The organism is Actinokineospora baliensis (assembly GCF_016907695.1).
In the GTDB taxonomy this organism is placed as follows: domain Bacteria; phylum Actinomycetota; class Actinomycetes; order Mycobacteriales; family Pseudonocardiaceae; genus Actinokineospora; species Actinokineospora baliensis.
In genome coordinates, this window is sequence record NZ_JAFBCK010000001.1 from 1312361 (window position 1) to 1427703 (window position 115343).

107 protein-coding genes and 3 tRNA genes (1 of these 110 cut by a window edge) are annotated in these 115343 nt (G+C 70.5%); 66 read left to right on the forward strand and 44 right to left on the reverse strand.

Annotated features, from left to right (window positions below):
- Nucleotides 1-6 precede the first annotated feature (6 nt).
- Nucleotides 7-402 carry a DUF5318 domain-containing protein gene (locus JOD54_RS06075; protein ID WP_204449592.1) on the reverse strand — a complete coding sequence of 132 codons (396 nt, stop codon included), beginning with the start codon at nt 400-402 and terminating at the stop codon, nt 7-9.
- A 272-nt stretch (nt 403-674) separates the two neighbouring features.
- On the opposite strand from JOD54_RS06075, the gene JOD54_RS06080 reads away from it, so the two are divergent.
- From JOD54_RS06080 to JOD54_RS06105, 6 genes are all read left to right on the forward strand, one after another.
- Nucleotides 675-1217 (forward strand): PadR family transcriptional regulator, encoded by a 543-nt coding sequence (locus JOD54_RS06080; RefSeq protein ID WP_204449593.1) that lies wholly within the window; start codon nt 675-677, stop codon nt 1215-1217.
- 77 nt (nt 1218-1294) lie between these two features.
- Nucleotides 1295-2386 (forward strand): inositol-3-phosphate synthase, encoded by a 1092-nt coding sequence (locus JOD54_RS06085; protein WP_204449594.1) that lies wholly within the window; start codon nt 1295-1297, stop codon nt 2384-2386.
- Between the two features lie 204 nt (nt 2387-2590).
- Nucleotides 2591-4663 (forward strand): PhoX family protein, encoded by a 2073-nt coding sequence (locus JOD54_RS06090; protein WP_204449595.1) that lies wholly within the window; start codon nt 2591-2593, stop codon nt 4661-4663.
- A 59-nt stretch (nt 4664-4722) separates the two neighbouring features.
- Nucleotides 4723-5391 (forward strand): SDR family oxidoreductase, encoded by a 669-nt coding sequence (locus tag JOD54_RS06095; protein ID WP_204449596.1) that lies wholly within the window; start codon nt 4723-4725, stop codon nt 5389-5391.
- A gap of 642 nt (nt 5392-6033) precedes the next feature.
- Nucleotides 6034-6171 (forward strand): hypothetical protein, encoded by a 138-nt coding sequence (locus tag JOD54_RS06100; protein WP_204449597.1) that lies wholly within the window; start codon nt 6034-6036, stop codon nt 6169-6171.
- Nucleotides 6172-6213: 42 nt separating this feature from the next.
- Nucleotides 6214-7200 (forward strand): WXG100 family type VII secretion target, encoded by a 987-nt coding sequence (locus JOD54_RS06105; RefSeq protein WP_204449598.1) that lies wholly within the window; start codon nt 6214-6216, stop codon nt 7198-7200.
- On the opposite strand, the gene JOD54_RS06110 is transcribed toward JOD54_RS06105, so the two are convergent.
- Complete coding sequence (locus tag JOD54_RS06110) at nt 7184-8509, reverse strand: amidohydrolase family protein (protein WP_204449599.1); 1326 nt, start codon at nt 8507-8509, stop codon at nt 7184-7186. The genes JOD54_RS06105 and JOD54_RS06110 overlap by 17 nt on opposite strands.
- 20 nt (nt 8510-8529) lie before the next feature.
- Complete coding sequence (locus JOD54_RS06115) at nt 8530-9378, reverse strand: NAD-dependent epimerase/dehydratase family protein (RefSeq protein ID WP_204449600.1); 849 nt, start codon at nt 9376-9378, stop codon at nt 8530-8532.
- A gap of 59 nt (nt 9379-9437) precedes the next feature.
- Between JOD54_RS06115 and JOD54_RS06120 the strand changes: the two genes are divergently transcribed.
- Entirely contained in the window at nt 9438-10373 is a 936-nt protein-coding gene (locus JOD54_RS06120) for an AraC family transcriptional regulator (RefSeq protein ID WP_204449601.1), read from the forward strand.
- Between the two features lie 43 nt (nt 10374-10416).
- Nucleotides 10417-11325 (forward strand): EamA family transporter RarD, encoded by a 909-nt coding sequence (rarD, locus tag JOD54_RS06125; RefSeq protein WP_204449602.1) that lies wholly within the window; start codon nt 10417-10419, stop codon nt 11323-11325.
- Here rarD and JOD54_RS06130 read toward each other — a convergent pair.
- The 3 genes from JOD54_RS06130 to JOD54_RS06140 are packed head-to-tail and all read right to left on the reverse strand — an operon-like array spanning nt 11322 to nt 13902.
- A complete protein-coding gene (locus JOD54_RS06130) occupies nt 11322-11711 on the reverse strand; it encodes a DUF3052 family protein (protein ID WP_204449603.1) in 390 nt (129 codons plus the stop codon). The genes rarD and JOD54_RS06130 overlap by 4 nt on opposite strands.
- The gene (locus tag JOD54_RS06135; protein ID WP_372440269.1) at nt 11708-13135 is read right to left on the reverse strand and encodes a glycosyltransferase family 87 protein; all 1428 of its coding nucleotides are present in this window, start codon (nt 13133-13135) and stop codon (nt 11708-11710) included. The genes JOD54_RS06130 and JOD54_RS06135 overlap by 4 nt, the downstream gene beginning before the upstream one ends.
- Nucleotides 13132-13902 carry a deoxyribonuclease IV gene (locus JOD54_RS06140; RefSeq protein WP_204449604.1) on the reverse strand — a complete coding sequence of 257 codons (771 nt, stop codon included), beginning with the start codon at nt 13900-13902 and terminating at the stop codon, nt 13132-13134. The genes JOD54_RS06135 and JOD54_RS06140 overlap by 4 nt, the downstream gene beginning before the upstream one ends.
- A gap of 206 nt (nt 13903-14108) precedes the next feature.
- Here JOD54_RS06140 and JOD54_RS06145 point away from each other — a divergent pair, with 206 nt between their 5' ends.
- The 6 genes from JOD54_RS06145 (at nt 14109) to dnaB (ending at nt 18628) form a co-directional block, all read left to right on the forward strand.
- Complete coding sequence (locus JOD54_RS06145; RefSeq protein ID WP_204449605.1) at nt 14109-15101, forward strand: hypothetical protein; 993 nt, start codon at nt 14109-14111, stop codon at nt 15099-15101.
- Nucleotides 15102-15217: 116 nt separating this feature from the next.
- Complete coding sequence (gene rpsF / locus JOD54_RS06150) at nt 15218-15508, forward strand: 30S ribosomal protein S6 (RefSeq protein ID WP_204449606.1); 291 nt, start codon at nt 15218-15220, stop codon at nt 15506-15508.
- A 2-nt stretch (nt 15509-15510) separates the two neighbouring features.
- Complete coding sequence (locus JOD54_RS06155) at nt 15511-16038, forward strand: single-stranded DNA-binding protein (protein ID WP_204449607.1); 528 nt, start codon at nt 15511-15513, stop codon at nt 16036-16038.
- Between the two features lie 56 nt (nt 16039-16094).
- The gene (gene rpsR, locus JOD54_RS06160; RefSeq protein ID WP_054053205.1) at nt 16095-16343 is read left to right on the forward strand and encodes a 30S ribosomal protein S18; all 249 of its coding nucleotides are present in this window, start codon (nt 16095-16097) and stop codon (nt 16341-16343) included.
- 16 nt (nt 16344-16359) lie between these two features.
- Nucleotides 16360-16815, forward strand: a complete 456-nt coding sequence (gene rplI / locus JOD54_RS06165) for a 50S ribosomal protein L9 (protein ID WP_204449608.1) — start codon at nt 16360-16362, stop codon at nt 16813-16815.
- Between the two features lie 439 nt (nt 16816-17254).
- Nucleotides 17255-18628, forward strand: coding sequence for a replicative DNA helicase (gene dnaB / locus JOD54_RS06170; RefSeq protein WP_204449609.1), 1374 nt, complete (start codon nt 17255-17257; stop codon nt 18626-18628).
- Nucleotides 18629-18632: 4 nt separating this feature from the next.
- Here the strand turns inward: dnaB and JOD54_RS06175 are convergent, their stop codons facing one another.
- Nucleotides 18633-19580 (reverse strand): helix-turn-helix transcriptional regulator, encoded by a 948-nt coding sequence (locus JOD54_RS06175; protein WP_204449610.1) that lies wholly within the window; start codon nt 19578-19580, stop codon nt 18633-18635.
- Nucleotides 19581-19643: 63 nt separating this feature from the next.
- On the opposite strand from JOD54_RS06175, the gene JOD54_RS06180 reads away from it, so the two are divergent.
- Nucleotides 19644-20582: an alpha/beta fold hydrolase gene (locus tag JOD54_RS06180; RefSeq protein ID WP_204449611.1), complete on the forward strand. Its 939-nt coding sequence runs from the start codon at nt 19644-19646 to the stop codon at nt 20580-20582.
- Here JOD54_RS06180 and JOD54_RS06185 read toward each other — a convergent pair.
- Nucleotides 20557-20772: a winged helix DNA-binding protein gene (locus JOD54_RS06185; RefSeq protein ID WP_204449612.1), complete on the reverse strand. Its 216-nt coding sequence runs from the start codon at nt 20770-20772 to the stop codon at nt 20557-20559. The genes JOD54_RS06180 and JOD54_RS06185 overlap by 26 nt on opposite strands.
- Nucleotides 20773-20896: 124 nt before the next feature.
- On the opposite strand from JOD54_RS06185, the gene JOD54_RS06190 reads away from it, so the two are divergent.
- A complete protein-coding gene (locus tag JOD54_RS06190) occupies nt 20897-21664 on the forward strand; it encodes a dioxygenase family protein (protein WP_204449613.1) in 768 nt (255 codons plus the stop codon).
- A 213-nt stretch (nt 21665-21877) separates the two neighbouring features.
- On the opposite strand, the gene JOD54_RS06195 is transcribed toward JOD54_RS06190, so the two are convergent.
- The 3 genes from JOD54_RS06195 to JOD54_RS06205 form a co-directional block, all read right to left on the reverse strand.
- Nucleotides 21878-24865 (reverse strand): beta strand repeat-containing protein, encoded by a 2988-nt coding sequence (locus JOD54_RS06195; protein ID WP_204449614.1) that lies wholly within the window; start codon nt 24863-24865, stop codon nt 21878-21880.
- Between the two features lie 195 nt (nt 24866-25060).
- Nucleotides 25061-25891, reverse strand: a complete 831-nt coding sequence (locus JOD54_RS06200) for a hypothetical protein (protein WP_204449615.1) — start codon at nt 25889-25891, stop codon at nt 25061-25063.
- Between the two features lie 230 nt (nt 25892-26121).
- The gene (locus JOD54_RS06205; RefSeq protein ID WP_307860514.1) at nt 26122-28374 is read right to left on the reverse strand and encodes a hypothetical protein; all 2253 of its coding nucleotides are present in this window, start codon (nt 28372-28374) and stop codon (nt 26122-26124) included.
- A 52-nt stretch (nt 28375-28426) separates the two neighbouring features.
- Between JOD54_RS06205 and JOD54_RS06210 the strand changes: the two genes are divergently transcribed.
- The 9 genes from JOD54_RS06210 (at nt 28427) to JOD54_RS06250 (ending at nt 37191) form a co-directional block, all read left to right on the forward strand.
- A complete protein-coding gene (locus JOD54_RS06210) occupies nt 28427-29632 on the forward strand; it encodes an AI-2E family transporter (protein WP_204449616.1) in 1206 nt (401 codons plus the stop codon).
- Nucleotides 29629-30777, forward strand: coding sequence for a MacS family sensor histidine kinase (gene macS, locus JOD54_RS06215; RefSeq protein ID WP_204449617.1), 1149 nt, complete (start codon nt 29629-29631; stop codon nt 30775-30777). Before JOD54_RS06210 ends, macS begins: the two co-directional genes overlap by 4 nt.
- Nucleotides 30770-31432, forward strand: a complete 663-nt coding sequence (locus JOD54_RS06220) for a response regulator (protein WP_204449618.1) — start codon at nt 30770-30772, stop codon at nt 31430-31432. The genes macS and JOD54_RS06220 overlap by 8 nt, the downstream gene beginning before the upstream one ends.
- Nucleotides 31433-31441: 9 nt before the next feature.
- On the forward strand, nt 31442-32071 hold the full coding sequence (locus JOD54_RS06225) for a DUF1707 SHOCT-like domain-containing protein (RefSeq protein WP_204449619.1): 630 nt from the start codon (nt 31442-31444) through the stop codon (nt 32069-32071).
- A 113-nt stretch (nt 32072-32184) separates the two neighbouring features.
- On the forward strand, nt 32185-33213 hold the full coding sequence (gene tdh / locus JOD54_RS06230) for an L-threonine 3-dehydrogenase (protein ID WP_204449620.1): 1029 nt from the start codon (nt 32185-32187) through the stop codon (nt 33211-33213).
- Nucleotides 33213-34394: a glycine C-acetyltransferase gene (locus tag JOD54_RS06235; RefSeq protein WP_204449621.1), complete on the forward strand. Its 1182-nt coding sequence runs from the start codon at nt 33213-33215 to the stop codon at nt 34392-34394. Before tdh ends, JOD54_RS06235 begins: the two co-directional genes overlap by 1 nt.
- A gap of 260 nt (nt 34395-34654) precedes the next feature.
- Nucleotides 34655-35260: a hypothetical protein gene (locus JOD54_RS06240; RefSeq protein WP_204449622.1), complete on the forward strand. Its 606-nt coding sequence runs from the start codon at nt 34655-34657 to the stop codon at nt 35258-35260.
- 17 nt (nt 35261-35277) lie between these two features.
- A complete protein-coding gene (locus tag JOD54_RS06245; protein ID WP_204449623.1) occupies nt 35278-36159 on the forward strand; it encodes a LysR family transcriptional regulator in 882 nt (293 codons plus the stop codon).
- Nucleotides 36160-36363: 204 nt separating this feature from the next.
- Nucleotides 36364-37191: a ribokinase gene (locus JOD54_RS06250; RefSeq protein ID WP_204449624.1), complete on the forward strand. Its 828-nt coding sequence runs from the start codon at nt 36364-36366 to the stop codon at nt 37189-37191.
- Here JOD54_RS06250 and JOD54_RS06255 read toward each other — a convergent pair.
- On the reverse strand, nt 37169-37714 hold the full coding sequence (locus JOD54_RS06255; protein ID WP_204449625.1) for a TetR/AcrR family transcriptional regulator: 546 nt from the start codon (nt 37712-37714) through the stop codon (nt 37169-37171). The genes JOD54_RS06250 and JOD54_RS06255 overlap by 23 nt on opposite strands.
- 51 nt (nt 37715-37765) lie before the next feature.
- Here JOD54_RS06255 and JOD54_RS06260 point away from each other — a divergent pair, with 51 nt between their 5' ends.
- Nucleotides 37766-38986, forward strand: coding sequence for a pyridoxal phosphate-dependent decarboxylase family protein (locus JOD54_RS06260; protein ID WP_204449626.1), 1221 nt, complete (start codon nt 37766-37768; stop codon nt 38984-38986).
- Between the two features lie 592 nt (nt 38987-39578).
- Here the strand turns inward: JOD54_RS06260 and JOD54_RS06265 are convergent.
- On the reverse strand, nt 39579-41693 hold the full coding sequence (locus JOD54_RS06265; protein WP_307859862.1) for an MMPL family transporter: 2115 nt from the start codon (nt 41691-41693) through the stop codon (nt 39579-39581).
- 146 nt (nt 41694-41839) lie between these two features.
- Between JOD54_RS06265 and JOD54_RS06270 the strand changes: the two genes are divergently transcribed.
- Complete coding sequence (locus tag JOD54_RS06270; RefSeq protein WP_204449628.1) at nt 41840-42571, forward strand: TetR/AcrR family transcriptional regulator; 732 nt, start codon at nt 41840-41842, stop codon at nt 42569-42571.
- A gap of 9 nt (nt 42572-42580) precedes the next feature.
- Here JOD54_RS06270 and leuS read toward each other — a convergent pair whose 3' ends face one another.
- Together leuS and JOD54_RS06280 are read right to left on the reverse strand one after the other, a co-directional pair.
- Nucleotides 42581-45382 (reverse strand): leucine--tRNA ligase, encoded by a 2802-nt coding sequence (gene leuS / locus JOD54_RS06275; RefSeq protein ID WP_204449629.1) that lies wholly within the window; start codon nt 45380-45382, stop codon nt 42581-42583.
- A gap of 188 nt (nt 45383-45570) precedes the next feature.
- Nucleotides 45571-46686 (reverse strand): esterase-like activity of phytase family protein, encoded by a 1116-nt coding sequence (locus JOD54_RS06280; protein WP_204449630.1) that lies wholly within the window; start codon nt 46684-46686, stop codon nt 45571-45573.
- Nucleotides 46687-46752: 66 nt separating this feature from the next.
- Here JOD54_RS06280 and JOD54_RS06285 point away from each other — a divergent pair, with 66 nt between their 5' ends.
- On the forward strand, nt 46753-47160 hold the full coding sequence (locus JOD54_RS06285; protein ID WP_204449631.1) for an SdpI family protein: 408 nt from the start codon (nt 46753-46755) through the stop codon (nt 47158-47160).
- On the opposite strand, the gene JOD54_RS06290 is transcribed toward JOD54_RS06285, so the two are convergent.
- Both JOD54_RS06290 and JOD54_RS06295 read right to left on the reverse strand, forming a co-directional pair.
- Complete coding sequence (locus JOD54_RS06290) at nt 47157-49304, reverse strand: hypothetical protein (RefSeq protein WP_204449632.1); 2148 nt, start codon at nt 49302-49304, stop codon at nt 47157-47159. The two genes, JOD54_RS06285 and JOD54_RS06290, sit on opposite strands and share 4 nt — an antisense overlap.
- Before the next feature lie 36 nt (nt 49305-49340).
- A complete protein-coding gene (locus JOD54_RS06295; protein WP_204449633.1) occupies nt 49341-49913 on the reverse strand; it encodes a YqgE/AlgH family protein in 573 nt (190 codons plus the stop codon).
- Between the two features lie 244 nt (nt 49914-50157).
- Between JOD54_RS06295 and JOD54_RS06300 the strand changes: the two genes are divergently transcribed.
- The gene (locus JOD54_RS06300) at nt 50158-51438 is read left to right on the forward strand and encodes an MFS transporter (RefSeq protein ID WP_372440270.1); all 1281 of its coding nucleotides are present in this window, start codon (nt 50158-50160) and stop codon (nt 51436-51438) included.
- On the opposite strand, the gene JOD54_RS06305 is transcribed toward JOD54_RS06300, so the two are convergent.
- Nucleotides 51361-52863 (reverse strand): CCA tRNA nucleotidyltransferase, encoded by a 1503-nt coding sequence (locus JOD54_RS06305; RefSeq protein WP_204449634.1) that lies wholly within the window; start codon nt 52861-52863, stop codon nt 51361-51363. The genes JOD54_RS06300 and JOD54_RS06305 overlap by 78 nt on opposite strands.
- Nucleotides 52864-52944: 81 nt before the next feature.
- On the opposite strand from JOD54_RS06305, the gene JOD54_RS06310 reads away from it, so the two are divergent.
- From JOD54_RS06310 to JOD54_RS06350, 9 genes are all read left to right on the forward strand, one after another.
- Complete coding sequence (locus JOD54_RS06310; RefSeq protein WP_204449635.1) at nt 52945-53493, forward strand: NUDIX hydrolase; 549 nt, start codon at nt 52945-52947, stop codon at nt 53491-53493.
- A gap of 21 nt (nt 53494-53514) precedes the next feature.
- Entirely contained in the window at nt 53515-55689 is a 2175-nt protein-coding gene (locus tag JOD54_RS06315) for a DUF6049 family protein (protein ID WP_204449636.1), read from the forward strand.
- 25 nt (nt 55690-55714) lie between these two features.
- A complete protein-coding gene (murJ, locus tag JOD54_RS06320) occupies nt 55715-57349 on the forward strand; it encodes a murein biosynthesis integral membrane protein MurJ (RefSeq protein ID WP_204449637.1) in 1635 nt (544 codons plus the stop codon).
- A 69-nt stretch (nt 57350-57418) separates the two neighbouring features.
- Complete coding sequence (locus JOD54_RS06325; protein ID WP_204449638.1) at nt 57419-58984, forward strand: protein kinase family protein; 1566 nt, start codon at nt 57419-57421, stop codon at nt 58982-58984.
- A 61-nt stretch (nt 58985-59045) separates the two neighbouring features.
- A complete protein-coding gene (sigM, locus tag JOD54_RS06330; RefSeq protein WP_204449639.1) occupies nt 59046-59675 on the forward strand; it encodes an RNA polymerase sigma factor SigM in 630 nt (209 codons plus the stop codon).
- Nucleotides 59672-60439: an RsmA family anti-sigma factor gene (locus JOD54_RS06335; RefSeq protein ID WP_204449640.1), complete on the forward strand. Its 768-nt coding sequence runs from the start codon at nt 59672-59674 to the stop codon at nt 60437-60439. Before sigM ends, JOD54_RS06335 begins: the two co-directional genes overlap by 4 nt.
- A 159-nt stretch (nt 60440-60598) precedes the next feature.
- Complete coding sequence (trxB, locus tag JOD54_RS06340; RefSeq protein ID WP_204449641.1) at nt 60599-61597, forward strand: thioredoxin-disulfide reductase; 999 nt, start codon at nt 60599-60601, stop codon at nt 61595-61597.
- Nucleotides 61598-61632: 35 nt separating this feature from the next.
- Nucleotides 61633-61962 carry a thioredoxin gene (gene trxA, locus JOD54_RS06345; protein ID WP_204449642.1) on the forward strand — a complete coding sequence of 110 codons (330 nt, stop codon included), beginning with the start codon at nt 61633-61635 and terminating at the stop codon, nt 61960-61962.
- A 182-nt stretch (nt 61963-62144) separates the two neighbouring features.
- Entirely contained in the window at nt 62145-63284 is a 1140-nt protein-coding gene (locus JOD54_RS06350; protein WP_204449643.1) for an N-acetylmuramoyl-L-alanine amidase, read from the forward strand.
- 68 nt (nt 63285-63352) lie between these two features.
- Here the strand turns inward: JOD54_RS06350 and JOD54_RS06355 are convergent, their stop codons facing one another.
- A complete protein-coding gene (locus JOD54_RS06355; protein WP_204449644.1) occupies nt 63353-63979 on the reverse strand; it encodes a GNAT family N-acetyltransferase in 627 nt (208 codons plus the stop codon).
- 172 nt (nt 63980-64151) lie between these two features.
- On the opposite strand from JOD54_RS06355, the gene JOD54_RS06360 reads away from it, so the two are divergent.
- Nucleotides 64152-65471, forward strand: a complete 1320-nt coding sequence (locus tag JOD54_RS06360) for an aminotransferase-like domain-containing protein (protein ID WP_204449645.1) — start codon at nt 64152-64154, stop codon at nt 65469-65471.
- 239 nt (nt 65472-65710) lie between these two features.
- On the forward strand, nt 65711-66655 hold the full coding sequence (locus tag JOD54_RS06365) for a D-alanine--D-alanine ligase family protein (RefSeq protein ID WP_204449646.1): 945 nt from the start codon (nt 65711-65713) through the stop codon (nt 66653-66655).
- Nucleotides 66656-66715: 60 nt separating this feature from the next.
- Here the strand turns inward: JOD54_RS06365 and JOD54_RS06370 are convergent, their stop codons facing one another.
- The 8 genes from JOD54_RS06370 to rpmH all read right to left on the reverse strand — a co-directional run bounded on the left by JOD54_RS06370 (nt 66716) and on the right by rpmH (nt 72873).
- Nucleotides 66716-67690, reverse strand: a complete 975-nt coding sequence (locus JOD54_RS06370) for a ParB/RepB/Spo0J family partition protein (RefSeq protein WP_204449647.1) — start codon at nt 67688-67690, stop codon at nt 66716-66718.
- Entirely contained in the window at nt 67687-68583 is an 897-nt protein-coding gene (locus JOD54_RS06375) for a ParA family protein (protein WP_204449648.1), read from the reverse strand. The genes JOD54_RS06370 and JOD54_RS06375 overlap by 4 nt, the downstream gene beginning before the upstream one ends.
- Before the next feature lie 66 nt (nt 68584-68649).
- Nucleotides 68650-69348 (reverse strand): 16S rRNA (guanine(527)-N(7))-methyltransferase RsmG, encoded by a 699-nt coding sequence (rsmG, locus tag JOD54_RS06380; RefSeq protein WP_204449649.1) that lies wholly within the window; start codon nt 69346-69348, stop codon nt 68650-68652.
- Between the two features lie 1020 nt (nt 69349-70368).
- Nucleotides 70369-70917, reverse strand: a complete 549-nt coding sequence (locus JOD54_RS06385) for a Jag family protein (RefSeq protein ID WP_204449650.1) — start codon at nt 70915-70917, stop codon at nt 70369-70371.
- 30 nt (nt 70918-70947) lie between these two features.
- Complete coding sequence (gene yidC / locus JOD54_RS06390; protein WP_204449651.1) at nt 70948-71982, reverse strand: membrane protein insertase YidC; 1035 nt, start codon at nt 71980-71982, stop codon at nt 70948-70950.
- 4 nt (nt 71983-71986) lie between these two features.
- Nucleotides 71987-72310 (reverse strand): membrane protein insertion efficiency factor YidD, encoded by a 324-nt coding sequence (gene yidD / locus JOD54_RS06395; RefSeq protein ID WP_307859863.1) that lies wholly within the window; start codon nt 72308-72310, stop codon nt 71987-71989.
- Nucleotides 72307-72720, reverse strand: coding sequence for a ribonuclease P protein component (gene rnpA, locus JOD54_RS06400; protein WP_204449652.1), 414 nt, complete (start codon nt 72718-72720; stop codon nt 72307-72309). The genes yidD and rnpA overlap by 4 nt, the downstream gene beginning before the upstream one ends.
- A gap of 15 nt (nt 72721-72735) precedes the next feature.
- Complete coding sequence (gene rpmH, locus JOD54_RS06405; RefSeq protein ID WP_018684246.1) at nt 72736-72873, reverse strand: 50S ribosomal protein L34; 138 nt, start codon at nt 72871-72873, stop codon at nt 72736-72738.
- Nucleotides 72874-73319: 446 nt separating this feature from the next.
- Here rpmH and dnaA point away from each other — a divergent pair, with 446 nt between their 5' ends.
- From dnaA to JOD54_RS06475, 13 genes are all read left to right on the forward strand, one after another.
- Nucleotides 73320-74927, forward strand: coding sequence for a chromosomal replication initiator protein DnaA (gene dnaA / locus JOD54_RS06410; RefSeq protein ID WP_204456116.1), 1608 nt, complete (start codon nt 73320-73322; stop codon nt 74925-74927).
- A 974-nt stretch (nt 74928-75901) separates the two neighbouring features.
- The gene (dnaN, locus tag JOD54_RS06415; RefSeq protein ID WP_204449653.1) at nt 75902-77032 is read left to right on the forward strand and encodes a DNA polymerase III subunit beta; all 1131 of its coding nucleotides are present in this window, start codon (nt 75902-75904) and stop codon (nt 77030-77032) included.
- 28 nt (nt 77033-77060) lie between these two features.
- Complete coding sequence (gnd, locus tag JOD54_RS06420) at nt 77061-77972, forward strand: phosphogluconate dehydrogenase (NAD(+)-dependent, decarboxylating) (protein WP_204449654.1); 912 nt, start codon at nt 77061-77063, stop codon at nt 77970-77972.
- Complete coding sequence (gene recF, locus JOD54_RS06425; protein WP_204449655.1) at nt 77972-79129, forward strand: DNA replication/repair protein RecF; 1158 nt, start codon at nt 77972-77974, stop codon at nt 79127-79129. The genes gnd and recF overlap by 1 nt, the downstream gene beginning before the upstream one ends.
- Before the next feature lie 220 nt (nt 79130-79349).
- Nucleotides 79350-79886, forward strand: a complete 537-nt coding sequence (locus JOD54_RS33960; RefSeq protein ID WP_307859864.1) for a DciA family protein — start codon at nt 79350-79352, stop codon at nt 79884-79886.
- 227 nt (nt 79887-80113) lie between these two features.
- The gene (gene gyrB, locus JOD54_RS06435) at nt 80114-82090 is read left to right on the forward strand and encodes a DNA topoisomerase (ATP-hydrolyzing) subunit B (RefSeq protein WP_204449657.1); all 1977 of its coding nucleotides are present in this window, start codon (nt 80114-80116) and stop codon (nt 82088-82090) included.
- A gap of 53 nt (nt 82091-82143) precedes the next feature.
- Nucleotides 82144-86001 (forward strand): intein-containing DNA gyrase subunit A, encoded by a 3858-nt coding sequence (gyrA, locus tag JOD54_RS33965; RefSeq protein WP_307859865.1) that lies wholly within the window; start codon nt 82144-82146, stop codon nt 85999-86001.
- A 95-nt stretch (nt 86002-86096) separates the two neighbouring features.
- Nucleotides 86097-86837 (forward strand): DUF3566 domain-containing protein, encoded by a 741-nt coding sequence (locus JOD54_RS35470; protein ID WP_372440391.1) that lies wholly within the window; start codon nt 86097-86099, stop codon nt 86835-86837.
- 57 nt (nt 86838-86894) lie between these two features.
- Nucleotides 86895-86968, forward strand: a tRNA-Ile gene (locus JOD54_RS06460).
- Between the two features lie 315 nt (nt 86969-87283).
- Nucleotides 87284-87421: a DLW-39 family protein gene (locus JOD54_RS06465; protein ID WP_143073738.1), complete on the forward strand. Its 138-nt coding sequence runs from the start codon at nt 87284-87286 to the stop codon at nt 87419-87421.
- Between the two features lie 33 nt (nt 87422-87454).
- Nucleotides 87455-87530, forward strand: a tRNA-Ala gene (locus JOD54_RS06470).
- A 291-nt stretch (nt 87531-87821) separates the two neighbouring features.
- A complete protein-coding gene (locus tag JOD54_RS35945) occupies nt 87822-88067 on the forward strand; it encodes an HAD family hydrolase (RefSeq protein WP_372440392.1) in 246 nt (81 codons plus the stop codon).
- A gap of 104 nt (nt 88068-88171) precedes the next feature.
- Nucleotides 88172-88603, forward strand: coding sequence for an OsmC family peroxiredoxin (locus tag JOD54_RS06475; RefSeq protein WP_204449659.1), 432 nt, complete (start codon nt 88172-88174; stop codon nt 88601-88603).
- A 77-nt stretch (nt 88604-88680) separates the two neighbouring features.
- Here the strand turns inward: JOD54_RS06475 and JOD54_RS06480 are convergent, their stop codons facing one another.
- Complete coding sequence (locus tag JOD54_RS06480) at nt 88681-89103, reverse strand: DoxX family protein (RefSeq protein WP_204449660.1); 423 nt, start codon at nt 89101-89103, stop codon at nt 88681-88683.
- 142 nt (nt 89104-89245) lie between these two features.
- Here JOD54_RS06480 and JOD54_RS06485 point away from each other — a divergent pair, with 142 nt between their 5' ends.
- Nucleotides 89246-89785 carry a DUF2020 domain-containing protein gene (locus JOD54_RS06485; protein WP_204449661.1) on the forward strand — a complete coding sequence of 180 codons (540 nt, stop codon included), beginning with the start codon at nt 89246-89248 and terminating at the stop codon, nt 89783-89785.
- Nucleotides 89786-90194: 409 nt separating this feature from the next.
- Here JOD54_RS06485 and JOD54_RS06490 read toward each other — a convergent pair whose 3' ends face one another.
- A complete protein-coding gene (locus JOD54_RS06490; RefSeq protein WP_204449662.1) occupies nt 90195-90863 on the reverse strand; it encodes a hypothetical protein in 669 nt (222 codons plus the stop codon).
- A 96-nt stretch (nt 90864-90959) separates the two neighbouring features.
- Between JOD54_RS06490 and JOD54_RS06495 the strand changes: the two genes are divergently transcribed.
- Nucleotides 90960-91508: a peptidylprolyl isomerase gene (locus tag JOD54_RS06495; RefSeq protein ID WP_204449663.1), complete on the forward strand. Its 549-nt coding sequence runs from the start codon at nt 90960-90962 to the stop codon at nt 91506-91508.
- Complete coding sequence (locus JOD54_RS06500; protein ID WP_204449664.1) at nt 91509-92399, forward strand: rhomboid family intramembrane serine protease; 891 nt, start codon at nt 91509-91511, stop codon at nt 92397-92399. It begins immediately after the preceding gene.
- On the opposite strand, the gene JOD54_RS06505 is transcribed toward JOD54_RS06500, so the two are convergent.
- Complete coding sequence (locus JOD54_RS06505; protein ID WP_204449665.1) at nt 92396-92824, reverse strand: PH domain-containing protein; 429 nt, start codon at nt 92822-92824, stop codon at nt 92396-92398. The two genes, JOD54_RS06500 and JOD54_RS06505, sit on opposite strands and share 4 nt — an antisense overlap.
- Before the next feature lie 130 nt (nt 92825-92954).
- Nucleotides 92955-93221: a cell division protein CrgA gene (gene crgA / locus JOD54_RS06510; RefSeq protein WP_204449666.1), complete on the reverse strand. Its 267-nt coding sequence runs from the start codon at nt 93219-93221 to the stop codon at nt 92955-92957.
- A gap of 149 nt (nt 93222-93370) precedes the next feature.
- Between crgA and JOD54_RS06515 the strand changes: the two genes are divergently transcribed.
- The 3 genes from JOD54_RS06515 (at nt 93371) to JOD54_RS06525 (ending at nt 95113) form a co-directional block, all read left to right on the forward strand.
- A complete protein-coding gene (locus JOD54_RS06515; RefSeq protein WP_307859866.1) occupies nt 93371-94246 on the forward strand; it encodes a class E sortase in 876 nt (291 codons plus the stop codon).
- Nucleotides 94246-94401: a hypothetical protein gene (locus JOD54_RS06520; RefSeq protein ID WP_204449668.1), complete on the forward strand. Its 156-nt coding sequence runs from the start codon at nt 94246-94248 to the stop codon at nt 94399-94401. Before JOD54_RS06515 ends, JOD54_RS06520 begins: the two co-directional genes overlap by 1 nt.
- A 64-nt stretch (nt 94402-94465) precedes the next feature.
- Nucleotides 94466-95113: an aminodeoxychorismate/anthranilate synthase component II gene (locus tag JOD54_RS06525; RefSeq protein ID WP_204449669.1), complete on the forward strand. Its 648-nt coding sequence runs from the start codon at nt 94466-94468 to the stop codon at nt 95111-95113.
- Between the two features lies 1 nt (nt 95114).
- Here the strand turns inward: JOD54_RS06525 and JOD54_RS06530 are convergent, their stop codons facing one another.
- Complete coding sequence (locus tag JOD54_RS06530) at nt 95115-95771, reverse strand: TetR/AcrR family transcriptional regulator (RefSeq protein WP_204449670.1); 657 nt, start codon at nt 95769-95771, stop codon at nt 95115-95117.
- Between the two features lie 134 nt (nt 95772-95905).
- Here JOD54_RS06530 and JOD54_RS06535 point away from each other — a divergent pair, with 134 nt between their 5' ends.
- Complete coding sequence (locus tag JOD54_RS06535) at nt 95906-96547, forward strand: DUF4386 family protein (protein WP_204449671.1); 642 nt, start codon at nt 95906-95908, stop codon at nt 96545-96547.
- Between the two features lie 52 nt (nt 96548-96599).
- Here the strand turns inward: JOD54_RS06535 and pknB are convergent, their stop codons facing one another.
- From pknB to JOD54_RS06575, 7 genes are all read right to left on the reverse strand, one after another.
- Complete coding sequence (pknB, locus tag JOD54_RS06540; RefSeq protein ID WP_204449672.1) at nt 96600-98588, reverse strand: Stk1 family PASTA domain-containing Ser/Thr kinase; 1989 nt, start codon at nt 98586-98588, stop codon at nt 96600-96602.
- A gap of 76 nt (nt 98589-98664) precedes the next feature.
- Nucleotides 98665-100101 carry a serine/threonine-protein kinase gene (locus JOD54_RS33975; protein WP_307859867.1) on the reverse strand — a complete coding sequence of 479 codons (1437 nt, stop codon included), beginning with the start codon at nt 100099-100101 and terminating at the stop codon, nt 98665-98667.
- 3 nt (nt 100102-100104) lie between these two features.
- Nucleotides 100105-101589, reverse strand: a complete 1485-nt coding sequence (locus JOD54_RS06555; RefSeq protein ID WP_204449674.1) for a peptidoglycan D,D-transpeptidase FtsI family protein — start codon at nt 101587-101589, stop codon at nt 100105-100107.
- On the reverse strand, nt 101586-103070 hold the full coding sequence (locus JOD54_RS06560; protein WP_204449675.1) for an FtsW/RodA/SpoVE family cell cycle protein: 1485 nt from the start codon (nt 103068-103070) through the stop codon (nt 101586-101588). Before JOD54_RS06560 ends, JOD54_RS06555 begins: the two co-directional genes overlap by 4 nt.
- On the reverse strand, nt 103070-104542 hold the full coding sequence (locus JOD54_RS06565) for a PP2C family protein-serine/threonine phosphatase (protein WP_204449676.1): 1473 nt from the start codon (nt 104540-104542) through the stop codon (nt 103070-103072). The genes JOD54_RS06560 and JOD54_RS06565 overlap by 1 nt, the downstream gene beginning before the upstream one ends.
- Nucleotides 104539-104997 (reverse strand): FHA domain-containing protein FhaB/FipA, encoded by a 459-nt coding sequence (locus JOD54_RS06570; protein ID WP_092787118.1) that lies wholly within the window; start codon nt 104995-104997, stop codon nt 104539-104541. Before JOD54_RS06570 ends, JOD54_RS06565 begins: the two co-directional genes overlap by 4 nt.
- Before the next feature lie 259 nt (nt 104998-105256).
- A complete protein-coding gene (locus tag JOD54_RS06575) occupies nt 105257-106480 on the reverse strand; it encodes an FHA domain-containing protein (RefSeq protein WP_204449677.1) in 1224 nt (407 codons plus the stop codon).
- A 129-nt stretch (nt 106481-106609) separates the two neighbouring features.
- On the opposite strand from JOD54_RS06575, the gene JOD54_RS06580 reads away from it, so the two are divergent.
- Together JOD54_RS06580 and JOD54_RS06585 are read left to right on the forward strand one after the other, a co-directional pair.
- Nucleotides 106610-106692 (forward strand) — tRNA-Leu (locus JOD54_RS06580).
- A gap of 509 nt (nt 106693-107201) precedes the next feature.
- A complete protein-coding gene (locus JOD54_RS06585; protein ID WP_204449678.1) occupies nt 107202-107822 on the forward strand; it encodes a hypothetical protein in 621 nt (206 codons plus the stop codon).
- Between the two features lie 6 nt (nt 107823-107828).
- On the opposite strand, the gene JOD54_RS06590 is transcribed toward JOD54_RS06585, so the two are convergent.
- Complete coding sequence (locus JOD54_RS06590; RefSeq protein ID WP_204449679.1) at nt 107829-109142, reverse strand: D-arabinono-1,4-lactone oxidase; 1314 nt, start codon at nt 109140-109142, stop codon at nt 107829-107831.
- Nucleotides 109143-109214: 72 nt separating this feature from the next.
- On the opposite strand from JOD54_RS06590, the gene JOD54_RS06595 reads away from it, so the two are divergent.
- Nucleotides 109215-110423 carry an amino acid deaminase/aldolase gene (locus JOD54_RS06595; RefSeq protein ID WP_204449680.1) on the forward strand — a complete coding sequence of 403 codons (1209 nt, stop codon included), beginning with the start codon at nt 109215-109217 and terminating at the stop codon, nt 110421-110423.
- Here the strand turns inward: JOD54_RS06595 and JOD54_RS06600 are convergent.
- The 3 genes from JOD54_RS06600 to JOD54_RS06610 all read right to left on the reverse strand — a co-directional run bounded on the left by JOD54_RS06600 (nt 110420) and on the right by JOD54_RS06610 (nt 111918).
- Nucleotides 110420-111049: a TetR family transcriptional regulator gene (locus JOD54_RS06600; RefSeq protein WP_204449681.1), complete on the reverse strand. Its 630-nt coding sequence runs from the start codon at nt 111047-111049 to the stop codon at nt 110420-110422. The two genes, JOD54_RS06595 and JOD54_RS06600, sit on opposite strands and share 4 nt — an antisense overlap.
- Nucleotides 111050-111317: 268 nt before the next feature.
- Nucleotides 111318-111665, reverse strand: a complete 348-nt coding sequence (locus tag JOD54_RS06605) for a hypothetical protein (protein ID WP_204449682.1) — start codon at nt 111663-111665, stop codon at nt 111318-111320.
- A gap of 13 nt (nt 111666-111678) precedes the next feature.
- Nucleotides 111679-111918 carry a hypothetical protein gene (locus JOD54_RS06610; RefSeq protein WP_307860517.1) on the reverse strand — a complete coding sequence of 80 codons (240 nt, stop codon included), beginning with the start codon at nt 111916-111918 and terminating at the stop codon, nt 111679-111681.
- Nucleotides 111919-112207: 289 nt separating this feature from the next.
- On the opposite strand from JOD54_RS06610, the gene JOD54_RS06615 reads away from it, so the two are divergent.
- From JOD54_RS06615 to JOD54_RS06625, 3 genes are read left to right on the forward strand one after another with little or no spacing between them, the layout of a single operon-like run.
- Nucleotides 112208-113578 carry a helix-turn-helix domain-containing protein gene (locus JOD54_RS06615; RefSeq protein WP_204449683.1) on the forward strand — a complete coding sequence of 457 codons (1371 nt, stop codon included), beginning with the start codon at nt 112208-112210 and terminating at the stop codon, nt 113576-113578.
- A 40-nt stretch (nt 113579-113618) separates the two neighbouring features.
- A complete protein-coding gene (locus JOD54_RS06620) occupies nt 113619-114512 on the forward strand; it encodes a phosphotransferase family protein (RefSeq protein WP_204449684.1) in 894 nt (297 codons plus the stop codon).
- 52 nt (nt 114513-114564) lie between these two features.
- Nucleotides 114565-114930, forward strand: coding sequence for a hypothetical protein (locus JOD54_RS06625; protein ID WP_307859868.1), 366 nt, complete (start codon nt 114565-114567; stop codon nt 114928-114930).
- 200 nt (nt 114931-115130) lie between these two features.
- Here the strand turns inward: JOD54_RS06625 and JOD54_RS06630 are convergent, their stop codons facing one another.
- On the reverse strand, nt 115131-115343 hold the 3' end of the coding sequence (locus JOD54_RS06630; RefSeq protein ID WP_204449685.1) for a CopD family protein. Its footprint extends 801 nt past the window's final position; the window shows 213 of its 1014 coding nt (coding positions 802-1014); its start codon lies beyond the right edge, outside the window — the gene reads right to left on this strand; the stop codon is at nt 115131-115133.

Sequence of the window (115343 nt, forward strand, 5' to 3'; positions counted from 1 at the left end):
AGCACCTCACTCGGCTGCCGTCCTCCTACGGGTGGGGATCCCCCCGGTACCCAGGACGTACGACTGCACCAGGTGGTTCCACGAGCAGGTTCGACAAACTTCGACGGTGTAGACGGAGAACTCCTCGAACACCGCCGCCATCCGCGCCAACTCCTCCGGCGCGCGGGCCGAGCCGGAGGCGTGCTTGAGCTCGTCCCCGTACACCCAGCTGACGTTGGTCAGGTGTTCCTTCCGGCAGACCGGGCAGGTCACCTCGGTCGGCTGGCCGTGGAACTTCGCGGCGCGCAGCAGGTACGGGTTGGCGTCGCACACCTCGTTGGTGCCGACGCGACCCGAGTAGACCTCCGCGAGCAGCGACCTGCGCTGCAACGCGTAGTCGACCACCTGCCGCTGCGTTCGCACGACGACAGCCTACGCGGCGGCGTTATCACGGCGGTGAGCCGATTGGTCGCGTCGACATGCGCCGCCCTCCCCATTCGTGATCAGCGTGTGCCGTGACCGGCGCCGATACCCCCGTCCGTGCGAACCCGGACGGGTGACGGGCCCGGACGTGGCGATTGACACAGGCGATCACGTTGGCCAAGCTCGCGATGTATCGGCACGATATAATTTGTCAGTAGGTCGACCCGACATCGTGGGGGCCGACATCGTGCCCTGGCGGAAGGGGGTGCCCCGTGCTCGAGTTCGCGATCCTCGGGTTGCTCCACGAGGCCCCGATGCACGGCTACGAGCTGCGCAAGCGCTTGCACGACCTGCTCGGCACGCTGCGGACGTTCTCCTACGGCTCGCTCTACCCGACGCTGCGGCGGCTGCTGCGCTCGGGTTGGATCGCCGAGGAGACCCCCGACGGCGACCGGTCGTGGGGCAGGCGCGGCAAGCGGGTCTACAAGCTCACCGCGGAGGGCAAGGAGCACTTCGCGGACCTGCTGGCCGACGCGGGCCCGCAGACCTGGGACGACGAGGGCTTCGGCGTCCACATGGCGTTCTTCTCCAGGACCCCGGCCGAGGTGCGGATGCGCATCCTCGAGGGCAGGCGGCGCCGGGTCGAGGAGCGCAGGGAGGGCCTGCGCTCGTCGATGGCGCGCGCGGGTGAGCAGATCGACCGCTACACCCGGGAGCTGCACCGGCTCGGCCTGGAGACCAGCGAGCGCGAGGTGCGCTGGCTCAACGAGCTGATCGCCAGCGAGCAGAGCGAGCAGCGCGACCCACCGGATTGACCCGCAGGCAGGCAGACAGGCGCCTGTGACGAGCAGACCCGCGCCACGCGCGGCTGGAAACGAGAAGGAGAACCGGCATGGGCGAGAACCGCCAGAGCGTGCGGGTGGCCATCGTCGGCGTCGGCAACTGCGCGGCGTCGCTTGTGCAGGGCGTGCACTACTACCGCGACGCCGACCCGACGACGCGGGTGCCGGGCCTCATGCACGTGCAGTTCGGCGACTACCACGTGCGCGACATCGAGTTCGTCGCCGCGTTCGACGTCGACGCCAAGAAGGTCGGCCGCGACCTGTCCGAGGCCATCGTGGCCAGCGAGAACAACACGATCAAGATCTGCGACGTCCCGCCGCTGGGCGTGTCGGTGCACCGCGGGCACACCTTCGACGGCCTCGGCGAGTTCTACCGGGAGATGATCACCGAGTCCGACGAGGAGCCGGTGGACGTGGTCGCCGCGCTGCGCGAGGCCGAGGTCGACGTGCTGGTGTCGTACCTGCCGGTCGGCTCGGAGGACGCGGACCGCTTCTACGCCCAGTGCGCCATCGACGCGGGCGTCGCCTTCGTCAACGCGCTGCCGGTGTTCATCGCCTCCGACCCGGAGTGGGCGGCGAAGTTCACCGAGGCGGGCGTGCCGATCGTCGGCGACGACATCAAGTCGCAGGTCGGCGCCACGATCACGCACCGGGTGATGGCCAAGCTGTTCGAGGACCGCGGCGTCGAGCTGCAGCGGACCTACCAGCTCAACTTCGGCGGCAACATGGACTTCATGAACATGCTGGAGCGCAAGCGGCTCCAGTCGAAGAAGATCTCCAAGACGCAGTCGGTGACCTCGCAGATCCCGCACGAGATGGCCAAGGCGGACGTGCACATCGGCCCGTCGGACCACGTGCCGTGGCTCGACGACCGCAAGTGGGCCTACGTGCGGCTGGAGGGGCGCTCCTTCGGCGACACCCCGCTGAACCTGGAGTACAAGCTCGAGGTCTGGGACTCGCCGAACTCGGCAGGCGTGATCATCGACGCCGTGCGCGCCGCCAAGATCGCCCTGGACCGGGGCATCGGCGGCCCGATCCTCTCCGCGTCCTCGTACTTCATGAAGTCCCCACCCGAGCAGTACGCCGACGACGACGCCTTCGAGGCCGTCGAAGCCTTCATCCGCGGCGACGTGGAGAGGTAACCGCAACGTTCGCAGGGGCCGCCATCCGTTCTCGGGTGGCGGCCCTTTCGCGTCAGCAGGGGGTCACGATCTGGTCGCGCAGTGCGAAGACCTGGGCGGAAGCTGATCTGTTAAGTCGCTGTTCACGTGGACGTTCGCTCCACCTGAACTGGGGCTCCTAGGTTCACGCCGTTCCCACTGACTGTCCGCAACCACGGAGGTTCCGTGACCACCACCGACGGCCGGATCTCGCTGCCGCTGCTCCCCCCGAACCACCCGCTCGGCCGGTCCGCGGTCACCTGCGAGTACCGCTGCGCGAACGCCTGCTCGCACGAGGCGCCCAACACCTCGGACAACGCGTACTTCGGTGACGTGGTCCGCTCCATCGTCAGCCGCCGCGGCATGCTCAAGGCCGGTGCGGTGCTCGCCGTCGCAGGTGCCGGTGTCGCCGGGCTGGCCGGTACCGCCGCCGCGCACCCCGACCACGGTGGCCACGGCGGTCACGGCCGCCCGCGCGGCCCCAAGGGCCTGGACTTCACCGCCGTCGCGCCCAACCGCGAGGACCGGATCGTCACCCCCGAGGGCTACCAGAACGCCGTCGTGATCCGCTGGGGCGACGCGGTGCTGCCCGGCGCGCCGACCTTCGACTTCGACAACCAGACCGCCGCCGCGCAGGCCAAGCAGTTCGGCTACAACAACGACTTCTGCGGCTTGGTCCCGCTCGACCACGACTCGTACCTGATGGGCTCCAACCACGAGTACACCACCGAGTCGTTCATGTTCAAGGGCTACTCCTCGGCGAACCCGACCGAGGAGCAGGTCAAGATCGGCTGGGCCGGGCACGGCTTCTCCGTGGTGCGCGTCGACCGCGAGCGCCGCAGCGGCAAGCTCGTCCCCAAGGTCGACCGCAAGTACAACCGCCGGTTCACCGTGACCACGCCGTACGAGGTCGTCGGCCCGGCCGCGGGCAGCCAGTTCCTGCGCACCAACGCCGACCCGACCGGCCGCCGCATCCTCGGCTCGTTCGGCAACTGCGCCGGTGGCGTGACCCCGTGGGGCACCATCCTCTCCGGCGAGGAGAACTTCAACGGCTACTTCGGCAACGGTGACAAGGTCACCGACCCGGTGGCCGTGCCGCGCATCGCCCGCTACGGCACCCCCAAGGGCGAGAGCACCCGCAAGTGGGAGCGGTTCGACCCGCGCTTCGACCTGTCGAAGGACCCCAACGAGTTCAACCGGCACGGCTGGATCGTGGAGATCGACCCGCTGGAGCCCAACGCCGCGCCGGTCAAGCACACCGCGCTCGGCCGGTTCAAGCACGAGGGCGCCACCATCCAGATCGCCCGCGACGGCCGCGTCGTGTGCTACCTGGGTGACGACGAGCGCTTCGACTACATCTACAAGTTCGTCTCCAAGGACCGCTACCGCCCGGGCAACAGCCCGTCGGCCCGCGCGCACAACAAGAAGCTGCTCACCGAGGGCACCCTCTACGTCGCGCAGTTCACCGGCGACAGCCCGGTCGCCGAGATCGACGGCACCGGCAAGCTGCCCGCCGACGGCGCCTTCGACGGCTCCGGCAAGTGGATCCCGCTGGTGTCGGGCACCAAGTCCCTCGTCGACGGCTTCACCGCCGAAGAGGTCTACGTCTTCACCCGCCTGGCCGCGGACAAGGTCGGCGCCACCAAGATGGACCGCCCGGAGGACGTGCAGCCCAACCCGGTCAACGGCCGCGTGTACGCCGCGCTGACCAACAACACCGACCGCGGCAAGACCGGTGCCAAGGAGGGCCCGACCGAGATCAACCCGCGCAACGGCAACAAGCACGGCCACGTCCTGGAGTGGGAGGAGAGCCGGGGCGACCACACCGCCACCACGTTCTCCTGGAAGCTGCTGCTGGTCTGCGGCGACCCGAACACCGCGGACACCTACTTCGGCGGCTACGACAAGACGCAGGTCAGCCCGATCTCCTGCCCGGACAACGTCGCCTTCGACCGCCACGGCAACCTGTGGATCGCCACCGACGGCAACGCGCTGGGCTCCAACGACGGCCTGTTCGCGGTGCCGGTCGAGGGCCGCTACCGCGGTTACGTCAAGCAGTTCCTCACCGTGCCGGTCGGCGCCGAGACCTGCGGCCCGGTCATCGAGGACGACTTCATCCTGGTGTCGGTGCAGCACCCGGGTGAGCTCGACGGCGCGAGCGCCGACAACCCGCTGGCCCACTGGCCCGACGGCGGCACCTCGCAGCCGCGCCCGTCGGTCGCGGTCATCTGGAAGTCCGGCTGCCGCATCGGCGAATAAACCGGATTCCCCCTGGGGCCCGTGCGCTTTCCGCTGCGCACGGGCCCTAGGTTTTCGGCATGCCCCTAGCCCTGATCACCGGCGCCACCCGCGGCATCGGCGCCGCCACCGCCCGCGCACTGGCCCCCACGCACACCCTGCTCCTGGGTGGCCGGGACGTGGCGGCGCTCGAAGCCTTGGCCGCCGACCTCCCCGACGCCCGCCCCTGGCCGGTGGAGCTGACCGACGCCGACGCGCTCGCCGCCGGTGTCGCCGATCTGTCCGAAGTGGACGTCCTGATCCACTCGGCAGGCATCGCCCGCGTCGGCCCCCTCGCCGACGCCACCGCTGCCCGCTGGCGCGAGATGTACGAGGTCAACGTCATCGCCCCCGTAGAACTGACCCGGCTGTTGCTGCCCGCCCTGCGCGCGACGCGCGGCCACGTGGTCCTGGTCAACTCCGGCGCGGGCCGCAACGCGCACCCGGGTTGGGGCCCGTACGCGGCGAGCAAGTTCGCCCTACGCGCCTACGCCGACGTCCTGCGCGGCGAGGAACCCGACATCCGCGTGACCTCCATCTACCCCGGCCGCACCGACACGGCCATGCAACGCACAGTCCGCACCGACGAGGGCGGCCCCTACGAGCCCGACCGCTACCTCACCCCCGACTCGGTTGCCGCCGCGATCCGAGCCGCCGTCCTCGCGACGCCGGAAGCCCATCCCACCGAGGTGATCATCCGTCCCCGCTAGTCCCACGACGATTCGGCTGACCGATGCCCTGGTGGGGTCGGTCGACGCCGAAGAGGTCGGGGTAGCCAATGTCGTGAACTGCACCGAGCACGAGCCCATTGGCCGGGTGGGGTCTGGGCGTCGGTCACGGGTGCACGGCGGAAGTGCGCTGGGAAAGCGGCGCACTGAACTTGGCAGGCGACCAAGGCCGCCGTGAAGTCCACTCCCATCACCCGGCGGGTCCGGCAGTTGCGGCTCTACGCCTGGCTCGGCCTCGGCACCGCGGCGGCGGAAGGGCTGGCATCCATGCCGTTCTTCGACGCAACCCCGGCGGACCGAGGGTTTCGTGTCGCCGTGGCCGGGGTTGGCCGACGTCTGGCTGGTCGATCCGCCGCCGGTGGTGTTGGCCGGGTTCGCCGTGGCGATCGGGGCCGTGATCGGGTTGATCGCCGCGCGGGTGCACGCGGACGCGGCCAGGGTGGTCCGGTATGGACAGTCATTTCTCGATTCGAGGAGCCATCCGCCCGGCGGCGGTTCCAACTGGCTGCCAGAGGAAAGCGACCATCCAGCCGCTGATCGGCGGCACGACGGCCATGGACTTCCTCCGCTCGGAGATCACTGCGGCCGGGCAACCCGAGAAGCCGTGGCGACCGGGTGCCCGCGATGACGACGACCCGTTCGGAATCATCTGGTCATGGGCTCGGCATCGAGACCTACGGGATCCCCGGCCAGATCTTCAGCGTGCCGGTGCGGTTGGACATCGCCGACGGCGCGCACTCGATCAACGAGATGACCTCCTAGCAGACCGACAACGCCACCGACGGCGCGCGGATCGTCGACAGCGTGTGGAAGAGCGCCCAGGACTTCAACAACCCCAGCGACTGGGCCTTCGACGGGCTCGCCGTGGGGCTGGACGCGCTCGGGTTCATCGCGAACCCGCTCGGCACGCTCGTCGGCGGGGGCATCGGGTGGTTGATCGAGCACGTGTCGTTCCTCAAGGAGCCGCTCGACGACCTCGCTGGCGACCCCGGTGCGATCAACGTCGTCGCCGCGACCTGGGGTGCGGTGGCCAAGGCGTGCGGCAAGCTCGGCGGCGACTACGCCCAGGCCGCCACCAGTCAGACCACGACCTGGACGGGGCAAGCGGGCGACGGCTACCGCACGGCGGCGGCCGCGCTGGCCGAGCAGGTCAAAGCACTGGAGGGGGCGGCGGATTCCGTCGCGAACGGCGTGCGGCGGACCGGCATGCTGGTCGCCGCGGTGCGCGGGGTGATCCGGGACATCATCGCCGACGTCGTGGCGGAGTTCCTCATCGCCGCCGTCGCCGCACTGGCGACGAGTTGGTGCACGTTCGGCGCTTCGGTGGCCGCGTTCACCGGCTGGGCCGTGGCCAGGGCGGCCGCCACCGCGGGCAAGATCGGCGGCAAGGTCGGCAAGCTGCTGATGAAGCTCGCCCAGGCCGTCCGCAAGTTCGACAACCTCAAGGGTATCTCCGACGCGCTCGCCAAGGCCTCGCTCGCCATCGCCCGCAAAGCGAGGAGCGTCGGCCAGGGGATCGGCAAGCACTACTCGTCGGTCAAGCAGATCGAGGACGGCATCGCCAAGGCCAACGGCGCGATCCGCGACAAGCTCGTGTTCGGCAACAGCACCGCGAAGGACGTCGCGAACAAGGTCGACGACTTCATGGCACCGCGCGGCCGCGACGGGTTCGCGGACGTGCTCAAACTGCCCTCGCTCGGCCGCACGGCGGGGTCCGAGTTCGTCAAGGAAGGCGCGAACTGGGACGAGAGCTACGCCAAGGGCCAGCAAGAGCTCAGCGAGAAGGAGTAGTAGTCCGGACGAGGCGGGAGGCCGCTGCTCTGGCTTTGGCCAGGGCGTCGGGCATCGACACGGTCGTGGGCTCGGTGTCGGCGACCACCTGGGTCCCGGCCACCCACACGTCCCGCACGGTTCGCGAACCCGCCGCCCAGACCAGGTTGGACAGCAGGTGCTCGTCGGCGATGTCGGTGCCCGCGGCGAAGGCCGGGTCGTCGACGCCGAGGTGGACCACGTCGGCCCAGGCGCCGGGTTCGAGGGTGCCGATGTCCGAACGCGACAGTGCGGCCGCGCCGCCCCTGGTGGCCATGAGCAGCAGGTCTGCGGCGCGCAGCACCGTCGAGTCCATGGTGGACACCCGGGCGAGCAGCCCGGCGAGGCGGACGTCCTCCCACAGGTCCAGGTCGTCGTTGCTGGCCGGGCCGTCGGTGCCCAGGCCGAGGGGGACGCCCGCGGCACGCAGGTCGGCGACGCGGGCGATGCCGGAGGCGAGTTTGGTGTTGGAGCCGGGGCAGTGGGCGACGCCGACGCGGTGGCGGACGAAGGTGCTGATGTCCGCGTCCGACAGGTGCACCGAGTGCGCGGCGAGCACCCGCCCGCCGAAGAGGCCGACCTGGTCGAGCAGGGCGGGGACCGTGCCGTACTCCGCCCGCTGCGCGACGTCCTCCGGCAGCGACTCGGCCACGTGGATCTGCACCAGCGCCCCCCGCTCCCGCGCCGCCGCCCCGACCTGGGCCAAGGCGTCGGGGGACAGGGTGTACGCGGAGTGCGGCCCGTACCCGATCTCGATCCGCTCACCGGGACCGAACCGCAGGCCGTCGTTGTCGATCCAGGCGCTGGTCTGCTCCAGCTGCGCGGCCCAGTCCCACCCGGGGGCGTCGATGATCGCGGGCGCCAGCACCAGCCTGGCCCCGGTGTCGAGCACCGCCCTGACCAGCTCCTCGCCGTAGAAGTACATCTCCGCGCTGGTCGTCACGCCCGCGCGCAGCATCTCCAGCGACCCGAGCACCATGCCCGCGTACACGTCGTCCGGGGTCAACTGCGCCTCGGTCGGCCAGATCACCTCGGTCAGCCAGCGCATCAGCGGCAGGTCGCCGCCGAGGCCGCGCAGCAGGGTCATCGGGCTGTGCGCGTGCGCGTTGACCAGCCCGGGCATCAGGATCCCGGTCACCTGCCTGCTCGGCCCACCCGACGGCGGCGCGTCGGCGGCGGGACCGACGTGGGTGATCCGGCCGTCGTCCCCGATGTCGAGGACGGCGTCGCGGACCACGGTGCAGTCGGGGTCGCACGGGAGGATCACGGGTGCGTGCAGGCGCAGCGGCATGCCTGGATCTTGCCGGCCGCTCAGGCGGCCGACACCAGGTCGTCCTGGATACCTCGCCCGATCGTGGGTGACCAGCCCAGCGCCCGGATCCGCGCGGTGTCGAGCACGGCGTCCGCGGCCAGGAAACCCGCGCCCCAGCCGTGCGCGGCGGTGGCCTCGTCCAGCGACCACGCGGCGACCGGGACAGCCGCGGCGGCGCCGACGGCGGTCATGAGTTCGACCAGGGACAGGTGCCCGTCGGCGACGTGGAACGCGCCGCTCGCCGTGGACTCCAGCAGCGCAGCGTAGGCGAGCGCGAGGTCGCGGACGTGCACCGTCGACCAGCGGTTCTGGCCGTCGCCGATGTACCTGGCCACCCCGTCGGCCGCGGCCTGGGCGACCAGCCTCAGCACCGGCCCGCCGCCGTCGCCGTAGACCATCGGCGGGCGGACGACGACCCCGCGGACGTGCGAGTCCAGCACCCGCGCCTCCGCCTCGGCCAGCCAAGCCAGCGGCCCTTCGACAGCGGCGGTGTCGTCTTCGGTCACCGGCGTCCGCGAGGACCTGGCCCGCGGCGCCCCCGTGGTCGTGACGAACACGCCGCCGCTCATCGCGCCCAGCATGGCGGTCACGGCGGCCCGGTCGACCTCGGCGCGGTCGGCGGTCTCGGTTGCGGCGGTGTGCACGACCCCGTCGCCGCCCGCCGCGGCAGCGGCCAGCGTGTCGAGGTCGGTCAGGTCCGCGAGGACCGGCTCGGCGCCGTGGCCGCGCACGACGGCCTCGGCGAGCGGGGTGCGGGCCAGGCCGCGGACGCGGTGGCCGCGGGCGATGAGGGTCCTGGTGAGCGCGGATCCGATGTACCCGCTCGCCCCGGTGACGAAGAAGTCCACTGTGGTCTCTCCCGTTCTGGTGGTAGACCAAACGTAGGAATCAGGTGTGGGTGGCGGGAATGCTCGGGGGTCCAGGCTTCATGCGCGACGGTCCAGGGGACGTGTTGTCGACGCTGCTGCGGCAGGTCCGCATCGGCGTGGCCAGGTTCGGGCGGGTCGAGCTGGGTGCACCGTGGGGTGTCCGGCTGGCGCAGCGGGACACCGTCTCGATGCACCTCTTGCTCCAAGGGGACCTGTGGGTGGACGACAGCCCTCTCGCGGTCGGCGACCTCTTGGTGCTCCACAGCGCGTCCCACACTCTGCGCAACCACCCGGGTGCGGACGTTGTGGCGGAGCCGGACTGGCCGAGCGAAGGCGAGCTCGCGGTGTACCGGCGGCACGGTGGGGACGGCACACGCACTGTGCTGCTTTGTGCGGAGCTGACCATAGAGGGCGCTGGACGCTCCCTCCTCCTCCGAGCGCTACCGCCGGTGGTGCACCTTCCGTCGAGCCTGCCCAGCTTCGAAGCCCTCCTCGACGCGCTCAGGGACGAGATCCGGGAACGCCGCCCCGCGACCGAGGTGATCGCGGCCCGGTTGATCGAGTTGGTGCTCTTGCAGGTCATCCGGGTCGAGCTGGCCCGGCCCGCCGAGTCGGGGGCGTGGCGGGCGGCGCTGGCCGACGGTCGGGTCGGGCGGGCGTTGGCGGCGATCTACACCGAGCCCGCCCGCGGCTGGACGGTCGCGGGCCTGGCTCGGGTCGCGGGGATGAGCCGGGCCGCGTTCGCGCCGCGGTTCCGGGAGCTGGTCGGGGAGGGGCCGGGGGCGCACCTGGCCCGCTGGCGGATGGACCTGGCGAAGGCGATGCTGCTGGAGCACCCGGAGCGGTCGGTCGCGCAGGTCGCGGCGGCGGTCGGGTACGCCAGCGAGTTCGCCTTCAGCGCGGCGTTTCGCCGGGTCACCGGCTCGCCACCGGGGCGCTACCGGAATACCCACTTGCCCGAGGACGCTGTCTAGGTGAAACACTGCGGCAATACATAGGATGATCGGAGGCCCGCGCATGGCGAGTCGGCAGGGCTTCTGGTTCGGGTTCTTCGCCTACCTCGCGTGGGGCTTCTTCCCGCTGTACTGGCCGCTGCTCGCCCCGGCCACCCCGGTGGAGATCCTGGCCCACCGGATCTGCTGGTCGCTGGTCGTCGTCGCGGCGATCCTGCTGGTCGGCAAGCGCTGGCAGCACCTGCGCGCGATCAACCGGCGCAAGCTCGGCTTCATCTCCGTCGGCGCGCTGACCATCGGCCTCAACTGGGGCATGTACATCTACGGCGTCAACAGCAACCAGGTGGTCGAGACCGCCCTGGGCTACTTCATCAACCCCCTGGTCACCATCGCCCTAGGCGTGGTGTTCATGGGCGAGCGGCTGCGGCCCGCGCAGTGGATCGGCCTCGCGGTCGCGTTCGCCGCCGTAGTGGAGCTGACCTTCGACTACGGCAGGCTGCCGTGGATCGCACTGACCCTGGCGTTCTCCTTCGGCACCTACGGCCTGATGAAGAAGAAGGCCGACGTCGGCTCGAGCGAGGGCCTGGCGCTGGAGACGGCGATCCTCACCCCGCTCGCGTTCGGGTTCCTGGTGTTCACCCACAGCACCGGCGGCGGCACGTTCGGCCACGCGGGCTGGCTCAACGCCGTGCTCCTGGCGGGCACCGGCCTGATCACCGCCATCCCGCTGCTGCTGTTCGGCGCCGCGGCGACCAAGGTCCCGATGACCACGCTGGGCCTGCTGCAGTACTTCGTGCCGATCATCCAGTTCGCCATCGGCCTGCTGATCTTCCACGAGCACATGACCACCGCCCGCTGGGTCGGCTTCGGCCTGGTCTGGCTGGCGCTGATCATCATCACCACCGAGTCGCTGCTCACCCGGCGCCGGGTCGGGGCGCGGCGGGTGGCCCAGCCGGAGCCGGAACTGGTCTAGCGGTCGACCAGCCTGCGGACCAGCTTCAACCCCGACCACACCGCGTCGACCGCGCACACCTTCACGTCGACAAGGCCGTTGGCCAGCGCGTGCCCCCGGACCCCGTTCTCGTCCAGGTCGGTCGGCACCTTCGCGGCCTTCTTCGGCCAGGCCACCCACAGCGCGCCGTCCACCTTGAGCCGCGCCACCGACGGCGCCCAGCCGCGCACCAGGTCGGCGGTCCACGGGCAGAACAGCAGCACCACGTCGTAAGGCTCGCGGCCCGCGCGACTGTGGTGGGGCGCGCCGAGGTCGAACCCGGCAGGCGCGCCGGACACGAGCACCCTGGACTCCGCCTTCACGCCCAGCTTCTGGGCCAGCGGCTTGCCCGAGTACCCGGCTGTCACGTCCGGGCCGGACTGGGCACCGGTTCGTCGACGGTGTCCTTCGCGCTGAGGAACGCGATGAACATGCCGACCAGCAACGCGGCCCGACCCCAGACGCCGATCATCACCGCCTGCGCGGCGAAGCCCTCGTAGATGCCCGACGGCTGCCGGGCCGCGATCTGGGCGAACCAGAGGAAGATGCCGATCCCCATCGCCAGGTCCGCGACGCAGTACGCGGCGATCCAGCCCCAGCGCAGGTTCAGCAGCACGAACATCGGCACCAGCCACAGCGTGTACTGCGGCGAGTGGACCTTGTGCAGCAGCAGGAAGCCGCACAGCATGGCCGCCGACACCGCGATCCACGGGTAGGTGCCCTCGCGCTGAAACCGGATCCAGCCGATCACGCAGGCCACGGCGAACGAGGCGAACACCAGCAGCGGGGACATGATCCCGATGTACTCGTGCACGGTGACGTTCTGCGGGTCCGAGTCCGGCCGCAGCGCCCAGAACCAGATCGAGTTCGCGGTGATGTCGGCCTTGCGCTGCCCCTGGAAGACGAACGACGCCAGCCAGCCCTCGCGCCCGGCGATGGCGAACGGCAGGTTCACCGCGATCGCCGTGCCCATGGCGACCAGAGCGACCCGCACCATCCCGGCGATATCGCGGGTCTTACCGGTGGGCAGCTCTCGACCGCCGCGGCCGCCGGTGAGCACGTAGAGCATCAGCGGCAGCACAAAGATGGCCGGATAGAGCTTGAACGCGAACCCGAGGCCGAGCAGCACTGCGCTAAGAGTCGCGCGCTGCACTAGAGGACGGTCCACACCCCGCGAACCCCAACCGCGGTGCACGACATAGACGGCAGCGACCGCGCAGGCCACAACCGGTAGCTCCCAGTTGTGGAAGGCGTACATGACCAGCGGTGGCGACACGGCCCACAAGAGCGCTCGCCAGCGCGACAGCCTGCCGAGCAGCCACGCGGTCAGCAGTCCGAACGGCGCCATGAGCAGGGCGGACGCCAGCAAGAACCCGGCGTCGGTGTGCACGAGCAGCGCGCCCGCCCAGATGAGCAGCCCGGTCAGGACCGGGTACTCGACGGTGCCGCCCGAGAGCTCGCCGGTCGCGGAGATCTTGCCGTGCACGTACGGGAACACGTGCCGGTCGACATCGCGGCCGATCCACAGGTACTGGATGTCGGAGTAGCAGACGTCGGCGTACTTGCGCTCGTCGAAGTCCGGCTGGCTGCGGCCCCAGGTGTCGAACTGCGGGCCGGTGCAGCGGTCCTTGTTCGCGAACCCGAGCAGCAGGGTGACCCCGCACAGCAGCACGAGCACCGCGAGCGCGCCCCGGCCCAACCGCGCGGCGGTGCCGCCCCCCAGCCGCGCCGGGGTGCCCTCCGGCTCGCCTGCCGGTGCGGCGGCGGTGACGCCAGCGGGCACGGTGCTCACCGTCCGAGCGCCTCACGCAGGAACGCGATATCCGCGGCTTGGCCCTCGGCGGGCGTCTCGACCACGACCGGGGCGCCCGCCGCGGCGACCACCTCGACCAGCTGGTCGGCGTCGATGGTGCCGGTGGCGATGTTGTCGTGCCGGTCGCGCGCCGAGCCGAACTCGTCGCGGGAGCTGTTGAGGTGCACCAGGTCGATCCGGCCGGTGATCGCCTTGACCCGGTCGACGATGCCGACCAGGTCCTCACCAGCGGCGAAGGCGTGGCAGGTGTCGAGGCAGAAGCCCGCGCCGAACTCGGCGACGGCGTCCCAGAGCCGGGCCAGCACGTCGAACCGGCGGGCCATGGCGTTGTCGCCGCCCGCGGTGTTCTCGATCAGGATCGGCACGCCGAAGCCGCCCTCGGCGTGCTGGCGCTCGAAGAACTTGCGCCAGTTGTCGATGCCGACCTGCGGGTCCTCGGCCTTGTTGACGTGCCCGCCGTGCACCACCAGGCCCTTCGCGCCGACCTTGGCCGCTGCGTCGGCGTGCTGGGTGATCAGCTTGCGGGAGGGGATCCGGATCCGGTTGTTCGTCGACGCCAGGTTGACCACGTAGGGCGAGTGCACGAACAGGGTGAGGTCGGTCGCGAGCAGCTCGTCGGTCTTGGGGTGCGGCTTGGGCGCCTTCCAGTCCTGCGGGTCGGCGAGGAAGAACTGCACCACGTCGGCGCCGCGTTCGCGCGCTGCGTCGAGCGGGTCGTCATCGCGGACGTGGGCACCGATGCTCATGGCCGGAAAGGGTAGTCGTCGACTCCGACCGTGGGACCCCTCGGTGGTCGGTGAATCAGCGTCCCGGTGGGCCCCCGACCGGCCCGTCTGCTCCAACCGGGCTAACGCGAAGCACTTTCGTGGAAACCCATCGCCAGCACGTCACCATGTCGGGTTACAGTCGTTGTCTCCCAGTGAAGCTACTCGCCGGTATTCGGAGGATCTTCATGCGACGGCGTGGCAAGTTCTACGCGACCGGGCTCGTGCTGATCATCGGTGGCACGGCCGCCGGTGTGCTGGCGGGCGCAGGCACGGCCGCGGCCGCCCCGCCGATCGTGGTCGGCAGCTGCGCGACCACCATCCAAGGCGCGCCGGGCACCCCGATCTCGCTGAGCCCGACCGCGGTCCTCGACCCGGTCTTGCGCGTGGTCAACGCCGTCCCGCTCTTAGGCCCAACGCTGTCCGGCGGGGTCCGCAGCGCGGTCACCTCCATGGGCAACATCCCGCTCGGCGTCATCCCGGCGGCGAACTCGACGATCTCCGGCACCACCATCGCGTCCGCGGCGGTACCGCAGATCAAAGACGCGATCTCCAAGGTCCCCCTGATCGGCCAAGCACTCACCGGCATCGTCTCCGGCGTCCAAGGCGCCCTGACCACCGGCTGCGCCATCACGGTGACCGTGGTCAACACCGTCACAGCGCCCATCCAGGACGGCGCGGGTGCGGTCGCGGGCGCGGTCGAGAAGGGCGCCGCGGCCCTACCCCTGGTCCCCGGCACCCCCGGCGTCCCGAACAAGCCCGGCACCAACCCGTCGCCCGGCACCGGGGGCAACCCGCAGACCCCACCCGGGACACCCGGCGGCCCGAACACCTCGGTGGTCGGCGGCATCAACCCGGGAAGCCTGCCCCTCTACGGCTCCGGCCTGGCCCTAGGCCGCTCCCCGATGTCCGACTACTCGGGCGTCCCCTACGCCCAAGCAGGCCTGTTCTCCCCCTCACCCGGCATCCGCTACGGCGGCTCCATCCCCGGGTACGCCCCCCAGTTCGGCATCCTCGGCACCGGCGACGCCGACGGCGTCCAAGCAGCGGGCCACGCCGAAGCCCTCGACGCCCCGAACAGCCGCGGTGTCGGACTACCGGTGCTGCTCGCCGTACTGGCCCTCTCGGGGGTCACCGCCGCGCTGGTCCGCACCTGGGTCCTGCGCCGCACCCCCGCCTGACCGCAGCTGGGTGCTGCGCGGGACGTGAGCGGGGAGCTGTTACGCTGCGTCCGCTAAAGACCCTCCTGCCACGGATCGTCCGTGGCCGCCGAGTCCACAGGAGGTGAGTGGTCTTCATGCGTCATTACGAGGTCATGGTCATCCTCGACCCCACACTCGACGAGCGCACGGTCGCGCCGTCGCTCGACACGTTCCTCAACGTCATCCGCACGTCGGGTGGCAACGTTGAGAAGGTCGACATCTGGGGCAAGCGCCGGTTGTCGTTCGAGATCAAGAAGCACAGCGAGGGCATCTACGCCGTGCTCGACGTCAACGCCGAGCCGGACGCGGTCAAGGAGCTCGACCGCCAGCTGTCGCTGCAGGAGTCCGTGCTGCGGACCAAGGTCATGCGGCGCGAGAACGCCTGACCATGGCAGGGGACACGATCATCACGGTCGTCGGCAACCTGACCGCGGACCCCGAGCTGCGGTTCACCCCCTCGGGTGCCGCCGTCGCCAGCTTCACGGTGGCCTCCACCCCGCGCACCTTCGACCGCCAGTCCGGCGAGTGGAAGGACGGCGAGGCGCTGTTCCTGCGCTGCAACATCTGGCGCCAGGCGGCGGAGAACGTCGCCGAGTCGCTGACCAGGGGCTCCCGCGTGCTGGTCACCGGCCGCCTCAAGCAGCGCTCGTTCGAGACCCGCGAGGGCGAGAAGCGCACCGTCATGGAGCTCGAGGTCGACGAGGTCGGCCCGTCCCTGCGCTACGCGACCGCGAAGGTCAACAAGGTCAGCCGGGGTTCCGGTGACGGCGGTGGCTTCGGCGGTGGCGGTGGCGGCGGGCGCTCCGGTGGTGGTGGCGGTGGCTACAACGGCCCGTCCGCACCGCCCGACGACCCGTGGGGCTCCGCTCCGCCCGCAGGTGGCGGCGGCGGCTTCAACGACGAACCGCCGTTCTGACCGGGTAACGCACCCAACCCAGACGCTTTCTCGACATACCACTCAGGAGTTTCACCGTGGCCAAGCCACCGATTCGCAAGCCGAAGAAGAAGGTCTGCGTCTTCTGCAAAGACGTGAAGAAGGACCGTCCGGTCAACATTGACTACAAGGACACCACGCTGCTGCGCAAGTACATCTCCGACCGCGGCAAGATCCGCGCGCGTCGGGTGACCGGCAACTGCAGCCAGCACCAGCGTGACGTCGCCATCGCGGTGAAGAACGCCCGCGAGGTCGCTCTGCTCCCGTACACCTCGACCGCCCGCTGACCAGGAGGGGACGACCATGAAGCTCATCCTCACCACCGACGTCAGCGGCCTGGGTGGCCCCGGTGACCTCGTCGAGGTCAAGGACGGCTACGGCCGCAACTACCTGCTGCCGCGCGGCTTCGCCATCCTGGCGACCAAGGGCGCCGAGAAGCAGGTCCAGGTCATCCGCCGGGCGCAGGAGGCCAGCCGGATCCGCAACCTCGACCACGCCAAGGAGGTCAAGGCCGCGCTGACCGCGCTGGGCAGCGTCCCGCTCAAGGCCAAGGCCGCCGCGGGGTCGGGCAAGCTGTTCGGCTCGATCACCACCGCCGACATCGTCGCCGCGGTCAAGGCCGCCGGTGGGCCGGTCCTCGACAAGCGCGCCGTCGAGGTCGCGGGCCACATCAAGACCGTGGGCAAGCACTCGGTGAGTGTCCGCCTGCACCCCGATGTCACCGCCGCGTTCACGGTGCACGTCGCCGCCGCGAGCTGACTCGTCCGCACGCAGAACCGCCCCGCTCGGTCACGCTGAGTGGGGCGGTTCTGCGTCTGCGCAGTTGTCCACAGGTCGTGGTCACCCTGCCGAGCGAACGCTGTCGCGACACGCCGAAAAGCGACGATCGCGCGACACGCCGAAGAACCGGCCGAGCAATTTCTCCACAAGTTGTACACAGGCTCTGAGCTGGGCTTTTCTCAACAAGCCGGACACCTGTCCCCAGGTTGTCCACACCCCGTCGGGTACCTGTGCTCAGCTGACCGCGCTCATCCCCAGGTTGTCCACAGGACCGTCCCCACCGTGGTTTGCAAGAGGCCGTTCGGGGGTCCTAGCTTCGCCTGGCGGCCCGGCGCGCGGTGGTCGACCACCACCCGAATGTCGTACCGCCGACCTAAGGTCCGCACCGGACCGAAGTCTTCTCAGGAGGGGCAGATCCGTGGCGCTCGCCGACGACCTCTCCCTGCCGCCGGAGCCCGGCGAGCACGGGATGGACCGAAAGCCCCCACAGGACCTGCGGGCGGAGCAGAGCGTGTTGGGCGGCATGATGCTGTCCAAGGACGCCATCGCCGATGTCATCGAGGCGCTGAGCCCGGATGACTTCTACATGCCGAAGAACCAGATCATCTACGACACGGTGCTCGACCTGTACGGCCGCGGCGAGCCAGCCGACCCGATCACCGTCTCCGCCGAGCTCGAACGCCGCGGTGAGCTGCGCAAGGTCGGCGGCGCCCCGTACCTGCACACGCTGATCTCGATCGTGCCCACCGCGGCCAACGCCGGGTACTACGCGGAGATCGTCGCCGAGAAGGCCATCCTCCGCAGGCTGGTCGAGGCCGGGACCCGGATCGTGCAGCTGGGCTACCAGGGTGCCGAGGGCGCGGACGTCACCGAGATCGTCGACCGCGCGCAGGCCTCGATCTACGAGGTCACCGAGCGCAGCATGAGCGAGGACTACGTCGCGCTCGAGGAACTGCTGCAGCCGACCATGGACGAGATCGACGCCATCGCCTCCCGCGGCGGCATCTCCCAGGGCATCCCCACCGGCTTCGCCGACCTCGACGAGATCACCAACGGCCTGCACCCCGGCCAGATGATCATCGTCGCCGCCCGCCCCGGCGTCGGCAAGTCCACCCTCGGCCTGGACTTCGCCCGCTCCTGCTCCATCAAGCACGGCATGTCCAGCGTCATCTTCTCCCTGGAGATGAGCCGCACTGAGATCGTCATGCGGATGCTCTCCGCCGAGGCCAAGATCCGCCTCGGCGACATGCGCGGCGGCCGGATGACCGACGACGACTGGACCCGCCTGGCCCGCCGGATGAGCGAGATCAGCGAGGCCCCGATGTTCGTCGACGACTCGCCGAACATGACCATGATGGAGATCCGCGCCAAGGCCAGGCGCCTCAAGCAGCGCCACGACCTCAAGCTCGTGGTGGTCGACTACCTGCAGCTGATGACCTCCGGCAAGCGCGTGGAGTCCCGCCAGCAGGAGGTCTCCGAGTTCTCCCGCCAGCTCAAGCTGCTGGCCAAGGAGATCGAGGTCCCGGTGATCGCGATCAGCCAGCTCAACCGCGGTCCCGAACAGCGCACCGACAAGCGGCCGATGCTCTCCGACCTGCGTGAGTCCGGCTCCCTGGAGCAGGACGCGGACATGGTCATCCTGATCAACCGCCCCGACGCCTGGGAACGCGACGACCCCCGCGCCGGTGAGGCCGACCTGATCCTCGCCAAGCACCGAGCAGGCCCCACCGCCACCGTCGTCGTCGCCCACCAACTCCACTACAGCCGCTTCGCCGACCTCGCCCAGGGCTGACCGCTCAGCCGTACCGCTCGACCAGGGTGTTGCCGATCGCGGCCAGGTGGTCGCGCACGCCCTGGGGGCCGGTCACCTCGATCCAGTCGACGAGTCCGGCGAGTTCACCGGCGAGCATGTGCTCGTTGGGGCCGCGGACCACGACCTCGATGCGGCCGTCGGGGGTGGGGCCGCCCACCTCGAGCCGGTCGCCGAGTGCCATCCGGAGCACGCTCACCCCGTGGGGCGGGCACACCGCTCGGGCTTCGAGCGGGGTTCGCTTGCGGTCGACCTCGTCGGCGATTTCGCGCCAGCTCTGGGCGAGGTCGAAGTCGTCGGGTCGGTGCGCGGGATCTTCGGTCAGCACGACCGATGAGACGCGGTCGATTCGGAAGGTTCGCCTGCCCGCCTCGGTGTCGCAGATCAGGTACCACGACGGGCCTTTGGCGACGATGCCCAGCGGGTGGACGGTTCTCCCGGTTTCGACGCCCTTGCCGTCGACATAACCGAGACGCACCTGGACGCGGCGGATCACCGCGTCCTGGAGGTCGTCGAGGAAAGGTGGTGGTCGGCGGTCGTACCGGTTGGCACCCCACCGCTGCGGGTCCACGACCAGCGACGACGCGGCTGCCTCCGCCTGCACGCGGAAGGGTTCCGGCAGGGCGTGGACGAGTTTGCGCAGCGCCGCTTTCACGGCGGGTGTCGCGGTGGACGCCTGGCCCGCGACCAGGAACAGGGCGCGGGCCTCGCTCGCGGTCAACCCGGACAGGTCGGTGCGGGCACCGCCGACGAGTCGCCACCCGCCGCCCCGGCCCTGGGTCGAGTAGACGGGCACCCCGGCCATGGCCAGCGCGTCGAGGTCGCGGCGGGCGGTGCGCTCGCTGATCTCCAGTTCCTCGGCGACCTCCGCGGCCGTCACCTGCTCGCGCCGCTGCAGCATGAGGAGGATGGCCACCAACCGGTCGGTTCGCATGTCGTCAACAGTCGCACGCAAACCGGTCATGAGCTGTCCTGTTTACCTCTGCACCATGGCGCCATGACCTCACAGACCGAGTTCCCCGAGCCCACCACCATCGCCGTCAACGGTGTTGAGCTCGAAGTCTTCGAAGCGGGTCGGCACAACGCCGGGAAGCCCGTCGTGCTCTGCCACGGCTGGCCTGACCTCGCCTTCACCTGGCGCCACCAGATGCCCGCCCTCGTCGCATCGGGGTACCACGTCATCGCCCCGAACCAGCGGGGGTATGGCAACTCGTCCCGCCCGGCCGAGGTGGCGGCGTACGACATCGAGCACCTGACCGGCGACCTCGCCGCGCTCCTCGACCACTACGGCTACGAGGACGCCACCTTCATCGGCCACGACTGGGGTGCGATGGTCGTCTGGGCCATGGCGCTGCTGCACCCGCACCGCGTCCAGAAGCTGATCAACCTCAGCCTGCCGTACCAGGAGCGCGGCGAGAAGCCGTGGATCGAGTTCATGGAAGAGGTGCTCGGCGGCGACTTCTACTTCGTCCACTTCAACCGGCAGCCGGGGGTCGCGGACGCCGTGTTCGAGGCGAACACCGCCCAGTTCCTCGGCAACCTCTACCGGAAGAACGAGCCCCTCACAGCGCCTGGGCCGGGCATGGCGCTGATCGATCTCGCGCGGGCGGGAACAGCGCTGGGCGATCCCATGATGAGCGACGGCGACCTGGCTGTGTACGTCGCCGCGTTCGAGGAGTCGGGGTTCACCGGCGGCATCAACTGGTACCGCAACCTCGACCGCAACTGGCACCTGCTCGCCGAGGTGGACCCGATCGTCCACCAGCCAGCGCTCATGATCTACGGCGACCGCGACCCGGTGGCGAAGTCCGAGCGGCTGGCGCAGTTCGTGCCGAACGTCGAGGTGATCAGCCTGGACAGCGGTCACTGGATCCAGCAGGAGCGGCCGGAGGAGACGACCAGGGCGATCCTCAAGTGGTTGGAGCAGTCCGCGTAGTGGCCCGGACGACTCCGGTGTAGGCGTCGACGAACGTGGCGAGGAGGGCGGCGAAGGTGTCGCGGTCCTCCTCGCCCTCGGGTGTCAGTGCCAGGAGCACCCGGCGGGTGTCGGATTGGTCGGGGGTCCGGTGAGCCAGCCCTTCGGCAAGGGCACGCGCGGCCAGCCTGCTGGCCCGCAGCTGGTCCACCGACAACTCGCTGGCCTCACCACGGTGGGGACGCTCGAACGGATGGTGCGCAACCTGGAATAACCCGGACCCGCCCGGCGTCGTGGTATTTTGTTCAAGTTTCAACTACTACAGGTGGTGGGTCATGAGGCAGCCGGTGATCTACGTCAGCCACGGCGCTCCGCCGCTGGCCGACGACGAGGTGTGGACCGGGCAGCTCGCGCGCTGGGGAGCCGAGCTCGGTCGACCGTCGGCGGTGCTGGTCGTCTCGGCGCACTGGGAGGCGGCCCCGATGGCCATCGGGGCGACCACGACGGTGCCGTTGACCTACGACTTCTGGGGGTTCCCGCAGCGGTACTACCAGGTCGAGTACGCCGCGCCCGGCGCGCCGGAACTCGCGGCCAGGGTGCGCGGGCTGATGCCGACCCCGGTGGCCGACGAACCGGCGCGGGGGCTCGACCACGGCGCGTACGTGCCGCTGGTCGAGATGTTCCCCGAGGCCGATGTGCCGGTGCTGCAGATCTCGATGCCGACGCTGGACCCCGCGGAGCTGGTCGAGGTCGGGCGGCGGCTCGCCCCGTTGCGCGACGAAGGCGTGCTGATCATGGGGAGCGGGTTCTTCACGCACAACCTCCGCGGTCTCGACATGGGCCGCGATCCCGCGCACACGCCGCCCGCCTGGTCCAGCGAGTTCGACGACTGGGGCAACGGGGCCGTCGCGGCCAACGACCTCGACGCGCTGGTGGACTTCGAGCGCAAGGCGCCCGCCGCGCGGTTGGCGCACCCGAGGACCGAGCACTTCGCGCCGCTGTTCGTCGCCCTCGGCGCCACTGTGGACAGACCGGCGCAACCGCGGGCCGTTGTCGACGGGTTCTGGTACGGCCTGTCCAAGCGGTCCTGGCAGTTCGACTAGTGGTGCGACCCAGGATGTTGGCCGTGTATCGGCCCGTCCACGGCGTGGCTGGCAAGGCGCCGGAACGGCCTCGTACTGGGCGTACTCGGTCGTTTCGGCAACGCAGCCAGGCGCGTCGTGGGCGGGTCGAGACATGGTCAAGGTTCTGGGTCGTGCCACTAGACGCGGGACGGGCCCGGGGGAGCACCCCCGGGCCCGTCCACTGTGGAGCTATCAGTCGAACAGGTTCGCCAGGCGCGACTGGGTGTCGGTCAGCGAGGACACACCCGGCAGGGCCGAGGTGGCGTCGATGCCCGACAGCGCCGGGGTCTGCACCGGGAGCTTGTTGACCGCGGGGGTCTGCACCGGGAGCTTGTTCAGCGACGGGGCCTGGAACAGGTTGCCGGAGAAGGCACCGGTCAGGTTGTCGGTCGGCAGCGTGCTCAGGCCGGGCAGGTCCGCGCGGGAGCGGCCGGTCGGGATCACGTGCACCGGCAGGGCGCCGGTCAGGTTGCCGGTGCTGGGCAGGCCACCGCCGCCGAGCAGGCCGCCGGTGAGGTCACCGGTGGGCAGGCCGCCGCCGGTCAGGGTGCCGGTGGGCAGGCCACCGCCGCCGAGCAGGCCGTCGAGCGGGGTGCCCGCGTACGAGCGCTGCATCGGCAGGCCGCCGAACACGCCGTTGAAGGGCAGCTCGGTGACGCCGAGGCCGCCGACGGTGGGCAGGCGCAGCGGGGTCTCGTCCTCGGCACCGTGCTCGCCGACGGTGGTGGTGTTGACCTGCGAGGCGGAGGTGATCGCGTCAGCGGCCACCTCGACCGGCACGTCGTAGACCGGGGCGTTGCCGCGGACCGGGCCGGTGAGGTGGATGCCGTTGAGGCTGCCACCGAGGCCGCTGGTCTCCGAGGTCCCGCCGATCTGGCCGGAGGTGTTGTTGTCGGAGATGCCGAACGCGTCGCTGCCGACCGCGGACACGGCGTCGCCGTGCGGCTGCACGAAGGCACCGGCCGGGACGTCGGCCAGGGTGCCGGAGAGGAACCCGTGGTCGCCGTTGGTGGTCAGGTCGCCACCGGAGTTGGTGGAGCTGACCGAGGACGAGGTGGCCTTGTTGTCCCCGCCGACCCCGGCGACCGCGGCACCGAAGGCCTGCACCAGCGGACCGGCCTGGGCGCCGATCAGGTTGCCGGACAGGTTGCCGTCGCGGCCGTTGGTGGTGGCCGACGACCCCGCGGTGGTGGTGACGTCGTTGGTGGCACCGGCCTCGTTGTCGCCCGCGATGGCGACCGAGTCGCCGAACGCCTGGGTGGCGCCCGCGATCGGGGCGGTCACGATGTTGCCGGACAGGTTGCCGTCCGAGCCGTCGGTGGTGGCCACGTCACCGGTGGAGGAGTTGGTGACGTTGCTGGCCTGCGCCTTGCCGTTGCCCAGCGCCGAGACGCCGGCGCCGAAGGCCTGCAGCGGGTTGCTGATCGGGCTCTGCACGATGTTGCCCGAGCCGGTGCCGCCGATGCCGGTGCTCTTCGACGGGCCGCCAGCGCTGATCTGGTTCTCCAGCGCGGTGTCGGAGGTGGTGTTGGCCACCGCGCCCGCGCTGTTGCCGAAGACCTGGATCGGCGCGGCGACCGGCGAGTTGAGCAGGTTGGCCGCGAGCACCGCGTCGTCGTCGGCGGTGTTGGCGTCGCCGCCCGCGCTGGAGAACTTGGTCTCCGTGGCGTAGATGTCCTGGTCGCCCAGCACGCCGACGCCGTTGCTGATCAGCTCGGCCGGGGCGGTCACCGGGATCTGGCCCGAGTTGCCGCCGCCGACGGAGTCGTCACCGGCGGTACCGGCGTCGCCGCCTGCGGCGGTGGTGGTGATGTTCTCGCAGGCGATGTCGGAGTCGCCGACCACGACGCCGCCGTTGGCGCACGAGTCGATCGGGGCCGACACCGGGCCGTTGATCAGCGAGCCGCCGAGGACGCTGTCGTTGCCGCGGGTGATCGCGGTGCCGCCCGAGCTGGTGTCGATCACGTTGTTCTGGTCGGTGGCCGCGTCGCCGATCACGCCACCGGCGTTGCCGATCACGCTGGTGGCCGCCGACACCGGGACGACGCCGATGGCGCCGCCGAGCACCGAGTCGGTGCCGTCGGAGCGGTTGCCGCCGCCCGCGCTGGCGACCAGGTCGGAGCTGCAGACCGCGTCGGACTGGCCGACCGCGACCGCGGAGGTGCAGTCGGAGGTGACCGGCGAGGCGACGCCCGGCTGCAGGATGTTGCCACCGCCGGTGGAGTCCTGGCCGTTGGTGTGCACGTAGACCGGGTTGCCGCCGAGGTCGGGGCTCTCCTGGCCAGCCTGCGCGGTGGTGGAGTTGATCGAGTCGGCGTTGGCCTGCCCGATCACGCCGAGCGCGGTGCCGGTGCCGCGCACCGGGGCGGCCAGCGGGACGAGCGCGCCGTTGCCGCCGAGGGTGCTGTCCTCGCCGTTGGTGTAGACGACGCCGCCGACCAAGCTGTCGGAGCTGGTGGTGGACTCGGCGTCGGCGTTGCCGCCTGCGGCGATCGCGTTGCCGTTGAGCTGCACCGGGGTGGTGGCCTGGCTGCCGATGACGTTGCCGGAGATGGCACCGTCCTCGCCGCTGGTGGTGATGTCGCCGTCCACGGTGGAGCTCTGGGTGGCGGTGTTCTGGGTCTCGGCGTCGCCTGCGAGGCTGATCGCGTTGCCGGTCACCTGGACCGGGGCGGCGTAGTCGAGGTTGACGACGTTGCCCGCGATCGCGCGGTCCTCGCCGTCGGTGCTGACCTCGCGGGAGAGCGAGGTCTCCTGCGTGGAGTCGTTGGTGACCGACGAGTCGCCGCCCGCGGCGATCGCGTTGCCGGAGACGTCGACCGGGACGACGACGCCGCCCACGATCTTGTTGGCGCGCAGCGGGGCGTCGCTGCCCGCGGCCAGCCGCTGGGTGGCCGAGTCGGCGAGCGGGGTGACCAGCGAACCGCCGGGCACCGCGTTGAGCACCTCGCGGGGGCTGGTGGAGATGGTGCGGGTGAACTCCGGCAGGTGCTTGTCACCCAGCACGGTGCCGACCGCGTTGTTGCGCACGTTGGCGTCGACGACGATCTTCGCGTCCAGCGCCGATGCGGGCTGGTCGGGGTTGACGTTGTCGTCGGCGGAGGCGATGCCGGTACCCAGCATCAACAGGCCACCGGTGACCAGCGCGGTCTGGAAACCGCGCTTAGCCCAGGTCTGCATCAGGTGTTTCTCCTTCATGTGGTGAACAGGCACGGGTGACCACGACGACGGGCGCGTCGGAGGCGGCGGTCACCCGCGGTTTTCATGGGGGGTTTGTGCGGGCATCGGGGGCCCGCGCTGGCTGGCGCGGCCTGGGCACGGCGGACGTGGGCGCGTGTCCGTGGGAGCCGGGTGGCTCCCTGGCCGCGCCGTGGATCAGTCGGGCGTGACGCCAGGCTGCGCGTCGACGGTGGTGCTGGCCGCGACCGGCGTGCTGCGCGGTGCGCTGGCCGAGGCGGGGTCTGAGTCGGCCGGGGTGACGACGACAAGGCCGTGCCCGAGCGCGTCCGCCGCGCCTGCGCCTGGGTGCCCCGGGCTGACCGGAGCGGGCATGCTCAGCGGCGCCAGCGGGCTGGGGCCGGTGGGCAGGGCGGGGGCGTGCTGGTTGACCCGCTCGTCGGCGGACTCGGGGGAGCCGCGCTGGGACAGGCCGTTGCCGGTGGCGCGCTCGTGGGCGCCCGGCACGGGCCGGGTGGCGAGCGCGGTCGGCAGCAGTGCCTCGGCGGTCGCGGCCGGGGTGGCCTGTTCGACGAAGGGGGATCCGAGGACCGGGAACTGCGCGGTCTGCTCGGGTGCGGGGGTCACCTCGGCCGGGCGGGTGACCGCGCCGCGCAGCGGCAGGTCGACCCGGGCGGTGCCGAGGTGGCTGGGCAGTTGCTTGGCGAGGTCGCGGCCGAACTCCTCGACCGCCTGGGTCGCCCCGTGGCTGACCTCGGTCACCCGGCTGGCGTCGACCGGCTCACCGACGAGCGTGCCGAGCGAGTCGGTGAGTCCGAGCAGGCCGGACTTCACCTCGGCGGCGGCAGGCGCGTCGAGCGCGGGCACCGCGTCCACGACTGACCGCAGGTCGTGCTGCAGGTCGGTCGCGACGTCGGCCCCGGCGGTGGCGGTGCAGATGGCCCACGCCGCCGCGGTCGAGGCGAGGGTGCCGCCCAGGACGACCAGGGTGCGCGAAACGGCGCGCCGCAACGCGGTCGTCTCCCTCACCTGCCTGTCCTCGCGGTGACCACTCATGCCTGCCTGGTTCGCCTTCCGATCCGGGGAGCACGGCTGGGGCGCCGTGCACCGGAACACTGGCATCCGCACGCATCGTTATGCACGCGTGACTCTGGATGCCCACCGGATCGTGTGACGAACACAGAGTGTTTCCACAGATCACGCTCAGCGACTGCACCAGGTGATCGCGGAAAACCGCCGCAGGCTGTCCACAGGTCGGCTCAGCCGCGCTTGAGGACCCGGGTCGCGCCCGCCGCCGCCGTGGTGGCCAGGATCCAGCCGACGGCGATCAACACCCCCGAGATCCACTGGGACGCCCCGACCATCCGCCACTTGTTGTCCTGGCCCAGGTCGACGATGGGCAGCAGCAGGTCGATGGCCAGCAGCGGCGGGTTCCACACCGGGTTGACGTCGTTGTCGAGCTTGTCCATGACGTGCCAGGAGAACCAGAGCGTGCCCAGCAGCCAGAACAGCGCGAGCCAGACCATGGCCAGCCACGGCCGGTAGCCGAAGCCGACGGTGTAGTCCTGCAGCCGCCCCCAGAGCCTGCCCGCCAGGTGGAGTTCGGCGTAGCGGCGGCGCTGCCGTTCGAGGTGCACCTGTTGGGCGAGCTCCTCCTCACCGCCATCGGAGTAGACGGCGGCCAGCCGCTCGTAGGGACCGGGAGCGAAGTCGGGCTGCACCTTGCGCAGCCACTTCAAGCGGGTCTTCACCGAAACATCCGGGATCGCCCTAAGAGCCGTGAAGGAGAAGTCCTCCAACTCGACGCCGCCCGTGGCAGCCCACAAGCCAGGCCCGTCGATGACAGACACGGCCGACGCTCGCGTTAGGACAACCGCGCCCTGCGGGGGACGCCGCTCGGGGAAGACGAGCACGAGCTCCTGCGCAGTAAGGCCGTACGCCGACAGCACCTTGTCGACCAACGCGTGGTTAGGCCTCGTGCGTCCGCCTAGGCGCGCACCGGCGAACGTGACCATCTTGCCCACCTCGACCAGCCGCACCCGGACTCCGCCAATGGCCCTGAAGCCGTAACTACAGAGAAGGTCCTTGCCAACTGTTGCTACGCGGGCATCGAGCGACGGCTTAAGGGAGCCGTCCGGGCGTAAGCGGGGCTTGATGAGGTGGGCTCCTGAGCAGTCGAGGCTGGAGCCGATGTGCGCGTTCTGCAGTCGGATAGAGCCGGACGCACGCACCTTCCTTAAGAATAAGGTGCCGCCTACGCGCAGCCGGTCGGCGAAGAGGACATCGATGGCAGGGCCGCGCAGTCGAGCACGGGACAGACTCGCGCTGCCGTGCACATGTGCATCGACGAGTCGCACCTGTCCATACGCCAAGAGCGCAGTGCCCGGGTTGCCGTCGGAGTCGACCTTGCCGCCGATGGACCCGCGGGCTTCCACGTCCCCGTGCACCTCGATGCCGTCGGCGACCAGGGCGACGGGCACCTTGGTCACGTCGCGGCCCTCGGCGAACGCCTTCACCAAGTCGGGCATGGCGGCCCGGTGGCCGATGGTGGCCCCGGAGAGCAGCAGGTGACCGCCGACCTGGGCGCCGCGCAGCCCCACGGTGCCGCCTGCGGTGAAACCGTCGTCCAGCTTGACGTCCCCGTCGACGCGCAGCCGATCGGCGTCGAGGACGTAGCGGTCGTCGACCGTGCCTCTAGGCAGCACGAGCACCTGGCCGTCGCCGTCGCGCGCGTCGTGTAGTTGCGCGCCGGAGAACACCGCGTCGCCGCCGATCCGTGCGCCGGAGAGGATCACCGTGCCCGCCGCGTCGAACTGGCCACCACCGGCGTCGCAGGAGAAGTTGCCCGCGACCACAAGACCGGTGGCCTCCAGCGCGGTGCCGGACGGGTGGGACAACCGTGCTCCGGTCAGGTGAACGCTGCCGCCGATGTTGGCCCCGCGCAGCCGCAGCTCACCGAACACCTGGACCGCGACAGCCTGGATGGACCCCGCGATGCGCAGCCGCGCACCCAGCAGCGCGGCGGCCCCGGGATTGCGCAGCACCGCACCCGCCAACCGCAGCGTCCCCTCGACGGTCGCGTCCGTGAGGTCGAGGACCCCGGAGCAGGTGTAACCGGACTCCAGCAGCAGATCGCTGCCTACGCGCAGGTTGCGCGCGTAGAGGCCGGGCATCCGGCAGCCGCGCAGGCTCAGCGCCACTAGGCGCGCCATCCGCAGCACTGGCGCGTGCTCGAACTCGCACCGCTGCAAGGTGATGACCGACCCCACCTCGCGGCCCTCTAGGTCGAACCGACCGGTGACCACGGCGTTGTCCAACCGCAGCGCGGGCATCGCACCGACGCCGAGCGGGTAGGCGCCGACCAGCAGCGCCGACAACACCTCACCGCGCACCCGCTGGTCGACCTCGCCCGCCAGGTCGAGCCGGGCACCGGTCTCATAGGACTCCCGGACCGCCTGCTCGGTCTTGGTCAGCTCGTCGAGCGGCACGTACGCGGTCACGGCCACCATCACATCAGACAACTTCTTCCCCGAGGACCGGTTCGACCGATTACCGTGATCGGCGATGACCAGAAACCGCGTCGCCGGTCGCAAGCACCGGGCCACGCTCCCCGCCAACGACGTCACCCCGCTGGTGCCCAAGGGGCTCAGGGTCAGCGCCGCGCTGTCCTGGCGCTTCCTGGTGATCATCGGCGCGCTGTACGTCATCATCTGGCTGCTGGGCTACTTCGCCCACGTGGTGATCCCGGTCGCGATCGCGTTACTGCTCGCGGCGCTCATGGCCCCGGGTGTCGGCAAGCTCGTCGAGTGGCGGGTGCCGAGGTCCCTGGCGACGCTGATCGTGCTGGTCGGCGGGATCGCCGTGGTCGGCGGCGTGCTGACCTTCGTGATCACCGAGTTCACCAACGGCCTGCCGCAGCTGCAGAGCCAGGTCAACGACTCGCTCGACGCCATCCAGAAGTGGCTCTCGGACGGCCCGCTGCACGTCAACAAGGAGCAGATCCGCCAGTTCCTGCAGAACACCGTCGACACCATCAAGGCCAACCAGTCGGCGATCACCTCCGGGGCGATCACCACCGCGGCCACCATCGGCGAGGTGCTGACCGGGCTGCTGCTGACCCTGTTCATCCTGATCTTCTTCCTGTTCGACGGCGCCGGGATCTGGCGGTTCGTCGTGCGCGGCGTGCCCGCGCCGGTGCGCGACCGGGTGGACGTCGCGGGCAGGCGCGGCTTCTCGTCGCTGGTCAGCTACGTGCGGGCGACCGCGGCGGTGGCGGTGTTCGACGCCGTCGGCATCGGCATCGGCCTGTGGATCGTGGGTGTGCCGCTGGTGGTGCCGCTGGCCGCGCTGGTGTTCCTCACCGCGTTCATCCCGATCATCGGTGCCCTGGTGGCGGGCACGGTCGCGGTGCTGGTCGCGCTGGTCGCCAACGGGTTCATCTCGGCGCTGGTCGTGCTCGCGATCGTCGTCGGCATCATGCAGATCGAGAGCCACGTCCTGCAGCCGCTGCTGCTGGGCCGCGCGGTGAAGCTGCACCCGCTGGCGGTCGTGCTGGCCATCGGTGTCGGCCTCATCGCGGCGGGCATCGCGGGCGCGCTGCTGTCGGTGCCGCTGCTGGCCGTGCTCAACGCGGGCGTGCGGTCGCTGCTCAACGAGGGCGACACCGAACCGGACGAAGTGGACGTGCTCGACGACTCCGGGTCGCAGCCCAACGCGGTCGAAGAGGACGAGGAGTCCGAGCAGCAGGACGAGGAATCACCGAGACCGTGAGCTCGCCCCGCACTGTGCGCAAGGACGCGCTGAAGCCGCTGTGGCGCGCGTCCGTACTGCTGCGGGTGATCACCTTGCTGTTCGCGGCCGGGGTCGTGCTGGCGCACGCCGGTGAGTACGCCGGCACCGCCCTGGCCTGGGTGACGATCGGCGCGATGGGGCTGTGGACGGCCGCCACCTCGGTCTACTACCTGCGGCGGAGCAAGGTCGCGCTCTGGTTCACCCTGCTCGACCTCGGCGTGTGCTGCGCCGTGATGTGCGTGTCCCGGCTGGTGCTCACCCACGAGCAGCTGACTGTGCTGACCGTGCCGCTGGTCCCCACGGTCTGGGTGACGGCGGTGGTCGCGGTCGGCGCAGTCCGCTCGGGGATGCTCGGCGGGACCCTGTTCGGCGCGGTGGTCGCCGCCTTCAACTACGGCGTGCGCGGCTACGTCGACACCGACCTGACCCGCGACCTGGTGCTGCTGGTCGGCGTCGGGTTCGTGGTCGGCCTGGCGTCGACGACCTCCAAGCAGTCCGCCGAGCGGCTGGCCATGGCCATGCGCGCCGAGGCGGCGACAGCCGAGCGGGAACGGCTGGCCCGCACCATCCACGACAGCGTGCTGCAGGTGCTGGCCCGGGTCCGCAAGCGCGGCCGCGAGCTGGGTGGGGAAGCCGCTGAGCTGGCCGAACTGGCGGGGACCCAGGAGGTCGCGTTACGGGCCCTGGTCGCCGCGGCGCCCCTGGAGTCGACCGAGAACGGGCAGGCCGACCTGCGGCCCAGGCTCCAGGTGCTGGCCACCGACCGCTACCAGGTGGCTGTGCCCGCGACCCCGGTCCTGGTGGGGGAGTGCGTCGCCGCCGAGCTCGGTTACCTGGTGCGCGAGGCGCTGGCGAACGTGGAACGGCACGCGGGCGCGCACGCGCGGGCCTGGGTGCTGCTGGAGGACCTGGGCGACGAGGTCGTGGTCAGCGTGCGCGACGACGGGGTGGGCATCGAGCCTGGCCGGCTCGCCGCGGCCGAGGCCAGGGGGCGCCTCGGTGTGTCCCGCTCGATCCGCGGCCGGGTCGCCGAGCTGGGCGGCACGGCCACCCTGGAGACCAGTCCGGACCAGGGGACCGAGTGGGAGATCCGGGTCCCGAACGCGGGGGGAAACCATGGCTGACCGGGTGATCACGGTGATGGTGGTCGACGACCACCCGATCTGGCGCGACGGGGTGGCGCGCGACCTGTCCGAACGCGGCTTCGAGGTGCGGGCGACGGCGGGGGACGCGCCGTCGGCGGTCCGCATCGCCCGCGCGGTGCGACCGGACGTCGTGCTGATGGACCTGAACCTGGGCGCCGGGTCCGGCGTGGACGCCACCAGGGAGATCACCGCTGAACTGGCCGGGACCAAGGTGCTCGTGCTCTCCGCCAGCGGCGAGCACAGCGACGTCCTGGAGGCGGTGAAAGCGGGCGCGTCCGGCTACCTCGTGAAATCGGCCTCCGCCGAGGAACTGGTCGACGCGGTCGGGCGCACCGCGGCCGGGGACGCGGTCTTCACCTCCGGGCTGGCCGGTCTGGTGCTCGGCGAGTACCGCCGGATGGCCGCGGCGCCGCAGGAGACCACCGCGCCCCGGCTCAGCGACCGGGAGACCGAGGTGCTGCGGCTGGTCGCGAAAGGGCTCACCGCGCGCCAGATCGCCGACCGGCTCTACTTATCCCACCGCACCGTCGAGAACCACGTGCAATCCACGCTGCGCAAACTCCAGCTGCACAACCGCGTGGAGCTGGCCAGGTACGCGATCGAACACGGGCTCGACGCCGATCCCCGGCAGTAGTCTGGGGTGGTGAGCACCGAATCCCTCCCCGCCCCGATCAACCCCCGGGACCTGCGGGTCTCCGACGCCGAACGCGAGCACGTCGTCGGCATCCTGCAGAAGGCCATCGGCCACGGGATGCTCACCCTCGACGAGTTCACCACCCGCACCGACACCGCCCTCGCCGCCAAGACCCGCGCCGAGCTCAACGCCGTGTTGGTCGACCTGGCAGGCGTCATCAACCGCGAGCCGGGCAGCCCGACCGCGATCCCGCCGCAGGAGTTCCGGTCGCGGATGTCGAGCATCAAGCGCGAGGGCCCGTGGCAGGTGCCGCGCGAGATGGTGGTGAACAACTGGATGGGCTCCAGCGAGTTCGACTTCACCGAGGCGGTCATCAACCACACCGAGGTCCGGATCGTCCTCGAGGTGACCGGCGGCTCGGTCGAGCTGCTGCTGCCGGAGAACGCCTCGTGCGACGCCAACGGTGTCGACGTCGTCGCGGGCAAGGTGGAGAACAAGGTCGGCGCCGGATCGGGCGGACCGAGGTTCGTGGTGACCGGACGGGTGAAAGCCGGGTCGGTGAAGGTGAAGCGCCCCAGCTACACCCGCATCGGGTCGCTGACCATCCGCAAGCCGTGGAAGATCAGCTGGGACACGTGAGCCCTGTGCAGCTCGGCTGACAACGCAGTGCGGAAAGTCCCGATGGACCCGGCGGCGTTGTCGGCACGAGACTCCCGCGCGGGGGTGTGCCACCCCGCCGCAGGGAGGACGAAGTGAAGGCTCTGGTCAAACCAGCCCCGGGTCCCGGGCTGGAACTGCTCGACGTGCCCGACCCGACCCCGGGTCCCGGCGACGTCGTGCTGCGGGTGCTGCGCACCGGCATCTGCGGGACCGACCTGCACATCGACGCCTGGGACGACTGGGCGGCCAACACCGTCAAGGCGCCGCTGGTGCTCGGGCACGAGTTCGTCGGCGAGGTCGTGGAGGTGGGCGCCGCGGTCACCAAGGTCGCGGTGGGCGACCTGGTCAGCGGCGAGGGGCACCTGGTGTGCGGCCGCTGCCGCAACTGCCGGGCCGGGCGGCGGCACCTGTGCGCGAACACCGTCGGCCTGGGGGTGCACACCAACGGGGCGTTCGCCGAGTACGCGGTACTGCCGGAGGGCAACGCCTGGGTGCACCGCCACCAGGTCGACCTGGACGTCGCGGCGATCTTCGACCCGTTCGGCAACGCGGTGCACACGGCGCTGCAGTTCCCGGTCCTGGGCGAGGACGTGCTGATCACCGGCGCGGGCCCGATCGGGCTGATGGCCGTGGCGGTCGCCAAGCACGCGGGCGCGCGGCACGTGGTCGTCACCGACGTGAGCGAGCCCCGGCTGGAACTGGCCCGCAAGATCGGCGCCACGGTCGCCCTCGACGTCAGCGCCACCCGGATCGCGGCGGTCTACGACGAGCTGTCCATGACCGAGGGCTTCGACGTGGGCATGGAGATGTCCGGCCAGCCGTCCGCGCTGCGCGAGATGATCACCAACATGACCCACGGCGGTCGGATCGCGATGCTCGGCCTGCCCGCCCGCGAGATCGCCGTGGACTTCAGCGCCGTGGTGCTCAAGATGATCACCATCAAGGGCGTGTACGGCCGGGAGATGTTCGAGACCTGGTACGCCATGTCGGTGCTGCTGCAGGCCGGGCTTGACCTCTCGCCGGTGATCACCCACCGGTTCCACCACACCGACCACGCCGAGGCGTTCGCCACCGCACGGGGCGGCGACTGCGGCAAGGTCATCCTCGACTGGGAGAGCTGATGTACGGCGCGATGCGCGAAGACCTGCGCGGCACCATCGACGAGATCCGCGCGGCCGGGCTCTACAAGTCGGAACGGGTCATCACCTCGCCGCAGCAGGCCGCGGTCCGCGTCGGCGGCCCCGAGCAGGTGCTCAACTTCTGCGCGAACAACTACCTGGGCCTCGCCGACCACCCGGCGCTGGTCGCGGCGGCCAAGAGCGCGCTCGACGAGTGGGGCTTCGGGATGGCCTCGGTGCGGTTCATCTGCGGCACCCAGGCGCCGCACAAGGAGCTGGAGGCGCGGATCTCGCGGTTCCTGGGCACCGAGGACACCATCCTCTACAGCTCCTGCTTCGACGCCAACGGCGGCCTGTTCGAGACGCTGCTGACCGACCAGGACGTGGTGATCTCCGACGAGCTCAACCACGCCTCGATCATCGACGGCATCCGGCTGTGCAAGGCGGCCCGCAAGCGCTACCGCAACCGCGACATGGCCGACCTGGAGCGGCAGCTCGCCGAGTCCGCCGACGCCCGCTACCGCCTCATCGCCACCGACGGCGTGTTCTCCATGGACGGGTACCTGGCCCCGCTGGATGAGATCTGCGACCTCGCCGAGCGCTACAACGCCCTGGTCATGGTCGACGACTCCCACGCCGTCGGCTTCATGGGCGCCACCGGCCGCGGCACCCCCGAACACTTCGGCGTCGGCGACCGCATCGACATCTACACCGGCACCCTCGGCAAAGCCCTCGGCGGCGCCAGCGGCGGCTACACCTCAGGCCGCGCCGAGATCGTCGAACTCCTGCGCCAGCGGTCCCGCCCGTACCTGTTCTCCAACTCGCTGGCCCCCTCCATCACCGGTGCCGCCCTGGCCGCCCTCGACCTGCTCGACTCCTCAGCGGACCTGCTCACCCGGCTGCGCGACAACAGCGCCCTGTTCCGCTCCCGCATGACTGAAGCCGGTTTCGACCTGCTCCCCGGCGAACACGCCATCATCCCGGTGATGATCGGCGACGCCGCCGAAGCCGCCAAGATGGCCGATCTCCTACTGGACCAGGGCATCTACGTCATCGGCTTCTCCTACCCCGTGGTCCCCCACGGCAAAGCCCGAATCCGCACCCAGATGTCAGCCGCCCACTCCACCGACGACGTCAACCGCGCCGTCGACGCCTTCATCGCCGCCCGCGACAAGATGGCCTGATCCATCGCGGGCTTCAAGATTGCGGGCAACACCGGCCGCGACCGACCCCGTCCAGACTGGACGAGGCAGGCTGGGGGTCAGCGCCTGGGAACAGGACGAGCCGAGTGCTCGCGGTCCCCGCAGGCGCTTCTACTGGCTCTGCCCCGACGGCCTCGGCGCCGCCCGTGCCCTCCTGCTGCAGCACAGGGGCGCAATCCGCCAGCGCACGGCCCCCGCCGCGCGTGACTTCGCGCCCCGACCGGCACCGGAGTGGAGGGGGTGTGGTCGCGCTAGCCGTGCCGATGGTGGTGGCCGAGTGCGGCGAGGTGTCGCCGTGGCTGGCCCGCGAGGTCCTCGGCTGGGCCGCCAGACGGTTGCGACCGCCGGACAAGGCCGCGCGCTATGCCGAGGAGTGGCTTGCCGACCTCGAGGAGGTGCCCGGCAAGCTCACCAAGCTCCTCTGGGCGATCGGCGTCGCCTTCCTGGGCGTGCTGCGCTTGCGCGAACCCAAGCCATCGCTGGACTGGACGCCGCGCCCGGTGACCAGCCCGTTCGCGACGGACTCCGTCTTCGGCCCGGGCCAGAGCCAGGCACCACAGATCACCACCACCCGGCCCCAAGGCACTCGACCGCCCCTGCGCCGGTACAGCACCCCAACCCGCACCTCCATCAACCACACCGAGTTCCCCGAGGGGGACTTCACCCCCCGTCGACGAGAGCCTCAACCGCCGCACCAGCCCCAGAACCCCGGCGAGTGCTTCTTCCACCGCTACTACGAGAAGTGGGGGGACAAGGTGCACATCCGGCGGTACCCGTACGGGGAAGACCCAGAGGCGGTGTACGGGGTCCCGCGCCGTGCATCGCCGCCGGTGATCGGCGACCGCTGATCAGGCACTATGTGCTGGTGATAGACCCTCGACGGCTGCGGGTACTGCGGGCTTTGGCCGACCACGGCACGGTGACGGCGGCGGCTCAGGCGTTGCACTTGAGTCCGTCGGCGGTGTCGCAGCAGTTGGCTTCGTTGGAGTCCGAGGTGCGGCAGGAGCTGCTGCGGCGCAAGGGGCGGCGGGTGTGGCTGACCTCGGCGGGGGAGCTGTTGGTGGAGCACGCCGACGCTGTGTTGGCGGAGTTGGACCGGGCTGAGGCGAGGCTGGCGGCGTTCGGCACGGGGGAGTTGGGGCAGGTGAAGGTCGCCGCGTTCGCGTCGGCGATCACGAACGTGGTGGCCCCGGCCATCGCTGCCCTGCGGTTGTCGGCTCCTGGGGTGACCGTTCTGGTGCGGGACGCGGAGGGGCAGGACAGCCTGCCGATGCTGCTGGACGGCGAGATCGACATCGCCATCGCCATGCACACAGGTCAGGCGCCTATAGAGCACCGGATCGTGTGGGACCACCTCTATACAGAGCCGTTCGATGCGGTGCTGCCGCCGGGGCATCCGTTGCTGGGGAGGGCAGAGGTAGCGCTGTCGGACCTGGCCGTCGAAGACTGGGTCGTTCCTCTGCCCGGCAATCCCTGCCGAGACGTTCTCCTCTTGGCGTGCGAGATGGCGGGCTTCACCCCGCGCGTGACTCACACCTCCGACGACTTCACCGCAGCGGCTGCTCTTGTCACCGCTGGGGTGGGCGTCGCTCTTATCCCGCGAACCGCTCTAGGCGGGATCTCCACCGAGCAGGTTGTGCCGGTGACACCGAATCCGCCCCACCGGCGCGTAGTCGCCGCCACGCGGCGGGGGCGGGAGACGCATCCTCTGTTGCAGATCGTGCGCAAGGCACTCGCAGAGGTCTGAGGCCTATAGGACACCGGCGTCGGTCGCTCGGGGGGCTACGCGACCGACGCCGGTGACACGCCCGGCTCGCGCCGGGGACTTGCGCACCCATGGGGTGCGTCACAACTGACGCACAGTGTGGCACTCCGGATCCGCTTGGCTACCCGATCGTTCACACTTGCGCACGTTCGCTATTGGCAACGGCCGCTGACTAGGCTTTATGCCGTGGGTGGCCTTGTTGTGGTAGTGGGCTCAGCGAACGCGGACCTGGTGGTTCCGGTGGGTCGGCGGCCGGGTCCCGGCGAGACGGTCCTCGGGGGTGACACCCGGGTGTTGCCCGGCGGCAAGGGCGCGAACACGGCCGTCGCGGCGGCTCGGCTGGGCGCCGGGGTGCGGTTCGCGGGGGCGGTCGGGTCCGACCAGTTCGGCGACTTGGTGCTGGCGTCGCTGGCCGAGGCCGGGGTGGACGTGGCCGGGGTGCGGCGGCCGGAGCAGCCGACCGGGCTCGCCTACATCGCGGTGACGCCGGACGGGGAGAACTCGATCATCGTGTCGCCGGGGGCGAACTCGCGGCTGCGGCCGGAGGACGTTCGGCTGGACGGGGCGTCAGTGCTGGTTGCTTCGCTCGAGGTACCGGTGCCGGTGGTCGAGCACGCGGTTCTGGCCGCCGAGCAGGCCGGGGTCCGGGTGGTGCTGAACCTGTCGCCGGTGGCGGTGCTGTCGCCGCGGGTGTTGGCCGTGCTGGACCCGCTCGTGGTCAACGAGCACGAGGCCGCCGCGTTGGGGAACCTGCTGGGTGCGCGTTCAGTGGTGGTCACCCGGGGTGCGCTCGGCGCGGATGTCGTGACCGCCAGCGGCACGATCACCGTGCCGGCGCCCAAGGTCGAGGTGGTCGACACGACAGGGGCGGGCGACGCCTTCGTAGGCGCGCTTGCAGCGGGGCTGGCCAACGGGGCACAGCTCGTTGACGCGGTAAGAGCTGCCGTGGAGGTCGCGTCGTTGTCAGTGACCCTGCCGGGAGCGCAGCCTCTTATCCCACACAAGCACGGATGAACAGGGCAGCCAACTCGCGGCCATAGGCCTCGTCGTCGGCTCCATCGATGCCATTGGCGATGGTCCGCGCCATGACTCTTACGTCGAAGTCGCGGAAGACGCCCTCGCGCTGCCCTTGCTGCAACTGGCGGGCGAGCCTGCCAGTGCGGAAGTCCTCTTGCACGGGAGCGAGGTCCGGCAGGCCAGCCGCGATCTCCCTGATCGCCTTGACCTGGTCGGGGTGGGTGCGCAGGAGGTCGACCTGCGACTCGATGTAGACGCGGAGCATGTCGACCCGGTCGGTCGTGCCGTCGAGGCGCTGGGTCATCTGCTCGTCGGCGGCGCCGACCGCGGTGATCAGGACGGCGAACATCAGGTCGTTCTTGTCCTTGAAGTGGTAGGAGATCAGCCGGGTGCTGCTCAGGCCCGCGTGCTCCACGATCCGGGCGAACGAGGTCCTGGCGTAGCCCAGGCGCGCGATCACCTCGGTCGCCGCCTCGGTGATCTGCTTGCGGCGGGCCGCCTCGGTCACTGTTACCTGCATGAGTAAAGAGTAACACGGCCGAGTAAATCGGGGGTCGGCGAAGATGGGCGGATGGACCTGCCTGACGTCTCGCTGCCCGACCACGGCGTGCCCCGCGAGGAGCTGTTCGCCGACCTGCGCGCCCGCAAGACCGCCGACGCCGACTGGCGCGGTGGCCGCACGTGGAGCCTGATCTACCCGGCAGGCGCGGACGTCGACGCGGTGATCCAGGAGGCCAACGGCCTGTACCTGCACGAGAACGCGCTCAACCCGTTCCGCTTCCCGTCGCTGGCCGACATGGAGCGCGAGGTCGTGGCCATGACCGCCGGGCTGCTCAACGCCCCGGCAGGCGCGTCGGGCTCGATGACCTCCGGCGGCACCGAGTCGATCATGCAAGCGATCCGGGTCGCCCGCGACCGGGCCCGCGCCGAACGCGGTGTCACCGCGCCGACCCTGGTCGTTCCCCGCTCCGCGCATCCGGCGTTCGCCAAGGGCGCCAAGTACTTCGGCCTGGAACTCGTCCAGATCCCCCTCGCCGCCGACCTCCGCGCCGACGTCACCGCGGCCGCTGACCTCATCGACGACCGCACCGCCCTAGTAGCGGGCTCAGCCCCCAACTACCCCCACGGCGTGGTCGACCCCATCCCCGAATTGGCCGCTATAGCCGCAGCCCGAGGCATCCCCTTCCACACCGACGCCTGCGTAGGCGGCTTCCTCCTGCCCTTCATGGACGACGCCCCACCCTTCGACTTCCGCATCCCCGGCGTCACCACGATCTCCGCAGACCTGCACAAGTACGGCTACGCCACCAAAGGCGCCTCAGTCCTCCTACACCGCAACGGCGACCACGTCCTCCAATACCAAGCCTTCCTCTACCAAGACTGGCCCGGCGGCCTCTATGGCTCGCTAGCCCTAGCAGGTGCCCGCCCCGCAGCCCCCATAGCAACCGCCTGGTCCGTAATGCGCTACCTAGGCACCTCCGGCTACACCCGGTTGGTAGGCCGAATCCTCGCCACAGCCGAGAAGATCCGCACCGGGATCACCTCCCTGGGCCTGACCCTCCTGGGCGACCCCGTCGCCTCCGTGATCGCCTTCACCGCCCCCAACATCATGTCTATAGGCGACCGGCTCGACGACCAGGGCTGGCACCTCGACCGCCAGAACCACCCGGACGCCCTGCACCTGATGGTCTCCCCCGAACACGACCGCGTGGTCGACCAGTTCCTGCACGACCTACGCGAAGCCGTCGACAACGCGGGCGAGTCCAGGGGAGTCCAAGCCAGGTACAGCTAGCCCGAGGTGTGCACTTCACCTTGCTATCCCGAACGCTCGATCGGTGAACCTGATCGGCCCGGGCGAACTGTTGCCACCGTTGACCGTGGTTCTGAGCTGTGTGGGCGCTTGGCCACGTGGCTGGTGCGCACTTCCCCATAGCCTTTGTCTAGGCCTGGAAACAGTGCCGGGCGGCCCCTCCGATGCGGAAGGACCGCCCAGCTCCGTCGGTGGTCACCCATTCACAGTGGGCATCCACCAAGCCACTCCAGGTCTGACTCCCACAGGGCGGCGGTACGCACTGACGGGCTGCCGCCGCCCTTCGTCAGCCAAGCGCAAGGAGCGACACCATGACCGTAGGTCCGCCTGACAACCCCTCGCCACCACCGAGCGACGAAAGGCAGACGACTGCGCCAGGGGTGACCAGTCTGGGTGAAGAAATCATCCTGAGCTGGGGCAACACCGCCAGGTTCGTCGTGGTTGTGGCCACTCTGGTCGGTGCGGCAGTGATACTCAGGGTTGACCTGCCAACCGTCCTGGCGCTCGTGAACGTCGCTCGTCCGTAGCCGGCGCTACCCACCGGCGGCGCAGCCCGCCGGTGGGTCCACCTCAGTTAGCCGACGCGTTCGAGTTCTCGGTTGTCTTCGGGGGTTTCGACTTCGGAGAGGCCCGCGCGTTCTTGGAGGCGGCGCAGGGGGGCGGGGGCCCACCAGGCGGCGTTGCCGAGGAGGCGGAGGGTGGCGGGGACCAGGAGCATGCGGACGATGGTGGCGTCGAGGATCAGGGCGACGATCATGCCGAGGCCGATGAAGCGCATGCTCTGCAGGGAGGACATGCCGAAGGCGCCGGTGACCACGCCGAGGAGCAGGGCGGCCGCGGTGATCATGCGGCCGGTGCGGAGCAGGCCGGTCTTGATCGCGTCCTGAGTGGACAGACCGGAGTGGCGGGCCTCGACCATCCGGGACAGCAGGAAGGTCTCGTAGTCGGTGGAGAGGCCGAAGACCACCGCGCCGATGAGGACCATCATCCCGGCCTGGGCCGGTTGCGGGGTCACGTCGAGCAGCCCGGCGCCGTGGCCCTCCTGGAACACGAACACCAGCACGCCGAAGGTGGCGGAGAGGCTGAGGGCGCTCATCACCACGGCCTTGACCGGCAGCAGCACCGACCCGAACGCCAGGAACATCAGCACCAGGGTGGCCAGCACCAGGATCCCGACCATCCACGGCACCCGGTCGACGATGCCGGTGACCGAGTCCGCGACCAGCGCCGGGAACCCGCCGACCATCACCTGCGCGGACGACGGCAGTGCGCGTAGGCCGTCGATCGCGGCGCGGGCTTCCGGCGAGGACGACTCGTTCTTCAGCGGCGCGGTCAGCAGCACCACGTTCTCGTTCGCGCCGCTGGGCACCGCGTCGGCGACCCCGGGGACCTGCTTGGCCGCCGCGACGAACGAGCCGATCTCGGCCTGGTCGGGGGTGCCGGGGAAGCGCAGGACGATCTTGACGGTGTCGTTGCCCGCCGCGGGGAAGTTGTTCGCGATCGCCTCGGCGGTCGCTCGGTGCGGGTCACCCGGCGGGAGTTGGCGTTCGTCGGCGCCGCCGAAGCGGGCGCTGCCGAAGGGGAGGGCGAGCAGCACCAGCACCGCGACGATCGGGACGACGAACAGCAGGGGGCGGCGCATGACGGCGTCGGCGACCTTGCCGAGGAAGCGCGGTTCCGGGCTGACCCTGCGGCGCCAGGGCAGCGACAGCTTGTCGACGCGGTGACCGAGGATGGCCAGCAGCGCGGGCAGGAGGGTGAGCGACACGATCGCGGCGATGGCGACGGCGGACATGCCGCCGTAGGCCATGGACTTGAGGAAGTCCATGGGGAACACCAGGAGCCCGGCGAGCGCGATCACCAGCAGCGTCGCCGAGAACGCCACGGTACGACCGGCGGTCGCCACTGTGCGCCGCACAGCGTCAGCGGGTGACAGCCCGGCGGCGAGTTCCTCGCGGAACCGGCCCACGGTGAACAGGCCGTAGTCGATTGCCATGCCGAGGCCGAGCAGGGTGGCCACGTTCACCGCGAACGTGTTGACCTCGAGTCCCAGGCTCAGCAACCGCAGCACACCCAGGGATCCGAAGATCGCCAGACCACCCACCAGCACCGGCAGCGCCGCCGCGACCAGGCTGCCGAAGATCAGCACCAGCAGGATCAGCGTGACCGGCAGCGAGATCGCCTCGGCCACCGCCAGGTCGGCGTTGGACCGCTCGGTCATCGCCTGCTCGGTCGGCACCTTCCCGCCCACCTGGGTGACGACCCCGGGCACCGGCAGCGCGTCCTTGATCACCGCGAACGCGTCCTGCCTGGCGTCGAAGGTGTCCCCGGCCAGGGTGATGGTCGCCATCGCCAGCTTCTTGTCCGGGCTGGCCAGCGCGGGCTGCTTGGTCGACCAGTAGTCGACCCGCGCCGCGACGGCCGAGCTCGGTAACGCGTCGAGCGCCGAGGTGACCCGTGCGGCGACCGCCGGGTCATCCACGTTCGGGGCGCCGTAGAGCACCACGACGTCGGCGGGCTTCTGCCCGAGTTCGTCTTCGATGATCCGGTTGACCTGCGACGATTCGCTCGCCGGGTCCTCGTAACCGCCCTGGGTCAGCTTGTCGAAGACACCGAGACCCCACAGGCCGCCACCGAGGGTGACGACCAAGGTGGCCACCAGTACCAGCCAGCGCCTACGGTGGAGCACTGATCCCCATGATGCGAACATTGAGCGATTCCTCCCGGGACGCCGCAGTGCACACGCGGCCATCGGGAGGCCGGTAAACACCGTTCACTCGTTGGGGTCACACTACGGTGGAGTTAACGGCGTTCACAAGAGCACGGGGTAGTCAGATGACGCAGGCCACACGCCGCGACCGGGACCGGGCGGCCACCGACCGGGAGATCCGCCAGCACGCACGGTCGCTGCTGGTCAACGACGGACCGGCGGCGGTCACGTTGCGCGCCATCGCCAGGGAGCTGGGCATCACCGCCCCCGCGCTCTACCGCTACTACGACTCGCGCGAGGACCTGCTCGAGCACCTGCGCACCGACGTGTGCGACGACCTGACCGTCGAACTGGGCAACGACCTGGTGGAGATCGCCGAGACCGACAACGTCGGTCAGGTGCTGGCCATCTGCCGGGGCTTCCGCGGCTGGGCGTTGGCGCACCCGCAGGAGTTCGCCCTGGTGTTCGCCTCCCCGGCGGCCACGGGCGCGTACTGCCCGGTCACCACGCCGGGGACCGCGAAGGACTCGTTCGGGCGGATCTTCCTCACCGTCGCGGGCCGGGTGCTGGCCAACGGACTGCCCATCACCCGACCCGGCGTCGACGTCCCCGACGCCCTCGTGCCCGACCTGACCACCTTCCGCGACGAACTGCTGAGCACCATCGCCGAGTCCGGCGTCAACCTCAGCCCCGACCAGCTCGGCGTGGACACCGCCTACGTCATGCTGCAGTTCTGGGTGCGCCTCTACGGCCAGGTGGCGTTGGAGGTGTTCGGCCAGTTCCCGTTCCCGGTCACGGACCCGACACCGCTGTTCGAGTCCATGCTGGCCGACCTCATCTCCGACGTCGGGCTCTAGACGGCCGCTCTAGACGACGATGTTCACCAGCCGCCCCGGCACCACGATGAACTTCTTCGGCTTGGCACCACCAACGGCCGCGGCCACCTTCTCGTCGGCCAGCGCGGCCGCCTTCACCTCGTCCTGCGACGCACCCGCCGCCACCGTCACCCGGCCGCGGACCTTGCCGTTGACCTGGACCGGGTACTCCACGGTGTCCTCGACCAGGTAGCGGTCGACGGCGATGGGGAACGGCCCGTGCGCCAGCGACTCGACCCCGCCCAGCTTCGCCCACAGCTCCTCGGCGATGTGCGGGCACAGCGGCGCCAGCATCTGCACCAGCGGCACCGCGACCGCCCGCGGCGCACCGTCGGGGAAGGTCTTGGTGACGTAGTTGTTCAGCTCGATCAGCTTGGCGCCCGCGGTGTTGTAGCGCAGGTTCGCGTAGTCCTCGTGCACCCCGGCGATCGCCTTGTGCAGCGCGCGCAGCGTGGTCTCGTCCGGCTCGTCCTCGCTGACCCGCAGCTCACCGGTCTCCTCGTCGACCAGGTTGCGCCATACGCGCTGCAGGAACCGCTGCGCGCCAACGACGTCCTTGGTCGCCCATGGCCGCGAGACGTCCATAGGGCCCATCGACATCTCGTACAGGCGGAAGGTGTCGGCGCCGTAGGTCTCGCACATCTCGTCCGGCGTGACGACGTTGCGCAGGCTCTTACCCATCTTCCCGTACTCCTGGCGGACTTCCTTGCCGTCGTAGAAGAACTTGCCGTCCTTCTCGACAACCGCCGAGGCGTCGACGTACACGCCGCGCTCGTCGGTGTAGGCGAACGCCTGGATGTACCCCTGGTTGAACAGCCGCCTATAGGGCTCCTCGCCGGAGACCTCGCCCAGGTCGAACAGCACCTTCTGCCAGAACCGCGCGTACAGCAGGTGCAGCACGGCGTGCTCGACGCCGCCGATGTACAGGTCGACGCCGCCGGGGTCGCCGGGGGAGCGCGGGCCCAGCCAGTAGCGCTCGTTCTCCGGCTCGACGAACCGGGCGCCGTCGGTCGGGTCGACGTAGCGCAGCTGGTACCAGCACGACCCGGCCCAGTTGGGCATGGTGTTGGTGTCGCGGCGGTAGGTCTTGGGGCCGTCGCCCAGGTCCAACTCGACCTCGACCCAGTCGCCCGCGCGCGACAGCGGCGGCGACGGGACGGTGTCGGCGTCCTCGGGGTCGAACGTCCTGGGCGAGTAGTCGTCGACCTCGGGCAGCTCGATCGGCAGCATGCTCTCCGGCAGCGCGATGGCAGTGCCGTCCGCGTCGTAGACCACCGGGAACGGCTCGCCCCAGTACCGCTGGCGGGAGAACAGCCAGTCGCGCAGCTTGTACTGGATGGTGCCGTGGCCGTGGCCCTGCTCCTCCAGCCAGCCGATGATCCGCGCCTTCGCCTCGGCGATGCCCAGCCCGTCCAGGAACCCGGAGTTGATCGCCGGACCCTCGCCGGTGAACGCCTCACCCTCGAAGCCCTCGGTCGGCTCGACGGTGCGGATCACCGGCAGGCCGAACGCGGTCGCGAAGTCCCAGTCGCGCTGGTCCTGGCCGGGGACGGCCATGATCGCGCCGGTGCCGTAGCCCATCAGCACGTAGTCGGCGATGAACACCGGCACCTGGGCGCCGTTGACCGGGTTGGTCGCGTACGCGCCGGTGAAGACGCCGGTCTTCTCCTTGTTCTCCTGGCGGTCCAGGTCCGACTTCATCGACGCCGCGTGCCGGTACGCCGCGATCGCCGCACCGGGGGTCGCCGCCCCCGCGGTCCACCGGCTGTCCACATCGGACGGCCACTCGGCCGCGGCGATCTCGTCGACCAGCGGGTGCTCCGGGGCCAGCACCATGTAGGTGGCGCCGAACAGCGTGTCCGGCCGGGTGGTGAACACCTCGATGCCGCGCTCGCCGACCGCGAACCGGACCCGGGCGCCGTGCGAGCGGCCGATCCAGTTGCGCTGCATGGCCTTGACCTTGTCCGGCCAGTCCAGCCGGTCCAGGTCGTCGATCAGCCGGTCGGCGTAGGCGGTGATCCGCATCATCCACTGGCGCAGGTTCCGGCGGAACACCGGGAAGTTGCCGCGCTCGCTGCGCCCGTCCGCGGTGACCTCCTCGTTGGAGATCACCGTGCCCAGGCCGGGCACCCAGTTCACCGGCGCGTCGGACAGGTACACCAGCCGGTGCTCGTTCAGCACGCCTTGGCGCTCGGCGTGCGACAGCTCCGCCCACGGCCGCCCGTCCGGGGTCGGCCGCTCACCGGAGTCGAACTGGGCCACCAGCTCGTCGATCGGCCGCGCCTTGCCCGCGTCGGCGTCGTACCAGGAGTTGAAGATGCGCAGGAAGATCCACTGCGTCCAGCGGTAGTACTCCGGGTCGATGGTGGAGATCCGGCGGCGCTCGTCGTGGCCCAGGCCCAGGCGGCGGATCTGGCGCAGGTAGGTGCTGATGTTCTCGTCGGTGGTCTTGCGCGGGTGCTGCCCGGTGGACACCGCGTGCTGCTCGGCGGGCAGGCCGAAGGCGTCGAAGCCCATGGTGTGCAGGACGTTGCGGCCGTTCATCCGGTGGTAGCGGGCGAACACGTCGGTGCCGATGAACCCCAACGGGTGACCGACGTGCAGCCCGGCGCCGGAGGGGTACGGGAACATGTCCTGCACGAACAGCTTGTCCTCGGGCACCGGGCCCGCCAGCGGCCCGACCGGGTTCGGCGCGTGGTAGGTGCCGTGCTGCTCCCAGTGGTCCTGCCAGCGCCGCTCGATGCGACCGGCCAGCGCCGCGGTGTACCGGTGGCCCGGCTGCTCGTCACTCATGGTGGAAACGTCCCTCTCGCGCTCTAGTCCCGGTCCTGTCCAAGAAAGCGAAAACCCCCCAGGCCCGATGGGCATGGAGGGTTGCCGCGCTCACCACCGAGGTGGTCAGCGCGGCTGACTAAGGAGCAGGCGGGCTGTGCTCATGGTGCGAGTTTACCCCACCCGGTCCACGTCGTTTCGCCGACGCGCTAGAGCCGGACCGCGAGCGCCACCACCTGGGTGACCTGGGTCGCGCTGAAGTTGTCGTCGCTGACCAGCAGCAACGACCGCTCGCCGGTGCGCAGCCGGGGACCCCACGTGATGCCCTCGATGTTGTCCACAGTGGACAGGCCGAGGTCGGCCAGGTCGACCAGCAGCCGCTTGCGCACCGGCCGCACCCCGCTCGGGTCGGCCAGGTCGCGGTTGGCCACGTTGGTCGCGCCGGTCGTGTCGACCTCGAAGACGCGGACCTTGTTGCCGACACCGGTCACGAACGAGCGCTCCACGACCAGGAACCGGGTCGGGTCCAGCGGGTCGACCGCCAGGATCGAGGTGACCCCGGTGGAGGCGAACCCGGTCGACGGGTTCGGCTTGGCGAACACCGGCTCCTCCGGGTAGGCGTACTGCGCGAGCTGGTGGCCCGCCCGGGTCTGCACCACGATCCGGGTCAACGCGCCGCGCTCGGTCGTGGCGTCCGGGCCGTCCTGCAGCAGCGGGCCCTCGACGGTGGAGACGACCAGGGCACCCGCGGCGGCGTAGGTCAGGCCCTCCAGGACCAGGTTCTGCCGCGGCCCCCGGTCGGCGGTCATCTTGAGGTTCGCGGGCAGCGGCAGCTCGCGGGCGAAGCGGCCGTCGCGCTTGGCGGTGCGGATCGAGGGGTCGATGAGCAGGTTCGGGCGGCGCTCGCCCTCCTGGCTCCAGGTGTAGTCGCCGGTCCACGGGTCGACCCGGATGTCCTCGGGGTCCACGGTGGTGCCGTCCCCGGTCGACAGCGGCGGGTAGGTCTTGCCGTCGGGGCGCAGCAGCGGGCTGGTGCCGGTGAACTCGACCGGGCCGATGCCGGTCGCGGTGACGTCGATGCGGGCGGTGTAGAACCGGGCGGGCTGCCGGTCCGAGCGGTCGTCGCTGATCAGGACGTACCCGCCGGTGCGCGGGTCGCGGTCGATGCCGGACAGGCCGCCGACCGTGGTGCCCTGGAAGACCAGCGCGTTGGGGACGGTCCGCTCACCGATCAGGCGGACCTTCTGCGGGTGGGCCGCCGCGGGCACGGCGAGCACAGCGGCCGCGACGGCGGCGGCACAGAGAGCAGCTGAGGCGCGAGACATGACGGGTAGCACACCGCACCAGGGTGTCCGCCGAGTGGCGATCCGACGACCTCTTACCATCTGGACGTGAACCTCGTGCCGCTCGCGCCCCTGGTGGCCGGCCTCCCGCTCCTCGTCCTGGGTTTCCTCGGCCTCACCGAGCGCCTCCCGCGCAACCGCTTCGGCGGTGTCCGCACCCCCGCGAGCCTGCGCAGCCCCGAGGCGTTCCGCACCGCCAACAAGGTCGCGGGCCTGCCCACCCTGGTCGCGGGCCTGGTCGGCGTCCTCGGCGCCGCGGCCGGGTTCGCCCTGGAGAGCACGGCCGCGGTACTGACGGTCTCGGTCATCGCGGTGATCGGCCTCGCCGTGATCACCCTCGCCGCGGGCGTCCTGGGCAACCGGGCCGCAGAGGCCGTCCCGGAGCCCAAGCCCGCGGTGCCCGCAGGCTGCGCGGGCTGCCAGTGCGGCACATGTGACGTGCTGACCCGCTCTTAGGTCGGCTTGCGCACCAGCCCTGTATAGGCAGCGACGGCGAGCGTGGCCAGTCCCCACACCAGCGCCTGGAGCACCCACAGCACGTAGGTGAACAGCTGCCCCCAGCGCGTATCGGTGGCCAGGTCGCAGCGCGCCCGCAGCCCCGTGGCACCGAGCGGCAACCCGCGGTCGATGCCAAGACCGATCAACTCCGCGGTCGAACACGGCACCCCAGCATTGGCGGGCAGGACCCGCTCGGCCGCCAAGTGCCCCGGCCGCGTACTGACCTGCCCCGCCACATACCCAGCGGCACCGGCCAACGCGAGAACAGCGACCAAGACGGTCACGAGCCGGTGGGCGCGGTACCCGTAGTTCCCCAGCCACCCCCACAACCAGTGCCGCCACCGCGCGAACCGCCCACCAAGCGCCTCCGGCGCGCGTCGCCTCAAGTCCTCCTGCTGCGCGATGAGCACTTGGCGCGCGTTGCTGTCATGCCCCGCGAGCCGTTCGACAGCGGCGAGCTGCTGGTACGGCTGGGGCGAGTAGCTCCCGGTGTGGTGAACCAACACGTGCAACCACTGCCGCCAGGACATCAATCCCAACGTGGCGAAGACGAACTCCCGAACGTCCAACTGCCTGCCCGCGTTCGGACACGACCGGCGACCGTCCTCCTCGCTCGGGCACACCACAGCGAGCGGCAGCCCCAACGTGCCCTTGACCTGCGCCTCAAGGAACAACACGAGCGGTCCGCGCCCGTTCTCGATCCGCAGACCGTGCATGTCCACCTGCCCACCGATGGTCGCGCCGAGCAACCACAGCGCGGCCCGCTCGCCCCTCCCGGTGAGGTTGGCCCCACGCAGCGAGAGGTGGCCTCCCACGTGAAGGCGGTCGCCGTTCACAGCCGTGCCGTCGTCATTGGTGACCTGCAAGCCGGAGGAGTTGAACTCACCGGTGATGTGGGCGTCATGCAGGCGAATCGCCCCGAGGACGCCGTGGCCGACGGCGGTGACATCGGTGAAGTACAGGTTGTTCCCGGTCCGAATCCGGTCTGCCGACAGTGCCGGGCCGCTTTCGTTGCGGATGGTCGCGCCCACCAGGTTGAGCGCACCGCCGACTTGGGCGTCGAGCATCCGTGCGGCCCCCAACTCACCCGAGCCGGTTACCGCGGCCTGCCTGAGGAACAAGTTGTTGCCAACACGCAAGCTATCGAAATGCAGTGCGGGCCCACCATGGTTGGTGGCCGTGAGGCGGTCAAGCACGAGCGAAATGCCGATCGTCGCCGCCATCATCCGCACGGCCCCCAGCCCGCCCGAACCTGTCACCCTGGCTTCTCTGAGGAACACGTCGCCGCTGCAGTGCATGCGCTCCAAGTGCAGTGCGGGCCCGCTGCTGTTCGTGACGGTGGAGTTGTTGAGTTCGAGCCCACCGCCGAGCGTGGCTGCCATCATTCGCACGGCCGCAGCCTCACCTGAACCCATCATCGTGGCTTTCCTGAGGAACACGTGGCCGCCTACGTGCGAGGCTTCGAGATCCACTGCGGGCCCACTGCTGTTGGTGACGCTGGCGTCGTCGAGGCCGAGCTCACCGCCGATCCTCGCGGCCCTCATGCGCACGGCCCCGACCTGACCAGCTCCTGTGAGTCTCGCGCCGGTCAGGACCGCGGTGCTGTCGACGCGCATCGCGAAGGCCTGCACCGCAGGTCCGGTGGCGTTGGTGATGGTGGCGCGTTCGAGCAGCAGTTGCCCACCGATGTGGGCGTCGATCAGGTTCACCGCTCCAGCCAGGCCGCGGGTGTCGATCACGATGTCGCGCAGGAACAGGTTGCCGTCGGTGTGTAGGCCCTCGGCCCGTAAACCCGCCAAGCGGCTGTCACCGAGGTCGATCTCCCCCAGCCGGGCGTGCCTGCACGAGATCCCTCCCGCGATCAGGCAGTCGCGGAGCACCAATCGGGTGCGGGCCGTGACGTAGTCCAGGTCCAGCATCCCGACGACCGTGGCGCCGACGACGCGGACGCCCCGTGGGTCAAGATCGCCGTGTACTCCCAGCAGCAACTGCCTGATCAGCTCTGCCCGCACCTCACCGACTGCCGAATCGACCTCCGCCCCACTGCGCGCGGCGTCGACGACCACCTGCTCGTACGGGGTCAGTTCACCGAGATCGGCCACACCGGCAGTGTCGATCACCGCCGGTCTGGCGTGACGTCAGTTCTCCCGGACGTCACCGGGATGTGTGGCCAGCAACGCGAGTGGCATGCCCTGGCGGCGCAGGACCCGACCCCAGAGATCTTCGTCGGCGGGGGCCACGACGTCGCCGGGGAGGGCGGGGACGACGATCCAGTCGCCTCGGTCGATCTCGCCTGCCAACTGGCCCACGTCCCAGCCGGAGTAGCCGGCGAAGACCCGGAGGCCGCGGAACTTCGGGGCCAAGGCGTCGGGGTCGGCGTCGAGGTCGACCAGGGCGACCGGACCGCGGACGCCGATCAGGCCGCGGACGCCGTCGACGGCGACGCCGGTGCGCATGGCGGCCAGGCACAGGGCCGTCTTCTGCTCGACCGGGCCGCCGACGTAAACGGCACCCGGTTGGGTGACGTGCGGGCCCCAGTTCGGCAGCACGTCGTCCACCGGGACGTCACTCGGCCGGTTCAGCACGACGCCGAGCGTGCCTTCGCCGCGGTGATCGATCACGTAGACCACGGTGCGGCGGAAGTTGCTGTCGAGCAGGCTGGGCGCCGCTACCAGCAGCGTCCCCGGTTCGACGTCGACATCGGACGGCACGGTGACATGATCCCATCCGGAGGGGGACCGCCGGGACCGGACTTGCCAGCCGGGAACATCCCGGTCGGTCCGCGCGTTGGATACAGCGGTCGGCGCCTTCGTGTCCCCCGGGCTCAACTAGAACCGCCTTCGTGGAATACCGCTCGGCTGGAGCCACGTCGCGCAACTCGCCGTGAGGCGACCGGGTGTCGGCCAGGATGGGCGGCCCTTTCGGGGGCCGCCCATCCCTATAGGCTCAGCCGTCGTGAGCACGGCCCGAACCGACTCTGAGCACGAGGCCCACCACACGCGGATCGGGCCCCGGGCCTTGCTGACCCGTGACGGGTTCCGCAGGCTGCTGTTCACCCGCTTCTCCGCCCAGTGGGGCGACGGTCTCTTCCAGGCCGGGCTCGCCGGTGCGGTCCTGTTCAACCCCGAGCGCGAGGCCGATCCGCTGGCGATCGCCGCCGGGTTCACCGCGCTGCTGCTGCCGTACTCGCTGATCGGTCCCTTCGCGGGTGCGCTGCTGGACCGGTGGGACCGCCGCCGGGTCTTGGTCGTCGCGAACGTCGTGCGCGGGGTGCTCATCGCGACCGCTGCCGTGGCGGTCGGCGCGGGGGCGGGCGGGGCGACCTTGTTCACGCTGGCCTTGGTCGCCATCGGGGTCAGCAGGTTCATCAATTCGGGTCTTTCTGCGGCGCTGCCGCACGTGGTCCCCGTCCGCAACCTGATCGAGGCCAACGCGTTGGCGACCACGCTCGGCGCGGTCATCGCCGTCTTGGGCGCGGGGTGCGCGGTCGGGCTGCGCGCGGTCTTCGGTGACGACAACATCGGCTCGGGGATCACCACGGCCGTCGCGTGCCTCGGGTCCGCCGGGTCGGCGTGGTTCGCGATCCGGTTCGCCAAGGGCGCGCTCGGACCGGACGAGGTCGACGAACCCCGGCAGACCATGGTCGCCGTGGCCCGCGGCCTGTTCGACGGGGGCAGGGCCGCGATCAAGACGCCCACCGTGTTCGCCGGGTTCGTCGCCCTGCTCGCGCACCGGATGGCGTTCGGCGTGGCGTTGCTGCTGACCGTGTTGCTCGCCCGGTTCCGCTTCGCCGCGGGTCTCGGCGGGTTGAGCCAGGTGATCGCCCTGGTCGGGGTGGGAATCCTGCTCGCGGGCCTGGTCACCGCGCGGATCGTGGCCGCCGTCGGCAGGCGTCGGACACTGGCCGGGGGCCTGGTGCTCGGTGCCGTTTCCATCGTCGCGTTCGGCCTGCCGCTGACCATGCCGACCACGCTCATCGCCGCGCTGCTGATCTCCTTCGCGGGCCAGCTGGTGAAGCTGTGCGTGGACGCGGCCGTGCAGCGCGACATCGGCGACGAGCTGCGCGGCCGGGTCTTCGCCCTCTACGACACGCTGGTCAACGTGGCCCAGGTCGTCGCGCTTGCCCTCGCCGCCCTGGTCGTGGCCCCGGACGGGGCGTCACCCGGGCTGATCCTCGCCGCCGGGGGCTGCTACCTCGTCGGACTCGGCGGCTTCGCCCTCGCCAGCCGCTCCTAGTCCCTGGGTGCGGGCCCAGGACCGCAGCGCGGCCACCGCGTCGTCGTACTCCAGCGGCCCCTGGTCCAGGCGCAGTTCCTTGAGGAACGACCACGCCTTGCCCACCAGTGGGCCCGGCGGGATGTCGAGCAGTCGCATGATCTCGTTGCCGTCGAGGTCGGGCCGCACCCGCGCCAGGTCCTCCTCGGCGGCGATCCGGGCGATCCGCTCCTCGAGCCCGTCGTAGGTGCGCTGCAGCGCGCCCGCCTTGCGCCGGTTGCGGGTGGTGCAGTCGGCCCGGACCAGCTTGTGCAGCCGGGGCAGCAGGTCACCGCCGTCGGTGACGTAGCGGCGGACCGCCGAGTCGGTCCACTCGCCCTTGCCGTAGCCGTGGAACCGCAGGTGCAGGAACACCAGCCGGGAGACGTCCTCGGTGATCTCCTTCGAGTACCGCAACGCCCGCAAGCGCTTTCGGACCAGCTTGGCGCCGACCACCTCGTGGTGGTGGAAGCTCACCCCGCCGCCGGGCACGTGCCTGCGGGTGTCCGGCTTGCCGATGTCGTGCAACAGCGCCGCCAACCGCAGCACCAGGTCCGGGCCGTCCTTCTCCAACGCGATCGCCTGGTCGAGCACCACGAGCGAGTGCTCGTAGACGTCCTTGTGCTGGTGGTGCTCGTCGATCTCCAACCGCATCGCGGGCACCTCGGGCAGCACGTGCGCGGCCAACCCGCTGTCGACGAGCAACTCGACCCCGAGCCGGGGGTGCGCGCCGCACAGCAGCTTCGACAGCTCCGCCTGCACCCGCTCCGCGGTGATCCGCTCGATCTCGCCAGCCATGTCGTGCAGCGCCGAGAGCACCCGGGGCGCGCAGGTGAAGCCGAGCTGGCTGACGAACCGCGCGGCGCGCAGCATCCGCAGCGGGTCGTCGGCGAAGGACTCCTGCGGGGTGGCAGGCGTGTCGAGCACCCGGTTGGCCAGCGCGTCGAGCCCGTCGTGCGGGTCGATGAACTGCCTGGTCGACAGGTCGATGGCCATCGCGTTGACGGTGAAGTCGCGGCGCACCAGGTCGGCCTCGATGGAGTCGCCGAAGCGGACCTCGGGGTTGCGGCTGACCCGGTCGTAGGCGTCGGAGCGGAACGTGGTGATCTCGCACTGCGCGCCGTGCTTGGCCGCCCCGACCGTGCCGAACGCGATGCCGGTGTCCCAGATCGCGTCCGCCCAGCCTGTGACGATCTTCATGATCTCCGGCGGGCGGGCGTCGGTGGTGAAGTCGAGGTCGTTGCCGAGCCTGCCGAGCATCGCGTCGCGGACGCTGCCGCCGACCAGGTAGAGCCGGTGCCCGGCTGCGGCGAACCGGCTGGCGAGGTCGTCGGCGACCGGGGAGACCCGCAGCAGTTCGACGACGGCGTTGCGCGCGGCATTGGTGGTGGCGGACGTTCGAGACACGATGGACGAGCGTAACCGTTGTGCCGCGGCGCCGACTCGCACGCCCGTCCCCGCTGCGCCGTTCGCACTACCATCGCGGGCATGCCCCCGTCGTCCGGCAGGTCCCGAGGTGCCCGTTCCGGGCGCCGGTTCCGCCGACGCGGCCGCCGGTTGACCACCGTCGACGAGACATCCGCAGGCGGGCTGGTGATCGACCCGGCCACCGACACCGTGGCGCTGATCGGGCGCCTGGACCGGCGCGGCCGTCTGCTGTGGTCGTTGCCCAAGGGCCACATCGAGCCGGGGGAGACCCCGGAGCAGACCGCGGTGCGCGAGGTCGCCGAGGAGACCGGCATCGACGGCGAGGTGATCCGGCCGCTGGGCACCATCGACTACTGGTTCATCGCCGACGGCACCAAGCGGATCCACAAAACCGTTCACCACTTCCTGCTGCGGGCCTATTCTTTCGAGCTGTCCGACGAGGACCTGGAGGTGACCGAGGTCGCGTGGGTGGCACTCGAGGAGTTGGACGACCGGCTCGCCTATGCCGACGAGCGCCGTCTGGTCCGCAAAGCCAGGCAACTACTCTCCGAGCATCCGCTCTCACCCGATCCGGTCGAGCGTGACCTACCTGAAGTCGGACGGGCCTGACCCGATGGCTGGAGAGAAGCCGTGACCACTCGACTGCGCCGCGCCGGTCTGGCGGCGCTGGCCGCCGTCTGCGCTGTGCTGGGCGCCCCGCTGACCGGCCACCCGGCCGCGGCGGAAGCGGCGACGCGACTGCGCGTCGACCTGGACCAACTCGTACCGCGGGTGGTGGAGTCGACCACCCAGGCGGTGACCATCAGCGGCCGCATCACCAACTCGGGTGACCGCCGGGTGGACAAGATCGAGGTCCGCTTACAGCGCGGCGAGGCGCTCGACACCGAGGCGGGGCTGCGCGCTGCGCTCAACGACCCGCAGCGCACCGACGCGGTGAGCAGGCCTCCGGTCAGCTCGGCGTTCCAGCCGATCACCGACGCCCTCGACCGCGGGCAGAGCGCGCCGTTCTCCATCACCGTGCCGGTCAACGCCGAAAAGGGCGCCCTCAAGCTGGACAAGCGCGGCGTCTACCCGCTCGTCCTCAACTTCAACGGGGTGCCCGACTACGGCCGCGCGGAGCGGGTGGGTGCGCTGAGCACGCTGCTGCCCGTGCTCGCCGTCCCCGGCGGCGGGGCCGCTGTGCCGCCTGCGGAACCCACCCAGCTCGGCGTGTTGTGGCCGCTGATCGACGAGCGCCCGCGGCGGGTCGAGACGCCCACCGACGGCAGCCGCACCGTCTTCGCCGACGACGGCCTCGCCGCGTCGCTGTCGAGCGGGCGGCTGTTCACCCTGGTCGACACCGTGCGCACCGCGGCGGCGGAGAACGCGTCCGCGTTGCGGTCCCTGTGCTTCGTCATCGACCCGGACCTGCTCGACACCGTGGTGGAGATGTCGTCGGGTTACCTGGTGCGCGCGGCCGACGGCTCGGTGTTCCAGGGCAGCGGCACCAGGACCGCGCAGCTGTGGCTGGACCGGGTCAAGGAGCTGACCCGCGGCCAGTGCGTGATCGCGCTGCCCTACGCCGACGTCGACCTGGCCGCCCTGTCCAGGGCCAACACCGGCAGCCTGATCAACATCGCGCTCGGCGAGACCGCCTCGGTCGAGGCCATCCTCGGCACCAAGCCGCTGACCAGCACCGTCTGGCCAGACGGCGGCACTCTCGACGCCCGCACCCTGGCGACCCTCGCGGCCACCGGGCGCACCACGGTCATCGCCGACGCGACCAGGGTCCGCGACGCCAAGGGCGAGGTCCCGTACACGCTGGGCACGAACCTGCGCACCATCCCCTACGACCAGCTCGTGGCCTCCTCGCTCGCGCCGAAGACCCCGGTCGACGACTCCGGGGTGAAGACCTCGTCGATCCAGAACGGCCTGGCGACGCTGGTCTTCCGCGGCGGCTTCCAGACCACGCCCGGCCAGCGCGTGCTGGTCGCCCCGCCGCGCCGGTGGAGCGCGACCGCGGCCGAGCTGACCGTGTTCCTGCGGACCGTGTGGTCGCTGGAGAGCCAGGGGTTCATCGACCCGCTCGGCCTCGACGGCCTGGTCAGCGGCCCCGACAACGGCACGGCTGGCGCGCTGGACTACACCGCGACCGACAGCGCGGCCGAGGTGCCCGCCCCGACGACCGCCGAGATCGCCAAGGTCGACGCGGTGCAGCGGGACCTGGTGGAGAACGTGCTGTTCGAGGACGACACCCGCCAGGTCGACCCGGCCGACCTCATCAAGCCGATGCGCTACGCCCTGGTCAGGGCCGGGTCCAGTGCCTGGCGCGGTGACCCCGAGCGGGCGGAGCGGGCCACCACCGCGGTGACCGACCAGCTCAACGCCCTGCTCGCGCAGGTGTCGGTGACCGACCCGGGCCGTCCGCTGTCGCTGGCGTCCAAGGACAGCCCGCTGCCGGTGTTCATCACCAACGGCCTGCCGGTCACCGTCCGCGCGAAGATCAACGTCGGCGCCACCCCCGGGCTGCGGCCCGAGGAGGCCGTCGTGGTGCGCATCCCGGCCAAAGCGGGCATCCCGCGCTACCTGCCCGCCGAGGTCACCCGGTCCGGCCGCTTCACCGTCACCATCTGGCTCACCACCGACAGTGGGACCCTGCTCGGCAAGTCGTCCCGGTTGGAACTGAACTCCACCTCGTACGGCAGCATCACCATCGCGGTCACGGCGACGGCGGCGGGCGTGCTGGTGCTGCTGGTGGGTCTGCGGCTGTTCCGCCGGATCCGCGCGGCAGGCCGGGCCAGGGCTGCTGCCGAGAGCGAACTCTGAGCGGCACCACAGCAGGGACGGGCGGATGGACAGGACGGCGACTGTGACGAAGGGCGAACCCGCGGGCGGGTCGACGCCGTCGCTGGCCAAGGCGAGCGGGTCGATGGCCATCGCCACGCTGGTCAGCCGGATCACCGGGTTCGGCTGGAAGATGGTGATGGCCTGGCTGATCGGCATCAACGTCGCCACCGACTCGTTCACCATCGCCAACACGCTGCCCAACATCATCTTCGAGCTGCTGCTCGGCGGGGTGCTGGCCAGCATCGTGGTCCCGCTGCTGGTCCGCTCGCAGAGCGACGACGACGGCGGCGCCGAGTACACCAACCGGCTGCTCACCGTCGGGCTGACCGGCCTGGCCGTCGGCACCCTGCTCGCGGTCGCCGCCGCCCCGCTGTTCACCGCGGTCTACGTCGACGACTCCACCGGCAAGGCCAACCCGGAGCTGGTCACCGCGTTCGCCTACCTGTTGCTGCCGGAGATCCTGTTCTACGGCCTGTTCGCGCTGCTGTCGGCGATCCTGCAGGCCAAGCACGTGTTCGGGCCGACGGCGTGGGCGCCGGTGGTCAACAACCTGGTGATCCTTGCGACGCTGGTCACCTACTGGGCGCTGCCCGGCGACATCTCGCTCGACCCGGTGCGGATGGGTGACCCGAAGCTGCTGGTGCTGGGCATCGGCACCACACTGGGCATCGTCGTGCAGGCGGTGGTGCTGCTGCCCGCGCTGCGCCGCATCGGCTTCAAGTTCCGCTGGACGTGGGGGATCGACGCCCGGCTGCGCGAGTTCGGCGGGCTGGCGCTGTGGATCCTGGGGTACGTCGCGATCAGCCAGGTCGGCATGGTCATCACCCAGCGGGTGCTCACCGTCGCGGCCTCCGGCGGCGTGTCGATCTACTCCAACGCCTGGTTGCTGTTCCAGCTGCCGTACGGGGTCATCGGGGTCTCGCTGCTGACGGCGATCCTGCCCAGGATGAGCAAGGCGGCCGCCGACGGGGACACGCAGAAGCTGGTCGACGACCTGTCCACCGGCAGCAGGCTCTCCGCGGTGATGCTGATCCCGATCAGCGCGGTGCTGACCATCATCGGCGCTTCCCTCGGTGTCGCGCTCTTCGGCGCGGGCGAGGCGGGCATCGAGCAGTCGCAGCGGCTCGGGCACGCGCTGGCGTTCTCCGCGTTCGGCCTGCTGCCCTACGCGCTGGTGATGCTGCAGCTTCGGGTGTTCTACGCGATGAAGGACGCGCGGACGCCGACCCTGATCATGGTCGTGATGACCGTGGTGAAGATCCCGCTGCTGTACATGTGCGGCGCACTGGTCCGCCCGGACCAGGTGGTCATCGGGGTGCTGCTGGTCAACTCGCTGACCTTCGTGGTCGGCGCGGTGCTCGGCCAGATGTGGTTGTGGGTGCGGTTGGGGAACCTGCACAGCAAGAAGATCGTCAGGGTGATCGCGGTGTGCGTGCTCGCCGGTGCGGTCGGCGGGGGCGCGGCGTGGGGGCTGAGTCTCCTGCTGCCCGAGGTGGACTCCCTGGTCACCGCGTGGGTGAGCGTGGTCGTGCTGGGCCCGGTGGCCTGCCTGGTCGCCTTCGGTGTGCTCGTCGCGCTGAAGGTGCCCGAGTTGAAGCCCGCTACCAGCCGAATCACCCGACTGGTGCGCAGGGGCTGACCCGCTCCGTCACCGGTGGGCCGTCGAGTTCACGTAGGCTCGGAACTGGAACGGCAGGTGGAGAGTGTGGTGACAACGAGGCGGACCGAGTACCCGGCGGGCGCGCCGGGCGAGGGAGCGGCTGGCGGACAGGCCAGGCCCGGCTTCCTCGTCCCCGGCAGCGCGGTCGGCGACGGCCGGTACCGGCTGCTCGCCGAGTTCGGCCTCGACGAGCGGGTCAACGCCCACCTCTGGCGGGCGCAGGACAACCAGCTGCGCCGCGATGTCGGGCTGACCATGCTGGTGGGTGACCCGGCCGACGCGAAGGCCGCGGGCGCCGCCCGCAAGATGCTCGAGCGGACCATGCACGCGGCCCGCATCACCCACCCGGGGACCTCCCGGGTGCTGGACGTGCTGGGCCCGGGCAACGGCATCGGGCCGACCGAGGGGCTGCTCGGCATCGTGGTCGCCGACTGGTCGCACGGCACCGACCTGGTCGACGTGATCGCCGAACACCCGTTGCCGCCCTCGACCGCGGCCAGGCTGCTCGAACCGCTGGCCGCCGCGGTCGAACTGGCGCACCACTCGGGCATGGTGCTGGGCGTCGACCACCCGCAGCGGGTTCGGGTCACCCCGGACGGTGTGCTGCGGCTGTCGTTCCCCGGTCCACTGCCTGAGGCGACGCTGCAAGACGACGTTCGCGGCCTAGGCGCGATCCTCTACCTCTTGCTCACCGGTCGGTGGCCGCTGCGCAACGCTCCTGGCCTGCCGCACGCGCCATTGGCGGCAGACGGTCAGGTAGTTCCGCCGCGCGCCCTCTTCCCGTACGTCCCGTACGAGCTGTCCTCAGCCGCCGTGCGAAGCCTCACCGACGACGCGACCGGCGGCATCCGCACCAGCTCCGGTCTGCTGCGCGTGCTGGAGCGGGCCAAGCTCAACGAGGACGCCACCCAGAGCATCGCCGCGATCACCGACGACCCCGAGGAAGACGTCGACGACGACGGCGCGGTGTGGACCACCCGCCGCCCGCACAACGACCGCACCAAGCGGCGGAAGCTGGCCATCGGCGTCACCGCCCTGGCCGTGGCCACCGTCGGCGTGCTCGCCTGGGTCGGCATGCAGCTGATCAGCTTCTTCGGCGACGACAGCCCCAGCGCGGGCGGGCCGACCGTGGTCGCCACCGCACCCGGCAACGCGGAGAACAACCCCAAGCCGCCCAACCCCGGTCAGCCGATCCAGGCCGCGGGCGTGCAGGTCTACAACGTCAAGGGCACCCCGGACAGCCCGCGCCGGGCGAACCGGGCGGTCGACGGCGACCCGAAGACCTCCTGGAAGACCGACAAGTACCAGCAGCCCTTCCCCGCGCTCAAGCCGGGCGTCGGGATCATGGCGGCCTTCGCCGAGCCGGTGCCCTTCGCCGAGGTCGTCATCGACTCGCCGAGCGCGGGCACCGTGGTCGAGATCCGCACCGCGCCGTCGGAGAAGCCCGGCCTCGACGAGACGAAGGTCATCGGCAGGGCCACCCTGCAGTCGGGCCAGAACCGGTTGCAGCTCGACAGCGCCGAACCCACCCAGCACCTGCTGATCTGGATCACCACCCTGGGCGATGGCAACGTCTCGGAGATCACCGAGATCGGCTTCGTCCGCGCCCAGTGACGCCTCTTGCCTGGTCGACGCGGGCTTCAGCGGTAAGGCGACCGCCCTATACGCTGTCCGGGTGACTGCCGCAGCCAGCTCGGACGCCGACCTCATAGCGGCGCACGCCGCGGGAGACCAACACGCGTTCGCCGAGCTCGTGCGCAGACACCGTGACCGGATGTGGGCCGTCGCCCTGCGCACCCTGCGGGACCCGGAAGAGGCCGCCGACGCGCTGCAGGAGGCCTTCATCTCCGCCTTCCGCGCCGCCGGGTCCTTCCGCGCCGAGTCCCAGGTCACCACTTGGCTGCACCGGATCGTGGTCAACGCCTGCCTCGACCGGGTGCGCCGCAAGCAGGCCCGACCCACCGTCCCGCTGCCCGAGGCCGGGCCGGGCGAACCGGTCACCCCGCGCGACGCCATGGCCGAGCGGGAGACGCACCTCGTCGTGCGCACCGCGCTGGCCGAGTTGTCCGAGGAACAACGGGTGCCGATCGTCCTGGTCGACGTCGAGGGCTATTCGGTGGCCGAGACCGCCAAGCTGCTCGGCATCGCGGAGGGCACCGTCAAGTCGCGGTGCGCACGGGGCCGGGCCAAGTTGGCGAAAGTTCTCGGACATCTGCGGAACCCCGATGCAGATGCGAACGTCCCAGGTGGCGCTGTCGCAGACGGTCGAGACATGCCGCACAGGCGCCACTGGGAGGGACGATGACGGACGAGCCTCGGGGCGGTGCCCCCGACGGGCCGCCATGGTCAGTCGACCTGTTGGCGGACCTGCACGCGGGCGTCCTCGACCCCGCGCGCTCCGCTCAGCTGTGGGCCAGGGTCAACACCGACCCGGACGCCAGAGCCATCGTCGAGGCGCTGGAGTCGGTCAAGGTCGGCCTCGGTGAGCTCGCCGCAGCCCCGGTTGCGCCCATGCCTGCCCACTACGCAGCGCGACTGGACGCGGCCCTCGGCGCCGAAGCCCAGCGCGCCTTCGGCGGCGTTGCCGTCCAAGACCCGCCCCGGCCCGGCATCGCACCCGTGGTCGACCTGGCCGAGGCCAGGCGCAAGCGGGGTCGGCGCACCGCCTGGGGTGTCGGATTGTTGACCGCGGCCGCCGCGGCGGTGGCGATCGGCTACGGCGTCCTGCCCAAGACCCAGGAGACCGGCGGCATCGCCGAACCGGCCCCCACCGCGGGCGACGCCCAGACCCCGCTCGCGGTCAGCAGCGGCAACGTCGGCGAGGCCGCGCCCAGGGTGCTGGGCAAGAAGGACTACGGGCCGCTCAAGGACGAGGCGAGCCTGAAGCGCTGCCTGAGCGCCAACCAGTTCAGCGACGGCACCGCGCCGATCGGGGTCGCGCCGGTCACCTTCGACGGCAAGTCAGCGGTGTTCGCCCTGCTGCTCGTGCCGGGCGACTCCAGCCGCTGGCAGGTCTTGGTCGTCGAGCCCGACTGCACCGCCCTGTTCAAGGACAAGATCGGCCGCTGATCGGCCGACCGTGCGATGGCCCCGCCACCCGGCGGGGCCATCGCCTTGTCGTGGGTGCGGGCCATCACCGCGCAACCCCGGAACAAGCGGGACCTACGATCGCGTTGACAAGCAGTGTGGACCGGACGGCACCGTCCGGCGAAGGTCGATGGAGGGCAGATGCCTGCGGAAGCGGACCAGATCCGAAACCTGATCATCGTCGGCTCCGGCCCCGCGGGCTACACCGCGGCCGTTTACGCCGCCCGCGCCCAGCTCGAGCCGCTGGTGTTCGAGGGCTCGCAGTTCGGTGGCGCGCTGATGACCACCACCGAGGTGGAGAACTTCCCCGGCTTCCGCGACGGGATCATGGGTCCCGACCTGATGGAGCAGATGCGCGCCCAGGCCGACCGCTTCGGCGCCGAGCTGCGCGCGGAGGACGTCGACACCATCGAGCTCGACGGTCCGGTCAAGTACGTGGTCGCGCACGGCACCCGCTACGCCGCCAAGGCCGTGGTGTTGGCCATGGGCGCCGCGCCGCGCTACCTGAACGTGCCCGGTGAGCAGGAGCTGCTCGGCAGGGGCGTGTCCGCCTGCGCCACCTGCGACGGGTTCTTCTTCCGCGACCAGGACATCGCCGTCGTCGGCGGCGGTGACTCCGCGATGGAGGAGGCGCTGTTCCTGACCCGCTTCGGCAAGACGGTGACGATCATCCACCGGCGCGAGGAGTTCCGCGCCTCGAAGATCATGCTGGAGCGGGCCAAGGCCAACGAGAAGATCCGCTGGCAGCTCAACTCCGCGGTCACCGAGGTGCTCGGCGACGGCAAGGTCAGCGGCCTGCGCCTGCGCGACACCGTGACCGGCGCCGAGTCGACCCTGGACGTGTCCGGCTTCTTCGTCGCCATCGGCCACGACCCGCGCAGCCAGCTCGTCGCGGGCCAGGTCGACATCGACGACGAGGGCTACGTGCTGACCAAGGACCGCACCACCTACACCAACGTCGACGGCGTGTTCGCCGCAGGTGACCTGGTCGACCACACCTACCGGCAGGCCATCACCGCGGCCGGGTCCGGCTGCTCGGCCGCGATCGACGCCGAGCGCTGGCTGGCCGAGCACGGCACCGCCGAGGCCGAGATCGCCCCGGAGCTCGTCGGCGGCGGCTACGGCCCCGGCGCCAACTGACCAACCCACACCCAACGATCCAGGGGAGCCGCCACATGGCCGGTAACACCGTCACCGTTTCCGACAAGACGTTCGTCGAGGACGTGCTGCAGAGCGACAAGCCCGTCATCGTCGACTTCTGGGCCACCTGGTGCGGCCCGTGCCGGATGGTCGCGCCGGTGCTGGAGGAGATCGCGGGCGAGTTCTCCGACAAGGTCACCGTCGCCAAGCTCGACATCGACGCCAACCCGGGCACCGCGCGCGACTACCAGGTGCTCTCCATCCCCACCCTGATCGTGTTCCAGGGCGGTCGACCGGTGAAGACCATCGTCGGTGCCAAGCCCAAGGCGCTGCTGCTCAACGACCTGCAGGATTACCTGGGCTAGGCAAGCAACCCGGAACCGGGGCTCATGCGTCTCGTTGAGCGACGCACGGCCCCGGTTTTCGTGTGTTCGGACGACCCACCCGCCATCCCTGCGGGGGACACGTAGACCGGCAAGGCACAATGGGTGACCTGTCTGGCCGCGCACCGGATCCTTCCGGTGCCCGAGACGAGAGCGAGGGGTGCATGCGGGTGTTGCGCCGCGGCGACGAGGGACCGGCCGTTGCCGAAGTTCGGTCCACGCTGGCGGCGTTGGGCCTGTTGCCCCCGGTCAACGGGGTGACCGATCAGTTCGACCACGCCATGGAGCACGCGATCCGCGCGTTCCAGCAGCACCGCGGGCTGATCACCGACGGGCTCATCGGGCCTGCCACCTACCGCGCCCTGCGCGACGCCACCTACCAGCTCGGTGGCCGTCCGCTGGCGTACCTGGTCTCCGCGCCGATCACCGGCGACGACGTGGCCACCCTGCAGGAGCGGCTGCTCGAGCTCGGCTACGACGCCGGTCGCCCGAACGGGGTGTTCGGTGCCCAGACCGAGGCAGCGCTGCGCAACTTCCAGCGCGACTACGGCCTCACCGTCGACGGCATCTGCGGCCCCGAGACAGTCCGCGCCCTGCGCCAGCTCTCGCCGCGCGCCCGTGGTGGCCGCCCGGTGCTGTTGCGCGAGCAGGAGCACGCCCGCCGCTCCGGCCCCCGGCTGACCGGCAAGCGCATCGTCATCGACGCGGGCCACGGCGCCCACGACACCGGTGTGTCGGTCGACGGGGTCAACGAGTCGGACCTGATGTGGGACCTGGCCAGACGGCTGGAGGGCCGCATGGTCGCCACCGGCATGGAGGCCCTGCTCTCCCGCGGCCCCGACCAGTGCCCGGACGAGTCCACCCGCGCCCAGTTCGCCAACGAGGCGGGCGCCGACCTGGTCCTGTCCCTGCACTCCGACGCCAACGCCTCGCCGCTGGCCCAGGGCCTGGCCTGCTTCCACTTCGGCACCGGGCACGGCGCCACCTCGACCCTCGGCGAGGCCATGGCGGGCCTCATCCAGCGCGAGCTCACCAAGCGCACCGGCATGCGCGACTGCGGGACCCACCCCAAGACCTGGGAACTCCTGCGCCTGACCCGCTGCCCGGCCGTCCGCGTCGAGATCGGCTACCTCACCAACACCGAGGACCGGACCCGCCTGTCGGACCCCGCCTTCCGCGACGTGGTCGCCGAGGGCATCGTCGTGGCCGTCAAGCGCCTCTACCTGCTCGGCGAGAACGACCAGCCCACCGGCAGCTTCTCCTTCGCCGACGTCCTGGCCCACGAACTCGCCAAGGCCGAATAGCCCGCAAACGCTTGAACGCCCCTCGTCCGAACTCGGGCGAGGGGCGTTCTGGTCAGCGGAGATCCTGGTCAGCGCTGCAGGATCGGCGAGGCGGTGCTGATCGACACCGTGCCGAGGAGCCGTTCGAGGGCGGCCTCGACGTCTTCCTTCCAGGTGATGCCGGTGCGCAGTTCGAGGCGGAGCCGGGGCCAGCGGGGGTGCGGCCGGACGGTCTTGAAGCCGACGCTGGTCAGGAAGTCGGCCGGGACGACGCAGGACCGCTCCTCGTCGGGGCGGGCGTCACCGAAGGCCTCGATGGCTTTGACGCCGCGGCGGGTGAGGTCCTTGGCCACGGCTTGGACGAGCATCCGGCCCAGGCCGCCGCCGCGGAACTCGGGCAGCACGTGGAAGCCGGAGAGCACGACCGCGTCGGCGCTGACCGGGGCGGTCGGGAAGGCGGAGGCGCGGGGAACCGCGTTCGGCGGGGCGTAGAGGACGAAGCCCACCGGGAGCTTGTCGCTGTAGACGACCCGGCCGCAGGAACCCCAGTCCAGCAGGACGCTGGAGACCCAGGCCTCTTTCTCGAGTTCGGTGGTGCCGAACTCCTCGGCCTGCTCCTTGAGGTGTGGCGCCAACTCCCAGTAGACACAACCCCGGCAGTGCTTGGGGAGGTGCTCAAGGTTGTCCAGCGTGACGCCGACGACGCGTCGGGACACCCCACCTCCCGTGCTTGCGGAATTGTCGCGCGCCCGCAGGGGGGTAGGACGCCGAGTTACGCTGTCCAGAATAGGACGATGTGACCTGCGCCGGAACCGCAGACCGCAATCTCAGGGGTAAGTCACTCCTCTGGTTACACTGTTTTGGCTGGCCCACCCCTGGGAGTCACCCATGAGCACCTCCGGACACCTGCCCGACAGACCGGGCTCCCGCAGTCTCGACCCCCACCTCGGCCGGTACGCGGCCCGAGCGGGCGGGATGACCGCATCCGAGGTGCGAGCGCTGTTCGCCGTGGCCAGCCGCCCCGAGGTGGTGTCGCTGGCCGGGGGCATGCCGAACCTGGCCGCTCTGCCGCTGGACTTCCTCTCCGACCAGATCGCCTCGATCGTCGCCGACGAGGGCCTGGTCGCGCTGCAGTACGGCTCCGCGCACGGCGTGCCGCTGCTGCGCGAGCAGATCTGCGAGGTCATGGCCCTGGAGGGGGTCACCGGTCACCCGGACGACCTGGTGGTCACCGTCGGTTCGCAGATGGCCCTCGACCTGGTGACGCGCATCTTCATCGACCCGGGTGACATCGTGCTCGCCGAGGGTCCGTCCTACGTCGGCGCGCTGGGCACCTTCGCCTCCTACCAGGCCGACGTCCGGCACGTGGTGATGGACGAGCACGGCCTGGTCCCCGAGGCGCTGCGGGCCGCGCTGGCCGCCGCCGAGCAGGCCGGTCGCCGGGTCAAGTTCCTCTACACGATCCCGAACTTCAACAACCCCGCTGGCGTGACGCTGGCCGTGTCCCGCCGGGCCGAGGTGCTCGACATCTGCGCCCGCCACGACGTGCTGGTCATCGAGGACAACCCGTACGGCCTGCTGGGCTTCGACGGGCAGATCTACCCCGCGCTGCGGTCGATGGACTCCGACAACGTGATCTACCTGGGGTCGTTCTCCAAGACCTTCGCCTCGGGGCTGCGGGTCGGCTGGGCGCTGGCGCCGCACGCGGTGCGGGAGAAGCTGGTGCTGGCCGCCGAGTCCGCCGCGCTGTGCCCGCCCACGCTCAACCAGCTCGTCGTGTCGCGCTACCTGGCCACGCACGACTGGAAGGGCCAGATCAAGTCCTTCCAGACCATGTACCGCGACCGCCGCGACGCGCTGCTGACCGGGCTGGACCAGTACATGCCCGCGGGCTGCACCTGGACCAAGCCCGACGGCGGGTTCTTCGTGTGGCTGACCGTCCCCGAAGGTGTCGACACCAAGGCGATGCAGCCACGCGCGGTGACCGCCCGGGTCGCCTACGTGCCAGGGACGGGTTTCTACGCCGACGGGTTCGGCAGCAGGCAGATGCGCCTGTCGTTCTGCTACCCGCCGCCGGAGCGGATCACCGAGGGGGTGCGCAGACTCGCAGGCGTCCTCGCCGACGAGCTGGAACTGCTGCGCACCTTCGGCCCCACCGCCAGCCGCGCCCTGTCCGGCCCGCAAACCCCGGCCCCCGACACCGCCTGACGCTGCTCAGGCTCGACGGCTCGATGGGGTGAACTTCCTTTGCGCGGGGCCCCTGCGCCGCCCGAGGAAGAGCACAAAGGCGGGGCCTGGAAAGACGGCCCTTCCTCGCGCGCGAGCTTGCGGGCGGCGCCACCCCACGCAAAGGAAGTCCACCCCATCGAGCCTGATAGGCCCCTGACCACCGCGGTGTACCTTCGGTCCGCCGCGATCACGCTGTGCCCGTCTGCAAGGAGATCACCGTGTCCGACCGCTGGGTTGCCGTCCTCGCCGGGGGCTTGTCGCACGAGCGGGACGTGTCGCTGCGGTCCGGGCGGCGGGTGTCGGCGGCGCTGCGGCAGGTGGGGTTGACGGTCGAGGAGTGGGACGCCGACGCCAGCCTGTTGACGCGGTTGCGGGAGCACCGGCCGGACGCGGTGGTGATCGCGCTGCACGGCGGCGAGGGCGAGAACGGCTCCATCCAGACGATCTTGGAGCTGTTGGACATCCCGTACGTGGGCACCGATGCCGGGACCTGCAGGCGGGCGTGGGACAAGCCGACCGCGAAGGCGGAGCTGCGCCGCGCCGGGATCCTGACGCCGGACTGGGTGGTGCTGCCGCAGAGCGCGTTCCGCGAGCTCGGGGCGCAGCCGGTGCTGGACGCGATGGTCGAGCGGCTGGGGCTGCCGCTGATGTTGAAGCCGGACCAGGGCGGGTCGGCGCTGGGCGCTCAGGTCGTGCGCTCGGCCGCGGAGCTGCCGACGGCGATGGTCGGCTCGCTGGCCTACAGCGACGCGGTGCTCGCCGAGCGGTTCGTCGACGGCGTCGAGGTCGCGGTGACCGTGGTCGACGGACCGGGGGGACCGGAGGCACTGCCCGCCGTCGAGATCGCCCCGGCGTCCGGGGTCTACGACTACACCGCCCGCTACACCGCCGGGCTGACCACCTTCCACGCGCCCGCGCGGCTCGACGACGACGTCGCGGCCGCGGTCGCCGAGCTCGCCGTGTCCGCGCACCGGTTGCTCGGCCTGCGCGACGTGTCGCGGACCGACGCGGTGGTGAGCGCGTCCGGCGAGGTCTACTTCCTCGAGGTGAACCTGTCGCCCGGGCTGACCGAGACCTCGTTGTTGCCGATGGCCGCGGAGGCGGCGGGTCGTTCGCTCGGCGCCATCTACGCCGGACTGGTCGACCGCGCCATCACCCGCTAGGCCGGTTTTCGGCGACCGTCACCGTGACGTATCGACCCGGTGTGGTCGCCTGCACCGGTTTCATGCCTGATTTATCCCATTTTCCGCCATCATCTCGACGATCCGCTCCAGGTCGTCGACCGAGCCGAACTCGACCACGATCCGGCCCTTGCGCTTGCCGAGTTCGACCTTGACCCGGGTGTCGAACCGGTCCGACAGCTTGTCGGCCAGGTCCTGCAACCCCGGGGCGTGCATCGGCTTGCGCGGTGCGGGCTTCGGCTTGGCCGGGGGAGCGCCCTTGGCCAGGGTGACCGCTTCTTCGGTCGCCCGCACCGACAACCCCTCCGCCACGATCCGGGTCGCCAGCTCTTCCTGGGTCCCCGGCTCGTCCAGCCCGAGCAGCGCCCTGGCGTGCCCGGCGGACAGGACACCCGCGGCGACCCGGCGCTGCACCGGCAACGGGAGCCGCAGCAGTCGGATCGTGTTGGTGATGACCGGCCTGCTGCGCCCGATCCGGCTCGCCAGCTCCTCGTGCGTCACGGAGAACTCGTCGAGCAGTTGCTGGTAGGCCGCCGCCTCTTCCAGCGGGTTGAGCTGCACCCGGTGGATGTTCTCCAGCAGCGCGTCGCGCAGCATCGCGTCGTCCGCGGTCTGCCGCACGATCGCCGGGATCCGGTCCAGCCCGGCCCGCTGCGACGCGCGCAGCCGCCGCTCGCCCATGACGAGCTCGTAGCTGTCCCCGCCGAGCTCCCGGACCACGATCGGCTGCATGAGGCCGAACTCGCGGATCGAGTGCTCCAGCTCGGTCAGCGCCTCCTCGTCGAAGACCTGGCGGGGCTGCTTCGGGTTCGCCTTGATCGCGGCGGTCGGGATCTCCCGGTAGACCGCGCCCGCCACCACCTCGGGGGCTGGCGCGGTCTCGACGGCCTCACCGTTGCGCGCCACCGGGCTGGGCAGCGACAGCCCCCCGGTCGGCGCGCCGGTTGGCGGCCCCTGCGGGATGAGCGCGGCCAGTCCGCGCCCCAACCCGCCCTTGCGTCCGGCCGGTCCACTCATCGGGGCGCCTCCGCTCCTCGTTCGGCAACTTCACGCGCGGCGTCCAGGTAGCTCATCGCGCCGCGGGAACCGGGATCGTAGGCGAGGACGGACTGCCCGTACCCAGGCGCCTCCGAGACCTTGACGCTGCGCGGGATCACCGTGGCCAGCACCGTGTCCCCGAAGTGGTGCCGCACCTCGTTGGTCACCTGGTCGGCGAGCTTGGTCCGGCCGTCGTACATGGTGAGCAGGATCGTCGAGACGGTCAGCGCCCGGTTCAGGTGCGCCTGCACGAGTTCGATGTTGCGCAGCAGCTGGCTCAACCCCTCCAGCGCGTAGTACTCGCACTGGATCGGGATCAGCACCTCCTGCGCGGCGACCATCGCGTTGACCGTGAGCAGGCCGAGCGAGGGCGGGCAGTCGATGAAGACGTAGTCCGGGTCGAGCATGTCCAGCGCCTCGTCCGACAGCGCCTCCTTGAGCCGCGACTCCCGGGCCGCCATGGACACCAGCTCGATCTCGGCACCGGCGAGGTCGATGGTGGCGGGCACGCAGTAGAGCCGGTCCGACTGGTCGCTCATCTGCGCGGCCTCGGCCAGGCTCACCTCACCGAGCAGCACCTCGTAGACCGAGGGGGTGCCGGACCGGTGCTCGACGCCGAGCGCGGTGCTGGCGTTGCCCTGCGGGTCGAGGTCGATCACCAGCACCCGCAGCCCGTGCAGGGCGAGCCCAGCGGCCAGGTTCACCGCGGAGGTCGTCTTGCCGACGCCGCCCTTCTGGTTGGCGACGGTGATGACCCGGCGGTGCGTGGGGCGGGGGAACATCTTGTCCGGGTGCTTCACCCGGGTGGCCCGGGCGGCCTCTTCCGCTATCGGCGTCCACCCGGCGACGGACGCGGGGGAGGGCTGCGTCATCGTCAGCGCACCTCCCCGATCCCGGCGTTCGCCGTCGGTTCCACGTGAAACATCCCTGCTCCGATCTCAGCCTCGATGTGCACCCTGATCCTTCCTCGTCCGGCGGGACCGGTCCGGCCCGGTCGCGGACTGCACGCGTTCGATGACCACCACGGTCGTCGGCACCTCGAGCACACCGGCACCGCAGCGCTCGACCTTCGGCTCACCGCCCCCCATCGCGGCGACCTCGGCCCGATCGCGGTCGATCTCCTCGGCGGCGCTCGCGCCCTTGAGGGCGACCACCTGGCCGCCCCGCCGGAGCAGCGGGAGACACCAACCGGAGAGCTTGGCCAACGGGGCGACCGCCCGGGCGGTGACCACATCCGCGCCGGTAACCCGTGACCTGACCGCTGGCTCCTCGGCTCGCCCGCGCAGGACGGTCACCGAGGACAGAGCAAGAGTCTCCACGACCTCGTCCAGCCACGCCACCCGCCGCGCCATCGGTTCGACGAGCGTCACCCGGACATCGGGCCGTGCGATCGCCAACGGAATCCCCGGCAGCCCCGCCCCCGACCCGACATCAACGACGGTGGCCCCACGGGGAACGCACTCCTCGATCACGGCCGAGTTGAGCACGTGCCGGTCCCACAGCCGGTCCAGCTCCCGAGGCCCGATCAGCCCGCGCTCCACCCCGTGCTCAGCGAGCAACTGCACGAACCGCTCAGCCACCCCCACCCGCTCCCCGAACACGTCCTCCGCGACCCCCGGCCGCACCAGCCCACTCATACCCCACCCGATGTTCCACGTGAAACCATGCCGCCGCGATTCTCCCTGACGCTGCCGGTTCCAGTACCGCTGCCCCATCACGTTTCACGTGAAACACGGCGAGCCGCGCGCGCCCAGCGCGCGAGTGGGGTGGACAGCTCGATGGGGCGGACCTGTTTTGCGCGGGGCCCCTACGACACCCGTGGCAGGACCGCAAAGCTGGGGCCGAAAAGCATGGCCCTGTCCGCGCACAACGCTACGGGCGCCGCACCCCCACACAAAACAGGTCCGCCCCATCGAGCAGTTGGCACCAGCGACTTCCGGGAGCGGTGGCCGGGCTGGCGGGGCTGACTCGGCGGGCTGGGTTGGGTGGGCCGACTCGGTGGGCTGGGTTGGTGCCAGAACAACCCCCCGAGCCAACCCACCCAACTCAGCCACCGCTCCCAGGAAGCCGCCCGCCCAATGCTCGATGGGGCGGACTTGGTTTGTGTGGGGTGGCGGTATCCGTAGCGTTGTGTGCTGCAGGGCCATGCTTTTCGGCCCCAGCTTTGCGGTCCTGCCACGGGTAGCGCAGGGGCCCCGCGCAAACCAAGTTCGCCCCATCGAGCCCACCCACACCCCACGGACCGCGTCGCGATGCCGAAGGCGAGCCGACCCCGGAAGCCGCCGCCGCCAGTCCAACCCACCGAGCCAGCCCCGCCACCCCAACCACCGCTCCCAGGAAGCCGCCCACCCAATGCTCGATGGGGCGGACTTGGTTTGTGTGGGGTGGCGGTGCCCGTAGCCTTGCCTCGCTGCAGGGCCATGCTTTTCGGCCCCGGCTTTTGCGGTCCTGCCACGGGTAGCGCAGGGGCCCCGCGCAAACCAAGTTCGCCCCATCGAGCCCACCGGACCACGACGGGTCCGTGTCGCAATGCCGAAGGCGAGCCGACCCCGCCCCACCGAGCCCACCCACACCCACGAACCGGGTCGCAAGCCAAAGGCGTCGAAACGCAAAGGCGCGGCCCACCAAGCTGGTGGGCCGCGCCTCGGAAAGATCAGCTACTGCGGAAACACGACCACGCGCCGACGCGGGTCTTCGCCTTCGCTTTCGCTGTGCACGCCCTTGACCGTCGCGACCGCGTCGTGCACGACCTTGCGTTCGAACGGGGTCATCGGCTGCAGTCGGATCCGCTCGCCGCTGGAGACGACCTTCTGGGCGGTGGCGCGGCCGAGCTCGCGCAGTTCCTCCCGGCGGTCGGCGCGCCAGCCTGCGATGTCGAGCATCAGCCTGCTGCGGGTGCCGGTCTCCTGCTGGACCGCGAGCCGGGTCAGCTCCTGCAGGGCTTCGAGGACGTTGCCCCTGGGGCCGACGAGCTTCTCCAGGTCCTCGCCGCCGTCGATGCTGATGACCGCGCGGGCGGCCTCCACGTCGAGGTCGATGTCGCCGTCGTAGTCGAGGATGTCGAGCAGCCGCTCCAAGTAGTCGCCCGCGATGTCGCCTTCCTGAACCAGCAGTTCCTCGGTGGAGGCGGCGGGACCCTCGTCCGCCCGCGCGTCCGCGCTACCCCCGTCGGTGACCTCTTCGGTCGCCTGCACCGTTTCCGGCACGGTTCACTCCTCTCCAGGTCGAGGCACGCCTCAGCGGTTCTTGCGACCTGACTTCTTGCTACGGGATCGGTCTGAGATCAGACCGGGAATCTGGGTGCCGCCGGTGCCGTTGCCGCCGGGCTGGGTGGGCTTGGCTGGCGGGGTGGTCGAGTCGGGAGCCGTGGTGTCCGACGTGGTGTCGGTGTCGCTCGGCTCGACCTTGGCGGCGGGGCGCTTCTTCTGCTGGGTGGGCTTCTGGCCCGGCTTGGGGGCGGTCGCGGCCCGCTTCTCCTGGACCTCGGCCTTCTTCGCGGCTTCCTCGGCGTCGACCTTCTTGTACACGAAGCGCTGCTGCCACAGCGTCCACGAGTTGTTCGACAGCCAGTACATGATCAGGCCGATGGGGAAGAAGAAGCCGCCGAGCAGCACGCCGAGCGGGAAGATGTAGAGCGTCAGCTTGTTCATGATCGCGGTCTGCGAGGTGGCCGCTTCCGGGTTCTGCCGGGAGACCGAGTGCCGCGCGGTGAGGTGGGTCAGCGCGCTGGCGAGCAGCATCAGCGGGATGGCGACCAGGACCACGGTGGTGCGGGTGACGCCGAAGTGGGCGAGCTCGGTGGCGGGCTGGGTGATCCAGTTGCTCAGCCGGGCGCCGAAGAGGTTGGCGTCGATGTAGGAGGTGACGCCGCGCTCGTCGAAGAAGTAGTTCTCGGTCTTGCCCGGCTTGAACTCGCGCAGCACGTGGAACAGACCGATGAAGACCGGGATCTGCAGCAGCATCGGCAGGCAGCCGCCCAGCGGGCTGACCCCGTGCTCGGCCTGGAGCTTCTGCATCTCCTGGGCCTGCTTCTGCCGGTCGTTGGCGTACTTCTTCTGCAGCTTCTTGATCTCCGGCGCGAACTCCTGCATCTTGCGCATGGAGCGGACCTGCTTGACCGTGGGCTTGAACATGATCGCCCGCAGGGTGAAGACCAGGAAGACGATGCTCAGCGCCCAGGCGATCGCGCTCGATTCACCGAACACGTGTCCGAAGACCCAGTGCCAACACCACATGATGAAGGACACCGGGTAGTAGATGAAATCGAGCACTGAACTACTCCTCGGTGGCTGTCTGCTCGACCGGGCTGGGCCCGGACTCGGTCTCGGTTCTCCTCGGCGGCACGGGGTCGAGGCCACCGGGGTGCCAGGGGCCGCAGCGGAGCAGGCGGCGCGCGGCGAGCCATGACCCGCGCAGCGCGCCGTGCACGGTCAGCGCCTCGACGGCGTAGGCGCTGCAGCTGGGGTGGAAGCGGCAGGCGGGCGGCAGGACCGGTGAGATCCACCGCCGGTAGAGGTGCACGGGGGCGAGCAGCACCCTGGCCACCGGTCCCGGGCGCGCGGCCTCGACGCGGTCACGCACCGCGCTCGTTGCACTCACGCCCCACCGCCATCGTCCGCCCCAACACCGGGGGCCAGGCGCAGCCTGCGGATCGCGGCGTCGAAGTCCTGGCCCAGCTCAGCGCTCGTCGCCTCCGCCGACACCGGCAGGGCACGCACCACCAACGTGCTGCCCGGCGGGAGAGTTCCGATCCGCGCGCGCACCACGTGCCGCAGCATGCGCGAGACCCGGTGTCGGACCACGGCGTTGCCCACGGCCTTACTCACGACGAAACCGACCCTCGGCGCCGCGGGGGTCCGCGTCGCCGACGGGTCGGCTTCGTGGGGTTCGGTTCCGGCCCCGGCCGTGATGGCGTGCACCACGAGCCTCGGCCGACCGGCGCGCCGCCCGCGCCTGGTCACCAGCCGGAAGTCCGCGCTGTTGGTCAGCCTGCAGGCCGCGGGAAGCACGGCGACCGGCTGGGGTCAGGCCGACAGCTTGTCGCGGCCCCGGCGGCGGCGGGCGGCGATGATGGCGCGGCCCGCGCGGGTCCGCATGCGCAGGCGGAAGCCGTGCGTCTTGGCGCGGCGGCGGTTGTTCGGCTGGAAGGTGCGCTTGCTCACGGCTCGTTCTCCCGGTACTCATCAGGTCTAGCAGGTCTGCCCGCCCCCAGCCGGTCAGCGGCTGGGGACTCGACGTTCGACGCGCGTGGGGCACGCGGAACTCACCCGCCGCAAGCGGGAGACCTTATGAGGGTACGCACCGGTGCCCGCGCCTTCAAACCGGGGTCCACACCGGCGGCCGCGGCGGGGCCTGGACGCCGCTTGTGAGCGCGGGCCGCCATTGTTACCGTGCGCCTCTTGGTCGACCGCACCCGGGATGGAGCACCTGCCGCGCCGCCGTCGCCGGAGCACTGAGTACCTTTGACCCCCCGACACGGGTGTCCCCTCGCCTCGGCCGTACCTTCGTGCACAGTTGTGGACAACCCTGTGGATGCCCGTTTGACGGCGAACGCGCACCGGGACCAGCCTTACCGCCGATGCCGAAGAGGGGAGGGGAGCGGGCGCCGATGTCCGAGCACCAGATGAATCTCGGGGTGGTCTGGGAGCAGGTCGTTCGTGAGCTGTCCGCCGGGACCCTGTCCCCGTCCCAGCGGGCGTGGATGCGGATGACCAGGCCGATCGGCCTGCTGGACGGCACCGCGCTGCTCTCCGCGCCGAGCGACTTCGCCAAGGAGGCGATCGAGCGCGCGCTGCGCGAGCCGATCACCAACGCGCTCTCCCGCAGGCTTGGCCGGGTGGTGTCGCTGGCGGTCAAGGTCGACGCGGCGCCCGCCGTCCCGACGCCCGCCGCGGTACCCGTGCCCGGCCAGGGCGTGGCGAACCAGGTCGTCGCCGCCCCCGTGGTCGCGCCGTCCCCGGTGGTGACCGCCGAGGTCGACGGCGACACGCTGACCATCCCGGCCGCGGACGTGGCCGCGCTCGACGCCCAGTCGGCCGAGCACCCGGAGTCCGAGGACGACGGCGAGGAGGTGGACGAGGAGGGCGACGCGCTCGCCACCGTCCACGAGATCTGGCCGACCTTCACCGGTCAGCACGCGAGCGGGCAGCCGTTCACCGCGCCCGCGCAGCCGCAGACCTCCAAGACCAGGCTCAACGAGAAGTACACGTTCGACACGTTTGTCATCGGCGCGTCCAACCGCTTCGCCCACGCGGCGTCGGTCGCCGTCGCCGAGGCGCCCGCCCGGGCGTACAACCCGCTGTTCATCTGGGGCGAGTCCGGGCTGGGCAAGACGCACCTGCTGCACGCGGTCGGCCACTACGCGCAACGGCTGTTCCCCGGCATGCGGGTGCGCTACGTGTCGACCGAGGAGTTCACCAACGACTTCATCAACTCGCTGCGCGACGACCGGAAGGTGGCGTTCCAGCGCCGCTACCGCGACATCGACGTGCTGCTGGTCGACGACATCCAGTTCTTGGAGGGCAAGGAAGGTACTCAGGAGGAGTTCTTCCACACCTTCAACACGCTGCACAACGCGAACAAGCAGATCGTGGTGTCCTCCGACCGGCCGCCCAAGCGGCTGGAGACGCTGGAGGACCGGCTGCGCACCCGGTTCGAGTGGGGTCTGATCACCGACATCCAGCCGCCGGAGCTGGAGACGCGGATCGCGATCCTGCGCAAGAAGGCGGCCCAGGACCGGTTGGCCGCCCCGGCCGAGGTGCTGGAGTTCATCGCGGCCAGGGTCGAGGCCAACATCCGCGAGCTCGAGGGCGCGCTGATCCGGGTGACCGCGTTCGCCTCGCTCAACCGCCAGCCGGTCGACGTCGGCCTGGCCGAGATCGTGCTGCGCGACCTGATCCCCGACTCGCAGGCCCCGGAGATCAGCGCCCCGACGATCATGGCCGTGACCGCGGAGTACTTCGGCGTCTCGATCGACGACCTGTGCGGCCCCGGCAAGACGAAAGCGCTTGCGCAGGCCAGGCAGATCTCGATGTACCTGTGCCGGGAGCTCACCGACCTGTCGCTGCCCAAGATCGGGCAGACCTTCGGCGGCCGGGACCACACCACGGTCATGCACGCGGACAAGAAGATCCGCAAGGAGATGGCCGAGCGCAGGCGCATCTACGACCAGGTGCAGGAGCTGACCTCCCGCATCAAGCAGCGCGCCCGCGCCTGACGGCGCTCGTACCCCGGAAGTCACCTCCGGGGTACACCCATGCCCGGATCCAGCGGTCGCACCTCTTTATTGCGGCTGTGCGGGACCGTCCACCGGTGCAGTAAAGATCGCGCCGCGCGCCGGGTGCTGACCGCGCGCACCCGCCTCGACTCGTGCCGTGAGCACGGCGCCCGATAGGTTCGTCCCGGCCGTGTGTCTTCCGGCCGCCCAACTCCGCCGGAGCCCCGCGCCGGGGCGGTGTCCGCACCCGATCCCCAGGCGCAGAAAAGTTCCGGCCGCCGAGCTCGGGTCGCACTCTTTATTGCCGCCGTGGAGCGGCCGCCGGGGAGCCGTCGAAGTCGGCCGATCGCGTCGATCGCCGGGGTGCCGGGTGGGCCGCGGCGCCGCGCCCGCTACCGGATCCGCCCCGTCGCGGAGGTTTTCTGGGCCTGGGGAGGGCCGCTCCACACCCCCAGAAAGGTCACGAACGGGCGAACCCGGGTGGTCTGCGTCACCGAAAACGGTGGATAACCCTGTGCACAACCCTGTGGGCAGTCGCGCGGCCGCCTGGGGGCTACTCGGCCCACATCTGGGGATCGTTCTGTGGACAACTCGGCCGATCTGTGGACCGAACGGGTGAGCCGGAAAACCATCCACCGACCCCCCGAGTTGTCCACCGGTCCGACCCCCCGGTTCTCCACAGGGCGCCGTGCACCGTGACCTGCGCGGACCACGGTCATCCACACAATCCACAACGCTTACTACTACTGCTGTTTTTCTTCTCTTCCAGATGAACAAAAAAGAAGAAACAGGGGATGGCCGAAGTTGGGGACACCTCGCCGCGGCGCTCGCCCAGGACCGGCCGGGAGCGGGCCGCCCCGGATGACGGGGCCCCGGATCACGCTCTACGGTTGGGCCCTACAGCGTGGACAGCTCGACGGCGCGGCCTGGCACGACTCGGTGCGGCGCGGCGGACGGGCCTGGAAAGGACTCCCATGAAGATCCGCGTCGAGCGCGACGGCCTGGCCGACGCCGTCGCCTGGGTCGCGCGCAGCCTCCCGTCCCGACCCCCTGTCCCCGTCCTCGGCGGGGTTCTGCTGGACGCGGGCGCCGCGGAAGGTTCCGACGGACTCACCGTGTCCGGGTTCGACTACGAGGTGTCGGCCACCGTCAAGGTCCCGGCCACCGTCGCCGACGGCGGCCGCACCCTGGTCTCCGGCAAGCTCCTGGCCGACATCACCAAGTCGCTGCCCGCCCAGCCGGTCGAGATCTCCGTCGACGGTGCCCGGGTCGCGATCACCTGCGGCAGCGCGAAGTTCAGCCTGCCGACCATGCCGGTCGACGACTACCCGGCCCTCCCGGCCATGCCCCAGCACGCGGGCGAGCTCCAGGGCGAGGTCTTCGGCCTGGCCGTCAGCCAGGTCGCGGTCGCGGCGGGCAAGGACGACACGCTGCCGATGCTCACCGGGGTCAGGGTGGAGATCACCGGGGAGAAGCTGACCCTCGTGGCCACCGACCGGTTCCGGCTGGCGATGCGCGAGTTCGAGTGGAAGCCCTCCGGCGACGTGGAGGACGCGGCGGTGCTGGTGCCCGCGCGGACCCTCGCCGACGCGGCCAAGGCGCTGGGCAGTTCCGGGCGCACGGTCGAGTTGGCACTGTCGCCTGGGGACGGACTGCTGGGCCTGTCCGGTTCCGGGCGGCGCACCACCAGCCGCCTGCTCGACGCGGAGTTCCCGCGCTACCGCCAGTTGCTGCCCAACGAGCAGACCTCGAGCGCCGTCATCAGCGTGCCCCCGCTCGTCGAGGCGATCAAGCGCGTGTCGCTGGTCGCCGAGCGCGGCACCCAGGTCCGGCTGGAGTTCGCCGACGGCGTGCTGAGGTTGTCCGCCGGTGGCGACGACGAGGGCAGCGCGGAGGAGGAGTTGCCGGTCGAGTTCACCGGCGACCCGGTCACCATCGCGTTCAACCCCGGCTACCTGCAGGACGGGCTCGCCGCGCTGCACAACGACCGCGCGGAGCTGTCGTTCACCACGCCCAACCGCCCGGCGCTGATCAAGCCGGTCGGCGATGATGGCGTCATCCCCGGGTACCTCTACCTGCTGATGCCGGTCCGGCTCCCGGGCTGATCCAGCAGCCACAGCGAGAGGAACAACCGTGCAGCTCGGACTCGTCGGCCTGGGCAAGATGGGCTTCAACATGCGCGAGCGCCTGCGCGCCGCCGACCACGAGGTGATCGGCTACGACCGCAACGCGCAGGTCAGTGACAGCTCGTCGCTGGCGGACCTGGTCGGCAAGCTCGCCGCGCCCAGGGTCGTGTGGGTGATGGTGCCCGCGGGGGAACCGACCAGGCAGACGGTGGCCGAGCTCGGGGACCTGCTCGCCGAGGGCGACCTGGTCATCGACGGCGGCAACTCCCGCTACACCGACGACAAGGTCAACGCGGACCTCTTGGCGCACAAGGGGATCGGCTACCTCGACGTCGGCGTGTCCGGCGGGGTGTGGGGCCGGGAGAACGGCTACGGCCTGATGGTCGGCGGCGACCGGGAGCACGTCGAGCGGGCGCTGCCGATCTTCGACGCGCTGCGGCCGGAGGGCCCGCGCGAGGAGGGCTTCGCGCACGCGGGCAAGGTCGGCGCCGGTCACTACGCGAAGATGGTGCACAACGGCATCGAGTACGGCCTGATGCAGGCCTACGCCGAGGGCTTCGAACTGCTCGACGCGGCCGACGAGGTCACCGACGTTCCCGCGGTGCTCAAGGCGTGGACCCGTGGCACGGTCGTCCGGTCCTGGCTGCTGGACCTGCTGGTCAAGGCGCTGGAGGAAGACCCGGGCCTCTCGGAGATCAGCGGGTACGTGGAGGACTCCGGCGAGGGCAGGTGGACGGTGGAGGAAGCGATCAACCACTCCGTGCCCGCCCCGGTCATCTCGGCCGCCCTGTTCGCCAGGTTCGCCTCCCGCCAGGCCGATTCGCCCGCGATGAAGGCGGTCGCGGCGCTGCGCAACCAGTTCGGCGGGCACGCGGTGCACAAGGCGGGACCCACGTCCGGGTCCGGCGACGTGAGCTAGTGCGGGTCCGGCACTTACAGGTCAGCGACTTCCGGTCCTGGCAGCACGCCGACCTGGAGTTCGACGCCGGGCCGTCGGTGCTGGTCGGCTCCAACGGGCAGGGCAAGACCAACCTGGTCGAGGCCATCGGCTACGTCGCCACCCTGGGGTCGCACCGGGTGGCGGCCGACCAGCCGCTGGTCCGGCACGGGTGCTCGCGGGCGGTCGTGCGCACCGCGGTGATCAACGACGGCCGGGAGCTGACGGTCGAACTGGAGATCACCCCGGGCAAGGCGAACCGGGCGCGGATCAACCGGGGCCCGGTCCCGCGCACGCGCGACGTGCTCGGGATCTTGCGCACTGTGTTGTTCGCGCCTGAGGACTTGGCCTTGGTGCGCGGCGACCCGGGAGAACGACGCGGGTTCCTCGACGACCTGTTGGTGCTGCGCGCACCGAGGTACGCCGGGGTGCGCGCCGACTACGACAAGGTGCTGCGGCAGCGCAACGCACTACTGAAGAGTGCGGCGACCAACCGGCGCGCGCGCCGGGCCGATCCGGACGCGGTGTCGACCCTCGACGTATGGGACAACCACCTCGCCGTGCACGGCGCCCAGTTGCTGGCGGCCCGGCTTGACTTGGTCGCCGACCTCGCGCCGCGGGTGGCCGCGGCCTACGCGGGGGTCGCACCCGAGTCCCGTCCAGCGCAGGTCGCGTACCGCTCGCAGATCGAGGACACGCTACCCGCGGGCTACGGCAAGCCGGGCGGGGAGCGTGCCGACATCGAAGTGGTGACCGACGCGCTGCTGGCCAGGATGGCGCTGCGCCGCGACGCCGAACTTGAGCGCGGGGTCAGCCTGGTCGGTCCGCAGCGCGACGAGCTCGACCTGGTGCTCGGCGAAGCCCCGGCGAAGGGCTACGCCAGCCACGGCGAGTCGTGGTCGTTCGCGCTCGCGCTGCGGTTGGCGTCCTACGAGCTGCTCAAGGACGAGGGCAGCGAACCGGTGCTGGTGCTCGACGACGTGTTCGCCGAGTTGGACCGGCGCAGGCGGCAGCGACTCGCCGATGTGGCGGTCGGGGCCGAACAGGTCCTGGTGACGGCCGCGGTGGAGGAGGATGTGCCCGGCGAGTTGGTCGGTGCCCGGTACGAGGTGGCCGACGGGGAGGTGCGGCGTGTCTGATGACCTGTTCGGCGGTGCGCTGGAACCCGCCCCGCCACCGCGTGCGCCTCGGCGACAGTCGGTTACCAAGCGTGGCGTTGCCGCCCCCACAACTGGGGATAACCCTGTGGATAGTGTGGATAACACCGTCACTGTGCGGCCATCCGGGGTACCCGGGGCGGGGAAACGCCAAAGTTCATCCACACCAGGGGGTGGACAACCCCATGATCCATCCACAGGGGTGACGCAGGGTGAGGTCGCTGGCGGTCAGCAGCCGCCGCGGGGATCAGATCTTGCCAGAGCCGCCCTGGCCGCCGCGCGGCAGGCCGCCCAGAGCAAGCCGAAGCGCCGCTTTGTTCCACGTGGAACAGCGGGGGCCGGGTCCCGCAAGCGTAGGCGGTGGTCCGGCGCCGGTGCCGACGAGCGCGACCCCCAACCGCTGGGCAGGCTCGCCTCGCGGATCGCGGTGGAGCGCGGCTGGCAGGGCAACCTGGCGAACGGGCAGGTTTTCGACCGGTGGGCCACACTGGTCGGGGCCGAGATCGCCGAGCACGCGAAGCCCGTCGCGCTCAAGGACGGGGAGTTGACCGTGCAGGCCGACTCCACCGCTTGGGCCACCCAGCTGCGGTTGCTGCAGCGCCAGCTGCTCGCGGGCATCGCCGCCTCGGTCGGCCGCGACGTGGTCACCAGGCTGAAAGTGCAGGGCCCCTCCGCACCCAGTTGGCGGTACGGCCCCCGGCACGTCCCCGGCCGTGGACCGCGAGACACCTACGGCTGAACCTCGCGGGTCGAGACAGTGGCGTTGGCGTCCGGACCCGTGCCAGTTGCCAAACTGGTCTCTGTGACCGAGCCAGGGGTGTCCTTGACCCGGTTCTGCGCGACCGCACCAGTACTATGTTGGGAGGGTGCGCGCGGGCGGCCCAGAGAGCGCGACCGAGCCGGTCGCCAGCCTCGACCCGCGCGCCGCCCCGCAGTCGTTCCGACGCACGAGGAGACACCGGGCACGTGGCAGCTGACAAGCAGGAGAACTCGTACGGCGCCGGTTCCATCGGGGTGCTCAAGGGCCTCGAAGCTGTCCGGCTGCGCCCGGGCATGTACATCGGGTCCACCGGTGAGCGCGGCCTGCACCACCTGATCTGGGAGGTCGTCGACAACTCGGTCGACGAGGCGATGGCGGGCCACGCCACCAAGGTCGAGGTCACCCTGCTCGCCGACGGCGGCGTCCGCGTCGACGACGACGGCCGCGGCATCCCGGTGGAGGAGCACCCGGAGGAGAAGCGCTCCGCGCTCGAGGTCGTGATGACCGTGCTGCACGCGGGCGGCAAGTTCGACAGCGACAGCTACGCGGTCTCCGGCGGCCTGCACGGCGTCGGCATCTCGGTGGTCAACGCGCTCTCCACCAGGCTCGAAGCGGTCATCAAGCGCGACGGGTACGTGTGGACCCAGGGCTACGCCGACTCCAAGCCGCTCGGCCCGGTCGTGCAGGGCGCCGCCACCCGCGAGCTCGGCACCTCGATCAGCTTCTGGGCCGACCCGGCGATCTTCGAGACCACCACCTACAACGCCGAGACCGTCGCCAGGCGCCTGCAGGAGATGGCGTTCCTGAACAAGGGCCTCACGATCGTCCTGCGCGACGAGCGGGTCTCCGACGCCGAGACCGAGGCAGACGCCGACGGCCAGGCGGCGCGGGTCAAGGAGCGCACCTACCACTACCCGGGTGGGCTCGAGGACTTCGTCAAGCACATCAACCACAGCCGCGAGGCGATCCACAAGAAGGTCATCGCCTTCGAGGCCAAGGGCACCGGCATCGAGGTCGAGGTCGCGATGCAGTGGAACACCGGCTACAGCGAGTCGGTGTACACCTTCGCCAACACGATCAACACCCCCGAGGGCGGCACCCACGAGGAGGGCTTCCGAGCCGCGCTGACCAGGGTGGTCAACGTGTACGCGCGGGAGAAGAAGCTGCTCAAGGAGAAGGACGCGAACCTCTCCGGCGACGACGTGCGCGAGGGCCTCGCCGCGATCGTGTCGGTGAAGCTGGCCGAGCCGCAGTTCGAGGGCCAGACCAAGCAGAAGCTGGGCAACACCGAGGCGAAGACGTTCGTGCAGCAGACCTGCAACGAGTGGCTGGCCGACTGGTTCGAGCGCAACCCGGCCGACGCGAAGACCATCGTCACCAAGTCGGTGTCCTCGGCGCAGGCGCGGATGGCCGCCCGCAAGGCGCGCGAACTGGTGCGGCGCAAGGGCGCGCTCGACATCGGTGGTCTGCCGGGCAAGTTGAAGGACTGCCGGTCGACCAACCCGGAGGAGTGCGAGCTCTACATCGTCGAGGGCGACTCGGCGGGCGGATCGGCCAAGGAGGGGCGGGACTCGCTGTTCCAGGCGATCCTGCCGATCCGGGGCAAGATCATCAACGTGGAGAAGGCCCGGATCGACCGGGTGCTCAAGAACACCGAGGTGCAGAGCCTCATCACCGCGCTGGGCACCGGGATCCAGGAGGACTTCGACGTCGCCAAGCTGCGGTACCACAAGATCGTGCTGATGGCCGACGCCGACGTCGACGGCCAGCACATCAGGACCCTGCTGCTGACGCTGGTGTTCCGGTTCATGCGCGGGCTCATCGAGCACGGCCACGTGTACCTGGCCCAGCCGCCGCTGTACAAGATCAAGTGGCAGCGGACCGAGCCCGAGTACGCCTACTCCGACCGCGAGCGCGACGGCATGCTCGAAGCCGGGTTCGCGGCGGGCAAGAAGATCAACAAGGATGACGGCATCCAGCGCTACAAGGGTCTCGGCGAGATGAACGCCGAGGAGCTGTGGGAGACCACCATGGACCCGGCCAACCGGGTGCTGCTGCGGGTCACCCTCGACGACGCCGCCCAGGCCGACGAGCTGTTCAGCGTGCTCATGGGCGAGGACGTCGAAGCCCGCCGCTCGTTCATCACCCGCAACGCCAAGGACGTCCGCTTCCTGGACGTGTAGCCGGGGCCATGCCCCCGCGTCGCACACCCCCCGCGTGAAAGGAACGTCCGGTCGTGACCGAAACCCTGCCTCCGCCCGGCGACCGCATCGAGCCGGTCGACATCCAGCAGGAGATGCAGAACTCCTACATCGCCTACGCGATGAGCGTCATCGTCAGCCGCGCCCTCCCGGACGTGCGCGACGGCCTCAAGCCGGTCCACCGGCGCGTGCTCTACTCGATGTTCGACACCGGTCTGCGCCCCGACCGCAGCTACGTCAAGTGCTCCCGAGTCGTCGGCGACGTCATGGGCAACTACCACCCCCACGGCGACTCCAGCATCTACGACACCCTGGTGCGCCTGGCCCAACCCTGGTCCATGCGCTACCCCCTCGTCGACGGCCAGGGCAACTTCGGCAGCCCGGGCAACGACCCGGCTGCCGCGATGCGTTACTGTATTGATGCAGAAACTCGCGTGCGGATGCACGATGGATCCAGCGTGCGGATCGGCGACATCGTCCCGGACGCCCTGCCGAACTCCGACAACGCGATCGACCTCAAGGTCCTCGACCGCAACGGCAACCCGGTGCGCGCGGACCGGCTGTTCCACTCCGGTGAGCACCCGACGCTGAAGCTGACCACCCGCGAGGGCTTCGAGCTCACCGGCACGCACAACCACCCGGTGCTCTGCCTGGTGTCGGTGCTCGGCGTGCCGACGCTGCTGTGGAAGCTGCTGGAGGAGATCCAGCCCGGCGACTGCGTCGTCATGCAGCGCACCCCGGCCGAGGAAGCCGGAATTCCGCCGGTCAAGGACTACGCGGCGGCGATCCTGGCAGGCGCCTTCGTCAGCGAGGGCTGGGCCTCGCCGGGGCGGGCAGGCTTCAACAACACCGACAAGTCGTACTTCGACTGTGTGATCAGCGCCTACGACACCGTGGTGGGTGGGCGGCGTTACGTCTCGTCGCGGACCATCGCCTCGGGCTCGCTGCTCCACGAACTCGACGTGCAGGACATGTCGGCCTTCGTCACCAGCCCGCTCGCCGAGATGGTCGGGGTTCGCAGTGCGGGTAAGCACGTCCCGGAGTTCGTGTGGGCAGGCGGTCCAACGCTCAAGCGGGCATTCCTGAGTTCGCTGTTCACCGGTGACGGGTCCTGTTCGGCGCTGCCGCGCAACACCGTGCAGATCTCCTACTCGACCCGCAGTACCCGCCTGGCGAGCGAGGTCCAGCAGCTGCTGCTGGAGTTCGGCGTGGTCAGCAAGCTGGTCCGCTACGAGGACGGCGAGATCAAGGTCGTCATCACCAACCGCCGCGACGCGCGGTTGTTCGCCACCAACGTCGGCTTCCTGCAGGCGAAGCAGAACAAGCTTGTCGCGATCCTCGACGGCATCCCGACCGAGAGCCGCTCGATGTCGAGCGACCACGTGCCGTTCGTCGGCGAATACATCCGCGCCAACGGTGCTGCCCGGTGGACCGAGCGGGACTGGCTGCGCAGGCACAACGTCGACCGGATCGAGCGGTGGGAGTACAACCGCGACGAGATCGTCGAGCGGATCACCGAGCCGGGCGTTCTCGACGTCGTGGAACCGTTGGTGGATGGTCGGTTCTACTACGCGCAGGTCGAGTCCATCGTCGACGCGGGCGTGCGACCGGTCTACAGCATCCGCGTCGACACCGAAGACCACGCCTTCATCACCGACGGGTTCGTCAGCCACAACACCGAATCGCGCCTGACGCCGTTGGCGATGGAGATGTTGCGCGACATCGGTGAGGACACCGTTGACTTCGCGCCGAACTACGACGGCAAGACCGAAGAGCCGACGATCCTGCCGTCGCGGATCCCGAACCTGCTCGTCAACGGTGGCAGCGGTATCGCGGTCGGCATGGCCACCAACATCCCGCCGCACAACCTGCGCGAGGTGGCCGACGGTGTCGTGTGGGCGTTGGAGAATCCGGATGCGACCGACGACGAGCTGCTCGCCGCGATGCTGCTGCGGATCAAGGGGCCGGACTTCCCGACCAAGGCGCTGATCCTCGGTACGCAAGGGATCGAGGACGCCTACCGCACCGGCCGCGGTTCGGTGCGGATGCGCGCGGTGGTGGAGGTCGAGGAGGACGCCAAGGGGCGCACCATCCTCGTGGTCACCGAGCTGCCGTACCAGGTGAACCCGGACAACCTGATCGAGAACATGGCGCAGCTGGTGCGCGACGGGAAGCTCACCGGGATCTCCGAGATCGCCGACGAGTCGAACTCGCGCTCGGGCATGCGGATCGTGATCGGCCTCAAGCGCGACGCCGTGGCGAAGGTGGTGCTCAACAACCTCTACAAGCACACCCAGCTGCAGCACAACTTCGGCGTCAACATGCTGGCGCTGGTCGACCAGGTGCCCAGGACGCTGCGCCTGGACCAGATCATCCGGCACTACGTGAAGCACCAGATCGAGGTCATCGTCCGGCGCACCCGCTACCGGTTGCGCAAGGCCCAGGAGCGCGCGCACATCCTGCGCGGCTACGCCAAGGCCCTGGACATGCTCGACGAGGTCATCGCCCTGATCCGCCGCTCGCCCTCGGCCGACGAGGCCAAGACCGGGCTGATCACCCTGCTCGAGGTCGACGAGATCCAGGCGACCGCGATCCTGGAGCTGCAGCTGCGCAGGCTCGCCGCCCTGGAGCGCCAGCGCATCATCGACGAGCTCGCCGAGATCGAGCGCTACATCGCCGAGCTCGAGGCGATCCTGGCCAGCGACGAGCAGCAGCGGCACATCATCCGCGACGAGCTGATGGAGATCGTCGACAAGCACGGCGACGACCGGCGCACCCGGATCATCCCGTTCGACGGCGAGGTCTCGGTCGAGGACCTGATCGCGGTCGAGGACGTGGTCGTCACGATCACCCGCACCGGCTACGCCAAGCGCACCAAGACCGACCTGTACCGGGCGCAGAAGCGCGGCGGCAAGGGCGTGCAGGGCGCGGCGCTCAAGCAGGACGACATCGTGGCGCACTTCTTCGTCTGCTCCACCCACGACTGGATCCTGTTCTTCACCAACAAGGGCCGCGTCTACCGCGCCAAGGCCTACGAGCTGCCCGAGGCCAACCGCGCCGCCCGCGGCCAGCACGTGGCGAACCTGCTCGCGTTCCAGCCGGACGAGGAGATCGCGCAGGTCATCCAGATCAAGGACTACACCGCCGCCCCGTACCTGGTGCTGGCCACCCGCGACGGTCTGGTGAAGAAGTCCAAGCTGGCCGACTTCGACAGCAACCGCGCGGGCGGTCTCATCGGTATCAACCTGCGTGAGGACGACGAACTGGTCGGCGCGGTGCTGTGCTCGGCCGACGACGACCTGCTGCTGGTGTCCGCGGGCGGGCAGTCCATCCGCTTCCACGCCAGCGACGACGCGCTGCGGCCGATGGGCCGGGCCACCTCCGGCGTGCAGGGCATGCGGTTCAACTCCGGTGACGAGCTGCTGACCATCGGGGTGGTGAAGGAGGGCACATTCGTCTTGGTCGCGACCGACGGCGGGTACGCCAAGCGCACCCCGATCGAGGACTACTCGGTGCAGGGGCGCGGCGGCAAGGGCGTGCTCACCATCCAGCACGACTCGCGGCGTGGCAGGCTGGTGGGAGCGGTCATCGTGGAGCTGGAGGACCAGCTCTACGCGATCACCTCCTCCGGCGGGGTCATCCGCACCACCGCGAAGGAGGTGCGCAAGGCGGGTCGGCAGACCAAGGGCGTCCGGTTGATGAACCTGGGCGAAGGGACCACCCTGGTCGCCATCGCCCGCAGCGCCGAGGTGGCCGCCGAGGACGTCGACGCGATCACCGAGGACGGTGCCGTCGCTGTCGGTGATGGCGCGGTGGTCGAGGACAGTGCAGTGGTCGAGGGGGATGTCGACGGCGACGCGCCGGAGGCAGACGCGACCGAGCAAGCCGAGTAGAAGACAGAACGCGCGAGACCTAGGGGAAGCCGCTCGTGACACAGCCCGAGAAGCCGGACACCACCGGACACGAAGAACCGGAACGGACTTCGGTCATCGCCACGACGAGCAAGGACTCGCCAGCGCAGACACCGGAACCCCAGGACGGTGCCGTGGTCGAGGAGAACGAGACCACGCCACCGCCCTGGGCCCGGCTCGCCCAGGAGGAAGAACCCGAGCCACCGGCGTTCCCCGCGCCAGAGGCCGACCCCGACGTCACCCAGGCGGTGCCGCACCCCGGCAACGGCCAAGCCCCGGCCTTCCAGCCCCCCGACGAGGCCACGATCGCCGTCCCCCGCCCCGTCGTCACCGGCGCGGCCGCCCCCCGCCTGTTCACCGACCCACCGCCCCGCGCCGCGCTCAACCTCGACAACGGCGCCAGGGCCACCCCGGGCAGCACCGCCCCGCCGAGCGCCCTGCGCCGCCCCGGCCGCGGCCCCCGCCGCGCCAACCTGCAGATCAAGCGCTTCGACCCCTGGTCGGTGCTCAAGCTCAGCCTCGTCCTCGGCGTCTCCCTGTTCTTCGTCTGGCTGGTCGCCGTCGGCGCCCTCTACGCCGCCCTCGACGGCATGGGCGTCTGGGACAAGGTCAACGGCATCTCCAACGACCTGCTCAACAGCAGCGGCGGCAACACCGGCCCGCTGATCAGCGCCGGGCGCGTCTTCGGCATCGCCGCCATCATCGGCGCGATCAATATCGTGCTGTTCAGTGCCCTGGCGACGGTCGGCGCGTTCGTCTACAACGTGTCGGCGGACCTCGCGGGCGGCCTGGAGGTCACCCTCGCCGAGCGCGAGTAGGGGATACCGATTTGGGGCCCAGAAGCCACGTGCTGTAACCTTCTGGCGTTCCCACAGGGGCCTATAGCTCAGGCGGTTAGAGCGCTTCACTGATAATGAAGAGGTCGGAGGTTCAAGTCCTCCTAGGCCCACGGACTCGGGCGACTTGTGTCTGCGAAGAGAGCAGACCGGGTCGTCCGTTGTCGTATCTGGGGGGCGACCCCCCAGACCCCCACGGTGCGGGGGCGGGAAGGTGCGCAGCGGTGGAGTTCGCGGAGCTTGCGTAGCGGACGGAAACGCGGGAGTGCCGGGACCGGGGTCAGGGCCGGCGGAACTGTGGAGTGGCCCAGGGGCCTGGGTGACCGAGCGGGGGAGCACTGGGGCGGGTGTGGCAGACTAGTTGGGTCGGTCCTGGGGAGAGAGGGCTGGCGGAAGTTGGGTTCTGGTGCCTTAAGGAGGCATACGTCGTGAAGAAGCTCCTCGCGCTCGCCGCGGTCGCTGGTGGTGTCCTCCTGGTCATCAAGCGCAAGAGCTCGGCCAAGGCCGAAGCCGCGCTGTGGCGTGAGGCCACCGCCCCCGCCAACAACGGTGCGAAGAAGGCCTAACGGCCTGGGGCACGGCGCAGCGCCGTGCCGCTCGGGGACGTAGCTCAATTGGCAGAGCACCGCCTTTGCAAGGCGGGGGTTAGGGGTTCGATTCCCCTCGTCTCCACCACTCTTCAGACATGAGAACGCCCAGGTCAGCGCGGTTCCTTCGCTGCCTGGGCGTTTCCCGTGTGGACACCGGTTCAGCTCCCGTGCCCCCGTCGTGCCCCTTCCGGGACTTGGCCACGTGGTGGCTCATCGCCTTCGAGACCGTCCTTCGCTACGTCGTCACCATCGGCCCCAAGGAAGCCCGCTACGTCGAGGCTGCCCTAACAGCTCACGAAGCTGAGGCTGTCAGCAGCGATCGCCCGCTGTTGAGCGTCAGCAACAACTGCACGGACTAGCACCTCTGGTCACCGGGATCGCCGCCCGCGAAGACGCCAGGACCGACCGCCTCAAGCCCAGCCCATACCTTCTCCACCAGGCCCTTCACGGCCGCCGACCAGCCGCCGCAGTCTTCGTCGGCGACTCGATCACCGACCTGCACGCCGCAGAAACAGCTGCGGTGCCCTTCATCGGCTACGCCAACAAGCCCGACAAGCTCCACGGCTTGGCCAGGTCAGCGGCACTGACGACATCAATGACGTTGCTGGTCGAAGCCCACTAGGACTTGGCTCTGGGGATCAAGGCAGGCGCGAGGGGTTGGGAGTGCGGGGGTGGGGCGCGAGGGGTACGACTGGGGCGTACTGATCTCGTTCCTAGGAGTGGTGGATGACTGAGCGCAGGGCTACGACGGTGTGGAGTGGGGATTTGGCCCGGGGGACGGGGCAGGTCTCGTTGGACACCTCGGGGGCGGCGAGCTTCACGGTGTCGTTCCCGTCGCGGGCGCAGGAGGCCAACGGGCAGACCTCGCCGGAGGAGTTGATCGCGGCGGCGCACTCGTCGTGCTACTCGATGCAGTTGTCGGGGTTGTTGGGGGCCAACGGGACGCCGCCGGAGCGGATCGAGACGGGGGCGGTGGTGACCTTCGGGAAGAGGGGCGACGGGTTCGCCATCCTGGGGATCGCGTTGACCGCGCGGGCCGCGGTGCCCGGTCTCGACGCGGGGGCGTTCGCGGAGATCGCGGAGACGGCCAAGCGGATCTGCCCGGTGTCGGCGGCGCTCACGGGTACCGAGATCACCCTCGACGCTGCCCTGGTCTAGACGCGGCGGCGGGGCGGGGACCTGTGTCCCCGCCCCGCCGGTCGGCAACCCCGGTGTCCGGCCCGGGTTGACGACTCTCAGGCCGCGGCGGCTTCCTTGCGGCGGGAGCGGCTGAACAGCTCGTCGATGGCCCACTTGCCGGGTCCGAAGACCGCGATCAGCAGGAACGACCACGCGAACAGCGCCGGGATCTCGCCGCCGTTCTCGATCGGGAACAGCGCCCTCGCCTGGTGCACGGTGAAGTACGCGTAGGCCATCGACCCGGAGCACAGCAGCGCCGCGTAGCGGGTGCCCAGGCCCAGCACGACCAGGGTGCCCGCGACGAGCTGGATGGCCGCGGCCCACCAGCTCGGCCACGAGGCGAACTCGGGGACCTTCCCGCCGCGCGGGCCGGTCATCACGTCGAACAGGGTGGCGACACCGTGCAGGACGAAGATGAAGCCGATGACGATCCGGAACAGGGCTAGTACGTGGTCCCGTGTTCTGTCGAACAGGTCCATGCCTGGCTCTCTTTCATTCGGAACAACAGGGTAGTCATCCATTCGTGGCCGAGGCCACACTGTCTGTAATGCCCCTGACGCTGTTCCGGTTCAACGAGTGGCCGACACCACACTTACCGTCATCTGGTTGACTTGCGCCGCCATGAGAAGAGTCGTGATCGTCGCCGCGCCCCTGCTCGCCCTCGCGGCGTGCACCACCACTGAGCCGCAGGTCGCGCCGCCCGCGACCACCACGCCGCCGTCCTCGGCCGCGCCGAGCGCGACCACCGCCCCCGGCCCCCCGCCCGCCCCGGAGCCGGTCGCCGACGGACCGTGTCCCTACCTGGAGAGCTCGGTCGTGGCCGACGCGAACGGCCAGCACGTGACCAAGGTCCGCACCTCCGCCGACAAGCCCCCCGCGTGCTTCTTCTACCGCCCCGACGGCAGCGTCCAACTCACCGCCCGCGTCTACACCGGCGACCCCACCACCGCGAAACTCCTGGTCGACGAGGCGGCCCCCATCGCCACCTCCAACCCGGCCTCCGCCCCCGCTGGCTGGACCGGCGGCTCCCTCTCCGGCCCCAAGGGCGCCGTCTACGCCGTCGCCAAGGCGGGCACCGCGGTCGTGGTGAGCACCAACCAGGAGCAGACCATCAAAGCCCGCCGCATCACCGAAACCGTCATCACCAACCTCGGCCTCTAGCCGCCCGCCAGCAGCCCCAGACCCCCCGCACCCACCTGCTCAGACCGCAACGAAGACCCTCCCCGCGACCGCAGCCCGACCCACAGCCCCCACCGCTCCACTGGGGGGCGTCCCCGGTGCCAGTCTATCGAGAGTGGGGGTGCGGGCGGGGGGTGGCGAGAATCTGTGGATGGCGGAGGGGGTTGTGGATAACGCGAATCGGCAGGTCGGTGGGATGGGGGCGGGTGGATTCGCCTGTCCGGGGGATGTCGCCGACGTGGTCGGGGCGGGGATCAGGCGGTTTCGGTGATGGTGAACGCTCCGGGGCATCGGTCGTCGGCAGAGCGCAGGCAGCAGCGGCCCGTGCGCGGCAACTGACCGGGGCATGGCAAAGGCGGCCGAGCAGTGTCGGCCGCCTTTGGGGGTGTGGCTACTTGTCCGAGCTGATGTGGGTGGGCTTGGCCTGGCCGTTGCGTTCGGCGCCTGCCTCCTCGGCCTTGGGGGCCGGGGGTTCGGGGCGGGCGGGCGGCTGCGGCGGGGTGGTGGGGGTTGGCTTGCCGCGCAGGATCACGGCGGCGCCTGCGCCGATGCCCAGGATGGCGAGTAGCCACGGCCAGCGGCGGCGCTTGTTCGCCGGGTCCTTGGCCGCCTGGCGGGCGGCGGACTTGGCGGCGCGGAGTTGGGTTTCCAGGTCCTTGCGGTACTGCTTGACCTGTGGCTTGAGGTCTTTCTTCAGCTGCTTCACCTGCGCCCGCACCGGCGCTGTCGCCTTGGCGGCCTGCTTGGCCGCCGACGACTTGGCGACGTCCTTGCGGGCCTGCTTGGCGGCCTTGCCCAGGTCCTTGCGGGCTTGCTTGGCCGTCTTGGCCAGGCGCTTGCGGGTGCGCCGGGTGGTTTCGAGGACCTCTTCCTTCGCCACCTGCGCCGTCTCGGCCAGGGCCTCGGCGACCTGCTGCGGCGCGACGCCCTTGGCGGCGAGCTTCTGCTCGGCGACGTGGGCCGCCTCGGCCCCGGCGGCTGAAGCGCGCACCGCACCCTGGCGCACCGCGCGCCAGCCGGTGCCGACGGCCTTGCCCACCGTCTCTCCGGCCCGGGTCATGGCTTCACCTCGTCCATCGTGTGCTCTCCGACATTCCTGACCCCATCAATCCTGCCCCTTCCGGACGGATCTCGCCGAAGATGGCACGATGGGGCGGTGGCAGACAGCAACGCATCCCTCGTCGGGACCAAGGTGACCGCCACCCTGCACACCTCGCAGGGTGACATCCGGATCGACCTGTTCCCGGACCACGCGCCCAAGACGGTCGCGAACTTCGTCGGGCTCGCCGAGGGCTCGAAGGAGTACCACAGCAAGAACGCCCAGGGCGCCGACTCGGGCCCCTTCTACGACGGCTCGATCTTCCACCGGGTGATCGCCGGGTTCATGCTGCAGGGCGGCGACCCGACCGGCACCGGCCGCGGCGGCCCCGGCTACGAGTTCGCCGACGAGTTCCACCCGGAGCTGCAGTTCAACAAGCCGTACCTGCTGGCGATGGCGAACGCGGGTGCCAACACCAACGGGTCCCAGTTCTTCATCACGGTCGGGCCGACCACCTGGCTCAACTTCAAGCACACGATCTTCGGCGAGGTGTCCGACCAGGAGTCGCGCACCGTCGTGGACGCCATCGGCGCGACCGCGACCAACCCCGGCGACAAGCCGGTCACCGATGTCGTGATCAACAAGGTCACCGTCGAGAAGCACTAGGTGACCCCACCGCTCCAGCCCGACCCGGGGACGCAGGCGGGTCTTCCCGCCTGCGTCCGCCACCCCGACCGGCTCACCGGGTTGAGCTGCACCCGCTGCGGTCGGCCCGCGTGCCCGGAGTGCCTCGTCGAGGCCTCGGTCGGCTTCCAGTGCGTCGACTGCGTCAACGCCGGGCGAAAGGTCCAGCGGCGGGCGACCACGGTCGCGGGGGCGCCACTGGGCGAGAAGCCGCTGCTGGTGCCCGTGCTGATCGCGCTGAACGTCCTGATGTTCGCGATCACCGCCGTGCTGGCCCAGGACCCGATCGACAACGACCGCTCCGCGCTGTTCCACGAGCTCTCCGAGTACCCGCCGCTGGTGGCCCACGGTGAGTGGTGGCGGGTGCTGACCAGCGGTTTCCTGCACTTCGGGCCGATCCACCTGCTGGTCAACATGGTCGCGCTGTGGTTCCTGCGGGACATGGAGCTGCTGCTGGGCCGGGCCAGGTTCGCCTTGGTGTACCTGCTCTCGCTGCTGGGCGGCAGCGCGGCCCCGTACGTGTTCGGCGCGTTGAACGTCGAGGGCGCAGGCGCGTCCGGGGCGATCTACGGCCTGCTCGGCGGGTTGATCGTCGCGGTGGTGCGGCTCAAGCAGGACAAGCACGTGCTGATGAACGTCGTGGGCGTGCTGGCGCTGAACCTGGCGATCAGCGTGTCGTTCCCGGGCGTGTCGCTGCTGGCCCACCTGGGCGGCCTGGTCGTCGGCGCGGCGGTGACCTTCGGGATGATCTACGCGCCCCCGGCCCAGCGCCGGGCGTGGCAGATCGGCACCGTGGTCCTGGTGAGCGCGGCGCTGGTGGGGATGTTCGCGATCCGCACCTCGCAGATCGTGGACATGTTCGTGATCGGTTAGGTCCGCAGCCGCAGCAGGTCGTCGACGACGTCGCGCGGGTCGGCGCCCAGGTCCATGCGGCCGAGCAGCACCAGGTCGGGTTCGGCCGCGTTGTCCGCGTCGAGTTCCACGGCGCTGCTCTCGCGGCCGAGCCTGCGGGTGCGCACGAGCCGCACGTTGACCTCGCCCCAGCTCCACCGCTTGCTGCCGAGCATCCCCCGAACGGTGATCCCCCGGGCGTCCGCGCGCAGGCGGGGTCGGGCGATCGTGCCGAAGAGCGCGAGCAGGCCGAGCAGCACGGCGGCCACGATGAGCAGGACCCTGCCCCTCGTGTCGTCGACCAGGGCCGCGACCAGCGCGGAAGTGGCCGTCAGCAGCCAGCCGACGGCCACCACCTTGGGCTCGGGGGCCCACTGCGCTGCGGTGTCCTCAGGGGTCACGGGCATTCATCCACAGTAGTTATCCACAATGGGGACTACTTACATCCGTGTGGTTCAGTGGCTGTCCGCTGAATGGAGCAGTCGCCCTCGCCCACCGTGATGACGCCGCCTCGGGCGACCCCGGTGACCCAGCGGGTCAGCGCCACCGCATGGTCATCAGCAGCCCGGAGATCATCAGGGCGAACCCGATGGCGAAGTTCCAGTTGCCGAGGTCGGCCATGAATGGAATCTTCTCGCCTGCGATGTAGTTCACGACCAGCCAGGCGAGCCCCAGGACCATGATGCCCAGCATCACGGTGATGTAGATCGGGTGTGACGGCCCGGCCGGCTTCACCTTCACAGGCGTGCGACGGTCGGCCGGCGGGGTGTACGCGGCCTTCTTGCGGACCTTGGACTTCGGCATGCTGTCCTCGCCTGACGTGGTGCGGTCGGGTGCGGGCGCGCTCGTGTTGGCGCGACTCCCGCCGGTGCAACACGTTAACGTAGCTGAGCAGGTCGGCGAATCACCAGTCGCCAACGATGCCGGATCCGCAGGCCGAGAGGAGCCCGCGCGTGACAACGCTCGACACCGGTGGCCCGCCGCCAGGCGAGCTCATCAGCCCGGACGAGCGGCCCGGGGGCGGTGACGCGGTGCGCACCGTGGTCCGCGGCATCGGTGAGCTGCTCATCACCGCAGGCCTGGTGGTGCTGCTGTTCGTCGTCTACGAGGTCTACGTGACCGACATCGTTTCCGCTGGTAAGCAGCAGGACGCGACGTCGGCGTTGGACACCGAGTGGAACGACACGGCCCCCGCGGCCCCCGAGCAGCAGCGGGTCGAGCGCTTCGACGGGCTCGGTGAGGGCTCCGGGTTCGCCAAGATGTACATCCCGTCCTTCGGCGCCGACTACTCCTTCACCATCATCGAGGGCACCACCGACCGGTCGCTGGAGATCGGCCCCGGCCACTACAAGGGCACCGCGTACCCGGGCGAGCCGGGCAACTTCGCCGTCGCCGGGCACCGGGTGGGCAAGGGTGCCCCGTTCAACGACATCGACCTGCTGAACTCGTGCGACGCGATCGTCGTCGAGACCCGCTACAGCTGGTTCGTCTACCGGATGCTGCCGAAGAAGGACGAGGTCGGCGGCTGGGCCACCGGCAAGGGCACCGACCCGCGCTGCCAGGGCGTCGCCCCCCTGGGCGGCCCCTACGACGGGGTCGTCGGCCAGCAGATCGTCAACCCCAGCCAGGGCGAGGTCATCGCCCCCATCCCCGGCCACCGCGACGCCCCGAGCGTGGGCGAGCGGGCCACCCTGCTGACCCTGACCACCTGCCACCCGCGCTTCTCCGACCGGCAGCGGCTCATCGTGCACGCGGTGATGGTCAAGCAGTGGGCCAAGGACCCGACCAAGCCGGGCGAGACGCCGCCCGAGTTGAAGGAGACCAGCTGATGTACGGGTGGATCTGGCGCCACCTCCCCGGCCCCGTGCTGGTCCGCGTCCTCACCGCCGTCGTGCTCGTCGCCGGGGTCGTCGCCCTGCTGATGTTCGTCGTGTTCCCCTGGGTCGAGCCGAAGCTGCCGTTCAACCAGGTCACCACGCAGTGATGGCAAGTGGGGATCGGGGATAGTCAGGGGCGCAAGTGGGGGCCGGGCGGGTAGGTTGACCGGCATGCGCGTCCTGGTCGTCGACAACTACGACAGCTTCGTCTACAACCTCGTGCAGTACCTGGCGCAGTTGGGGGCCGAGTGCGAGGTCTGGCGCAACGATGCGGCGCGGTTGACCGAGGATGGGGTGCTCGACGGGTTCGACGCTGTGCTGGTCAGTCCTGGGCCGAGTACGCCGGAGCGGGCCGGGTACAGCATCGACGTGGTCAGGCGGTGTGCTGACGCGGGGATGCCGCTGTTGGGGGTGTGCCTCGGGCACCAGGCGATCGGTGTGGCGTGGGGGGCGACCGTCACGCAGGCGCCGGAGTTGCTGCACGGGAAGACGAGCCAGGTGGTGCACAACGGGGGCGGGGTGCTGGCGGGTCTGCCGGACCCGTTCACCGCGACGCGGTACCACTCGCTGTCGATCGTGCCCGACACCATCCCGGACGACTTCGAGGTCACCGGCCGCACCGAGAGCGGGATCGTGATGGCGATGCGCCACCGCGAGCTGCCGGTGCACGGCGTGCAGTTCCACCCCGAGTCGGTGCTGACCGACGGCGGTCACCGGATGCTGGCGAACTTCTTGGCCACCGCGGGCTTCACCGTGCCGGAGGCGCGGGTCGCCGAGCTCGAGCGCGGGATGCGCGAGTTGACCAAGGCCCTCGGCTGAGTCAGGGCGCGATCCCGAGGTCGGCGGACAGGGCGTGGAAGCGGGACTCGGCGAGCTCGCCGGGGTCGGCGGCCAGCCAGGCCAGGTGACCGAAGGCTTCCAGGACGACGAGTCCGTGGATCGCGGTCCACGCGGTGAACGCCACCGCCGCCGCGTCCGGGGGTAGGTCGACCGCTGCGGCGAAGGTGTCGAGCGCGGGGTCGGCTGCTTCGCGCTTGAGGGTGCCGCGGTGCCACGCGGCGGTGATCGGCGGTACGAACGCGGCGCCCACTTGGCGGCTCGCGGCCGAGGTCGGGCCGGATTCCGGGGCCGCGTAGTCGGGGATCGGCGTCCCGTACAGCAGGGCGAACTCGTTCGGGTGGGCCAGCGCCCACCCCCGGTACGCCAGGGCCGCGGCCACGAACGCGTCGCTTTCCGCCTCGTCCCGCGCGCGCGCCACCTCGTGCGCCAGGGCCGCGAAACCGTCGGTGATCAGCTCGGTCAGCAGTGCGTCGCGGTTCGGGTAGTAGCGGTACAGGCCCGCCGGGCTCATGCCGATCGACACGGCCACCGCGCGCAGCGACAGCGCCGCGCCGCCGCTGTCCCGGAGTTGGGCCGTTGCCGCGGCTTTGATCTCGGCTGTCGTCTGCTCCCGGAGTCGTTCCCGCCTGCTCGCCATGGTGCGAGAGGGTAGCGCGTTGCGATCGGTGTTCGCAGTGAGCTACCGTCGCAAGTGTGAACACTGATCGCAGTGCAGTTATTGATCGCAATGCAAGTGGGGGACGCGAAAGCGTTCCTGGCCGAGCCGCTGCTGTGTTGTTGCTGGTCGAGGGCCTGTTGTTGTTCGTACCCGTGGTGGTCCTCGGTGCCGCTGTGGGATGGCCCGCCAGCCTGGGCGAGCCTGCCGCCACCGTCCTGCCGCAGGTCGCCGAGAACGAAACGGCGCTGCGGCTGGGGTACGTCGCCTACCTCGCCTACTCGGCGCTGTTCTTACCGGTCGCCTTGTGGGTCACCGCGACCCTCGCGCCGGACCGGCAGGACTCGCGGCTCGCTCGCCTCGGCCTCGCGTTCGCCGCCCTGTCCGCGGTCGCGCGCTGCGTCGGCATCGTCCGGTGGCTCACCGCGATGCCCGACCTGGCGCACGACTGGCAGGCGGGCGCGAACCGGGAGGCGATCGCGGTGCAGTACGACGTGCTGAACTCGTTCGCCGGTGGTGTCGGTGAACTGCTCGGCGTCTCGCTGTTCGCCGCGGGCTGGTTGTTCTGCCTCGTGAAGATCGCGGACATCCCGTTGTGGCTCAAGGGCTTCACTGCGATCACCGCCGTCGCCCTGGCGCTGCCGCTGGTCGAGTTGCTCGGTGTCGACGCGGGTGCGCTGATCAGCGTGGGCAGCGCGACCGTGCAGATCTGGTTCCTTGCCACCGCCGTGCACATCTTCCGCGCGCGAACCGCTTGAGCCAAAGGGAAAGGCCCCCACCCCGGCGAGGGGTGGGGGCCTTTCGCGTCGACTACCTGGTCGGCACCGTCGGGAACGTCGGTCCGCCCCGCGCCTTGCCGATCCGCACGCCGATCGCGGTGTCCTTGCTGATCTTGTCGCCCGGCTGCTGCTGCTGGTCGATGATCTTGCCGACCTCGTCGGGGTCGTTGGTGAACTCTTCGATCACGTTGAGCTGGCCCATCCAGCCGCGCTGGCGCAGCTGCGCCTCGGCCTCGGCCCGGGTCTTGCCCTCCAGGTTCGGCATCTCCAGTTCGACCTTGTCGCCCTTGGAGACGCTCAGCGTGATCGTGGTGCCCTTGCGCGCCTTGCCGCCCTTGGGCGCCTGGTCGACGACCTCACCGGCGGGCCGGTCCGAGGACACGTCCTTGCGCTGCGGCACAAACCCGGCCGCGGTGAGGTTCTTCGCCGCGGTGTCGTAGTCCTGCCCGACCAGGTTGGTGACCTCGATGGTGTCCGGGCCCTTGCCGATCGCCAGCTTGACCTGGGTGCCCGGGTTGACCTGCTGGCCCGCTGCCGGGTTGGTCTCCACGACCTTGCCGATCAGCTTCTCGTCCTCGACCTCGACCTCGTCGACGGCCGCGACCACGCCGAGCTTGCCCTCGGTCAGCAGCTGCTTGGCCTCGTCCGGGGTCTTGCCTGCCACGTCCGGCACGGCGACCTTGCCGGGCGCGGTGCCGACCTTGAGCGTGATCCGGTCGCCCTTGCGCACGTCGGTGCCCGCGGTGGGCGCGGTGTCGATGACCTTGCCGATGTCCTCGGTGGTGCACGGACCCGGTTGGCCGTCGGCGGTCTGCTCGCAGGCGACCGCCTCGCGCACCACCTGCAGGCCCTTGTTCGCCAGGGTGGCGTTGGCCTGCGCCTCGACCTGCTTGCGCACGTCGGGCAACGCGAACGAGTCGCTGCCCGCGGGTGCCTTCTCCTTGGACAGCAACAGGAACAGCAGCGCGACCAGGGCGGCGACGATCAGCGCGACCAGCACGATCAGCCAGGTCTTGCGCCGCTTGCGCCTGCGGTCCTCTTCGTCGTCGTACCCGCCGTAGTCGTCGTGCTCGTCGGAGAAGACCTCGGGCCGGTGCCGCCCGCGCACCTCGGGCTGGCGGCTCTGGCCGAGCACCGCGGTCCGGTCCTCGTCGGTCATCACCATCGGCGCGGCCGGGCGCTGGCCGGAGAGCACGCGGACGATGTCGGTGCGCATCTCGGCGGCCGACTGGTACCGGTTGGCCGCGCCCTTGGACATCGCCTTGAGCACGATCGCGTCCAGCTGCGGGCTGACCCTCGGGTTCAGCGCCGACGGCGACCTCGGGTCCTCCCGCACGTGCTGGTAGGCGACCGCGACCGGCGAGTCACCGGTGAACGGCGGTTCACCGGTGAGCAGTTCGAACAGCACGCACCCGGTGGCGTAGACGTCCGAGCGGGCGTCGACCGCCTCACCGCGGGCCTGCTCGGGCGAGAGGTACTGGGCCGTGCCGATCACCGCGGCGGTCTGCGTCACCGCGACCTGCCCGTCGGCGACCGCGCGCGCGATGCCGAAGTCCATCACCTTCACCGCGCCGGAGCGGGTGATCATCACGTTCGCGGGCTTGACGTCGCGGTGCACGATGCCGTGCCGGTGGCTGAAGTCCAGCGCGGCGCAGACGTCGGCCATGATCTCCATCGCGCGCTGCCCGGGCAGTGGTCCCTCGGACTTGACGATGTCGCGCAGCGTCCGGCCGTCGACGTACTCCATCACGATGTAGGGCAGCGGACCGGTCTCGATGCGGGTCTCGCCGGTGTCGTACACGGCCACGATCGCCGGGTGGTTGAGCGCGGCGGCGTTCTGCGCCTCGCGGCGGAACCGCTCCTGGAACTGCGGGTCGCGGGCCAGGTCCTGGCGGAGCACCTTCACCGCGACCTCGCGGCTGAGTCGGACGTCGCGGCCCCGGTGGACCTCGGACATGCCGCCGTACCCGATCGTCTCGCCGATCTCGTAGCGGTTGGAGAGCAGTCGCGGTGTGGTCATCGGTGCGTTGCCCCGCTCCTAGTCATGTCCTGTCCCATCATGCCTGCTGTCCGACCCTCGTCCAGCCGGTCGTCGCTCATCCCCCGGGTCCGTTCTGCCTGCACTTGATTGTGACGGGCGCGCCGCGCGGCACCCGGCCCACTGGCGAGACTTCGACAACGAGGCAGTTGTCCTGGTCCTGCACCACCGCGCCGTCCTCGTCGATCACCATGGCCGCGACGCCGAGCTCGGTCAGCTCCTCGCGCACCTGCGCCGCCGGTCGGGTGATGTAGCGGGTGGGGATGATGGTGACCGGCTCGTCGTCCCCGGTGGGACGCGGGGTGCGCGTGGTCGGTTGCCCGGCCGGTGGCCCACCGGGTTCCTCGCTGTCGCCGGGCACCACCGAGGTCGGTCGGGGTCCGGGGTCGCTGGGCCCCTGGTCCTCGGGTGCGTCCGAGCCGAAGATCGCGGGCAGGCCGATCGCGAGTGCCACGACCAGCGCGATGGTCAGCACCCCGATGGCCACCCATAAGCCGCCCCGCCCGGAGCGTTGCGGTTGCGGCGGCATCGGGAACCCGGTCGAGCCGGGGTGCGGGCTGACCGGGACCAGCCCGGGGTGGGTGCCGGTCACCGGGGTGCGCGGGCCCGCGTGCCGCTGGGCGGCGGCGAGCGCGTAGCCGGACGGGGTGGGCAGCGGCATCCCGGCGCGGATCGCGGCGACCGCGGCGGCGAACTCGCCGCCGCTGCCGTAGCGCTGCCGGGGGTCCTTCACCAGCGTCGCCTCGATCACCGCGCGGGCACCGGGCGGGATGTCCGGCGGCAGCGGCGGCGGGATGTCGCGGATGTGCATCATCGCGACGGTCACGGCGTTCTCGGACAGGAACGGCCTGCGCCCGGTCAGGCACTCGTACCCGACCACGGCCAGGGAGTACACGTCGCTGGCCGGTTCGGCCTCGTGCCCGAGCGCCTGCTCGGGGGCGATGTAGTGCGCGGTGCCCATCACCATGCCGGAGCGGGTGACCGGTGCCGCGTCGGCCGCCTTGGCGATGCCGAAGTCGGTCAGCTTCACCACGCCAGCCGGGGTGATCAGGATGTTGCCCGGCTTGACGTCGCGGTGCACGTAGCCGCGTTCGTGCGCCGCCTGCAGCGCGTGCCCGGCCTGCTCGAGGATGTCGAGGGTGCGCTCGGCGCCGATGCGGCCCTCCTTGGCCACGATCGCCGCGAGCGGTTCGCCCTCGACCAGCTCCATCACCAGGTACGCGGTGTCCTGCGGGCCGTCGAGGATGGACGCGGTCTCGCCGTAGTCGTGCACCGAGGCGATCCCGGGGTGGTTGATCGAGGCGGTGGTGCGCGCCTCGGTGCGGAACCGGTGCAGGAACTCCGCGTCCCCGCACAGCTCCGGCTTGAGCACCTTGACCGCGACCCTGCGGTCGAGCCGGGTGTCGGCGGCCTCCCACACCTCGCCCATGCCACCGACCGCTATCCGGCGGGTGAGCCGGTAGCGGTCGGCGAGCAGTTGGCCCGAGGTGAACACGGGTCAGCCACCGCCCAACGCGGCGATCATGGTGGCGCGGCCGATCGCGGCCGACAGCTTGCCGCCGGTGGCGGCCACGTCCTGGCTCTCCACCACGACCGCGACGGCGACCTTCGGGTCGTCGGCTGGCGCGAAGGCCACGTACCAGGCGAACGGCGGGGTGTTCTTCGGGTCGTTGCCGGTCTCGGCGGTGCCGGTCTTGGACGCGATGGTCAGCCCGTCGCGCTTGCCGTCGCCGCCGGTCTTCTCCTCGGAGGCGATCATCATGTCGCGCAGCTGGCCCGCGGCGTCGCGGGACATGGCCCGGCCGAGGCTGTCGGTGTCGAGCCGGGAGATCTCCGAGAGGTCCGGCGCCAGGATCGACTTCACCAGCTGCGGGCGCATCCGCTCGCCGCCGTTGGCGATGGTCGCCACGATCTGCGCGTTCTGCAGCGGGGTGAGCCGCACGTCGCGCTGGCCGATGCCCGACTGCATCAGCGCGGCCTTGTCGGCGATGGTCATGCAGCTGGCCGAGGGCCCGATGCAGGACTGCTCGACCTTCATCGGCACCACCAGGTCGCTCTCGCCGATGCCGAACTCGGCGGCCTGCTCGGCGATCTTCTCCGGGCCGAGGTCGCCTGCCAGCTCCGCGAACGCGGTGTTGCACGACAGCGACAGCGCGACCAGCATGCTCACCCCGTTCGGCGTGCCGTTGCAGAAGCCGCGGTTGTAGTTGCGCAGCTCGGAGCCGCCGACCTGCAGCCGGTCGGTGGAGGTGACCTGGTCGTCCTTGGACTTGCCGTCCTCCAGCGCCGCGGCGGCCACGACGAGCTTGAACGTCGAGCCGGGCGCGTAGGTCTCCGAGATCGCCCGGTTCAGCATCGGCTTGCGCTTGTCGGCGTTGTACTCCTTCCACGCCTTCTCCTGCGCGATGCCGTCGTGCGCGGAGAGCGTGTTCGGGTCGTACGACGGCGTGCTGACCATGGCCAGGATCTCGCCGGTCTTCGGGTTCAGCGCCACCACCGAGCCCGCGAACCCGGCCTTGGCCATCGCGTCGTAGGCGGCGGTCTGCGCGTCGGGGTTGATGGTCAGCTCGATGTTGCCGCCGCGCGGGTCGCGGCCGGTGATCAGGTCCGACAGCCGCCGGACGAACAGCCGGTCGTCGGAGCCGTTGAGGATCTCGTCCTCGGCGCGCTCCAACCCGCCCGCGCCGTAGCGCACCGAGTAGTACCCGGTCACCGGCGCGAAGGTCGGGCCAGCGGTGTACTGGCGCAGGTAGCGCAGCCGGTCGTTGGTCGGCAGGACGGTCGCCAGCATCACCTGGTTGTTGGCGCCCTTGGCGAGGATCTTGCCGCGCTGGCGGGAGTACTCCTCGAGCAGGACCCGCTGGTTGCGCGGGTCCTCGCGGTAGTCGTCGGCCTTGATGATCTGGATGTAGGTCGCGTTGGCCAGCAACAGGATGATCATGCCGAGCATGGCGAGGCCGACTCGGCGCAGCGGGGTGTTCATTCCGGCCTCTCCGCCTGCGGCCGCTGCACCATCACCGTGTGCGCCTCGGCGATCGGGGCCTGCGGGACCGGCCGTGGCCGCGCGCCGGTCTGCGGCCTGCGCGCGGCGTCGGAGATCCGCAGCAGCAGCGCGATCAGCACGTAGTTGGCCAGCAGCGAGGAACCCCCGTAGGACAGGAACGGCGCGGTGATGCCGGTCATCGGGATGAGCTTGGTGACGCCGCCGACGACGACGAACACCTGCATGATCAGCAGGAAGGACAGGCCGCCGCCGAGCAGCTTGCCGAAGGTGTCGCGCACCGCGAGCGCGCTGCGCATCCCGCGCAGCGCGAGCACGGTGTAGACCAGCAGCAGCGCGGCGAGGCCGATGAAGCCCAGCTCCTCGCCGATGGCCGCGGCGATGAAGTCGGTGTTGGCCAGCGGGACCAGCTCCGGGCGGCCCGCGCCGAGGCCGGTGCCGCCGATCCCACCGGTGCCCAGGCCGAACAGCGCCTGCGCGATCTGGTAGCCGCCGCCCGCGTCGGCGTAGGTGGCCAGCGGGTCGACCCAGTTCGCCACCCGCTGCTGCACGTGGGTGAACAGGTTGTAGGCGATGATCGCGCCGCCGACGAACAGCGACAGCCCCAGCACCACCCACACCGCGCGCTCGGTGGCGACGTAGAGCATCACCAGGATGGTGCCGAAGAACAGCAGCGAGGTGCCGAGGTCCTTCTGGAAGACCAGGACGCCGAGCGAGACCGCCCAGGCGAACACGACCGGACCGAGGTCGCGGGCGCGCGGCAGGTCGACGCCGAGCACCCGGCGGCCCGCGGCCATGAACAGGTCGCGCTTGGAGACCAGGAACGCGGCGAAGAACACCAGCAGCAGGATCTTGGCGAACTCACCCGGCTGCAGCGAGAACGGGCCGACCTTGAGCCAGATCTTGGCGCCGTTGATCGTCGGCGCGATGAAGCTGGGCAGCACCGCGGGCAGCGCCAGCAGGAACAGCCCGACCAGGCCGAAGGTGTAGCTGTACTTGGTGAGCGTCCGGTGGTCCTTGATCACGATGAGCACGGCCAGGAACAGCGCCAGCGCCACGGTGGTCCACAGGATCTGCTTGGGCACGTCGTTGTTGATCTCGCGGCCCGCGCGCAGCGCCTTCTCGGTCATCGCCAGGTCGATCCGGTAGATCATCACCAGGCCGAGCCCGTTGAGCAGCGCGACGCAGGGCAGGATCAGCGGGTCGGCGTAGGGGGCGAACTTGCGCACCGCGACGTGCGCCACCGCGAACAGCCCCAGGAACGCCAACCCGTACCAGAAGATGCGCAGCGTCAGCTGCTGCTCCTGGTTGGCCTCGACGAGCATCAGCGCGGCGGAGACCACGAAGGCGGCGAAGCCGAGCAGCAGCAGCTCGGTGCCGCGCCTGGTGGGCGCCGCGGGGTCGGTGTTCGCGCTGCTCTGCCCGGTCGCCGGACCAACCGCGCCCTGGACCGGTGTACTCATCAGCCGCCGCCCTTGTCCTCGTCCCGCGGGGTGCGGCAGTTGACCCCGGGCTGCGGCTGGACCTGCTCGGAGGTCTGCGCGGTGCCCGTGGTCGACGAGTCGGTGGTGGTGACCAGCGGCGTGGTCGTCGTGGTCGGGAACCCGGGCGTGGTGGTCGTCGGTGCGCCGGTGGTCGTACCACCGGGCGGGGTGCCGGGGGAGGGCGTCGTCGTCGGGGTCTCGGTCTGCTTCACCAGGGTGTCGCAGTCGGGCAGGCCGAACTTGCTGCGCAGCCCGCGCACGAACTCCCGCGCCTCGACGATGTTGCCGAAGGTGTTGTTGCCGTTGCGGACCTCTTCCTTGCCGAACTGCTCGAGGTCGTCGACGTAGAACTTGTCGCACGCCGCGGCGTTCGGGTCGCAGGAGCCCTGCAGCTGGCTGTTGAGCGAGAGGCCGAGCACGCTGCCGCGCACGCCCTGGAAGATCGCGATCTCCCCGCCGTCGCCCTCGCCGACGAAGTACTGGTTGTTCACCCAGATCCGCGCCGCGACCGCACCGGCGCCCAGCAGGACCAGCAGCAACAGCAGGCCGACCAGCAGCCGCACCCGCTTGCGCCGCTTGACCTTCGGGTCCGGCGGCGGGGGCTGCTCGATCTTGCGCGGTTCCGGCCTCGGCGTGGTCATCGCGCTGGCCCTGGACGCGGCCGAATCCGGCGGTGGCGTCTCGTCGGAGCCGTTGCCCGCCGCGCCGCCGACGATGGGGTGGTTGTCCCCGTAGTCGACGTCCACGACGTCGGCGATGATCACCGTCACGTTGTCCGGACCACCGCCGCGCAGCGCGAGCTCGATCATCCGGTCCGCGCACTCCTGCGGGTCCGGGATCTGGATCGCCTCGGACAGCGTCTCGTGGCTCACCGGCCCGGACAGCCCGTCGGAGCACAGCAGGTACCGGTCGCCTGGTCGGGCCTCGCGCACGGTCAGGCTCGGTTCCACCTCGTGCCCGGTCAGCGCCTTGAGCAGCAGCGAGCGCTGCGGGTGCGTCGCGGCCTCGTCCTCGGTGATCCGACCCTCGTCGATCAGCGACTGGACGAAGGTGTCGTCGTGCGTGATCTGCGTGAACTGGCCGTTGCGGCGCAGGTACACCCGGGAGTCGCCGACGTGCACCAGGCCGATCCGGTTGCCCGCGAACAGGATCGCCGACAGCGTCGTGCCCATCCCGTCGAGGTCCGGGTCGCTGGCCACCAGCTCGGCGATCGCGCCGTTGCCCGCCAGCGTCGCCTCGCGCAGCTGGCCGAGCAGGTCGTCACCGGGCTCGTCGTCGTCGAGCGGCGCGAGCGCGGCGATCACCACCTTGCTGGCGACCTCACCGGCGACGTGGCCGCCCATCCCGTCGGCCAAGGAGAGCAGGCGTGGGCCCGCGTACACGGAGTCCTGGTTGTTGGAACGCACCAGGCCCCGGTCGCTGCGGGCCGCGTAACGAAGAACAAGGGTCATGAGCGCAGCTCGATCACCGTCTTGCCGATACGGATCGGGACACCAAGTGGCACCCGGAGGGGTTGGGTGACCTTAGCCCGGTCCAGGTAGGTCCCGTTCGTCGAGCCCAGGTCTTCGACGTACCAGTCCGTCCCGCGCAGCGACAACCTCGCGTGCCGGGTCGAGGCGTAGTCGTCGTCGAGCACCAGCGTCGAGTCGTCGGCCCGACCCATCATGATCGGTCTGCCGTCCAGGGTGATCCGCGTGCCCGCCAGCGCGCCGTGCGTCACCACCAGCTGCCTCGGCGCCTTCCCGCGCATCTTCGCCGCGGTCGACTTGCGGAACCCCGGCACCGCCACCCGCAGCCCGGACGCGGCGTAGAGGTCCGAGCGGACCACCCGCAACGCGGCGAGCACGAACAGCCAGAGCAGGGCCAGGAACCCCGCTCTGGTCAGCTGCATCACCAACTCAGGCACTTGTTGCGACCGCTCCGCTTCTCAGGGTGTGCACCACCGCGTGACCACCGCGCCGGTGGCCTGGCCGCGGTGGCCACCACTCGTGGTGACCAGCTCGTCCAATTCGACAGTGTCCAACGTGACGATGAGGACTGCCCGGGTGACCCCCGGACAGCCCTCAACTAGACGTCTGGCCGACCTCGTTCGTTGCCTTGCGCGACCCGGGCTTCCCCGACCCGGGGCACCCGACCACCCGCGACGAGCGCCAGGCGCCGCGCGCTCAGCCCTGGGTGCGGAACACCAGCGACGAGTGGCCGATCCGCACGACGTCGCCATCGGCCAGCTGCCAGGTCTGCACCGGCGTGCCGTTGACGGTCGTGCCGTTGGTCGAACCGAGGTCGGCCAGCGTCGCGCTCTGCCCGTCCCAGGTGATCTCCAGGTGGCGCCGCGACACCCCGGTGTCGGGCAGCCGGAAGTCCGCGTCCTGGCCGCGGCCGACCACGTTGCCGCCCTGCTTGAGCGAGTAGTTGCGGTTGGAGCCGTCGTCGAGCTGCAGGCTCGCCGCGAGCTGGCGGGGACCGGTCTGCACCGCGGGCGGGGCGTAACCGCCCTGGTGCCCGTACGGGTCCTGGCCGTAGCCCTGCTGCTGGCCGTAGCCCTGGTCGTAGCCGCCCTGCTGCTGGCCGTAGCCCTGCTGCTGCTGACCGTAACCCTGGTCGTACCCGCCCTGCTGGCCGTAACCCTGCTGGTCGTAGCCGCCCTGCTGCTGCTGGCCGTAACCGCCGCCCTGCTGGCCGTAACCCTGCTGCTGGTCGTACCCGCCCTGCTGCTGGCCGTAGCCCTGCTGCTGCTGACCGTAACCCTGGTCATAGCCACCCTGCTGCTGGCCATAGCCCTGGTCGTAACCACCGCCCTGCTGCGGTGGCTGCTGGCCGTAGCCGTGACCGTAGTTGGGATCGTTGCCGTACTGGCCCTGGCCGTACCCGTATTGCTGCTGTCCGTACGGGTCACCATCAGGCGCCTGGCCGTAGCCGGGAGGCTGGCTCATGGATCGGTCTCCTGCGTTGCGGGGTTGTGCCTGCCGTCTGCCTGCCTGCTGGCCTGCACCGCCGGTGGGAGGACTTGCCTTCACATCGGGGTCGACGGTAGAGCGGGTTCGGAACTGTCCGGTGTGCAGCGCGTCGGAGCGCTCCAAGGAGACTACGACGTCACCATAGGTATCCCACCCGTGCTCGGTGAGATGCTCGGCCACGCAGTCCGCCAACAGCGCCCTCATGCGGTCCTCGTCACCCGCGAAGTTCTGGTGATCGGCCGGACCCAACTGCACCACGTAGTGGTTGGGTGCGAGGAGCCGACCACCCGCCAACTCGCGGATGTTGTCCTCGCCCTCGCGCTGCAGCGCCTGCGCCACCTCCTGCGGCACGACGTTGCCACCGAACACGCGCGCGAAGGTGTGCCCGACGACGTCCTCCAGCTTGCGGTTCAACCGCTGGCCGATGCCCATGGGGCCTCCTTCCCGCTCGTGCTCCTGCCCCGATCGTATCCGGGCGCGCCGTGCAGGACACGGGTATGTGCGAACCGGGTTTTCGACCGTGCTAGTGTTCTGCACGTCCCGCAGGGGACACCCGCACTCGGGCGAGTGGCGGAATGGCAGACGCGCACGGTTCAGGTCCGTGTGTCCGAAAGGACGTGAGGGTTCAACTCCCTCCTCGCCCACGGCCTCGGCCGACCCATGTCCACGGAGAGCGTGGACCGGGTCGGCCGTTTTCGTATCTGGGGGCCGAGCCCCCAGACCCCGACGGTGCGATCGCTCCCGACCCGGCGTGGTTGGGGTCGGTCCGGCGCGGTTGATCTTGCACCTCTCCCTCTGCGTTTCTCTTCCGCTGTTCTTCTTTGTTGGGGGGCAAATTGTTGAAGGGGAAAGGGGATTTGCGAGGGGGGTGGGGGGAACTTGGGGCGGGGGGTGGTCGTTGGGGGACTGTGGGTAGTTGAGGGGTGGGGGCGGTGAGTGGGGGGTCACCCAGACGGCGGCACAGTCGGGGTGAAGTCGGGATGTCGGTCGTCGACCGGTTACCGACCGCTTGGCGCCGCCGGTCGCAGGGGAGCGGTTCTGGGGTCTTAAACGTCCTGGGCTAACTGGTACTCAATTGAAGTACCGAATCGAACACCACGAAGATCGGCAGCGCGGACTGGCGACGCGGGGTGGTAGCGAAGGGCGGAAGTTCGTGACCGGCATTCCTGGGCGCACAGCGGTAACCGAGAGCCTGAAGGCACTGCCCGCGCAGCTCACCCCGCCGGTCGAGCTCCCCGCCGGGGTGCACGAGTTGGCCGTGTCCGCGGCGGCCGCGCTGGGCTGGGCCGGGACCGTGCTGCCGGAGATGACGCTGCACGGGCGGCGGGTGTGCCTGGTGGTCGACCTCAAGGCCGATGTGCACGCCGAGCGGATCTGCCTGGGCCAGGAGCCGGTGACCGACCGGGCGAGTGTGTCCACTTGGGCGTGGCCGGAGCTGCACGGCCGCGTGCCGGAGCCCGCCGTCCGCATCGTCGGTGCCATCGCGGTCGCGCGGCACTGGCGCACCGGGCTGGCCAACGCCGTGCCGTTCCTGCGCTACGGCGACACCGCGATGGTGCTGCCCACCTCCGCCGTGCTGACCCACGACTACCTGGCCAACTGCCTGCCCCGCTCCCGCGCCTACGGTGTCGCGATCGTCAGCGCCGAGCCGGATGCCAAGGTCGAGCTGGACCTGCCCGGCCGCCAGGAGCGCGCGTACCCGGAGGTCGACGCCCTCTACCGCTGGGTCAGCGAGCTGGCCTACGACCAGATCCTCGAGGGCGCCGCCCACTAGGGCTCCTCAGATCGGCCCGAAAACCCGGTCGCAGTAAGGGTTCCGGAAGCGGCCGTCCGGGTCCACTTCGGACCGGACCCGGGTGAAGTCGTCGAACCGGGGGTAGCGGGCGCGCAGGGCTTCGGCGTCGAGGGTGTGCACCTTCCCCCAGTGCGGCCGCCCGCCGACCGCGCTGACGATCGATTCGAACAACGAGAAGTACGCCAGGTACGGCATCCCGCGGTACTGGTGGATCGCGATGTAGGCGCACTCGCGCTCGTGCGCTGTGGACAACCAGATGTCATCGGCTGCGGCGAAGCGCACCTCAACGGGGAACATCACCGGTTCGACCAATTGGGGGACCCTGGCGCGCAGTTCGGCCAGCACCTCGCCCAGTGCCGCGCGCGGGATCGCGTACTCGGACTCGACGAACCGCACCCGCCTGCTGGTCACGAAAACCTTGTGCGACACGTCGCTGTAGGCGCGTGGCGACAGCACGGAGGCGGACAACCTGTTGAGGGGTTTGACCAATCGCGGGACTAACCGGCCGATCTTGCACAAAGCGCCGAAGGCCGCGTTCTCCATGATCTCGTACTCGAAGAACTCGCGGGCCCGGCCGAGGGGCTGCGGGACCGCGCCCCCGGGCAGTCGGTTGTTGCGCTTGGTCAAGGCTTTCTGCCCGTAGGGGAACCAGTAGAACTCGAAGTGGTCGTTGTCCGCGCAGCTGTCGTCGAGTCCCTCGAGGACCGCGTCCAGGGGTTCCGGGCGTTCCTGGGCCGCCAGCGCGAACGCCGGTTCGGTGCGCAGCGTGACCGTGCTGATCACACCGAGTGCGCCGAGGCCGATCCTGGCCGCGGCGAACAGGTCCGGGCGCTCGGTGGCCGAGCAGCGCGCGACCGTTCCGTCCGCCAGCGCCAGTTCCAGGGCACTCACCTGGGTGGCGATCCCGCCGAGCCGGGCGCCGGTGCCGTGCGTGCCGGTGGCGATCGCGCCGGAGATGGTCTGCGCGTCGATGTCGCCGAGGTTGGCCATCGCGCGGCCGAGCCGGTCGAGTTCGGTGTTGAGCGCGGCCAGTGTCGTGCCGGAGCGGACGGTGACCTCGGCGCCGTCGACGGCGGTCACCCCGGTCCAGCCGGACAGGTCGAGCGCGACGCCGTGCGCGGCGGCGGCCGGGGTGAAGGAGTGCCCGCTTCCCCTGGCCCGCACGGTCAACCCGCGCTCGGCCGCCGAGGTGATCGCCGCGCTGATCTGCTCGGTCGTGCGCGGCGCGAGCACCTCCGCCGCGGTCGCCGACTCGGTGCCCGCCCAGTTGCGCCAGGCCAGTGCCGCTGTCTCCGCCATCGAACCTCCCGTGCCGCAACGCTAAGTGAATCCAGTTCACATTTCAATACCGCATGACGTACGGTTGGCGGTGTGCGCACCCAACGCGACCGCCTCGACACCGCCACCGCACACCTCGACCCACCGGTCGCCGTGGTGGACCTCGACGCCTTCGACCGCAACGCCGCCGATCTGCTGCGCCGCGCCGACGGCCGCCCGATCCGGGTGGCCAGCAAATCGGTGCGCTGCCGCTACCTGCTCGAACGCGCCCTGCGCCGTCCCGGGTTCGCCGGGGTGATGAGCTACGCGCTGCCGGAGGCGCTGTGGCTGACCCGGGTGTGGGCGGGCACCGACCTCGCGGACACCGACATCCTGGTCGCCTACCCGACCGCGGACCACTCGGCGCTGCGCGCGCTCGCCGAGGACGACACCGCCCGCCGACTCGTGTCGCTGACCGTCGACTCCGTCGACCACCTCGACCTGGTCGACGCCGTGCTCGGTGCCGACCACCCGGAGATCCGGCTCTGCCTGGAGTTGGACGTGTCGTGGCGCCCGCTGCGCGGCAGCGGCAAGGTCCACATCGGCGCCCGCCGCTCGCCGGTGTTCACCCCGGCCGAGGCCGAGGACCTCGCTCGGGCCATCGCGGCGCGGCCGGGTTTCCGGCTCGTGGGGGTCATGGGCTACGAGGGGCAGATCGCGGGGATGGGTGATCGGCCCGCGGGCAAGCCGCTGCTGGGCGCGGCGTTGCGTTGGGTCCAGCGGGAATCCGCCGGGGAACTGACCGCTCGGCGCACGCGGGCGGTCACCGCCATCAGCGCGGTCGCACCGCTGGAGTTCGTCAACGGCGGCGGGACCGGCAGCATCGAGACCACCAGGCTCGACCCGTCGGTCACCGAGATCGCCGCCGGGTCGGGGTTGATCGGTCCGGGCCTGTTCGACCACTACCGCCGGTTCACCCCGCGACCGGCCGTGTTGTTCGCGGTACCGGTGGTGCGCCTGCCCGCCCCCGGCATCGCCACCGTGCTCGGCGGCGGCTACCTCGCCTCCGGACCGGCCAACCGCGACCGGCTGCCGGTGCCGCACCTGCCGGAAGGTCTACGGCTGTTGCCGCTCGAAGGTGCGGGCGAGGTGCAGACCCCGCTCACCGGTGCCGACGGGCTGCGCGTCGGCGACCGGGTGTGGTTTCGGCACGCGAAGGCGGGGGAACTCGCGGAGCGGTTCACCGAGTACCAGGTGCTGGCGGGTGATTCCGTGGTCCGCGCGGTCCCCACCTACCGCGGTGAGGGGCACAGCTTCGGCTAGCGCGCCTGCTCGACCACCTTCATCTGACCGGACAGGTAGCTGCGCACCACCATCTTCGCCTCGGCGATCACCATCGCCTCGGGGAACAGCTTGCGCCGGAAGGCGAGGTTGAGGATCCCGTCGGCGATCTCGTTGGCCACCGCGACCGGCAGCCGGATGTCCTCGAACGGGATGCCGAACCGGTCGGCCAGGAAGGAGGCCAGGTTCTCCGCGATCACCGTGTTGTTGTCCCGCTCGCCGTCGATCAGCCGCAGGTCGACCACGTCGCCGAAGCGGATCCGGCTGAACCCGGGCACTTCGCGGTACATCCGCACGTAGCTGTCGAAGATCAGGTCGGCGCCGTCCCACCAGTGCTGCAGGTGCGCTTCGTCGAGCCTGCGGCCGATCTCGGCCATGAACTGGTCCAGGTTGCGCTGGGTCAGCGCCTGCACGACCGCCCGCTTGTCCGGGAAGAACTGGTAGAGCGACCCGACCGCCACCCCCGCGCGCTCCGCGATGAGTGTGGTGGTGACCCCGTCGTAGCCGAGTTCGTCGACCAGCTCCGCGCACGCCTCGAGCATCCTTTGCACGCGCTTGGCGCTGCGCTGCTGCACGGGTTGGCGGCGGAGTGGGGTAGGGCTGGCCACAGCGTCTCCTCCTGATCGCAGACGTTCATCTTGCCCGTCCAACGACTGAGGGAGACGCGCGAAATGGCCTCGACGCCACTTCCGGGACCAGTTTCGCGATTACCAACGGGTAATACCCGGGTGGAGCCGCGGACCGGTGCCGGTCGGGGACGCGAGAAAGCACATCAGCACCGGTCCGCGGAGTGCGCGGGGGCGGTGGGGCACCGCCCGGGGTCGGCGGTCTGGGCTCCGCGGCGTCCGGGGGAACGGCGGAACCCAGACCGCCTGCCTAGCGCGCGCTCGCGGTGAGGCGACGCGACTTGCGGCCGCCCTCTGCCTTGCGGCGCGTGGTGTGCTGGGGCGCCAGGCCCCCGGCGACGAGGTGCTCGTAGGCGGCGCGCCACACCGAGCAGGGCGCCTTCTGCTGGCGCCACCGGCTCGAGCAGGTGGGGCAGTTGCCCTTGGCGTCGGGCTCGTGCGCGGTCAGCATCGACCGCCAGCCCTCGGTGAGCCGGGGCAGCTCCGAGCGGGCTACCGACAGCAGCGACGGGGCGTCGGCCCGGTTCGCCAGTTCGGTGAGCATGTCCAGCCGCTCCCAAACGGCGCTGCGCAGGACCTGGCCGAGTATCTCGTCCACCTCAACGTCACCGTTACCTTTCCGCCTGTTCGGCGGCTTCGCGGAGGGCGTCGCGCAGCTGGCCGAGTTGGCCGCTGGAGAGCACCGCCGTCTCACCGGGTGGCCCGACCAGGACCACCTTGTTCTTCTCCACGAGCACCGTCAGGCACCGGTCGCGGTTGATCACGTCCCCGCAGGCGATGCGCCAGACCCGGCGCTCACCGACCGAGCCGTGCAACTCGCCCCGGAAGTCCCGGTGCGCCTCGGCGGTCACCTCGACGTGGGGTTCCACCCGCCTGGCCTGCGCTGCCGCCAAGGGGCTGGGAGCCGACCGGAGCAGTTCCACGTTCTCGGTTTCCCTCCGTGCTCGTACGCTTACAACGAACTACATTGAGGCGTGCCGACCGGCAGTGGTGCGGCACAGCGCCGATCGGCGGTGGTTTCACGGTGAGCGGTCGACCGAGTTCGGTCGGACCGATCAGGTTCACCGATCCGCCCTTCTCGCTGCCTGTGAAGTGCGCTTACTCTGCGGTTGACGCCCGGCGGAGAGTGAGAGGGGCGGAATGAACTCCATCGGATCCTCGGGTTCTCCCATTTCTTCCGACACCTGGGAGGAGCCCGAGATGCGGGCCGCGCTTGCCGCGCGGGAGGTCAGTTCCGTGTATCGGCTGCTCCGCCGCACTGGCGTGTCGCAGCGCCAGATCGCCGCGATGACCGGCCAGTCGCAGTCCGAGGTGTCGGAGATCCTCAAGGGTCGTCAGGTGATGGCCTACGACGTGCTCGCCAGGATCGCCGACGGACTGGGTGTCCCGAGGGGATACATGGGCCTCGCCTACGACGAGGTCACCGCGGTCCGTGTGGCGGTGACCCGCGAGGCCGCGCAGCCTGAGGAGAGCGAAGAGGTGAAGCGTCGGGAGTTCCTGGCACACGCGGCCGCCGTCACGGTGGGCGCGAACGTGCTGGGCAACAACTCCGGGTCGTGGGTCGCCAACCCCGTCCAGACCCCAGCGCCCGGGCGCATCGGGATCACCGATGTGCGCCAGGTCGAGGCGGCGACCAGAGCTCTGCGGTCGCTGGACTACCAGTACGGCGGTGGTTTCTGCCGCGACGCGGTGGTCGCGCAGCTGTCCTGGGGTCAGCAGATGCTCGGTGCCTCCGGGCCCGATCACGTCAAGCAACGCCTGCACGTCGCACTCGCCGACCTGCACAACCTGGCCGGGTGGACCTCGTTCGACATCGGCCTGACCGATTCCGCCCGCAACCACTTCGGCAAGGCCCTGGAACTGGCCAAGGCCGGGAAGAGCGAGCCGCTCGTCGCCAACATCCTGTACCGGATGGGCCGGGTCTACCTGCACAAGGAGTCCCCGGACGACGCGCTGAAGATGTTCCAGCTGGGCCAGATCGCCGCCCAGGAGTCCGGTTCCGAGCTCGCGGTGGCGGTGATCTGCGCCAACCAGGCGTGGGCCTACGCGCTGATGGGGCACAAGGACCAGACCATGAAGCTGATCGGCCGGACCCGCGACGAGTTCGCCCGCGCCGACCACGCCAAGGCCGAGGACTGGGTCCGCTTCTTCAACGAGACCGATGTCTACGCCATGATCGGCACCGTGCACACGGTGTTGGCGCAGACCACCGACCCGACGCACACGAAGTTCGCCATCCCGGCGCTGACCAAGGCCATCGACTCCTACGGCGATGACTACGCGCGCAGCCGGGCGTTCAACCTCAGCGCGTTGGCCACCAACCACATGTTGGAGGGCGACATCGACCACGGGGCCCGGGTGGGCCGCGCGGCGGTGGAGCTGGCCGAGTCGCTGAAGTCCTCGCGGGTGAAGGACCGGCTCAAGCCGCTGCTCAACGAGGCGACCAAGCGCCGCAACAACGCCGACGCGCGGGAGCTCGCAGAGCAGATCATCAATCTCAGCGTGGCCTGACCGGGGCGTTCAGGCAGGCCATCGCCGTCTGTGGGGACCGATGGCCACCAACGGGTTGTTCACCAGGGCCAACCTGGACGCGGCGCTGGCCGCGGTGTGCGCGCGGGTGGGGGTCGACCCCGCCGGTGCGCGTCTGCTGCGGTTCACCAACAACGCCGTGTTCCGGCTCGCCGCCGACCCGGTGGTGGTCAGGATCGTCGGCTCGGTCGCCCTGCGGCACCGGGTGCACAAGGTGGTCCGGGTCGCCGAGTGGTTCGCCGCCAACGACGTCCCCGCGGTGCGGTTGACCGAGGGGATAGCCCAGCCGGTCTGCGTGGGTGACTACGCGGCGACGGTGTGGGACGCCGTGCCCGAGCACGGCGTCCCACCCAGGGCGGCTGATCTGGCCAGGCTGCTGCGGGTGGTGCACGCGCTCCCCGAACTGCCGGAACTGCCGGAGTGGGACCCGCTCGACGACGTGCGCAGGCGTCTCGGCGAGGCGGAGGGCCTCGACGGCGACGACCTGGAGTTCCTGCGGGAGCGGGTGGAGCAGACCGGTGCCCGGCTGCGGGCGCTGAGCTTCCCGTTACCCAGGGGCCTGGTGCACGGCGACGCGCACCTGGGCAACCTGATCCCGACCGCGGGCGGTCCGGTGTTGTGCGACTTCGACTCCAGCTGCCTCGGTCCGCCGGAGTGGGACATGACCCCGTTGGCGGTGGGGGTGAGCCGGTTCGGCGAGCCCGCCGCCCGCTACCGGGAACTGGCCGTCGGGTACGGCTTCGACGTCACTCTGTGGAGTGGTTTTTCGGTGCTTCGCGAAGTACGCGAGCTCAAGCTCATCACCAGTGTCCTGCCGATCATGAACAGCAGCCCGCAGGTGCGCCCTGAGCTGCTCCGACGGCTCCGCGACTTCCGCACCGGGGACACCTCGGCGCGCTGGGCGCGTTACCGCTGAACCGGCTTTTCGACCGGATGGCGGTATCCCGGCGGGTAACGGAGCGCACATCGTGAACGACGCCAGGGTCAGCGGGCCGGATGTACTACGCGGGCACCGCCCCTGGTCACTGTCCGTGTCGGCTTCAGGCGAGGTGCTCATGTTCCGGTACCGGCGACGCGCTCTGGCCTCCGCTCGTGCGCTCGAGCAGGCGGTGGACAGCCAGTTGGCCTGCGTGGCGCGGTTGCCGGAGGACGCCAGGCGCCGCTCGGCCGATCACCTGGCCGAGTTGGTCGGCCTCGCGCGGGCCTACCGCGCCTACGCCAAGGGCTGGATCTCCTACCGCGAGTTGGAGAGCCGGGGCCGGATCGCCACCGCGCGGCTGTCGCACCTGCGCTCCCCGCACCCGGCGGCGGCGCACCTCACCGAGCGGGACTGACCACTCGGCGTTGCGCCGTTCGGCCCACCTCGAACAGCTCATCCGGTTGCACGGATTCGGCAACTCGGCGTTGAACGGCTCCTTCTCCTCGCCGAACCGCTCGCCCGCCTGTGGACAACTCCCCCCGATTCATCCACAACTGTGGACAACTCGCTGTGGATTACTCCGCGGTACTGGGGATACCCGGGTGGATCCGCAGGTCAGGAGACCGGGGCGCGGGTGAGGACGACCGCGAAGCCGAACGCCAGGCCCATGATGGCCAGTTCCACCCCGGCCCAGGCGACCAGCGCGGTGCCGCGGTGCGCGGCGATGGCGGGCATCAACTTCCAGCGGATCCGGGCACCGAGGGCGGCGAGGCCGACCAGGCAGGCGGTCTTGAGCAGCACCAGCACGCCGTAGCGGGTGCCGACCAG

Coding starts and splice junctions, on each gene's coding strand:
- JOD54_RS06155 (WP_204449607.1), top strand. CDS start 15,511: ATGGCAGGGGACACGATCATCACGGTCGTCGGCAACCTGACCGCGGAC.
- trxB (WP_204449641.1), top strand. CDS start 60,599: ATGCCTGCGGAAGCGGACCAGATCCGAAACCTGATCATCGTCGGCTCC.
- JOD54_RS06310 (WP_204449635.1), top strand. CDS start 52,945: ATGCCCCCGTCGTCCGGCAGGTCCCGAGGTGCCCGTTCCGGGCGCCGG.
- JOD54_RS06235 (WP_204449621.1), top strand. CDS start 33,213: ATGTACGGCGCGATGCGCGAAGACCTGCGCGGCACCATCGACGAGATC.
- JOD54_RS06560 (WP_204449675.1), bottom strand. CDS start 103,070: ATGAGTACACCGGTCCAGGGCGCGGTTGGTCCGGCGACCGGGCAGAGC.
- JOD54_RS06180 (WP_204449611.1), top strand. CDS start 19,644: ATGACCTCACAGACCGAGTTCCCCGAGCCCACCACCATCGCCGTCAAC.
- dnaN (WP_204449653.1), top strand. CDS start 75,902: ATGAAGATCCGCGTCGAGCGCGACGGCCTGGCCGACGCCGTCGCCTGG.
- JOD54_RS06190 (WP_204449613.1), top strand. CDS start 20,897: ATGAGGCAGCCGGTGATCTACGTCAGCCACGGCGCTCCGCCGCTGGCC.
- JOD54_RS06525 (WP_204449669.1), top strand. CDS start 94,466: ATGCGCGTCCTGGTCGTCGACAACTACGACAGCTTCGTCTACAACCTC.
- JOD54_RS06530 (WP_204449670.1), bottom strand. CDS start 95,771: ATGGCGAGCAGGCGGGAACGACTCCGGGAGCAGACGACAGCCGAGATC.
- JOD54_RS06210 (WP_204449616.1), top strand. CDS start 28,427: ATGACCAGAAACCGCGTCGCCGGTCGCAAGCACCGGGCCACGCTCCCC.
- JOD54_RS06620 (WP_204449684.1), top strand. CDS start 113,619: ATGGCCACCAACGGGTTGTTCACCAGGGCCAACCTGGACGCGGCGCTG.
- JOD54_RS06350 (WP_204449643.1), top strand. CDS start 62,145: ATGCGGGTGTTGCGCCGCGGCGACGAGGGACCGGCCGTTGCCGAAGTT.
- JOD54_RS06145 (WP_204449605.1), top strand. CDS start 14,109: ATGCGACGGCGTGGCAAGTTCTACGCGACCGGGCTCGTGCTGATCATC.
- JOD54_RS06100 (WP_204449597.1), top strand. CDS start 6,034: ATGACGACGACCCGTTCGGAATCATCTGGTCATGGGCTCGGCATCGAG.
- JOD54_RS06505 (WP_204449665.1), bottom strand. CDS start 92,824: ATGCCCGTGACCCCTGAGGACACCGCAGCGCAGTGGGCCCCCGAGCCC.
- JOD54_RS06260 (WP_204449626.1), top strand. CDS start 37,766: ATGGACCTGCCTGACGTCTCGCTGCCCGACCACGGCGTGCCCCGCGAG.
- JOD54_RS06120 (WP_204449601.1), top strand. CDS start 9,438: ATGCTCGGGGGTCCAGGCTTCATGCGCGACGGTCCAGGGGACGTGTTG.
- JOD54_RS06520 (WP_204449668.1), top strand. CDS start 94,246: ATGTACGGGTGGATCTGGCGCCACCTCCCCGGCCCCGTGCTGGTCCGC.
- JOD54_RS06475 (WP_204449659.1), top strand. CDS start 88,172: ATGACTGAGCGCAGGGCTACGACGGTGTGGAGTGGGGATTTGGCCCGG.
- JOD54_RS06575 (WP_204449677.1), bottom strand. CDS start 106,480: ATGGGCATCGGCCAGCGGTTGAACCGCAAGCTGGAGGACGTCGTCGGG.
- JOD54_RS06140 (WP_204449604.1), bottom strand. CDS start 13,902: ATGAGCATCGGTGCCCACGTCCGCGATGACGACCCGCTCGACGCAGCG.
- JOD54_RS06480 (WP_204449660.1), bottom strand. CDS start 89,103: ATGGACCTGTTCGACAGAACACGGGACCACGTACTAGCCCTGTTCCGG.
- leuS (WP_204449629.1), bottom strand. CDS start 45,382: ATGAGTGACGAGCAGCCGGGCCACCGGTACACCGCGGCGCTGGCCGGT.
- murJ (WP_204449637.1), top strand. CDS start 55,715: ATGGACAGGACGGCGACTGTGACGAAGGGCGAACCCGCGGGCGGGTCG.
- JOD54_RS06220 (WP_204449618.1), top strand. CDS start 30,770: ATGGCTGACCGGGTGATCACGGTGATGGTGGTCGACGACCACCCGATC.
- rarD (WP_204449602.1), top strand. CDS start 10,417: ATGGCGAGTCGGCAGGGCTTCTGGTTCGGGTTCTTCGCCTACCTCGCG.
- JOD54_RS06085 (WP_204449594.1), top strand. CDS start 1,295: ATGGGCGAGAACCGCCAGAGCGTGCGGGTGGCCATCGTCGGCGTCGGC.
- crgA (WP_204449666.1), bottom strand. CDS start 93,221: ATGCCGAAGTCCAAGGTCCGCAAGAAGGCCGCGTACACCCCGCCGGCC.
- JOD54_RS06485 (WP_204449661.1), top strand. CDS start 89,246: ATGAGAAGAGTCGTGATCGTCGCCGCGCCCCTGCTCGCCCTCGCGGCG.
- rsmG (WP_204449649.1), bottom strand. CDS start 69,348: ATGAGTGGGCTGGTGCGGCCGGGGGTCGCGGAGGACGTGTTCGGGGAG.
- JOD54_RS06565 (WP_204449676.1), bottom strand. CDS start 104,542: ATGACCCTTGTTCTTCGTTACGCGGCCCGCAGCGACCGGGGCCTGGTG.
- JOD54_RS06175 (WP_204449610.1), bottom strand. CDS start 19,580: ATGCGAACCGACCGGTTGGTGGCCATCCTCCTCATGCTGCAGCGGCGC.
- JOD54_RS06370 (WP_204449647.1), bottom strand. CDS start 67,690: ATGAGTGGACCGGCCGGACGCAAGGGCGGGTTGGGGCGCGGACTGGCC.
- rplI (WP_204449608.1), top strand. CDS start 16,360: ATGAAGCTCATCCTCACCACCGACGTCAGCGGCCTGGGTGGCCCCGGT.
- JOD54_RS06095 (WP_204449596.1), top strand. CDS start 4,723: ATGCCCCTAGCCCTGATCACCGGCGCCACCCGCGGCATCGGCGCCGCC.
- JOD54_RS06110 (WP_204449599.1), bottom strand. CDS start 8,509: ATGCCGCTGCGCCTGCACGCACCCGTGATCCTCCCGTGCGACCCCGAC.
- JOD54_RS06195 (WP_204449614.1), bottom strand. CDS start 24,865: ATGCAGACCTGGGCTAAGCGCGGTTTCCAGACCGCGCTGGTCACCGGT.
- JOD54_RS06280 (WP_204449630.1), bottom strand. CDS start 46,686: ATGTCTCGCGCCTCAGCTGCTCTCTGTGCCGCCGCCGTCGCGGCCGCT.
- JOD54_RS06615 (WP_204449683.1), top strand. CDS start 112,208: ATGAACTCCATCGGATCCTCGGGTTCTCCCATTTCTTCCGACACCTGG.
- JOD54_RS06555 (WP_204449674.1), bottom strand. CDS start 101,589: ATGAACACCCCGCTGCGCCGAGTCGGCCTCGCCATGCTCGGCATGATC.
- JOD54_RS06590 (WP_204449679.1), bottom strand. CDS start 109,142: ATGGCGGAGACAGCGGCACTGGCCTGGCGCAACTGGGCGGGCACCGAG.
- JOD54_RS06375 (WP_204449648.1), bottom strand. CDS start 68,583: ATGACGCAGCCCTCCCCCGCGTCCGTCGCCGGGTGGACGCCGATAGCG.
- JOD54_RS06490 (WP_204449662.1), bottom strand. CDS start 90,863: ATGACCCGGGCCGGAGAGACGGTGGGCAAGGCCGTCGGCACCGGCTGG.
- rpsF (WP_204449606.1), top strand. CDS start 15,218: ATGCGTCATTACGAGGTCATGGTCATCCTCGACCCCACACTCGACGAG.
- trxA (WP_204449642.1), top strand. CDS start 61,633: ATGGCCGGTAACACCGTCACCGTTTCCGACAAGACGTTCGTCGAGGAC.
- dnaA (WP_204456116.1), top strand. CDS start 73,320: ATGTCCGAGCACCAGATGAATCTCGGGGTGGTCTGGGAGCAGGTCGTT.
- JOD54_RS06255 (WP_204449625.1), bottom strand. CDS start 37,714: ATGCAGGTAACAGTGACCGAGGCGGCCCGCCGCAAGCAGATCACCGAG.
- JOD54_RS06335 (WP_204449640.1), top strand. CDS start 59,672: ATGACGGACGAGCCTCGGGGCGGTGCCCCCGACGGGCCGCCATGGTCA.
- pknB (WP_204449672.1), bottom strand. CDS start 98,588: ATGACCACACCGCGACTGCTCTCCAACCGCTACGAGATCGGCGAGACG.
- JOD54_RS06270 (WP_204449628.1), top strand. CDS start 41,840: ATGACGCAGGCCACACGCCGCGACCGGGACCGGGCGGCCACCGACCGG.
- JOD54_RS06360 (WP_204449645.1), top strand. CDS start 64,152: ATGAGCACCTCCGGACACCTGCCCGACAGACCGGGCTCCCGCAGTCTC.